Genomic DNA, 114,941 nt, shown 5'->3' with positions numbered 1-114,941 from the left:
GAATCATATTACTGCTCATGCTTTGTCCAGCAGCATCCTTTAACGTCACTTTAAACTGATACGTTCCATCTGCTAACTGCTTCTGTTTCTCAGTAGTGCTTGTCCATGTTTTACCTAAGTCTTTAGAGACTTGATAAATTACTTGGCTATATGCAAAGTCGGCTTTTACTGACAAATCAAAACTCTGATCCTGTGTAATAAAATCAGTTTTATCTCGTCCTGTATCTTCAAAGTTTGTAAGGCTTAATACAACTTTTGTAGGCATGGGATGTTGAACCGTATCTGAATTACCTCCACCACCACAGGCACTTAGTGCAGCAACCAGTAGAGATACCCCAGTCGTTTTAATTAAGTTTTTACGCATATTCCCCTCTATTTTTACTCTAGTTTTTTATCGCTCAAATGCTAAATATTTATTTTTTATTGTCAATTAAAAATTTTAAAATCATGCGTTTAAAATAAAATTTTATTTACCAAGTATTCAAAATCAATATGTGTTATAAGCGCATTTTGTTTAAGCAAAACCGACATAAAATAGACGATTCAAACACATCCATAACTTAGATTTAGATCACCATATAAATAAAACCAACACAAATGAAATTAATTCTTATTTATCTTTATAAATTCACGTTTTATCCTTATTTTCTTATTATAATTTGCACACTTTCCCAATTTAACTTGACCTTTGCTTATTATGCCAAAAATAAAACCTGCCAAAGCCATATTCATCGTACTTTGTCTTGCAGCTATTGCTGCGCTTGCTTGGTATTTTTTAAAACCAAAATCAGTCCAACCGCAATTTATTACCACTGAAGTTACACGAGGTGATATCGAAGATTCTGTACTCGCAACAGGTGACCTTGAAGCAACAAAAATGGTCAGTGTCGGTGCACAGGTATCAGGTCAGGTTAAAAAGATGTATGTGCAACTGGGTGATCAAGTGAAACAAGGTCAGCTTATTGCTCAAATCGACTCTGTACGTCAGGAAAATGATTTAAAAACTGCAGAAGCCAGTATTAAAAATCAACAAGCGCAACTGGCAACCAAACAAGCAAATTTAGCCAAAGTTGAAGCAGAGTATCAACGTCAAAAAAATATGTATGCACAAGATGCAACTTCTAAAGCAGAATATGAAAGCGCCCTTGCTGCATTTAAGACAGCACAAGCGGATATTACTGCCATGAATGCGCAAATTGAGCAATCTCGTTTAACACTGGCAACAGCAAAAGAAGACTTGGGTTATACTCGTATTGTTGCGCCAATGAACGGTACAGTCGTAGCGATCGTGACTGAAGAAGGTCAAACGGTAAATGCCAATCAAAGTGCGCCAACCATTGTCAAGTTAGCCCAACTTGACACCATGACCATCAAATCTCAAATTTCTGAAGCCGATGTAATGAAGGTCGAAGAAGGTCAAAAAGTGTATTTCACCACACTTGGTGATAGTGAGAAAAAACGTTATGCAACTTTACGCCAAGTAGAGCCTGCACCTGAGTCAATCAATACAGAAACCTCAAACAACTCATCATCTTCTTCAAGTACAGCTGTTTATTATAATGCTTTGTTTGATGTACCAAATGAAGATGGTAAGTTGCGCATTGATATGACGGCACAGGTGTATATCATTCTCGCTGAAGCAAAAAATGTCTTAACTGTACCTGCATCAGCATTACAAATCTCTAATCGCCCACCACGTGCCAATCGCAACAATGCAGACAAAAAACCAGATGCAGCCGAAAGGAATACCAAAGACCAAGCCAATGCAGATCGTCCACAACGTTTAGAGTTAACTGCGGATGAAAAAGCATTGATTGAGCAAGGCAAAGCATCGCTTGCTACGGTACGTGTCGTACAAGCCGATGGTACGGCTAAACGTCAGCAAGTTTTAGTGGGTTTAAATAACCGTGTTAGTGCAGAAATTAAACGTGGTTTAAAACAAGGCGATCAAGTGGTCATTGCAGATGGTTCAGACACCAGTAATGATGCTGCAAAAAGAAGTAATCGTGGCGGAGTGAGATTTTAAGCATGAATCAGCATCAGCAACCTCTGCTTGAGGTGAATAATCTGATCCGTGAATTTCCCGCTGGCGATTCAACTGTTCAGATTTTGAAAGGCATTGATTTAAAGATTTACGCAGGTGAATTGGTTGCGATTGTTGGGCAATCAGGTTCTGGTAAATCAACCTTGATGAACATTTTGGGTTGTTTAGATAAACCGACTTCAGGCAGTTATAAAGTTAAAGGACGAGAAACTCGTACACTTGAGCCTGATGAATTAGCACAGTTACGCCGTGAATATTTTGGTTTTATTTTCCAACGTTATCATTTGTTGGGTGATATTAATGCCGCAGGCAATGTCGAAGTTCCTGCTATCTATGCAGGAATGAATCCTACTGCTCGCCAAGAACGTTCGAAAGAATTATTAACAGAGCTAGGACTAGGTGAGAAAGTTCAAAACCGCCCTAATCAACTTTCGGGTGGACAACAACAACGTGTGTCGATTGCTCGTGCATTGATGAATGGCGGTGATGTAATCCTTGCCGATGAACCGACGGGAGCATTAGACAAAAACAGTGGTATTGAGGTGATGCGTATTTTACGTGAACTCAATGCCAAAGGTCATACCATTATCCTCGTTACGCATGATATGAATGTAGCAAAAAATGCGACTCGTATCATTGAAATCAGTGATGGTAATATCATCTCAGATACACCAAATACACCTGAGGCTGAAACCATCTCGCCTGTCGAAGGTACACTTGAGGGCATTGAAAAACAGAAAAAATCTTCTGCTTGGCGTTCTACTTTAGATCGTTTCAGTGAAGCATTTCGTATGGCGCTGTTGGCAATGAATGCACATCGTATGCGTACATTTCTAACGATGCTCGGGATTATTATCGGGATTGCGTCTGTAGTCTCTGTGGTTGCGCTCGGAAATGGTTCACAAAAGCAAATTTTGGAAAATATTAGCAGTTTAGGTACCAATACCATTACTGTATTTCAAGGTCGTGGCTTTGGTGACAACTCCAAAACCGCCCAAGTCAAAACCTTAATTCCTGCAGATGCAGAAGCTTTATCTGAACAACCCTATGTTGAGGCAGTCAGCCCAACGGTAAATAGCAATCTGACTGTTCGCTTTAAAGACACCGAAGCATCTGCAACCATCAATGGTGTCAGTAGTGACTTTTTTGATGTCAAAGGAATGACTTTTGCGTCTGGACAAGCCTTTGACAAGCATAGTGTCATTCAACGCGCACAAGATGTTGTGATTGATTCCAACACCCAAAAAACCTTCTTTGCTGATGGCAGCAATCCTGTTGGGCAAGTGATTTTACTCGGTACTGTACCAAGCCGTATTATTGGTGTCGTTGACTCACAGCAAGGCATGATGGGTTCAGACAGTTTAAATGTATATTTACCTTATTCCACTGTCATGAGCCGTATGTTAGGACAGTCCAATGTCCGTAGTATTGTGGTGCGTATCAAGGATGAGTATCCAACTGCTGCGGCTGAAAATGCCATTTTAAGCTTGCTTGAACAACGTCATGGCGCACAAGACGTCTTTACTCAAAACTCTGACAGCATCCGTGAAACTATTGAACAAACCACACAGACCATGACCTTATTGGTTTCTGCAATTGCAGTGATTTCACTGGTTGTCGGTGGTATCGGGGTAATGAATATCATGCTGGTTTCTGTCACAGAACGTACTCAGGAAATCGGGGTACGCATGGCGGTAGGTGCGCGCCAAAGTGATATTTTGCAGCAATTTCTCATCGAAGCAATTTTGGTTTGTATTTTAGGTGGAATTTTAGGTGTCTTGTTATCACTGGGTATTGGACAAGTGATCAGTCATTTTGCAAAAGGCACATTCCAAATGGCATATTCAACCACATCTATTATTGCCGCTTTTGTTTGCTCCACTTTAATCGGGATCGTGTTTGGATTTATTCCTGCTCGAAATGCAGCTCAGCTCGACCCAGTCGATGCCCTTTCACGTGAATAATTTAAGAGAATAAGGAAAATATCATGCAAATGAATTTAAGCAAACTGGCAACTGCCCTGATTCTCGGAAGTTCTTTAGTGGGCTGTGCGGCTGTGGTGAAAACGCCCTATGAAGCGCCTGCAGTTGATATTCCAAGTCAATTTGCATATAGCAAAACCAATCAACAACAGATCCAAGCTGACCTGCATGCTGATAAATGGTGGACATTGTTTGGAGATAATCAGCTTAATGCGCTGGTTGAGCAAGTGATTGAAAAAAATGCCGACTTAGCTGTTGCGGGAATTAATTTACAAACTGCTCGTTTAAGAGCGGGTTTAGCACGTGATCAACAAGGTCCACGTGTCAGTTCTGGTGTGTCTACTGGACATCGTATTGATCTAAATTCAGGAGATGATGCTTCTAATGGCTTGTCTTTAAGTGCGGGTGTCAGCTATGAAGTCGATTTATTTGGAAAATTAGCTCGTCAAACAGAAGCAACCAAATGGGAAGCTTTAGCAACTGAGCAAGATTTACAAGCGACTGGACAAACGCTGATTGGCACAACTGCAAATTTATACTGGCAACTGGGCTATCTCAATGAACGCTATAGTGTGGCGCTGCAAAGTTTAGCCACTACTCAAAAGCTATATGAATTGGTTCGTACCCAATATCGTACAGGTGCTGTGTCTGGATTAGATTTAACTCAAGCTGAACAATCTGTACAAAGTCAAAAAGCCAGTCTAAGTCAAATTGAACAACAGTTAGTAGAAACACGTACTGCTTTGGCGGTGTTATTACAAATCCCTGTTCAACAGTTAAATATTCAAGAACCTAAAAAATTACCACGAATCAGCTTACCCAATATCGCAGCAGGTTTACCTGCCGATATTTTGTCACGTCGTCCTGACTTGCGCGCAGCGGAATTACGCTTACGTGAAGCTTTAGCATCCAAAGATGCAACTAAAGCAGGGTTTTATCCTTCGATCAGCTTGACGGGGAATTTAGGTTCAAGCAGTACTTCACTTACCAATTTGCTCAAGAACCCTGCTCTGACCTTAGGGGCAAGTTTAAGTCTGCCGTTTTTGCAATATAACGACATGAAAAAAGATTTAAAAATAAGTGAATTGGATTATGAAAAAGCCATTATTCAATATCGTCAAACCTTGTATCAAGCATTTGCGGATACTGAAAATGCACTGTCTAATCGTATTGAAATCGACAAACAAGTTGCTTTGCAACAACGTAACTTAGAACTTGCTGAAAAGACGGAACGCTTAACTGAAGTCCGTTATCGTAACGGTGCTGTCGCATTGAAAAATTTATTGGATGTGCAAGAAACTACACGTAATGCACGTTTGTCGTTGGTACAAACCAAGCAAAATCAATACAATGCTTATGTGACTTTGATGCAAGCCTTGGGTGGTAGTCCGATTCAGCAATTGCCGAATACGATTATTCCTTAAGATTTATTCTAAAACAAGAAAGGCACTGAACTCAGTGCCTTTCTTTTCAATGCAAAATTAAATTATTCTGCATCCATCATTGAAGCGCTCATACCTACTGTATTAAAGCCTGCATCTACATACAGAATTTCGCCTGTGATGCCATTTGCCCACGGAGAACACAGGAATAACGCAGCATTACCTACATCTTCAATCGTGACATTACGTTTGAGTGGCGCAATTTTTTCATTGGCATCCAACATCTTACGGAAAGATTTAATCCCTGATGCTGCTAAAGTACGGATTGGACCTGCTGAAATCGCATTCACACGAATCCCCTCAGCACCCAAGCTCGATGCCAAATAACGTACACCTGCTTCCAAAGATGCTTTTGCCATACCCATCACATTATAGTTTGGCATGACAGACTCAGAACCTTGATAAGTCAATGTTAATAAACACCCTTGGCGTGCAAGCAAGAGTGGTTTTGCAGCACGTGCCATTGCGATAAAACTATATGCACTGATGTCATGCGCTACTTTAAAACCTTCACGATCCGTTACATCAGTAAAATCACCATCTAGCGTATGAGCTGGTGCAAAACCAATCGAATGCACAACACCATCTAAACCATCCCAATGTTTTGCCAGTTCAGCAAATGCATTGTCAATCTCTGCATCCACAGCCACATCACAAGGAAAAACCAAGCGAGAACCGAACTGCTCAGCAAACTCATCTACACGTTTTTTAAGTTTTTCGTTTGGATAAGTAAATGCAAGCTCTGCACCTTCACGATGTAATGCTTGTGCGATACCAAAAGCAATGGATAATTTACTTGCAATACCTGCGATGAGGAAGCGTTTACCTGCCAAAAGTCCTTGTGCCATGAAATTCTCACTTGAATGATTTTGTATGCATAATGCCAAGAGTTTAATCAGAACAAAATTGCATAATCCACCTTTTTTCAGATCTTTACTTAAATCATAAAAAAATCGCCCTCAAAAGGACGATTTTTAAATTTATATTTTACTTTAAAGCTTAGTCATCGCCTTGCAACATGCTAAACAAACGCATGAATGAATAATACATCCAAACCAATGTTGCCAATAATGCGATACCACATAACCATTCAAAAGCTTTCGGTGCACGTTGTGCTGCAGCATTTTCAATTAAATCAAAATCTAAGATTAAGTTAAGTGATGCGATCACTGCAACAAATGCAGCAAAGCCAATGCCTAACCAACTACTTTCAAAAAGACCAGGAATGCTCGCACCAAAAGCTAAACGCATAATAAACTGAACCACAAAAACCAATGCAATCGCAATCGTTGCTGACATGACGATCGATTTAAATTTTTCAGTGGCACGAATAATTTGGAAACGGTACAAACCAAACATCACAAAAGTAGTGACAAAAGTTGCCAACAATGCTTGTAAAGGTACACCTGGAAATTTCAATTGAAAAATAACCGATACACCACCTAAAAACGCACCTTCAAATAATGCATAAGGAATCGCAAGAACACGTGCTGTATTGGGTTTAAATGTTGCCACCAAAGCGATGATCAAACCACCAATTGCACCAACCATTGCAGCAGCATACGCAAGTCCAAAATTTGCTGTCGCAAAACTATATAAGAAAACGCCTAAACCAAGCACAGCCGCAATTACAGTCATCATCACTGATTTTTGAATTGCACCCTGAACGGTCATTGGCTGACTATAATCCGCATGTGTTTCCACACGGGTCAAAATAGGGTTATTACTTTGCATATTTCAACTCATTGTAATATTTAAAATATAAAGGGATTGTAAAACGAAAAATTTTCAAATTGATGTACAGCTTACTTCTTTTTGTAACAAAACTGAAAGTTGTTGCCTATTGCAGTATAACTTAATTTTCAAAAATGCAAAGTGTATAAAAAAGAGGCAATAGAGCCTCTTTAAAATTTAAAAATCATACATTAATCATTATTTGCAATAAAAAAATACTGACGATAGTATTTTAACTCTGCGATCGAATCACGAATATCATCCATTGCTAAATGTGAAGCATTTTTCTTTAAACCGCTCATAATCTCAGGGCGCCAGCGTTTTGCAAGCTCTTTTACAGAAGATACATCAAGATTACGATAATGGAAATATTGTTCCATTTCAGGCATTAAACGATGTAAAAAACGACGGTCTTGGCAAATCGAATTCCCACACATTGGTGAGGTTTTTGGATTTACCCATTTCTTTAAAAATTCTAAAGTTTGAAGCTCTGCATCACGTGCGGTTAATTTGCTACGACGTACACGCTCAATCAAACCTGATTGACCATGTTGTTTGGTATTCCATTCATCCATCGCATTTAAAATTACATCTGATTGATGAACTGCAAGTACAGGCCCTTCCGCAAGAATATTCAAGTGATCATCCGTCACAATGGTTGCGACTTCAATAATTTGATCATTGTCGGTGTCTAGACCTGTCATTTCAAGGTCGATCCAAATCAAGCGTGTATCTGGCGTGCTGCTCATAAAGTGCAATCTTATTAGGCTATAAAACATGAATAGTAGCAAATTTCTGACATCTTCGCTGTAATTCATTTCTGCATCATGCTATTTTTGCTTTCTCTTTTTTGTGGTTCTTAGGATATGAATGACTTTAATTCGTAAACGTCGTTTAACTGAACAGCAGCAACGCCGTATTCAGAAACAACATAAAACACGTCAAGAAGACATTGATACATCCAATGATCTTGAAGGTTTGGTCGTTCAGCATTATGGACGCCAACTTGAAGTACAAGCCCTTTCTACTCCACTAGAACATCCCCAAAAGCCCAACGTTGCAGAAGGTGAACCTGAGCCATTTTGGAAACCGATCGAACTGAATAGTGTTTGGCGTTGTCATACTCGTACCAACCTAGAGCTTTTGGTCACTGGCGATAAAGTCAAATGGCAAGCTGATCCAAACACAGGTTTAGGCATTATTACTGCCATTCATCCTCGCACATCATTACTGACACGTCCCGACCGTTATCACAAAGTCAAACCTGTCGCAGCAAATATCAGCTTAATTGTGATTGTATTTGCGGTTTTGCCTGAACCTGCACCAACATTGATTGATCGTTATCTGGTGGCGTGTGCTGATGCGGATATTCCTGTGTTATTGGTGTTAAATAAGTCAGACTTACTCAAAGACAATGATCCACTTTTAGACATGCTCAATGAATATCAAGCTTTGGGTTATGAAGTGATGATCACACAATCTGAAGGTGACATTACTGAACTTCGTCAACGTCTGGATAATGAAACGGTGGCCTTTGTTGGGCAGTCTGGTGTCGGCAAAAGTTCATTGATCAATGTTATCGTGCCGGATGCTGCGCAAAAAACCAATATTATTTCTGAAAATTCAGCACTTGGTCAGCACACTACTACATCTACACGTTTGATTCGTTTTGGTGAAAATGGTGCATTGATCGACTCCCCGGGTATTCGTGAATTTGGGCTTTGGCATTTAGACTTAGAAAAAATAGATGCAGGTTTTTCAGACATTGCTAATTTTTTAGGACATTGTCAATATCGCAACTGCACCCATACCCATGAAAAGCAATGTGCCTTGAAACAAGCCGTTGCTGAAGGTGAAATATTGCCAAGACGCCTAGAGAGTTATTTGCGCTTGGTCGAAGAAATTACTGAGGCGCAACAAAAAAATTAATTTTCTTTAAATCTAGCCTTGAAGCAGTGATTTTGATCACCATATATATAGGCTATACTCAACACAAATTTTGATTGTAATTAGGTGAATTGTGGAACGTTGGTTTGAGTTTATGGGGAATCACCCCTTCTTATTTGGTGTTTTAGGGGTTTTGATCATTTTGTTCTTCGTATTTGAAGGTCAACGTAGTGGTCGCAAAGTTTCTCCACAATCACTTGGTATTTTAGTCAAAGCTAAAAATGCAATGTTGATTGATTTACGTGATGCCAAAGATTTCAAAGAAGGTCATATCAGCGGTAGTCGCAATATTCCTTACAGCAAAATTACCAGTCATCTGGAAGAGTTAAAAACTGCGGATCGCCCATTGATCTTTATTTGTAATATGGGACAAGTTGCAGGCAGTGCCTTGCAACAAGTTGGTCATGCAGATAGTTATCGCTTAGACGGTGGTATTAGTAATTGGAAAGCACAAGGCTTACCTTTAGTGAAAGCAAAATAAGTTTAAGGAGTTGAAAAATGGCTGCTGATGTAACTGTATATTCTACAACGTTCTGTCCATATTGCGTTCGAGCAAAACAACTTCTAGAACGTAAAGGTGTTGAATTTAAAGAAGTTAACCTTTCAAATGAAGCACCTGAGGTTCGTACTGAGCTTATGCAACGTACAAAACACCGTACTGTGCCACAAATTTTTATTAAAGATCAATTCATCGGTGGGTTTGACCAACTTTATGCCTTAGAAAAAGAAGGCAAACTCGACGAATTATTGGCTTAATCACTTCATAATATTTAAGGAATATAAACAATGAGTGAAGAACAACAAACTCAACCACAACTTGCTTTAGAACGTTTATACGCAAAAGACTTATCTTTTGAAGTCCCTGGGGCACAAGTTTTTACCAAAGAATGGCAACCTGAACTGAACATCAATTTGTCATCTTCTGCTGAAAAAGTTGATCCTACGCACTTTGAAGTTTCTTTAAAAGTTGTTGTTCAAGCAAATAATGCAGGCGAAACCGCATTTATCGTCGATGTCACTCAAGCAGGTATCTTCCTTATTGATGGTATTGAAGAAGATCGTCTTCCATACATCTTAGGTGCATACTGCCCAAATATTTTATTCCCATTCCTTCGTGAAGCGGTGAATGATCTTGTGACTAAAGGTAGCTTCCCTCAATTACTTTTAACACCGATCAATTTTGATGCGGAGTTTGAAGCAAATATGGAACGTGCTCAAGCCGCTGCTGCTGAAGGTCAAGCTTAATCTTTACAGATTGACATGATCAAAAGACCGCTATACGCGGTCTTTTTCTTAGCCTAAATTTCACCCAATCCTCACATAGACTTCATGCGCACATTTAAATAAAAACTTATCATTTTAAAATCAATCTCATCCTGCCGTATCACCATGCCATTTACGCCATTACACTTAGGTTTGGGTGCAAGTTGCAAAGCTATTGCACATAAAAAATTCAGCTTTATGATTTTTGCAGGTACACAAGTACTGATGGATTTAGAACCTCTTTTAGGTATGATTTTAGACTGGCAAACTTTGCATTTATATACACATCATTTAATCGGTGCATTTGGGATAGGTTTAGTTGCAATATTGCTTGGAAAACCGATCAGTGAATTTTTTTTAAGAAATATTTTTAAAGAAAAAAATTGGCAAATCTCATGGAAAGTCGCCATGTTCAGTGCTTTTATAGGAAGTTTTAGCCACATTTTTCTAGATGCATTCATGCATACCGACATGTATCCATTTTTCCCATTCAGCAAAACCCAAATCTTATCGACTTTCGTACCTTACTCTTTTATTTTTTATACGTGTTTATTTGGATTGGTCATCGGTGGGATTGTCTACTTACTTCGTGAAGATTCAGATTTATAACACCTCAACAATCGTTCTGAATGTTAGATTGATACGTGCTGTATGGACTTTTTTCGTTGGTGGTAAACGATGCAACCAATAGCTTTGTGTAGTGTCCTTCATGACCAATAGACTGCCGTGTTCTAAAAACAGTTCTACTTTTTCTTTGCTTTGTTTATGCTTAAATGCAAATTTACGTTCCGCCCCAAAACTTACTGAAGCAATTGCACCATCTTTTTTCAGATCAGTTTCACCATCACTGTGCCATGCCATACCTTCATCACCAGAATGATATAAATTCAATAAACATGAATTAAAAGTTTCTCCAGTTTTGGCTTCAACAAGCTTTTTTAAAGCCAGTAACGCAGGTGTCCACGGCAAAGCATATTTTTTTATATTAGAATAAGTATATTCAAATGCATGGTCGCCATACCAAGCAACTTTGCGTTTCGTGGTAATGGTTTTGCCAAATATAATGGCTTGATCATGCTGCCAAGCGATGTTGGTTAATAGATTTTCAAAATAGCTATTTGCTTCAGCCTCAGTTAAAATTTTTCCATAATAATGAACGCTACCTTGATAAGGCAGTAAATTTTGTTTCGGGTCTGCGTCTAAATCAAAGAGTTGCATTTTTCCACTTCATATAGGCTAATTTCATACAATGCCCACATGGGCGAAACCCAGCCTCAATGGCTTGTTGTTCATCGCTAAAGAATACTCGATTTTCTTTTTTCATACGCTTTCCCGAAGCACAGTGCAAAGTCCCATAAATTTTTAATTTGGCATTGCCTGCCATATTTAACTCGCCTGCCCTAAGCATCAAACGTAATTGCTGATCCGTCAAGGTACTATGTCGAATCATATTTAACGCTCTGCATCGTGAAAAATAATGCCTAAAGTATAGCGTTCACCGGTATGTACTTCACTTACACCATGTTTCATTTGCACCCGAGAATAGCCAGTCTTGCTTTGCTTTGGTCTAAACTGTGTTGTGAAAATTAACATATCACCTTGATTGGCTTGTAACACGCGTGCTTTGGACTGTGCGCGTGGAATTTGTTCCGTAAGTACAAATTCGCCACCAGTAAAATCACGGTTGAGCTGATTTAGAAAAATCACAGCTTGCATCGGAAAATAGACCTCCCCATACAAATCCTGATGCAGCGTATTAAAACCAGAAGCTGTATATTTTAAAATCAAAGCAGTTGCTTCAGCTTGACCTGCTGCTTTGCACTGTTGTAAAAATGCTGCATGATTTGCTGGAAACTGTTGTTTGATATTTAACTGTTGAAACCATGTATTTGCGATAGGAACCAAATGCGGATAAATTTCTGTCCTTAACAGTTGAATCACATTTGGCAATGGATAATTAAAATATTTATATTCACCACAACCAAATCGATAACGCTGCATATCAACAGTTTTGCGATACAAAGGCGCATGCTCATAATGCTCACGTATCACATCACATAAGTTTTCAGGCAGAATATTTTCAAGCAGTGCAAAGCCGTGTTGATGCAAACTTTCTGCAACTTTTTCCCAGTTCTGCTGATTGAGTGTATCAATCAATGCCATTGCCTGTTGTTGATTAAACAACTGCATCACATTGCGCTCCTTCCCAACCAATCATTGCCGTTTTTCGTACTTTGCCCCAGTGATATTCACCCAATGCACCTGTTGCTTGGATAACACGATGACATGGAATCAAAAATGCCACAGGATTGCTGCCTATTGCTGTGCCAACTGCACGTGATGCTTTAGGATTTCCGAGTAATTCAGCAATTTCACCATAACTGCTTAACTGCCCTTTGGGAATTTTCAATAAACATTCCCAAACTTTGAGCTGAAAATCTGTACCTTTCAAATGCAGTTTGATTTGTGGTAATGCCTGTGCTTGATCATGTTCCGTGAGATTAAAAATCGCCAATGCGCTGTTTTGTAAATTATTTTTCTGTTCTGAAAACGTTGCATTTGGAAATTGGGCTTTTAACTGTTGTAATGCTGGTTCTCTTTGCTCCACAAAATTCATCGCACAAATCCCTTTCGCTGTCGATGCGATCAACACTTCACCAAAAGGCGTCGCTGCAAAGTGATATTCAATGTGTAAATTAGCACCACCGCTTTTATATTCTGCAGGGGTCATGCCTTCAATTTGAATAAACAAATCATGGAGACGGCTTGGACTCGACAAACCTGTTGCAAATGTCGCATCTAAAATAGATGGATCTTGTTCATGTTTTAAGATTTTTTTAGCGTGTTGCAGACTGATAAATTGCAAAAATTTTTTAGGACTGGTGCCTGCCCATTCAGTAAATAAACGCTGAAAGTGTGCGGGACTTAGATGGATGTGCTCAGCCACTTCATCTAAATTTGGCTGGTCTTTAAAATTATTTTGAATATATTCGATGGCTTGGGCAATACGTTCAAATTGCATTTGTTTCTGCATTGTCACATCCTCATTATCCTACTCTAAAAACCACCTTATCAATTCGGGCAATGAAAATAAATCCAGATCATGCGCAATTTACATGACGCTAATTTTTATTCTTTAAATAGACAATAAAAAACCGCATTGTTTTAGCACATGCGGTTTTAGGCATCAAAGATCAAACTTATTGATATAATTTATGCCCTTGATCACGAATCGCAGCAATTTTCTTTGCTTCTATTTTGGCATGATCCAAGTGTCCATCTTGTACAATGGTTTTGGTTTTGTCGATTTCAGCAATCAACTGCTCATAGATCGCTGTTGAAGATTCTGTTTTATCCCCTTTTGCCACCAATTTAATTTTTTGCGCTGCTAATGCCGCAGTACGCATATTGTCTAATGCTTTTATTGCCTCATTTTTATTGTTAGTTTTATTAAATACTTTAAAGTTTTTCGCAAGATTTTCCATGTGCCCTTCGAGAGCACCACCCGCAAAACTCACTGTACTTAAACTACATACTGAAACAAGCATTAATGCGGCTAAAGTTTTTTTGATCATTGAAATCGTCCTTAAAACTGTGGCTATGATGGGTTATTATCCATTTTCAAGATTAAACATAATTTAAAATCAAAGAAAAAACCAATAAAAAATGCAACGAATTCGTTGCATTTTGATATTTAAAACTAAGTTTTAAACAGGCTCAATCTCATGATTTAAAGCATCATGGATTGCCTCAACCAATTGTTGTGCAATTTCCTGTTTTGAGGCTTTTTCTAGATCACGTTTTTCTAATTGGTACTGATCTGCAAAAAACACCGTCATCGCATTTTGATCCGATGCAAAACCAATATCCGCACGTGATACATCATTACATGCGATCATATCCAGTTTTTTCGCAACCAATTTCCCTGCTGCATATTCTTCAACATTGCGAGTTTCTGCCGCAAAGCCCACCATAAATGGACGTTTTTCTTGCTGTGCAATGGTTGCCACAATATCAGGGTTCTTGATCAAGGCGATATTCAGCTCATCACCTGCTTTTTTGATTTTATGCTCAGCCACTTCTGCGACGCGATAATCTGCCACTGCAGCCGTTGCAATAAACACATCACAACCTTCTTCAAGCTGATGCAGACTTTCATCTAACATTTTAAGCGCAGAAGACACATTGATACGTTTGACACCATTGGGGGTATCTAGACTGACAGGTCCAGCAATTAAGGTCACTTTCGCCCCAGCGGTATAACATGCTGCAGCAATCGCAAAGCCCATTTTCCCTGTACTATGGTTAGAAATATAACGTACTGGATCAATCGCTTCACGTGTTGGACCTGCGGTAATGGTGACACGTTTACCCGCAAGTAAACCAAACTTTTCAGCAAGCGCACGTTGTGCTTGGTGGAAATAATCTTTAACTTGTTCGGCTAAATCCTCAGGTTCAGGCATACGTCCTAAACCGACATCACCACACGCTTGTGAACCTGCATCTGGCATGATCACATGCACCCCATCTTCCACCAACGTATTTAAATTACGCTGTGTTGCTTTGGCTGCCCACATTTGCTGATTCATTGCAGGTGCAATCCAAACAGGTACTTTGGTCGCCAAATATAAGGTACTGAGCAAATCATCTGCTAAACCTGCTGCAAACTTGGCAATCGTGTCACAACTCGCAGGTGCAACAAGAACTAAATCTGCCCAACGTGCCAGTTCAATATGCCCCATACCCGCTTCAGCTTCAGGATTGAGTAATTCAGTATGCACTGGATTGCCTGACAACGCTTGAAATGTAAGTGGGGTAATAAATGCTTGCGCGCCATGCGTCATCACCACACGCACATTAAAACCATAATCCTTTAAACGGCGGACTAAAATCGCACTTTTATAAGCTGCAATTCCACCTGTGACAGCAAGAATAATATTTTTATTAGAAAATACACTGAGATCGAAACTCACGATCAAGTCACCTTTTTGTTGCAGTGGCGCTCACAATAGCATTAAATAATCTATATCCCAAGTCATTCACTTGGGAAAATTGAAAAGTAAAATAAATCAAAACAGTGAATAATAATGAATAACTCCAGCAAAGCAACATCCATTAAACAATGGCCCGAACAAGAACGTCCAAGAGAACGCTTACTCAGTCAAGGCGCAGAGAGCTTGTCTGATGCTGAACTTTTGGCAATTTTCCTACGTTCTGGTTCAAAACAACATTCTGCTGTAGCGTTGGCTCGTATTCTGATTCAACATTTTGGGCATCTGAATGCTGTTTTTGATGCAGCCCCTGATGAGATCAAACAATTTCATGGCATCGCAGATACCAAATATTCTCAACTCATGGCGGTAAAAGAATTAGGTCGACGTTATCTTAAACAACAACTTTATCAAGGTATGGATTTGAGTCGTTCCGATTTGATTTGTGATTATGTGCGTTATGAGTTGATCGGTGAAAGTCAGGAAGTTTTTGCTGTATTGTGTTTAGACAGTCAACTACGCAAGCTGAGTTTTAAGAAATTATTTTATGGTTCAATAAATTATTGCAATATTTCCATGAACCAATTATTACGGCATGCGATACAAAAACAAGCATCCTTTATTGTGATTGCGCATAATCATCCCAAAGGCTGTGCAAATCCTTCTGAGGCTGATCATCAACTTACCCAAGAAATTTTACAGGCGTGTCAATTGGTTGAAATACAACTGCTTGATCATATTATCGTCGCAGCCGAACAGAATTATTCCTTCGCAGAGCATCAACAAATCAACACTAGGAATTTTATACCAAATCATATTGACAATGCGGTTTGAAGCAAGGAAGATCGTACAAAAATAACAGATTCGATTTACATGATTGTTCGGGAACAAAACGACACTTTTAAACTACTTTTTTCATGGCGTGGCACAATTTTACCTAAAGTTTTACCTCCCTTAGGCTTTGTCATGCTCATTTCTGCCATTGTGGGTGGCATTGAATATATTGGTTTATATCGTTTTACTGAAATTCCTTTGGTCGGTTTTACCCTTATTGGTGTTGTACTTTCGATCTTTTTAGGCTTTAAAAATACCGCATGCTATGATCGTTGGTGGGAAGCACGTAAGCTTTGGGGCATGTTGATTGCCAATGCTCGCCACTTTGACCGTGATTGTCGTATTTTTCCACAAGGTCGCCGTGAACGCATTATTCAACATGTTATTGTATTTGCCAATGTACTACGTGACCGTTTGCGTCATCAAACCGCCAGTCCTGATGCTTTACTAGAAACCAGTGGCATGAGTCAACAAGCCTTAAAACAGTTATATCAACAAGCCAATGCGCCTCAATATACTTTGAGTTTGATCCAATGGGAGCTCATGCAAGCGCTGAAAGAAGGTGAAATTTCCGATATTATTTATACTCAAATGAACCAACATGTCACTGAATTAAGTTTAGTTCAAACGGGATGTGATCGTATTGCGACCACGCCCTTGCCTTTTGCTTATTCTGTTTTATTGAATCGTACTGTGTATTTTTTCTGTTTTATGTTGCCTTTTAGTTTGGGTTCATTGTTGGGTTTAGCGACACCACTTTTGGTCGGAATTTTAGCTTATACTTTTTTAGGTTTGGATGCCTTAAGTAGTGAAATCGAAGAGCCTTTTGGTACACAAAGTAATGACCTCCCTTTAGATGCAATGGTGCGTACCATTGAAATCGAACTTTTAGGGACTTTGGGTAAACCCACACCACCTCCGATTCAGGCGCAAGATCATAATTTGCTTTAATCCTAATTTTTATTTTTCGTCACTCAAAGCTTCTTTTCATCGAGAGAAGCTTTATTTATTTTAGAATCTAAAAATAAAACCTCCTTACTGTGCCTACAACAAAATTAGAGAAACATTAAATTTGAATTAACGAAAACTCTCCCAAACCCCCACTTGTCCTTCTTTTACACGTGGAATATTTCCCAGCTTAATCCAAGGCATATGACCACCATGAAAATCACTCCCCACGGACACTTTTAAATCAAACTGAGCAATCATACGATCAACCATTTGTCGGGTAGATGCAGGATCAATTGCAGGTGGAAGCTCAACAGCATCACCACCGAATTGAGCAAAAATTTCAATCAAGTATCTAATATTTGTTGCAGACAAATCATAACGTGTGGGATGTGCCAAAACTGCAAATCCTTGACTCTCATGAATCACTTCAATGGTTTCTTTAAGTCCTAAACCATCAAATTTTACATAAGCTTTTTTACCTTCTTTAATATATTTATCAAAGGCTTGTTGTGGTCGCTGCACAATCCCTTTTTCCACTAAAGTTTTGGCGATATGCGTGCGTGTTACACGATCTGCTTCACCATCAACTTTAGTAATTACATCAGCATAAATATCCTGTCCAATTAAAGGAATCAGCAAATCACAAATTTGCTTGGAACGTACTGCTCGGATACGTTTTTGTTCAGCGAGTAATTTTTCTAAAGGTTCAGGATTTTGCATATTCAACGCGACGATATGCACACCGTAACTTTTTTGGGTGGATGGGCGTGACCATTGACTGGAAATTTCTACACCAGAAATCAATTGCATACCTAAATTTTCAGCACAATGTTTCGCACGTAATACACCATCCATTGTATCGTGGTCGGTTAATGCAAAGGTCTTTATTCCCAATGCATGAGCAGCTTGGATCAGCTCTTCAGGCGTGAGTGTGCCATCTGAAATATTACTATGCGTATGTAAATCGACACCAATCATTGTTTGTATTATGCTAAGTCACCAAAATTTGATGACCCTACTGTAGCATGAAAGCGCTATTTGATTATTTACCTATTATTATCTTCTTTTATTTTTATAAAACGACAGATCCCAAAGATAACCAACACCCTTTACTCGAATTGGTGGGAAGTACAGGCAATGTTGACCAAAACCATATTTTAGTTGCAACCTGTGCCTTATTGATTTCAACCTTAGTGGTTTATGGTTGCTTGTTCTTTGCTCAGAAGTTCAGACTTGAAAAGATGCAATGGTTTATCGTCATCATGTCTGTGATTTTTGGGGGAATTACCCTTGCTTTCAGCGATGTGACCTATATCAAACTCAAAGCAGTCATCTTAAATTTAGGTATTGGCATTGGCTTTTTGGTCACCCCATTATTCAATAAAGAACGTTTACCGATTATCCAAAAATTACTAGGTTCAATGCTGGAACTTAGCCGTGAAGGCTGGATGCGTTTAAACTGGGCATGGTGTGGTCAATTTTTCTTATTAGCTGCTTTACATTATTTTTTCGGTTTCTTGTATATGGATGGCAAATATTGGGGCGAATTTACCGCTTTTGGCGATATTATCGTATCCTTAAGCTACCTTGCTGTTATACTATTTTGCTTGCGAAAACATTTTAAATCTTCAGAGTAAATCAGGTCTGTTCCATGCCTTTATTTGTGATTACCTGTACCGATCAAGATGGTACAGTCGAAAAACGTCTTGCTGTTCGTCCTCAACATTTGGCACGTTTAGAAAAATTAGATGCCGAAGGTCGTGTGATTGTTGCAGGTGCAATGCCTAAAGATCGTGAAAATCCACAAGCAGGTTTTTATGGGAGTACCATGATTTTAGATTTTGAAAGTCGTGAAGCTTTGGATGAATGGTTAAAAGACGAACCTTTTGTCAAAGAAGGTGTGTATAGCCACGTTGATGTTAAGCCATTTAACAAAGCTCTACCAAAAGGATAAGCCAATGCGTGTTGTCGTCCAAAGTTTATTGGGTTTTTCTTTACTTTGCTCGTCTGTTGTATGGGCAGAACCGACAGCAACACCTGCAAATAATACTGCACAGATTGCAGCTGCTACACCACCACCAAAACCCTCAATTTTACCTGCGGTTGCAGGTGCAAATGCGATTGTTCAAAATCAAGCGCAAGCACAGGAAAATAAACCTTTAACCGCAGAACAGATCATTAAAGAAAAAGCATCCCAAGATGCTAAAGTTAAAGCCTTGGTCAAAGATCAAGCCACTCGCTTACAGCAACTTGAAAAAGCAAATCTAGAAGCTTTAGCACAGAACCAAGAGTTGCAATTAAAAAATGATAATCTTGGGGTACAAGTTCAAGTTTTACAAAGTGAACAAAGTGCGCAAATGTTTTTATATGGTGCAGCGACCATCGCTGTCGGCGTGTTATTGGGTTTCTTGATCGCGAGTTATATTTATACCAAACGTCGTCGTCAGTGGTAAAACACTGACTATTTCCTGTCAGTTTATCTCTTTTTAAAGTTTCAAAAGGTACACAACATTGTCAAATACCATTCAAACTGCTGACTTGGATTGGCAATCTGTCGATGGCATTGAAGTTCCAGTTTCCAAACAATTTGGTGATGTCTATTTTTCCAAAGACAATGGACTCCTTGAAACACGACATGTATTTTTAAATGGCAATGATCTCCCTACACGATTAGCACATTTAAATGATTTTGAATATTTTACGGTAGCAGAAACAGGCTTTGGTACAGGTCTCAATATTTTAGCCTTATGGCAGCTTTGGCAACACGTTCGCCCACATAATCATAGCCATTTACATGCCATCAGTGTGGAAAAATTTCCATTGTCGAAAGCTGATTTGATTCGTGCTTTAAATGTGTGGGATGAACTTAAACCTTTGGCAGACCAACTGATTCAACAGTATCCTTTGCCACTTGCAGGTTGTCATCGCCTGAATTTTCCTGATGAGCGCTTTTCGATTGATTTATGGCTTGGCGATGCACAGGATATTTTCCCCATTATCCCCAAAACCGCACCCGTAAAGGCATGGTTTTTAGATGGCTTTGCACCCTCTTGTAATCCTGATATGTGGGCAGAAAATGTTTTAAATCATATTGTGCGTTTATCTGATCATGGAACCAGTTTTGCATCATTTAGTGTTGCTGGTATTTTAAAACGTGGTTTAAAACAACACGGCATTTCTATTTCACGTCCAAAGGGTTTTGGGCATAAACGAGAAATGCTCAAGGCAATTTGGCTTAAACCTGAAGCACAAGAATTAAACTCGACAGCTTTACAAACCGTATCAAAGAATCATGAAGCAAATGAAGCTTTAGATTCAACGCAAAAAAAAACCGAATTCAACAGCTTTATTTTTAAACAGCGTCAAATTGCGATTATAGGCGCAGGAATCGCAGGTTTAAGCGCTGCATGGGCATTTGCCGAGCGTGGGCATCAAGTCACGATTTACGACCAATCAACGCCTTTGGCAGGTGCTTCGGGTAATCCTCTTGCCCTACTCAATCCTAAACTGAGTCCGATTGAACAAAGCGCAGATCATTTGATGACTTTGTCATGGCAATTTGCACAGCATTATTATCCTCGGTTTAAAGCCTTTCGAGATATTTGCGTCCATCAATTGATTCAAAAAAATCCAGAAGATGCTTTGGATTTAGTCAAAGATTATACTGCTGATATTCTAGAATATATCGCTGCTGAGCAATTAGATCTGCAAACCAACTATGCCAGCATACAACTTAAACAAGCAGGTGCAGTTGCTCCGCACCTACTGCGTGATCAAATCCTTGAACATGATTTAATTGATTTTCAAATTGCACAGATTACTCAGTGCCAAAAACTCGACAACCATCAAATTCAAATTTTAGATCAACATGAAAATGTCTTCGGAAAATTTGATCATGTGGTGGTCTGCTGCGCACGTGAAAGTCAGAAATTTTTCTCCCATTATCCACGTTTAAGAGCGATTCGAGGGCAAGTCAGTTGGCTAAAAAATACTGGACGACAATTAGATCCGAAACAAGCCTATAGTTTTGGCGGTTATTGTATGCAACTTGACGCTGAGCATTTGATATTAGGGGCTTCATTTCATCCTGAACGTGATGATTCAGCTGTAGAGCATGCCGATCATGTACATAACTATGCGCTTATCCACAATGCCTTTCCTAACTATGCTGAATCATTAGCTAAAATAGACACTTGGCAAGGTCGTGCATCTGTTCGAGCGCAGACACTGGATTATTTTCCTGTACTCGGAAAAGGCATAGATGATCAGGAAGTCTATACTTTTGCAGGCTTAGGCTCGAAAGGTTTTTTATTTGCACCTTTATGTAGTGAAATTTTGGCAGCATTGGTTTTAAAAGAGGCTTGCCCCGTTTCACAAAATCTTTTAAATACACTCAGTCCCGCACGAGGAAAAAAGAAAGAGCGTGTGAGAAAGCCTTATTATCAAGGAACAAAACCCAAAGCGATTTAGCGGTTATTTTTGACAGGGCATGCCTTTTGAAAATTCTCTAAATAGTTTGAGTTCTTTTAAATAAAAAGAGTATTGCTCTAAACGATCAATCCACAACTGCTCAATATCATAAGTTTCATGTTTAATTTAAACCAGAACTCGAATATTTAAAGATTTATAAGCATCTTTTTATAAGTTTTATCAGTTTGGTAAATTCAATTTTATTTTTATCATTGTTGTTTATATAAGAAAGCGCCTTACGGCGCTTTCTTTATGCTCCTTGCTCTAAAGGCAAGCCTGCATCACGTGCTGCACGTGTACCACCCATAAGTACTACATAATCTCGAGAGCTATCCAAGCTTTCTAGTTTTTCAGCCGCTCGTGGTGCTTTACTGCCACCACCGCATAGAATGTATATGGGCTGATCCGAATCCACTTGAGTTAAGCTATCTGCAGATAAATCATCAATAGGCTGATTTACAGCACCTTTGATATGACCTTCTGCGTAGGCTTTGTTGTCACGAACATCCCAGATGACTGCATTTTCTGGGAACTCAAATGTTGTAATTTCTTGTTTACGGATCATTGCGCACTCCTTTGATGTAAACAACACTTGGCAAATGAAGAAAACATCCCTAGCATCTCAGATATTCTTTCCATTTGTAAAGGTCTAAACTATGCCATCTTTCGATATTGTTTCAGAATTAGAGATTTTTGAAGTAAATCACGCAGTTCAAAACACTCAAAAAGAAATTGCGACACGCTTTGACTTCCGTGGTCAAGATGTTTCTATTGAAATTAATGAAAAAAATAAAGAAATTAAAATTTCAACTGAAAGCGATTTCCAGTGTGAACAAGTCTATAGCATGCTTGAAAATCATTTCTTTAAACGTAAAGTGGATATCCAAGCACTTGATCCACAAAAAATGACCGCTTCAGGTAAAAATGTGATTCAAATCATCAAACTCAAAGATGGTCTTGACTCTGACACTGCAAAAAAAATTAATAAAGCCATTAAAGAAAGCGGTGTCAAAGTGCAATCATCTATTCAAGGTGACAAAATTCGTGTGACTGACAAAAAACGCGATACTTTGCAACAAGTAATGGCATTTTTAAAAGAACAGCAATTTGGTGTTCCACTCCAATTCAACAACTTTAAAGACTAAGCTCTTTCGCTCAGGAATTTAATATGACTCAGACCAACCGTTTAGCCAAAATCGTCAAAGCAACGTCTAAACTACCTGCAAGTATTCGTCGTACAGTATTAAGCAAAGCGTTTGGTCGAGTCGTTCCAATGGTAGGAACAGCAAAACTACGTTATATCGACATCACACCCTCACGTGTAGAAGTTAAAATAGAAAATAACAAAAATATGCAAAACCATATCGGGCAGGCACATGCCTGTGCAATGGCGTTGGTAGCTGAAACTGCTACAGGTTTTGTCACAGGAATGAATATTCCTGACTCATGTATTGTTTTAATTAAACATATGAATATTCAATTTAAACGTCCATCTAAAGGCGGTTTAACTGCAATTGCGACACTCACTGAAGAACAACGTAAACAGATGCAAGAAACAGAAAAAGGTGAAACCATTGTCGCTGTGACCGTTACTGATGAATCTGGACAAGAACCGATTCAATGTGAAATGTTATGGGCTTGGGTGGCAAAATCACATCTTAAAGCCAATAAATGAAAAATAAAAAAATGTAAATAAAACTTACTTTTAGGTAAGTTAAAATTTTACTAAACTCCTGAAATTCAATGACGAGAACACACTGTAAATCATCACACTAAACCCTCAAGATGATCTTTTAAAAATCATCTTGAGAACTGCCATGTTAAATCCAAATCTAAAGAAATACTTACTGCCAAGCTTAATGATTGTTCCATTTTTAGTAAGTGCTTGTAGTCAAAATCCGATACAAAACTCACAAAATACAACGTCGAGCAATGTAACAACCGCTCAAAACCTTGCAGCACAAAACAAAAAAATTGTCACTGATTTTTATGAAGGCGTATTTTTAAAACATCAAGTACAAGAATATTCAGACCGTTATATTGGCGAGCAATATATCCAACATAATCCGCATGTGCCTGATGGCAAAGCCCCTTTTGTAAATTATTTTACAGGTTATTTTAAAGAAAATCCGCAAGCAAAAAATGTCATCAAACGCGCCATTGCCGAAGGTGATTTGGTTGTTTTACATGTACATTCAAGTCAAAATGCCCAAGATCGTGGTGAAGCCATTGTCGATATTTTTAGAGTGGAAAATGGCAAAATTGTAGAACATTGGGATGTGCAACAGTCTATTCCTGAACAAAGTGCCAACAGCAATACGATGTTTTAAGACATTATTTTCAAAGTCATCAATACAAAAAATCCCAATATTGATTGGGATTTTTAGTTCGAAACTTAAGCATTTTGTGATGCTAAGAATTTCTCTTTTACATCTTCAGGAATTTTACGTTTATTGCCTGCCACATCCACAGCAACAAAGGTAAATACGCCTTCAGTGACACGTTTTGGAGAACGTGAGCTATCATGACTATCCCACACTTCGATTTGCATTTGAATCGAAGTATTACCGACTTTTAAAATTTTAGTATAACAACTGATCACATCACCCACTTTTACAGGCACTAAGAAGGTCATTTGATTAATTGAAATGGTTGCACAGCGCCCCTTACTAAAACGTTCTGCATGAATTGCACCTGCCAAATCCATTTGTGAAACAATCCATCCACCAAAGACATCACCACTCCAGTTGGTATCTGCAGGCATTGCGATGGTTTGAAGGGAAAGCGTACCTTCAGGTTTTACATGAGAATCTGACACATGAACTCCAAATTGGTCAATTTACTGAAAAGATTTTAATTGCTCATCTAACCAATCTTGTAATTGGCTCGAACGTAAAGCACCGCTTATTCTAGCAATTTCTGTGGTTTTATTCATTAAAACTAATGTTGGAATGCTACGCACATTAAATGCACTGCTTAAACGAGGATTCGCTTCGGTATCAATTTTACCAAACACCACATGCGGATTATGTTGTGCAACTTCTGCAAAATGTGGTGCCATCATTTTACAAGGGCCACACCAGTCCGCCCACAGATCAATTAAAATCGGTAAATCACTATGAGATATAAAATTACTAAAATTTTGTTCATTTAACTCAATTGGTGCTAAAGGAATCAAGTTTTCATGACATTTTCCACAAGTTGGCTGTGCGTCCAATTTGTCTTCAGGAATCCGATTTTTAGCGCCACATGATGGACATACAATAATCATGAACTCACTCCAATATGTTGATGTAAAAACTCTAATTGGGTCAAAATTGCTTTTTCCAACCATTGCCCATGATAAATATCATAGTGTGACATATTCCATTCATAATACTGTACAAAGGGCGCAATATTGGTGGCTGTTTCACGACTAGACTCAATCGGAACAACAGCATCTTTTTTCGCTGCAATAAACAATACAGGTATATTAATCGTTCGAACTGTTTGAATGGGACGATAACGAATGAGATTAAAAAACACGCGAGCAGGAACTTCCCCACTCCAGTAATAATCAGGATTTACAATCGACATATAGCCGTTATAACTGTCTTTGGTCGGAATAAAACATAAACTAAAAGGATGTACTACGGGCAAAGTTTTCGGCTGCATCCCTATTTTTGCACTCATATAGTCTTGGCTAGAGAGTTTCAACGCTTTTGGCAAATAATGAATTGGGTAAAGCTTTGCAGTTGCTGCACCATCCACAAAAGGAATTTGTACCATGACCGCCTGAATATTTTTCACTTCAGAAGCCAGCGTTAATACATAGCCTCCACTTAATGATGTTCCCCACAATACGACTTTGCGCGGATTAATACATTTTTTAGTACTGATATAGGAAATAACTGTCTTCCAATCATCCAACTGATCTGTTAATGAGATTTGTTCTCGGGGATGTCCCGTACTTCCTCCCCAATAACGATAATCAAATAAAACCACAGCATAACCTGCTTGGGCAAAACGTTTGGCATACTCAATCAAGCGAAATTGTCTTAAGGCAGCAAATCCATGCGCCATCACAATTACTGCAGGTTTTTTAATATTCTTAGGTCGATAAAAATCAGCAGCAATCACCTCTTGACCGCTTGGAACATACAGTGGTTCGACTGTATAAGCGTACATAGGCACTCCATTCCGTTATATTTTGTTAGTTTTATCTTATAAATCTGCTTTTTCACTAAATAGTAATTTAAAGCTTAATGCTATGATACTAGCATAGTTCTATTTTAAATATTTTGGAGTGACAAAATGAGTGAAAATGTAGGATTTGCTGGTCAAATTGGTCCTGAACATATTTCTCAAGTGGTGGAGAAAGGCTTTAAATCTGTTATTAATAACCGTCCTGATCTGGAGGGTGGTGCTGAACAGCCAACCAGCGCACAAATTGAAGAGGCTGCTCGTACGGCAGGTTTAGATTACGTCTATCAACCTGTTGTTTCAGGACAAATCACTGAAGTTGATGTGCGTACATTTGCCAATCATTTTAATGAACTTCCAAAACCAATTTTAATGTTTTGCCGTACAGGTAATCGTTCAAATAATCTTTATCAGCTTGCAAAACAAATGGATTTATTAGACGACTAGACTAATAGGTTTTTAAATATGCTGTTTGGTCTATAGCATGCTGTCATCTATTATGTTTTTAAATAGATTTAGCGTTATAGATCAACATATTTTTAATTTCCACTATCTCGCTCTAATGAAACAACTCAAATAAATATCTACAACAGATCCTCTTATTTTATTGCTTTATTCTTTATAAGAATATTTTACATTGAATCTATCAATTAAACATGTATAGGAATAGAAGTAATGAATAAGTTGTTCTTCGTTGTTTTGTGTTGTTTGAGTTTAGCTGCATGTAGCTCCATGAATGTTAAACCAACTGTGGGGGTAAGTATGGGGACTTCAATTTAAGTTTAGCTTTTAAATAAAAAAACAGCGCCGAAGCGCTGTTTTTTAACTATGTTATTTAAATAAATAACTCCAAGGATATGAATAATTAGCACATTCTTTACCGTAAGGACTAGTATCAAACGGCTGGCTCGTTTCAGCATCAAGATCTGTCTTCAAAATACTTAAACGATAATTCATGCTTGATTGTAGCATTTTACCACTTACACCTGTTTTAGCTGTAATTTCAACGCTTTGCCAACCTGCATAACGACGTAAATAATTCACTCTAAAGTCAAATTTACCTGTACTATCTGTTGTATAAGTAAACGTAGAATTGATTTCACCTGTTGGAGAAACAAAACCAGTTGCCAATTGAGTATTTTTCAAATCATTTAACTGACAATAATTTTGATCACGACCTTCATTTTCGAACTTATCTAGCGATTCAATCAATGCTTCAATTTGTTTTTTTTCAGCATCAGTCAATTTAGGATCAGTAAGTGTTGATTTTAAAGTTAAAACTTGACTGTCTTTAACTTTATCAAGTCCACTTTTAAGATAAAATTCTCCAGTTCCAGCAGATAATACTTTTAATGAGAGTGTCACTGTTTGATTGGCTAAAGGCTTACCATTGATATCAACAACATGTGCTGAAGCTGCTTCACTATAATAGTTCGCATCTGCACTCTTTTGTAATTCACCAGAATTACCAAAGGTGATATTACCTATAGGTTGTGCAACTGCAGCAGATACGACTGAAATTTTTGTTGATTGTTTACTCGTTACACCATTGGCATCAGTTAGTTCAGCATTTAAAGTGATGCCATTTGCAATTAAATTAGCTGCATTCGTACCAGTTGCTGCTGGTAATGAAATATTAAAAACAGCATTACCAGAAGTGTCTGTTAATGCCTTTGACGAGCCATCAATAGTCACACCATTTTTTAAGGTATCTTGAATACTAAGAGTAACTGTTTGTTTTTCTACTCCACCACCATTTATATCTACCGCTTTAATAGTAACTTTTGCACTATCTCCTGTGACAAGCAATGTTGGCTTATTAGTTGACATAGCCAAGAAATACTGAGCGGTAGAATTTTCATTACTGATAGATTCAAGTGCTTTGAGAATAGTAGTTTGTGTAATTGTTTTTTTAGTGCCATCAGTAAATGACGCATTTAAACGAATCCCTTTAGCAAGTAAGGCCACTTTATCTTTAACATTTTGAGCATCTAATTTGATATTGAAGTTTGCATTTCCAGATGCATCTGTCTTAACTGTAGACGGCCCATCTATAGTAATGCCGTTAATTATAGTATCTTCAATAGCTAAAGTAACATCTTGATCAGTAACTCCACCACCATTTTCATCAACAAGTTTAATAGTAATAGTAGCAATATCGCCTGAAATTAACATTGAAGGCTTATTAGATGAAATTACAAGATGGTAATTTGTTTTAACTGCTTCTGGTGTTGTAGGTATAGTTGTTGATCCACCTGCACTCCCACCCTCAAAATACCCATCACTCCCACCACCGCCACAACTTGCCAATAAGACAGAAATCGCAATAGCAGACAACTTCAAACTAACCTTATTATTTGTCATTTGTATCCCCAAAACCCTACGGTTATTTTCTTAATAAATTTGTAATTAAAACCCTTGCTATGTAACCATAATTCACGTTTTGTGTAAATAATGATATATAGATAAGAGCGGTTTAAATATCTTTTTAATAGGTAGGAATTTAAAAATGTTAGATCTCATTATCATTGGTGCTGGCACTGCAGGCATTTCTGCTTATAAAGAGGCGATTAAATATACACAAAATCTTCTTATCATCAATGATGGCCCTTGGGATACAACATGCGCTCGTGTAGGCTGTATGCCGAGCAAAGTCCTTATTTCAAGTGCAAATCGCTTATACGACATTCAAAATGCACATGAGGTTGCGCTCAACGTTGAAGCAAAAGTTGATACTTCCCAAATCATGACACATGTACGTCAACTACGTGACCGTTTTACTCATGCAACACTTAAAGATGTAAGTGCGTGGAATCCAACACATAAAATTAATGGAAAAGCGAAATTTATCAATGCCAATACTATTGAGGTTAACCAACAACAATATCAAGCCAAAAATTTTATTATTGCAGTAGGTTCAACACCAAGCTTTGACATAGCATGGAAAAAAGAGCTAGGAGATCGGCTGATTACTTCAGACCAAATCTTTGAATTAGAAAAACTCCCTACATCCTTAGCAGTCATTGGAAGTGGTGTAATTGCGATTGAATTAGCACAAGCTATGCAGCGTTTAGGTGTGGAAACGACTATTTTTGCAAGGAGTAAAAAAGTAGGTTCACTTTCCAGTCCTCAGCTACAAGAGCTAGCACAAAATGTTATTTCCCAAGAATTAAAAATTTTATTTGAAACACTGCCAGAAAAAGTCGAAAAAACAGAACTTGGTGTAAAACTTAACTATTCATATCAAAATGAAAATAAACAATTAGAAGCTGATTATCTTTTGGTTGCTACAGGTCGACAATCTTTATTAAATACATTGTCTCTTGAAAATATTGACAATCAATATCAGGACATAAAAAACTTGCCTATTGATTCTGGCACGAAACAACTTGATCATTTACCTATTTTTATTGTTGGTGATGCATTTACCAGTACGCCCATTCAACATGAAGCCGCACATGAAGGTAGAATGGCTGTACACAATTGTTTAAACAATTCAAAAATAAATAATATTAAAACCCTTACTCCTCTAGGAATTATGTTCAGCTCACCAGAAATGGCAACCGTTGGACAAAGTTACAAAGCATTGAAGCAACAAAATATCGAATTTGTGACTGGATTTGTTTCATATGAAAAACAAGGTCGTGCGATTGTTTTAGGTAAAAATAAAGGTGCGGTAGAAATTTACATTGACAAAAAAACAAGAAAGCTACTTGGTTCTGAACTCTTTGTTGAGTCTGCAGAACATATGGCCCACCTTTTGGCATGGATGATCGCAGAAGAAGTCACATTAGATGAAATTTTAGATAAACCTTATTATCACCCTACACTTGAAGAAGGCTTAAGAACAGCGCTAAAACATGCAAGAAGGCAGTTATTAAAATAGTTTGTAGCTTATAAAGAAGAATAAACGATAAATAACGTTTATTCTTCTTGCTTTGCTTGATTTTTCTTTCTTATTTTATCTTTCTTTTTTACATAAAAAATCCCCCTGCGCTATAAGCGTCAGAGGGATTTAGAATAATGAGCTGGCGATGACTTACTCTCACATGGGTAACCCCACACTACCATCAGCGCTAAGAGGTTTCACTTCTGAGTTCGGGAAGGGATCAGGTGGTTCACTCTTGCTATTGTCGCCAGCACAACTGTTTATGGATACTTGCTTAGTCTTACTTGTTTGCTAAGGTTTTTTCCAAAAGAGTTATTAACAGAATTTAATTTAAGCGAAATTGTATGTTCAAGCGTTATCTGAATCAAGTATTTTTAGATCATTTGATCTTTAATGAATCAATTAAGCTTTATACAACAACTGTTTGGGTGTTGTATAGTCAAGCCTCACGATCAATTAGTATTGGTCAGCTTCATACGTCGCCGTACTTCCACATCCAACCTATCAACGTCCTAGTCTTGAACGGATCTTTAGAGGACATAAAGTCCTAGGGAAATCTTATCTTGAGGTAGGCTTCCCGCTTAGATGCTTTCAGCGGTTATCCCTTCCGAACATAGCTACCCGGCGATGCGACTGGCGTCACAACCGGTACACCAGAGGTTCGTCCACTCTGGTCCTCTCGTACTAGGAGCAGATCCTCTCAAATTTCCAGCGCCCACGGTAGATAGGGACCGAACTGTCTCACGACGTTCTAAACCCAGCTCGCGTACCTCTTTAAATGGCGAACAGCCATACCCTTGGGACCTGCTTCAGCCCCAGGATGAGATGAGCCGACATCGAGGTGCCAAACACCGCCGTCGATATGAACTCTTGGGCGGTATCAGCCTGTTATCCCCAGAGTACCTTTTATCCGTTGAGCGATGGCCCTTCCATACAGAACCACCGGATCACTAAGACCTACTTTCGTACCTGCTCGACTTGTGGGTCTCGCAGTTAAGCGCGCTTTTGCCTTTATACTCTACGCGTGATTTCCGACCACGCTGAGCGCACCTTCGTACTCCTCCGTTACTCTTTAGGAGGAGACCGCCCCAGTCAAACTACCCACCAGACATGGTCCTCGCTCCAGATTATGGAGCAGAGTTAGAACCTCAATATTACCAGGGTGGTATTTCAAGATTGGCTCCACCGAAACTAGCGTCTCGGTTTCAAAGCCTCCCACCTATCCTACACAAGTAAGATCAAAGTTCAATGTCAAGCTGCAGTAAAGGTTCACGGGGTCTTTCCGTCTAGCCGCGGGTACACCGCATCTTCACGGCGATTTCGATTTCACTGAGCCTCTGCTGGAGACAGCGCCCCCATCATTATGCCATTCGTGCAGGTCGGAACTTACCCGACAAGGAATTTCGCTACCTTAGGACCGTTATAGTTACGGCCGCCGTTTACTGGGGCTTCGATCAAGAGCTTCGCTTACGCTAACCCCATCAATTAACCTTCCAGCACCGGGCAGGCATCACACCCTATACGTCCACTTTCGTGTTTGCAGAGTGCTATGTTTTTAATAAACAGTTGCAGGGGCCTAGTTTCTGTGGCTGCCAACAGCTCATCCCGCGAGGGGAATCACCACCGGCAGCGTACCTTCTCCCGAAGTTACGGTACCATTTTGCCTAGTTCCTTCAGCAGAGTTCTCTCAAGCGCTTTGGTCTACTCGACCTGACCACCTGTGTCGGTTTCGGGTACGATTCCTGTGTAACTGAAGCTTAGAGACTTTTCTTGGAAGTATGGTATCAGCCACTTTACTGTACAAGTACAGCTTGATATCAGTTCTCAGCATAGAGTACCCCGGATTTGCCTAAGATACATGCCTACAACCTTTCACCTGGACAACCAACGCCAGGCTGACTTAACCTTCTCCGTCCTCTCATCGCATTACACAGAAGTATTGGAATATTAACCAATTTCCCATCGACTACGCCTCTCGGCCTCGCCTTAGGGGTCGACTCACCCAGCCCCGATTAACGTTGGACTGGAACCCTTGGTCTTTCAGCGAACGGGTTTTTCACCCGTTTTGTCGTTACTCACGTCAGCATTCGCACTTCTGATACCTCCAGCAGACTTCTCAATCCACCTTCATCGGCTTACAGAACGCTCCCCTACCACGTATACATTGTATACATCCGCAGCTTCGGCATATAGTTTTAGCCCCGTTACATCTTCCGCGCAGGCCGACTCGACTAGTGAGCTATTACGCTTTCTTTAAAGGGTGGCTGCTTCTAAGCCAACCTCCTAGCTGTCTATGCCTTCCCACATCGTTTCCCACTTAACTATAATTTTGGGGCCTTAGCTGGCGGTCTGGATTGTTTTCCTCTTGACTACGGACGTTAGCACCCGCAGTCTGTCTCCCGGATAGTACTCATTGGTATTCGGAGTTTGCATCGGTTTGGTAAGTCGGGATGACCCCCTAGCCGAAACAGTGCTCTACCCCCAATGGTATTCGTCCGAGGCGCTACCTAAATAGCTTTCGGGGAGAACCAGCTATCACCGAGTTTGATTAGCCTTTCACCCCTATCCACAAGTCATCCCCTGGCTTTTCAACGACAGTGGGTTCGGTCCTCCAGTTAGTGTTACCCAACCTTCAACCTGCTCATGGATAGATCACCCGGTTTCGGGTCTATACCCAGCAACTATGCGCCCTATTAAGACTCGATTTCTCTACGGCTCCCCTATTCGGTTAACCTTGCTACTGAATATAAGTCGCTGACCCATTATACAAAAGGTACGCAGTCACCAAACAAGTTGGCTCCCACTGCTTGTATGCATGCGGTTTCAGGATCTATTTCACTCCCCTCACAGGGGTTCTTTTCGCCTTTCCCTCACGGTACTGGTTCACTATCGGTCAGTCAGGAGTATTTAGCCTTGGAGGATGGTCCCCCCATATTCAGACAAGGTTTCACGTGCCTCGCCCTACTCGTCATCATTATATGTGCCCTTTCGTGTACGGGACTATCACCCTCTACGGTCGCACTTCCCAGAGCATTCCGCTAAAACACATATAACTTAATGGGCTGATCCCCGTTCGCTCGCCGCTACTGAGGGAATCTCAATTGATTTCTTTTCCTAAGGGTACTGAGATGTTTCACTTCCCCTCGTTCGCCTCATATGACTATGTATTCATCATATGATACCTACCTTATGGTAAGTGGGTTTCCCCATTCAGAAATCTCCGGATCACAGGATATTTGCCGCCTCCCCGAAGCTTATCGCAGGCTATTACGTCTTTCATCGCCTCTGACTGCCAAGGCATCCACCACATGCACTTAATTACTTGACTATACAACCCCAAACAGTCGTTAACCCCTACAAGTAGGATTAAGACAATTAAGTAAATAATAAATTATTTATTTAATTTACAGTTCGAAGTACTGTGTATCTAAACACTGTACAGCTTCAATTAGATTCATATACCAAAACGCTTGATTCAGTTTTATCGCTAGTTACTCATTTCATTTAACTTTCACAATTGCTTGCTAAGTTAACTAAAACGAGTATGAACAATTTATTTCAACTCAAATATATTCTGTTAATGATTAACTACCGCCTCGTCAGCAAGTAGTAAACTGTGATAAATCACAGAAATTAATCAATTCAATTTTCATCAAATTCATTAATTTCTATAATCTATTATTTAGCCCGTACTCTTTAAAGTACATGGTGGAGACTAGGAGAGTCGAACTCCTGACCTCCTGCGTGCAAAGCAGGCGCTCTACCAACTAAGCTAAGTCCCCAGTTAAGATCTTAATGTATTCTGCTTTTCTGCACTCTTATCAGTAGTGGTGGGTCTGACAAGACTTGAACTTGTGACCCCACGCTTATCAAGCGTGTGCTCTAACCAACTGAGCTACAGACCCTCAGATACATCAATGAAGAACAACTTGTTGTGGATTCTTACCAATCGTCAATCTTTCGTTAAGGAGGTGATCCAGCCGCAGGTTCCCCTACGGCTACCTTGTTACGACTTCACCCCAGTCGTCGACCACACCGTGGTAAGCGTCCTCCTTGCGGTTAGACTACCTACTTCTGGTGCAATAAACTCCCATGGTGTGACGGGCGGTGTGTACAAGGCCCGGGAACGTATTCACCGCGGCATTCTGATCCGCGATTACTAGCGATTCCGACTTCATGGAGTCGAGTTGCAGACTCCAATCCGGACTACGATCGGCTTTTTGAGATTAGCATCCTATCGCTAGGTAGCAACCCTTTGTACCGACCATTGTAGCACGTGTGTAGCCCTGGTCGTAAGGGCCATGATGACTTGACGTCGTCCCCGCCTTCCTCCAGTTTGTCACTGGCAGTATCCTTAAAGTTCCCATCCGAAATGCTGGCAAGTAAGGAAAAGGGTTGCGCTCGTTGCGGGACTTAACCCAACATCTCACGACACGAGCTGACGACAGCCATGCAGCACCTGTATGTAGATTCCCGAAGGCACCAATCCATCTCTGGAAAGTTTCTACTATGTCAAGACCAGGTAAGGTTCTTCGCGTTGCATCGAATTAAACCACATGCTCCACCGCTTGTGCGGGCCCCCGTCAATTCATTTGAGTTTTAGTCTTGCGACCGTACTCCCCAGGCGGTCTACTTATCGCGTTAGCTGCGCCACTAAAGCCTCAAAGGCCCCAACGGCTAGTAGACATCGTTTACGGCATGGACTACCAGGGTATCTAATCCTGTTTGCTCCCCATGCTTTCGTACCTCAGCGTCAGTATTAGGCCAGATGGCTGCCTTCGCCATCGGTATTCCTCCAGATCTCTACGCATTTCACCGCTACACCTGGAATTCTACCATCCTCTCCCATACTCTAGCTTCCCAGTATCGAATGCAATTCCCAAGTTAAGCTCGGGGATTTCACATCCGACTTAAAAAGCCGCCTACGTACGCTTTACGCCCAGTAAATCCGATTAACGCTCGCACCCTCTGTATTACCGCGGCTGCTGGCACAGAGTTAGCCGGTGCTTATTCTGCGAGTAACGTCCACTCATCTTGGGTATTAACCAAAAGAGCCTCCTCCTCGCTTAAAGTGCTTTACAACCATAAGGCCTTCTTCACACACGCGGCATGGCTGGATCAGGGTTCCCCCCATTGTCCAATATTCCCCACTGCTGCCTCCCGTAGGAGTCTGGGCCGTGTCTCAGTCCCAGTGTGGCGGATCATCCTCTCAGACCCGCTACAGATCGTCGCCTTGGTAGGCCTTTACCCCACCAACTAGCTAATCCGACTTAGGCTCATCTATTAGCGCAAGGTCACAAGTGATCCCCTGCTTTCCCCCGTAGGGCGTATGCGGTATTAGCATCCCTTTCGGAATGTTGTCCCCCACTAATAGGCAGATTCCTAAGTATTACTCACCCGTCCGCCGCTAGGTCAGTTACCGAAGCAACCTCCCCCGCTCGACTTGCATGTGTTAAGCCTGCCGCCAGCGTTCAATCTGAGCCATGATCAAACTCTTCAGTTAAAATCATTTGTGCCTTTATTATAGAATAAGACACCAATTCTGGCTCATCAATTACTGACAAATTCTCTCAAATAAACTTCGAGTAATTTAAACCAATCAATCAATGATAATATTTCGATTAATCAACCAGTAAAAATCCACACAAGTTGTTCTTCATATTCTCTTAATGATCTTCTCAATGCTTCGTCAGCATCAAGCTAGGTCGGCTATATTACTCTCTAAAACTAGAAAGTCAACTGATAATAAAAACTATTTTTAATCCTTCCTGCTAAACCCCACCCCAACCATTTCATGCTAAATCACTTTTTTATGAGAAGTTTTAATCTTCATCACCGCCGATGGATGTGCATTCTACAGCATTTCTAAGCCCACGCAACCCCTTTTTAGCGTTTATTTTTATTTTTTTATTCAACTGTATATTTATTCTACAAATCCAGCTTTTTTTACTATTTTTTAAGCGCACAAGGCACAACATTAACCACTTCATCTAATTTTTTTTCTTCATTATTTTTTTCTTGCCACTTTAAAGGACGACAATCAATGTATTCACAATAACCACTTTCGCCTGTTTCTTCTATTCCATCAATATTCACACAATATTTAAAGCTTCCTACATAGCCAGCAGCCAAACCAAATTTATAATCTCCACGACTTTCTGCATGTACTTCTATTTTTCTATTTTCACTCTGAAAGACCCAGCTAAACTCTCGAGGTAAATACATTTCTTGATGGTTCGGTGTTTTAACTTTTGGATAAACTCTTAAAATCTTAAAATAAACATTTTCATCAAACATTTCGGTTTGGGCAGTCTTTGCATCTCTAAGGTAAATTCTAGATTGCATAATTTGATTAAAATTATTTCGAATTTGCGCGAGAAGGAGCTGGCGTTGATTTTGTAAGTTAATAATTTGATAAGTAAAAAAACACAAGGGTAAATAGGGAATGTTAATTGCACGCGCATATTCAAACGCACCCATTGCATCAATTGCGTAGTTTTGCCCTTTGTAAATCACATTTCCTTGACAATGGCAAAGCAAAGACCAATGGTCAAACATCCCTAATTTGAATTTCGTAAAATGTGAAATAATGGGGGTGGTTTGAATTTTAAGATCTAAACCAAGTTCATCATCTACACGTGTCAGCCGAAAAAATGGAAAATCTCCTTGCAGCGTTTCTTTATTGGCAAATTGATAAAAATTTGGCTCAAAATTACAATCATTTTCAATAGAATAAGTTGCATAATGCCCTGCCATATTGGCACTACAACTACTAATTACTGTTGCTGTATCTAAGGCTGTCGTTTGAATAGCACTAGGATTACGCAGCATAGGAATATTGGGTTGCCCAATCAGACTCAAAAAACTTAGATAATGTAATGGCGCAGGAAGATCTGGAATCATCAAGCCTTGATGAATAATTTTAAATCGCCCACGTTGTGGATGATAATCAAGCTTGAGCGGAAATGAAGCTTGATTGAGCTGTTTGGATTCATCAATTAAATTCATTAACAACTGCATATCAAGCTCCTATTTTTATTAGGTCACCGTATTTTTTCTAGCCAGAAAAGTCGTTATAAATCCAGAAATTGCATAGATAATTGAAATAATCAAGATACCTACAGGAATATTATAAGTGACTGCCGCCAAAATAAATACTGCAATTGGTAACACAAAAAATGGCACTCTTTTACGATCTACGGTTTTAAACGAATAATATTTAATATTTGAAATCATCAACAAACCGACAGCTACGATGATTACAGCATTGATGATTTGAATAGCAATATCGTTTAAATCAAAGATATATGGAAAGTCTCGTCCAACCCAAACCAAAGAAATGATCATCACAGCAGCAAGCGGACTCGCCACACCGATAAAATAACGTTTATCCACCACACCGATTTGCACATTAAAACGCGCTAAACGAAATGCAGCACATGCCGTATAGACAAAGCATGCTGCCAAACCAATACGCCCTAAATCATGCAGACTCCAACTATACATCAGAATCGCTGGCGCAACACCAAAAGCCAACAAATCAGACAATGAGTCAAATTGTTCACCAAATGCACTTTGCGCACCAATTGCCCGTGCAACTCGCCCATCTAAACCATCAAATAAAGCAGCTAAGAAAATGGCATAAATCGCTTGGGTAAAGTCACCATTCATACTGGCAATAATCGAGTAAAAGCCCGACAAAAGCGCAGCAGTGGTAATTAAGTTTGGCCACAAGTAGATACCGCGACGTTTCACCTTCTCACCCTCATGGGTATGTTCTACTTCTTCAACTTCAAAAGTAATACCATCAAAAGCATGCTCATCATGTGAAGAAGTATTGTGTTCAGGTTTATTTATATTTGTCATTGTTCGATCCTACTGTGACCTTTTATCTCTTCAACTTTACTTTTATTCGCCAACCAACCAGCGTACCGCAGCATGTCCACCATTTTCACTCATACGTAAATGAGGGAATAACCATTGTAACGCTTCGTCCGCATCCTCAGAGAATTTCCAAGGTGGGTTAATGACCAAAAACCCACAGCCATTTAGTCCCACAGGAGTGTCATCTGGCCACACACATACTTCACAAACCAATTGACGACGAATACCTGTTTTGATCATTTTCTTTTCAAAACGCTCAATCATGGCACGATCTTTAATCGGATACCAAACCGCAAAAACGCCTGTAGGCCATTTTTTATAAGCTGCAACTAGAAGTTCAACCAACTGAGGAAAATCTTTACGTTCTAGCTCATAAGGTGGGTCGATCATCACCAAACCACGTTTTTCCTTAGGTGGAATCACACCGAGCAACCCTTCATACGCATCACGTTCATGCAAACCTGCACGTTTGTCACGAATATTAAAATAAAGCTGTTGAAATACATCGCGTTGCATTTCAAAAATCGTCGCTTTATCCATTTCACGTATCGCTTCAAGCGCAAACCACGGTGAACCTGGATAAGCACCTTTGCCTGAAGCTGCACGCATATCTTCTACAATTTTAAGATATTGCTTTACACCTTCAGGTGCGTTACGTTTAATGGAATCATCCAGTTTTACTAAACGATGAATGCCATCTAGATATTCACCAGATTTTTGTGCGGGCGCAGAAGATAAATCGTATTTACCTGCACCACCATGTGTATCAATATAACGATATGGTTTATCTTTGGCATTTAGACGTGTCAAAATTTGCAGCAATAACACATGTTTCATGACATCAGCAAAGTTGCCTGCATGGAAATGGTGACGGTAATTCATGTTTCGATTCATTCCTAAGTTCAACAGCTATTTTAGCACGAAAAAATATTTCTTCACTGCTCCGTTCTTGTTCTAAAATAATCCTCTTATTTTTTAATTCTTTTTTGGAAATTTATGGAAGTGATCTTTCTCCCAAAGTCTTGGAATGTTGATCAAATCTTAGATGATTTAGATCAACAGGGTTTCGCCATTATTGACGATGTTTATCCCACAGACTATATACAAGCGCTTGTAAATGAATGCTCTTCACACTTGAATGAGTTTCGTGAAGCTGGCATTCAAAATGGTGTGGTCAGTAATATTCGTAGTGATCATATTTTATGGATCAATGACAATTTAAACATTGCCCAACACCATATTGAAACATTAAAACAACTTTCCAACACGCTAAACCGTGCTTTTTATTTAGGGATTAATGATATTGAGGCACATTTTGCTTGCTATCATGCAGGTGAGTTTTATGCGCTACATCGTGATAATCCACAAGGTAAAAATGGCAGAATGATTTCCGCTGTTTATTATCTTCATGAACAGTGGCAAGAAAACTGGGGCGGACAACTTCATTTACAAGATAAAAATAACCAATGGCATTACATTCAACCTAAACCCAACCGTATCGCCATGTTCCAAAGTGATCTTTTACATGAGGTGATTGAAGCTAAACATCAACGTTTATCCATTACCGCATGGTTAAGAACGGATCAACAACTGTTATAAGTTATTTCATTTCTTTTTATTATTTTTTACATTAAATCCAGATCTTTAAATTCTGATATTCATCCTCATATATAGCAACATTGAAAATGAGGATGAAGGCACATGTTTGAAAATACAAAACAAATCGTTGCACGTATTGGTGAAACAGACCAATTGTATTTGCAAGAAAATACGCCTGAACTCGCTTTGGAACGCGCTGACTTGCGCTTGCAGTTAGTCGTACTCAGCCGTGTACGCCAAGAACAAATTCATTTTCTACAAGAAGCAATTGTGTTACTTGAAAGTGCACGTGTGGAATATGAAGAAATGCCGATGAGTTTATATCTCAAATTATCTTTGCATTTAGCAAAAGCTTATATGTTGTATTTTGAAATTACTCAAGAAAATCGTTTCGCACTGATCACACAACAAATCTTAAAGCCATTAACACCGCATGAACATAGTGAAATTTATTTCTTCCTTGCTTATGCCTCGGCTGTGAAAGATGAGTTGGCTTTGACGCGTCATTGGCTAAGTAAATATATAAAAACGTTGGAATGTGATGTGGGATTATTACAAGAACATCCTGCATTTACACAAGCACGTCAACAAACTTGGTTTAATGATTTAATTCAACACAAATTACATTAAGCTTTGAATTTTAAATATAAAAAAGATGGTACAAACACCATCTTTTTTGTTTAAGTTTTAAGAGTAAATACTGCTTAAGCGGTTTGCAACTTATAGGCATCCATATGTAATTGCTGATTAAGTTCATCAATCCACATCGCCCAATCATCATCTTGCACCAAATGGCTAATCAAAAAATCGCGTTGTGATTTATTCCAAAATGGTGCGTCATGTAAATTTTGGTTTGCTGACAATTGATGTGTTCGAACATACAGCTCAATTGCAGCTGGACTATTTGCCAAACCGAGCTGAGAAAATAATAACGCTAAAGATGGTTTATTGTTCATGAGCTTCCCGCCCTCCCTCGGTTATAGATTTATCGCTTATACACTTATCAATAAAATTGTATTTTGTTATACGACTAACTTATAAGAATTTAGTCAAAAAAAATAGCCTTTCGGCTATTTTTTGTTGTTTCAATTTGTGATGTTTTTTATCCTACAAATGAGCTTAGGAAATTTTATTTATTTTTCTGTAGGTCTTGGCTCAATAATTCATTAAGTGTATCCACCACGATTGCCCATTCATCATCTTTTTGCCAATGACTACTTAAAAACTGACGCTGTGCATCACTCCAAAAATCCGCTTGATGCATCATCACACCTTCTGGCAACTGGTGTGATTCAATAAATTGATCCATTGATGCCTGATCGGCATCTAAACCCAATTGTTCAAACAATAATTCTAATGTCGGTTGTTCATCAAACATTTTCTTCTCCTCATGTGCTTATTTTCAAGATATTGATTGATAAATTAAAACTAACTTTTTTTTAGAATATTTTCAGCTCGATATTGCGCTATTCTTGTTATTGTTTGTTAATCAGTTTTTATGCCGTCGTGAATAAAGAAGCACTCCTTTAGGGAGTGCTTCTTCTAACTTAATCTAAAAGACTAAATTATTTAACCATGTCAGCAACTGCTGCACGTTCTTCTTCAAGCTCGTTCAACGTATGGTTGATACGCTCACGGCTGAATTCGTCGATTTCTAAACCTTGAACGATTTTGTATTCACCGTTTTCAGTTGTTACAGGGAAACCAAACATTACGCCTTCAGGAATACCATAAGAACCGTCAGAAGGAATACCCATCGTTACCCATTTGCCGTTTGTACCAAGCGCCCAGTCACGCATATGGTCGATTGCAGCATTTGCAGCAGATGCAGCAGAAGACAAACCACGTGCCTCGATGATTGCAGCACCACGTTTACCTACTGTTGGAAGGAATACATCTTTATTCCATTCAGCATCGTTGATTTTGTCTTTTAAGCTTTCGCCGTTTACAGTTGCAAAACGGTAGTCAGCATACATTGTTGGAGAGTGGTTACCCCAAACAGTCATGTGCTCGATGTCAGAAACTGCAACACCTGCTTTTTGAGCAAGTTGAGTTAACGCACGGTTGTGGTCAAGACGTAACATTGCTGTGAAGTTTTTCGCTGGAAGATCTGGAGCAGATTTCATAGCGATATAAGCATTCGTGTTTGCAGGGTTACCCACAACTAATACTTTAACGTCACGGCTTGCAACTTCGTTTAATGCTTGACCTTGACCGATGAAGATTTCACCGTTTACTTTTAATAAGTCAGCACGTTCCATACCTGGACCACGTGGACGTGAACCAACTAATAATGCATAGTCAGCATCTTTAAATGCAACTTTAGGATCATCAGTACCGATCATGCCTGCCAATAATGGGAAAGCACAGTCGTCTAATTCCATCATTACGCCTTTAAGCGCAGCTTGAGCTTTCTCAAATGGAACTTCTAACAATTGCAAAATTACGGGTTGATCTTTACCAAGCATTTCACCGCTAGCGATACGGAATAATAAGCTGTAACCAATTTGACCAGCTGCGCCAGTAACGGCAACGCGAACAGGTTGCTTCATGTAATTATCTCCAAGTGAGGATCGTTAATGTGATTAATGGAGAACTTCCATTTCATCGAATTATCATAAACGGCAAACATTCTACTCCAATAAAGTTGCGGATGCATGCAAAAGAGAATGTATTTCAACAAAAGTATTATAGGAAAAATAAATAAGATGTATCAAAACCTTAATACGCGCCTTTTATCGAAAAGCTTGTCGGACAATTTGAAACTATATGATTTGAGCATTGTTTGTATTGTCCATTCACTTTGTAGCACACCTGAATTTCAGTCAAAATGCTATTCGATTTTGCAGCCTGACAACTAAAGCTAATACCATTGGCAGGTAAGCTTGGATTGAGTTTAATAAATTGTGATTTTAATTGACTATGATATACAGTTTTACTTTCTGAACTAGTTAAATCAGCCGGAATTTTTAATTTTTCAGCTAAATTAATCATGGTTCTAAAATATTGACTTGCATTCATAGGAACACAGCCGCCAACACTTTGCCAAAGTTGTGTACGTGCGTTTGGATCAGGCATAACACGCGCGACAACTTTAGACTGCAATGGACTGAGTGCAGCGGATGAAGAGGTTTCACAATCCTTTTGCATAGTTTCTGGCAATAATCCAGAGATCGTCAATGAATAGCCTTCTAAGCATTTGCGTTGTTTTTGCTTCGAATTGTCTAATGCACACACAGCAGGTGTGAGTTGTATTTGCATGACATAACCTTGTGGTCGAGCTGGCGCTGCATGGACACGAACTGAAAATAAAAGAAATCCGATGCAGATAGCAATCCACACTCCAGATGGTTTATTCAAAGAACTTAATACAGCGTTTTTCATTGTTTCGATACACACAAAAGTTTATTTCAACAGCAACTCAATCTACTATTCAAAAGAACGTGTTGGCACAACAGGCATACGGCTTTCAATAACTTGTGCGCCTTGTCCCAACAACCTGCCGTAATGTACTGCATTGGTCATCACATTTTTCACATAATCACGTGTTTCATTCAGTGGAATCGCTTCTGTATATTGGTCAGCAGACAAAGGACGATCATCTGGCTGCCAGCGCTTCGCACGATTTGGGCCCGCATTATAACCTGCTGTCGCTAAAACTGGATTATTACTGAGCTGCCGTTGAATCATAGATAAATAATAAGTGCCATAGCGAATATTGGTATTTGGATCACTCAGTGCAGCGGGATTATACGTTTCACCCATTTGTCTTGCGACTTGTTTAGCTGTCCCTGGCATAATTTGCATTAAACCACCAGCCCCAACATGTGAGCGTGCTGCCGTGACAAAACGACTTTCTTGGCGCATTAAACCATATGCCCAAGCAGGATCAATCCCTGCATTTCGACTATGACTCACGACCAAAGCTTGGTGCGGTGTTGCATAACGATAAGTATAATTGTGTTTATTCTTGGTACGGTCTGCAGCATAAATAGCACGATCATACCACCCCATATTGGTTGCTCTTTGTGCTGCAGCCAGCAATAAACCATCGTCTTGTTTTAAATAAGCTTGGCGAACTGCCCAATTCCATTCACGATTGGTATATGTTGCGTTGGCATTGATATTTTTTAAAGCAAAGGCACGACGGAAATGAATATCTTGATTTAAACGTTGCATATCGTTTGAAGAAGGTTGTTCTTGGCTGAGCCCATCATTGTATTTTTGTCCGATATGATCTTTGGCTAATAAGTTGTGATAATCATCACCTGACATTGCCAAACGCTTAAAAATCTCTTCAGCCGTTTTTTTCGACTGGCGGTCATTACGTTGCTCTGAAGCACGTGCTAACCAATATTGCCAACGGTCTTCTTGTTTTTGCGTCACACTCATGCTGTCAACTGCACGAATTACACTTTCCCACGCACCAAAACGAATCGCTTGTCGTGCATAAATTTCAGCTTCTTCAGCGCTAAATGGCACACCATAACTGGCATCTAAACTTTCTAAAACTTGACGATTAAAATTATTTTTCATCACTGTGGTTCCACCGATATAACCCACAGTACGGTATAAATATTTTTGCACATTGGCAGGTAAGCCTTGTGCAAGACGTGGTGTACTCTGCAAAGCAGAAGTCAAATCCGTGTCAGCAGCACGACCAAGCGCAAATACCAAATAAGCATAATCTTGCACATTGGCTTTCGGCGCAGTCCATAGATAATTCAGTGGATTGGCCTGAATCTGATTGAGTTGTGCCAAGGACAAGTTCACGCCAATGCTTTGTGCCGTTGCAATGGCTAAACCTGACTGTCCAGCTCTCAACTGTGCATATAAACGTTGTTGACGATCTTCTGTCGTCATCAATGGGCTAGATAACATTAAACGCCCTAAACCATTACATGATTCAGGTTGCGTATTGGTGGCTAACCAAACATCTTTAAATTCTGCAAAAACCAAAGAATCGCCAGTTCTTGCACGCACCTGTGCCATCGCACAACTTTCTGCTTGGTCTGGGTTACTCACATAGGCCAACACAGGTTGCGCATTAGCAAAATCAGCTTGTTTGACTTTTTCTTCAACATAATCTGCTGCAAGTTTTTCTGCCATTGCAGACTGCGGATAGCGCTGTGCAAAACTAACAATATTGGCAGGTGGCTGAAATGCCAAGTTTGAATTTAAAGAAAAATATTCTGGATAATACCCCAAGGCATCATTTTGCATTGAATATTTATATTGTTCTAATAGCGCTGGATTATTGGCATTACGTAAAGCATCATTAAATTGTTCTTCTACTGCTTGCGTAACTTGTAAACCCGCACATGCCATTAAACCTAAAACACACGACGTTATTTTATTTTTTTTGATTGATTTTTGATTTAACACGTTTTCTCTCACCAAGGAAATGTCATCTTGCATGGTTAGCCTTTTTTCAACATCGCACGAATATAATGCGTAGTTTAATTATTCTCATGCCTTTCTACTGTTCTGTTATGTAACCTCATGATTCAACGTTATTAATTTCCTACATTTTTTATGTGTTTTTCTCCATATTTTATCTATTGCACATACTGTATAGATTTTTATTATGGCTTTGTATGTAAATACTGTAAAATACGCTGCTTTTCTTGGGTTGAAGAAACTTCACTCAACTTAATTTTTGGTTTTATATAGGATAAACGCCTCCATGACGGTTCAAACCTTCATTCCAAATGGTGCCAAAGCTGCTTCAGAAAACACTGTTACCCAGCCACAGCACACTCCTGCCGACGGATCAGTAAAAAAACTGTATATCGAAACGCAAGGGTGTCAGATGAATGAGTATGACAGTCATCGTATGGCAGATCTTTTAGGCGACTCACACGGTTATGTGCTTACCAATGACCCTAAAGATGCAGATATTCTGCTGATGAATACCTGTTCGATTCGGGAAAAAGCACAAGAAAAAGTGTTTTCTGAACTGGGTCGCTGGCGCAAGCTGAAAGAACAAAACCCTGACTTAGTCATTGGTGTCGGTGGATGTGTAGCTTCGCAAGAAGGTGATAACATCCAAAAACGTGCGCCTTATGTTGATATGGTGTTTGGCCCACAAACTTTACACCGTTTGCCGCAAATGCTTGATCAACACCATGACCAAGTTGAAAAACCGAAAAAAGAAAAAATTAAATTGGTGGATATTTCATTCCCCGATATTGAAAAATTCGACTTTTTACCTGAACCGCGTGTTGAAGGTTATAAAGCCTTTGTTTCAATCATGGAAGGTTGTTCAAAATACTGCTCATTCTGTGTGGTGCCATATACACGTGGTGAAGAAGTTTCTCGCCCATTGGATGATGTCTTGGCTGAAATCGCAGGCTTGGCTGAAAAAGGTGTCCGTGAAATCTCATTACTTGGTCAAAACGTAAATGGCTATCGTGGTGAAACTTTTGAAGGTGAAATCTGTACTTTTGCCGATTTACTGCGCTTAGTTGCTGAAATTCCGGGGATTGGGCGTTTGCGTTATACCACGTCTCACCCTCTTGAATTTAATGATGATTTGATTCAATGCTATCGTGACTTACCGCAAATGGTGTCGCATTTACATCTACCTGTACAAAGCGGTTCAAATGATGTGTTGCAAGCAATGAAACGTAATCACACTATTGATGTCTATATCGACAAAATTGCCAAATTGCGTAAAGTCCGCCCAGACATGCATTTGTCTTCAGATTTTATTATCGGTTTCCCTGGTGAAACGGATGCGCACTTTGAAGAAACCTATCAATTTATCCAAGATTTAGACTTTGATCACTCTTATAGTTTTATCTATTCAAAACGTCCGGGAACACCAGCCTCTGAACTCGCAGATGACACCCCTGAATCGGTCAAAAAACAACGCTTAGCCAAAGTACAGCAATGGATTAAACAGTCCAGTATTGAAAAAACAGATGCTATGTTAGGTACGGTACAACGTGTGTTGGTTGAGAATGTTTCTGACAAAGACCCGAATATTTTAGTCGGCACAGCAGACAATACACGTTTAGTAACATTTGTAGGAGATGCTGCTTGGGTCGGACGCTTTGCGGAGATTGAGATTACCGAGATTAAAACCCTAAATTTAGTTTACGGTGAACTCTTGAATCTTGAGCCTGACGTGTCGTAATGTAGAGCTATCCATCAAGACAACTTAAAAGGATCTCTCTTGACTGCCGAAATTCGACGTACCGTGGCTTTTCCTGGCATTTCTATGGAGCGTTTAAAAAGTATGCTCGGTGCATACAACGGCCATATGAAACAAATTGAACAACGTTTAGATGTCAAAATTTCCCATCGTGGCGATGCATTTTTTGTCGATGGGGAAATTGATGCTGTAGAACGAGCGGAAACTTTGTTGCAACGCTTATATGAAGAAGCCGAAGTTTCCCATCAAATCAGCGCAGATACCTTACATATTATGATTCAGGGCAGTCAAACTGACCGAGAATTACAAGAAAATTTGTCAGATAATGAACATACGGGTTTAGATGAAGTTTGGTTACAAACCCGTAAAGGCCGCATCAATCCACGTGGTGCGAACCAAAAACGCTATGTTCAGCGTATATTACAAAGTGATATTTCTTTCGGTATCGGCCCCGCAGGGACAGGTAAAACCTATCTAGCAGTGGCTGCTGCGGTAGACATGTTAGAACGTAATGAAATTCAACGTATTTTATTAGTACGTCCAGCGGTGGAAGCAGGTGAAAAACTTGGCTTTTTACCGGGCGATTTAACCCAAAAAATCGACCCTTATTTACGTCCACTTTACGATGCTTTGTATGAAATGCTGGGCTTTGAAAAAGTGGCAAAACTGATTGAGCGACAAGTGATTGAGGTTGCCCCACTCGCCTATATGCGTGGTCGTACGCTGAATCATTCTTTCGTGATTTTGGATGAAGCACAGAACACGACACCAGAACAAATGAAAATGTTCCTAACACGTTTGGGTTTTGGTTCACGTGCAGTGATTACTGGGGACATTACTCAAGTTGACTTACCACGTGGGCAACAATCGGGTCTTGCACATGCTTTGCGTGTACTAGAAAATGTTAAAGAAATTCATATCACTCGCTTCCATTCTCGTGATGTGGTTCGACATCAGTTGGTTCAAAAGATTGTCGAAGCTTATGAGGGATGGGAAGGTGAACAACAACGCTTAAGTGCTGCTGCACGTGCTGAGCGCAAAGCGCTGCAACAAGCGTTGATCGCAGACAATGATGCCAAAGCCGATGCACAGGACTAAGCGATTTTCCATTGTTAAGGATCTATTTTGAAACTTAGTCTAAGCTTACAACAAGCGTTTGAAGCACCTGAATTGGTGCTCAAACGTGCTTATCTCAAAAAAGTAGTGGAAGCTTCACTACGCCATATCGACACACAGAGTGATTGTGAAATTGGCATTGCGTGTGTGGATGTTGATGAAAGTCATAAGTTAAATTTACAATATCGAGGTAAAGACAAACCAACCAATGTACTGTCTTTCCCGAGTGATTTACCTGATGAAATGGCACAAGTTTTAGATACATTTCCAATTGGTGACTTGGTGATTTGTATTCCAGTCGTTTTGCAAGAAGCGCTCGAGCAACAAAAAACACCGATTGAACATTTCACCCATATGCTTGTACATGGTACATTACATTTGATGGGCTATGACCATGAAACTTCAGATGAAGATGCTGAAGAAATGGAAGCCTTAGAAATTGAAATTTTGAAAAAACTTGGCTTTGAAAATCCTTATCTTGTTAAAGAAGATTAATTTTATTCTTCACTTGAAAATGGCGATTTAGAATGATGAGGGATGAATAAGATTGCTCATCATTTTCTAATATAGAATACGCATTTTTAATTTGATGTTTCTTTACACTTCTCTGCTGAAACGCAAAAACTCTTTACTATCAAGTTAATTGGCTTTTCTCTATACTCAAAAACCTCATTAGAATCTAAAACATAGCCTCAATCATGTTGGATCGCTTATTTGAAGAATTTATAGACACGCTTAAACGAAGTGTTTTTTTAAGCATGGGCGCACCTGAAAATCACGATCTGAATTGGGATGCACTGGCTGCCACACTGCTCAGTAAAATATTTATCGTGGTGATTTTAATTGTATTCTTTTGGCTTTTAAGTCGTGGTTTACGACTTGCTGTACATTATATTTCTAAAAAATTTAATACAAATCAAATTATTATTAACATTATCAACAATACCATTCACTTTTTTTGGCTACTTGCGTCAAGCATTACATTGCTTTCCCAATTTGGCTTATCGGAAAAATATCTACAAGCGATTTCTCGTGCTGCCATTGTTTCTCTGATTTTCTATATTATTTGGATGCTATTTACTAAGCTTACCATGCGCTTTTTGGATCGCTTTTATATTGATGATTCTTTGAAGCAATTATTACGCAATATTATTTCAGTGTTGTTGGTGATCTTTGGTATCGCTGCCATCATGGCGCAATTTGGTTTTAATATTATTTCAATTATGGCGGGTCTAGGGATTGTCGGGATCGCGGTCAGTTTTGCTGCACAATCTACCCTGTCAAATTTTATTGCCGGAATTACGATTTTAATTGAACGTCCTTTTCATATTGGTGACTGGGTTCGTATTAACAAGTTTGAAGGAAAAATTACGCAAATTTTGTTAAGAACCACGCATATCCGCAACCGTGATAATTTGTTGATTATTATTCCAAATTCAACAGTTGCCAATGCTGAAGTCACCAATTTAACAGCACATGAAAGAATGCGCTTTGAAAGTTACTGTCGGATTTCATTACAGGAAGATGTGGAAAAAGCACGTACTGCGATTCTAGCTCGCTTAGCTATTGAAGATGAATATTTAAAAATTCCTGAACCGAGTGTAGATGTACATGAGTTTGCTGAATCAGGTATTGTATTGATTGTGCGTTATTGGCTAGAACCTTACCAAATGGAGCGCTTGCCTCGTATTCAAGAAAAACTTTTAGAACACGTAAAAGAAGCGCTTCGTGATGCAAACATCAACGTACCTTATCCACATATGCAACTATTGACACACAGCGACTCTTGGCAAAATAATAAAGCTTAAATACACCATGAAATTTGTCGTGATCTTTAAAGCAAAAATTAAAAATTAGATGAGGGATATTTCCTTTGTTCTAAATACTTATCTGTCTTCTATACTTTGCGGAACATCGGTTCTCCAAAATTGTTTTTTATATTTACCAAAGTCTTCTTTTTGAACACGATAACACACCCAGACATTGTCATAAGCATCCCGATAACTATTTACGGTGCCCTCAACACACAGGTCAGGATTATTCACCGAATAACTCACTGCTGGTGGTTTTCCAGTTGATTGATTATTCCTCAGCACACCTGAAATTTCATCTTTTAAAGTAAATACAACACCTGTTTGTGTATCCAATGCCACATAGATATGGTTTAAACGATCACCTATATTTAATAAAATATATTTTTGATTAAAATTTGGCTGTCGTGTCAAAAAAGCTTTCTTATATGTTGCAATATTAACTTTTGAACAAAAATCGATATCACTATAATCATATTGACACGTATCAACTGCTTTAAATTTTGTCTGGGCAAAAGTAATCGAACTCCATAAGATTGTTATTATAAGTAGTATGTATTTCATTATTGCTATTACCATAAGGTTATTTTATGGAAAATTATCATTTTTGATTTATAAAATAAATAGTTAAATATATAATGAGCAAATAAATAAAATATCTATTCGCCCATTTAAATAAATTAAAATGATTTAAAAAAGTTTATCAATGCACTTCAAACTCTGACTCAGCAGGATCAAAACGCCAAGTTCGAATAATGCGTAGCTCGGAAATATCTTTCATATTGGCATCAAAATTTCCAAAAGGCGCACCTTTACGTACCGAGTTCTTTGCAGCTTCATCCAAAATCGGATGCCCTGAACTTTCAATCAAACGAATCGCGCGAATTCCCCCAGATGAGTTTAAAATCACCATCAAACGCACCTCACCCGATAAACGTTGAAGTTTAGCTTCATCTGGATAATAACGATTACCATATAACTCCACTTTGGCACGGAATTTCTCCAAATAGCCTGCTGAAGCATCTTTTTTGGCTTGAATGCCATCTACCGTTTTAATTTTTTGTTGCTTACTAAAGTTTTGTTGTTTTTGTAAATACTGCGCTTCTAAACTCGCAACCATTGCTGCCTTTGCTTGGAATTGACTCTGTAACTCATCCATGGCTTTTTTACGTTCATTTTGTTCGGCTTGTTTTTGCCAACTTAGAACTGTCATCAACACTTTTTCTTCAAACTTTAATTCACGCTTTTGTTGTACTTTTTCTAAGGCTTGTAATTGCTGATCACCTGCACTTAAGTCTTCAGCTTGAGCGGGCATTTCACTCGACATACGATGTTTTTGGCGAAAGACCCCTGAGCCTTGCTGATCTTCCTGAGCCAAAAAGTCTGCATCTTTCACGACATCCGCACTAGGACGAAGCGTTACCGCAATCTCTTTACTTTGACTATCTTGCTCTGTCGGTTCAGCAAACTGCAAAGAAATAAACACCAAATGTACGGCAATTGCGACAACCACAGCACCCAAAAAGATGTTGTCTTCCCACCAAGGTAAAAAAGCCTTAGATGTAGTACTCATTTTTTTAAACATGACAAATGACCGCCATTCCCCAACTTAATAAAAAATACAACCATTTAGCATTACACTTTTAATACTTTTCAATGCCACTTTTAATAGAAAATATAGCATCACAACAAAACTGTAAAATGGTGCATCTAAATTTGCTAAACTGCAAGAATAAAGCTTGGAAATTTTAAACAAATCGACAAGATACACCAGATAAAATAAGCTGATTTGGAACTTAATTTATGTCATCGCTACTTTCTAAAATTACTCGACGAATTCAACGTATATATCAAAAAGCGGGAGATTTTATAGAAGAAGAGCGTGAATTTCCTGTTTCTCAAGTTTTTTTAAATGCAACTTTACAACGTTTTGTCACTGAAAATGTTGAAATTTTAGAAGATTTACATGCTGATTTGCATGATGATTGGCTACGTTTATATGCAACCCTGAACGTCAAAGGAATGCACTTGGTCTTGGCGGTTGACCTTAAACTTATTCAGATGGAATTTAACAAAGATATGCAGTTGATCGTCTTTGAGCAAATTAGCAATACAGAGGTGATTGAAGCAACTTATCCCAATATTTTTTATAAAATGGGCGTCAATACTGCATTATTTTTCTACCAAAAAATCCTTAAAAAAGATCCTTTAGGGATGATCTTAGAAAAGTTTAATGTTTTAACGGTAAAAGATGAACTCTTACATTTAGATCTTAACCGTTGGTTAGGAGATAAACGCTCAATCATGGACACTTTAAATAAAGTGCATATTAACCATGCTGAATTACGTGAAACTGAGCTTGTTGTGATTGGCAATGTAAATTTAATGGCACTCTTTAGTAAAGTAGATACAGAGGATTGGGATGATGACTTTATCGAAACAGATGTCACCCCGATTCAGCAAAAAGACAGCTAAGTCAGTGTTTAAGCTCAATCTTTTAATTAGATTTATGCAAAATAACTACACAAACTCACATATTTTGCCGAAACTCTAATTTTTTCTACTTAATTCAGTCGCATAATAGCAATAACACAAAAATTGCATAGGACACTTACTTATGGCAACACCATTCATGAAAAAAATCGGTATCAGCACAGGTCTTGTTGCTGGATTGGTATTAACAGGTTTTTCAAGTCATGCTCTTGCCATGAGCCCATTCCAAGCAACTTATCAATTTTCTTATAATGGTAAAAATATGGGTTCAGCAACCCGTACTTTAACTCAAAATGGCAATAACTGGACTTATGTTTTTGCAGCAAAAGCCGCAGCAATTGCTTCTGCCACTGAAACCAGTCATTTTGGTTTTAGTAATGGGCAAATCCAGTCAAATGATTTTAGCCGTAACAGTAAAATCTTGGTACATAATGACACCATGAGCATTAAATTCAATCCAAATGCAAAAACCATTAACACCAATAAACGTGACAAAGCACGTTCTTTTGCATGGAAAGCAGGTGCATTGGATGAGTTAAATGCTGAGTTACAAGTCCGTGAGGATTTAAAAGGTTCAGGTCTAAAATCAAGTTATCTGATCGCAGATGCCAAAGGTTTAGATACACGTCGTTTTGTTAAACAAGGCAAGGAATCAGTAAAAACCAGTTACGGTACCTTTGACACCATCAAAGTCGTACTGACCCATGACAACAAAACCAAACAATCTGTTTTCTGGTTAGCGCCAAAACTCGATTATTTACCTGTAAAAATGTCACATCAAGATGGTAAAACGTCCTACAACCTTTCTCTGACTGGCTATAAAAAATAAGCGATTTCCTACTTTTTATGAAATTGAGCTTGCATTTTTTTGGGTGCTTTTTACAATACGCTTTTGCTTGAAAAAGCACCTTGCCCTTAGAGGATTCTTCCCGTGCACGCACTAGAACAGAAAATCTTGGCTGAAGGTATCGTTCTATCCGATCAAGTCCTGAAAGTCGATTCTTTCCTAAACCATCAAATTGATCCTGTCATGATGCAACAAATTGGTCAGGAATTTGCGCGTCTTTTCAAAGATGCAGGCATCACAAAAATCATTACCATTGAAGCTTCAGGTATTGCTCCAGCGGTAATGGCAGGACTTGAACTTGGTGTTCCTGTCATTTTTGCACGTAAATACCAGTCTTTAACCTTAAAAGACGATTTATATCGTTCAAAAGTATTTTCATTTACAAAGCAAATTGAAAGTACTATTGCGATCTCTAAAAAACACATCAGTGCAGGTGATAAAGCGCTTGTGATTGATGACTTTTTAGCAAATGGTCAAGCAGCATTAGGTCTTGCAGATTTAATCCATCAAGCGGATGCTGAAGTTGTCGGTATTGGCATTGTAATTGAAAAATCATTCCAGCCTGGTCGTCAGTTGTTACTTGACAAAGGTTATCGTGTTGAATCTTTAGCACGTGTTGAATCTTTAGCAAACGGCACAGTGACTTTTGTCCAAGAGTAAGTGGAAATATTAAAATTGAGCGCTTTAAGCGCTCTTTTTTATACTTTATGAAAATAGATTAAGCATTTTTCTCATTTCTTTTCTATCTAGCGACATTATATGATCTTTAAATACAAAATATTAGGTCAACGCTAGCATGGTTTCCCTCACACAAGAACTAACCCATTTACTGCATGTTCAACAAATTGATCAATATCTTTTTCAAGGTCAAACCTCACAGCTTTTTGGTTCGCATTTATTTGGCGGACAAATTTTAGCTCAAGCTTTAATCGCAGCCTCAAGAACTACAGACCGCCCTGCCCATTCTTTACATGCTTATTTCATTCGCAGTGGACGCACAGATCAACCCATTTTATTCAAAGTTGAAAATTTAAGAGATGGTTCAAGTTTTTCCACACGTCAAGTCCACGCGCTCCAAGATGGTGAAATCATTTTTTCGGCAATGCTGTCTTTTGCTAAAGCTGAGCAAGGTTTAGAGTTTCAAAGCTCAGCCCCACACTATCCAGCTCCAGACTCCCTCAAATCTGAACAAGAATATAAAATTTCCATCATTGAGGACATTCCTGAAAATCGTCGTGCCATAGTCATGCAGCAGTTCAATGTGCTGATTCATCCAGTTGAATTTTACAATCCTTTTAAACCTGTTAAAGCAGATACCCGATATGCTGAATATTTTAGAACTTTTGAAAAAATAACAGGTGAAATGGACTATATCGCCATGCACCAAGCGATTGCCGCTTATTATTCAGATTATAATTTGCTAACGACCTCTTTACGTCCACATGGCATCAGCTATGCCAATGGTGGGGTTTATAGTGCCAGTTTAGATCACACCTTACATTTTCATCATGATTTTCGGGTAGATGAATGGATACTGTATGATATGTATGCGACTCGCTCAAGCCAGTCACGCGGTCTCAACTTTGGTAAGATGTGGCAAAATGACAAATTGGTTTGTAGCGTCAGCCAAGAAAGTTTGATGCGACAACGCAATATTTCAGCGCATAGATAAGTATTGAAAGATGATATTTCACTAAACATGATCTTAATTTTAAGATCACTTCAAGCTATTAAAATCATTCATCATCTATCCTTAATGTTTACATGAATTAGCAAAAAAATCGCTTTGATTCAGCTACAATCAAAATGTCATCGAATTGAAATATGCATTTCAATTTGATGCAAAAAAGAATTATTGCTCAAGCATAATATGATGAAGGCAATTGGACATTGTCCGATACGAGTACCATTCAATGACTGATGAAATTGTTATAACTTGCCCAAAATGTGGTTCAAATGAAATTGAAAAACGCAACCATGAACAACTCTTACAAAAAGCAGGTGGCGTGCTGTTAAGCTCGGCTGGCGCTGCTGCGGGCACTGTTGGTGGAGCTGCATCTGGTGCATCTATTGGTGCTGCGATTGGCACCGTGGCTGGTCCTCTAGGCGTGATTATGGGGGGTACCATTGGCACCTTTGTTGGAGCGATCAGTGTAGGCATTACAGGTGGTTTTTTAGGACATCGTTTTGGTAAAAAAGCAGGAATCGTGGTTGATCAAAATATCTATTTAGATTACCAATGTAAAAAATGTAAACACCGCTTTAATATCAAACTCAATGCAGATACACAGAAATAATCTATTTTTAAATGTTATCTTACACGATACAATTTAAGTTTTAGAAAGTGAAGGACTAACTACACTTTCTAAATCACTCAAACACCAAATAAGTAAAAGCAATTACTGGGGCTGATTGGTCTTATTCTCATGTGGAACAGCTGGCTTTTGCATCGCTAAATATTTCTTTTCTTGTTTTTTTACTTCTGGAAAAGACAATACATATATGACTTCTGTTGCTGCAAAAGTTGTATTGATTGTAAACAGCCCCATGACACACAGCATCACTTTAGCACATGCAATTTTCATGATTATTTCTCACTCTTTGTTCAATTTTGACATTAAAGTTATTGTTCAAAAACAAAGCTATTTAAAACAATTTGAGTAAGTATTTATATAGCTAAAATTAGGTATTTTAATGATTATTAATAAGTTTTAATTAAATCATGATAAAATATCAATCAATAATTTTTAAAAAGTATCCTATAAAATTCTGTTCAATTTTTATATTTTCATGATGCAATCATTTGCATTAAATCTCTATTTCTCTTGTAACACCTCAACGATGAATTACAAGAGAAAAGTAAAATTTCAAACTGTATTAGCCATTCAGTTTTTTTACAATTTCACCCAAACGTTTGCCTTGTACTTCACACAAGACTTTTTCGTCTTGGCTCAAGCCTAAATCATGACGTGGGCCACTGACATGACTCGCACCATACGGCGTTCCACCTGACTTGGTATTGGATAATGCAGGCTCAGCATTGGTTAAGCCCATGATCATCATGCCATGATGAAACAATGGCGGGAGCATGGTTAAAAGTGTACTTTCTTGTCCACCATGCATTGAACCTGAAGAAGTAAACACGCATGCAGGTTTATTATGTAATGCACCATTTAGCCAAAGACTGGTGGTTTGGTCCCAAAAATATTTCATTTCTGATGCCATGTTCCCAAAACGTGTCGGGGAACCTAGCGCCAAACCAGCGCAGTGCTGTAAATCATCTAAAGTACAGTAAATATCCCCTTCTTCAGGAATACTGGCTTGTGCTTCTGTCACGACAGTAGATAAATTCGGCACAGTACGGATTTTTACAGCAACGCCTGTGGCTTCAATACCATTTGCAATCAAATGCGCCATTTCTTTGGTTGAACCATATTTGCTGTAATACAGAACTAAAACATATGCTTGCATAATCTTTTTTTAAACAAGTGAAAAAGAAAACTATACGGTATTTTGCTGTGTTTTTGGTTAAGCTGTAACAGTAAAGTTGAATAAACATGATGAAAATAAATTGAGACAGATTAAATATGATGGATTTACTGAAAAAACTTCCCTTTTATGACAAAACTTGGTTTCAGTTTATTTTGTTTGTCATTAAACGATTTGAAGCAGATCGTTGTCGTGATCAAGCAGGTTCTTTGACCTATACAACACTCTTTGCAGTTGTACCGATGCTGACGGTTTTTTTGGTGATCATTTCATCCATTAAAGCACTTGAGCCTGCCCGACAACAATTACAACAAATGATCTATAGCAATTTTTTGCCTAAAACCAGTATTGCCTTTGATAAAGCCTTTAATGTCTTTACTCAAAACTCAAGCAATTTAACCGTGATCGGGGTGCTTTTTCTATTTATTACTACAGTGATGATGTTGACCAGTATCGAAACTGTATTTAATCGAATTTGGCGAGTACAAGAAACCCGTAATGGTATTGTCGGTTTTATGCGTTATTGGACGATTATTTCTTTAGGGCCGATTTTACTGGGGAGTGCTTTTGTTATTTCTTCAACACTCGCATCTATGAATGTGTTAAGCAATAACTTTGCAGGTTATCAAGTTGATGGTACAGCCTTATTGTGGGTGATTTCTTTTGCCTTAACGGTTATTGGCTTTTTCATTTTGTATTGGACGATTCCAAACCGTAGTGTACCGATTAAAGCAGCAGCAATTTCTGGCTTATTTAGTGCGATTGTTTTTGAGTTATTGAAAAATCTATTTGGTTTTATCATGACCAACTTTACCAGTTATACCATTGTATATGGGGCTTTTGCAGCAGTACCTATTTTCCTGTTATGGATTTTTATGTCATGGAACATTGTCTTACTTGGCGTTGAGATTAGTTATGCCCTAACCGCATTTCATACTGGCAAAACCCAAACTCGTCATCCGATTTTGATGTTATTGGATGTTTTAGAGTTATTTTATCAAAAGCAAAAAACAGGTAAAGCAGTTACTGATGCTGAAGTATTAAAGATTTTGGGTCGTGGGGAAATTGGTCGTTGGCCTGCTTATGTGGTGATGTTAGAAAAGTTAAATTTGGTCACTCGTACTGACAATAATGAATATGTACTTGCTCGAAATTTAGATACGATTGATTTTTGGACATTCTATACAGCCTTACCTTATCCACTACCACGTCGTAAGGATGTGGGCAACATTCATCCTGATGATGTTTGGATGCAACGCATCGGCCCTGCTTTAATTGAGTCTGATGAATATTTGGCAGCAAAACTGTCTATTCCACTTTCGACAATTTTAGAGAGTAAATGATAACTTCTGCATCTGTTATTTATAAAAATGCAAAATTATTTTTAATTGATTATGCCTAAATTCTACTATCGTGAGGCGACATGGATGTCGCTATTGGGTGGAGGTTTCAGGGATGAACCTCTCACCCAACAAAGGATTTTTGTCACTTTTCATCCTTGAAAAGTGAGGCATCGCCTACACAAACTACATTAACCTTGTTCATAAAGTATGAGGCAATCCTAACTCGAAAAAGATTTTTCACTTCTTTTTATTGAATATCAAATCACTCATTATAGCTTTTTAGTTTTTCAAAGCTTTTATTTTAGGGGTTATCCAACCTTGTAAACTAACCACTAAAATCCCCAACATCACCAAAGTTGTTCCTAAAATAAAATTAAACTCAATCTTTTCATCTAAAAAAATAACACCAAAAGCGATTCCGAATAACGGTGTTAAAAATGAAAATACCCCTAAATGATTGGCTAAATAATTTTTCAACAACCAAAACCAAATCATCAAACTAGCAAAAGACATAATCAAAGTATGAAATGCCAAACTCGACAGCGTCAGTAGCGTCCAACGAATCTCCGTTTGCCCTAAAGCAAAAGCCAAAGGCATTAATAAAATAAAACCACCCATGAGCTGATAAAATAAAGTTTGAGTTGGATGCACCTCTGAAAGTTTACTCAAACGCAAACAAATCGTGGTCAGTGCCCACATCACACCTGCGAGTAATGCCATTGCATCACCCAATAATACTTTAGAAAATTGCCCAGTTTGTGTGTCTTTGCCGATAAAGGTCACCACAATCCCAACAAATGCAATAAAAATACCACTCCATTGCAAAGCAGAAAGACGCTCTGAAGCAAATTTCCAATTTAGCCCCAAAGCCACAAAAATCGGAGCGGTATATAGCAAAACCACTGTATGTGAAGCCGAAGTAAAACGTAATGCTTCTGCCACAAGAAAAAATTCTGCTGAAAATAAAAAGGCTAAGCCCATCCCTGCCAATAAATATTTTTTAGAAAATAAACCAACACCTTGTGGAAGCTTGATCAATGGATACACCATCAATGCAGAAAGTCCACATCGAATAGCAATTTGCATAATCGGGGCAATGTCTACGGCAGCAATCTTCAATACCACTTGTTGCAAGCCCCAAATCATACATAACACCAGCATGAGTCCTGATGCTTTAGCATCAACTGCTTTACGCATTTCCACAAGATTGATCCTGACGAGAAGAATGACATGACTATAATCTTGTCTTTTTTATAGGATATACTTTAAAACAGACAATTTATCCTGTATTTCAGGCAATTTTAAAATGCTCAATAAAAAAGCCCAACGTCTTGAAGATTACACCCGATTACTGACCAATGATGACATCCAAGCACCGCTTTGGATTGATTTTCGGGATGATCCTGCTTTGTCGGTTTATCCTATGCATCGGCATGCTTGGGGAGAGTTTGTCTATGCTTTTAACGGTGTGATGGAGGTGAATATTGACCAGATTAATTATCTTACCCCGCCACCTTATGGTCTGTGGTTACCACCAAATTTACAACATAGTGGGCTGAATCGAACCTCAGTTTCTCATGCAACTTTGTATATTCATGAGTCCTTGTGTCAGCAACTGCCCCAACAAGCAGGGATTTTACTGACATCACCTTTGGTGAGTGCGATTTTATTACATTTAAAACAACATCCTATAAACAATGCAGCCGAACATTTGCGCCTATTACAAGTATTGCTTGATCAATTACAGTATGCCCAATACGTTGCCAGTTATTTACCACATACCGATCATCCACACTTGAAACAGATTTTAAATTATTTACATGAAAATCCTGCCGATCAAAGTGCTTTGTCTGAACTAGCCAAACAGATCAATACCACTGAGCGGACTTTGGCTCGTTTAGCTCAAAAACAGCTGGGGATGTCGTTAAATGAATGGCGACAACGCTTAAAAGTGATGAAAGCGATGAGTATGTTGAACGAAGGCAAAACGGTGGAAAATATTGCCCTTGATTTGGGCTATGCCAATGCGTCTGCTTTTATTGCCATGTTTAAACGCTGGATGGAGATCACGCCCGACCAGTTTCGCAAGTCATTGAACTTTTAAATTATTTTTAATGTAAAAAGAGCTGTTATTTGACAGCTCTTTCTTAAAATATTGATCAATATTTTATTTAACGACTTATCATTATAAATCGCACTTTTACATGATTGACTAAAAACTTACATCGCTTGCTGCTCTCGATTTTCACTTTCAAGATATGCCTCTAAAGAGTCATCTAAAGCATATAACCACGGCGTATGATGTGGTTTCGACATTTTACCCGTCATGACAGAACGATAGGTTTTATCCCTAAAGCTCATGATGCTTTCTTTTTTATGCTTTTTCCACTGCATAAAAATATCATTTACCGCATCAATATCAAAACTTGGATAATCAGTAGCTGCAATCAATTGCTTGATATATTCACCTTGGAATTTCACCATTTGCTCAGGCGTTTTTAACTTACTTTCACGTGTGATCCACATTTGAGAATGTGCTTGCATGTCCGCCAATGCAGGTAATTCAATTTTCCCCATGATAATGTCACGCACATACCAAGCTTGTGCATCGAACATATTGAAGGTGTACCACTGGTCTTGCATACCCAAATAGAACAGTTTTGGATTATTTTCCCAAACCACGCCTTGATATAAAGATTGCGGATACAAGCAATTATGCGTTTTGAGTCGTAAATCTTCCGCCATATAAGGGAAATGGTGCAAATAACCCGTACATAGGATAATCGCATCAATTTTGGCAGAACTTCCATCACCAAAATAAGCGGTATTTTCATCTACTTTTAGCAAATGCTGCTTTTCAGACCAATTTTTTGGCCATTTATAGCCCATCGGTTGACTACGATAACAACTATAAATTTGCTTGGCGCCATATTTATAACATTGTGAACCGACGTCTTCGGCAGAATAACTACTTCCGACAAGCAGCACTGTTTTACCTTTAAATTCAACAGCATCACGAAAATCATGTGCATGTAGAATGCGACCATTGAACTGATCAAAACCTTCATATTCAGGGACTTTCGGTGTAGAGAAATGTCCTGAAGCAACCACCACATAGTCAAACTGTTCTGAATACACTCGATCTTGGGTATGGTCACATACTTGAACGATAAATTTTTCATTCACTTGATCATATTCAACATGACGTACCGCAGTATTAAAACGAACTAGATCTTTCACACCTGCCTTTTCAACACGTCCTTTGATGTAATCCCAAAGCACTGCACGTGGTGGATATGATGCTATCGGCTTTTTAAAATGTTCATCAAAAGTATAATCGGCGAACTCTAGTGCTTCTTTTGGTCCATTCGACCATAAATAACGATACATACTCCCATGTACCGCTTCACCATGCTGATCTACACCTGTACGCCAAGTGTAGTTCCATAGTCCGCCCCAATCGTTTTGTTTTTCGAAACATACAATTTCTGGAACTTGTAGACCTTTGGCCTTTGCCGATTGAAATGCTCTCAGTTGAGCCATACCACTTGGTCCAGCTCCAATAATTGCAATTCTCGTCATTGCTATCTCCATTAGTTTTGAGTTCTTTGAAAAAGCACCTAATACAAATGAATCATCTAGAAATAAAATCCCATAAAAATGATCTTTAGATTTAAAAAAAGAAAATAGAACCTTAATTCTAGATGTAACCATCGCTCAAATTAGAATGCTTATGCGTAGAAGTGTGAGCACTTAGAGGTCAAAATAAATACGCTTTTATCGTATCGGCAACCCCTAAAAATACTGTAAAACTCACACAAAGTTTCAACACAATATCATAAAAAGTGATTAATTTCTAAGTAGATCATCAAAATTAAGAATAATAAAATGTTACAATTATTGTTATTTATTGAAATTATTCATGAATTTAATTTTAACAAAAAATAAAAAATGGACACTCTGCCGCTACAGAGTGTCCATTTTTAGACGAATTTACTTCGTTTAACTTGGATTTTATTTTACAAAAGTTTGCCAAACAAAATCTTGTTTTTGACCATTTAAAGTCATGGTCAATTGATCACCTGAAACCAATGCAGCTACTCCCGCAGGCGTACCTGTCATGACCACATCTCCCGCCTCCAAAGTAAAGACTTGGCTCATATCACACAGTAAATCTGCAATGCTAAATAACAATAAGGACGTATCACCTTTTTGGCGCAGCTCACCATTTACTTTAAAGTCAAATGTCACGGCATTCCATGCTTTGACTTCGCTGGTATCCACCCAATCTGCCAAAACACATGCGCCATCAAACGCTTTAGCACGTTCCCAAGGTTGACCTTTTTTCTTTAAATCATCTTGTAAATCACGTAGTGTTAAGTCTAAACCCAACGTCACTGCCCCAATCGCAGCAACCGCTTTTTCAGGATCATTTTCATTTTTTAAAGTATGATCTATACGCAAAGTCAGCTCACATTCATGATGTAAACTGCCTAGAGCTGTATTCCATGAAATTCCATCGTGTAATGAAATTAAACTACTGGGTGGTTTGATAAATAATACTGGACGATCTGGAATCGCATTGCCTAATTCTTTGGCGTGATCTGCATAACTACGACCGACACAGATAATTTTTGATGGACGAATACTCATAAATTTCCCTTTCTCGTTTTTGCTGCAAACAGTTTATTTTTTAAAGGTATTTTTAAATATTGTTTGATCCGCTGGATCAGCAAATGCACGTTTTGGCACGATGATCACAGTACGATTTTTTAACTCGATCATATAGGTGAGTTTGCCTTCTTGAAAATACTGCACATCACTATATGGAAATGATTTCTTTGGGCGACCACTAGAAAAAATTTCGGCATGATCTTGAAATAATTCAATTCCTTGCTCACTTTTACCAAATTGATATTTAATAAACTGTCGCTTAAACATCATGGGTAAAAACCAATAACGTGTCAGACCTTGCAAAAGCAAAAAGAATAAACCCAAAAAGACATAATAACGTCCAACTGTTTCCATGCCCAAATAAAAGCCATATGCCATGATCGCAACACTTACGATCGGCGTTAAAAAGCGTGAAATTTGTTTTTTACCTAAAGCTGCAAGCTTAAAACCATCTTGTGATTCTTCTAAATTAAGATAATAACGTGCAGATAATGCAGGCTGAATGTCTGACATAGTGCTTCAATATAAAATTAAACGATACCAAGATATTACACTAGAAAGCGCATTCAGCCGAGTTTTGATGATAATTTGCTTGCTTAATTTTAAAATTTAGGTCAATTCAAAACTGAGCATTTTCATGTAAAACATAGCTGTAAAATGGAATACAAAAATAAGGACACAAGGATGAGAGCGATTCATCAAACCCTCTGCACATTCGTTTGCTTAGCTGCGAGTTCATTCAGTTTTGCCCAAATTGTGACATGGGCGGACAATATTCCAAGCAGTCTCAAACCCTTTCAAAACAACGCACAACAACTCGCCAGTTATGTGCAGGATGATATTTTCATCTATCCACAGGTAGCCACAAAAACCAGTTTACCTACTCTAAAAGCCAATCCAAATCCAACCGCTCGCTTTACTTCAGCTGCGATTATTGTGCCTGTCAGCAGCCAAGAAGTTGCAAAGACTTTAGGTAATTACAATCAATATGTTGGACTATTTCCTACTTTAAAATCAGCCAAACTGATAGAACAAAAAGGCAATGTCAGTCAAATGAAATATCGTGTGTCGATTCCTACACCAATTCCTGTACTGAATTTTAATGAAGATGTAGTGATGCAGCACCAAATCGCTAACAATAGTATCTCGACTATGGTGATTGATGCGCCACTGCCTTATGCAGTAGGTAAACTAGAATGGTTTGCTCTGGGTGATAAAAAAACCTTAGTCACCTTAACCCAATGGGGCGATACCAGTCAGCCGAAGGGATTTTTATTTAAACAGATTTTAAATGCGATTCCTGAAGCCAAACTCGGTATTCCCACAGGTACAGGTGCTTTTGTTTTAGAATCACTTAGACAACGTTTTGGCCTTAAAAATACCATTGCACTTGCTGCTGGTCAGTTACCAGAGCCAAAACTTTCTACGGCGCAAATTCAAAAAATTGACAATTTGAGTGAAAGCACAGGACAACCTGTCAGTATTTTAAACATGCCAACCACTGTACCTTATACACATGGACGGGAAATGCTACGTTTTACCACAACTTATCAAGCATTTAAGGAATCACCACAACAATTACAAAAATGGTTGCAGCCGATGTCATACCAAAGTGTTTTCCCACGTCAAATTAAGAAAATTACAACTTCTGCACTCACCGCACAAGGTCAAGATGCAGACATTAAAGTCAGTATTGGCCTTGGTGTTGTCAGCATCCCTTTTGACTTTAAAATGCATTTTAATTTCCCAAAAAATAATGAAAACAACTTCTTTGCTAATGGTGGAGATTTACGCTATTTAAAAGGACAAGTTCAATTGAATCCGCAAGACTCAGGCACTTTAATGCGTGTCACTTCTGCGGTAAAAGTTGATGAAAAAGCTCCTTTTTTACTGCGGGCGGCACGTAGCTTGCCTTATCATGATATGTTGCCTTCGACAGGAGGAAATGCGGTATTTACCCAAAAAATAAAAGCGCAAAGCAAATCATAGGCCAAAATAAACATGTTACAGGGACGCAGTCGATATTTAGTCAGCATATCCGCATTATTATTCATTGGATGTGAAAAAATGCCTGAATATCAAGTCCCTATTACTCTTGAACCGCAATACACTTTTGTTCCACCACAACATGTGCCTGAATTAGATCAGCATGGTTATTTATTATTTAATACCACCGCATTCAGTCAAAAACCATTACATAAAATTTATGATGAATATCGTTTTCATTATGCCCACTTCAAGTGCCCAATCAACGACAAATTTGAAGTGACTGGCTCTATTGCTGCGAATGAACTTGAAGATAATCCGATTATTTATGAAAATCATCATTTTAAATATGATGTTTTATTTACCATCTGCCCTGAAAATGACGCATCCAAACTGGAATGTATCTATGACTTTAAACAATTAAAAGCATTGCCTAAAGAACTTTCTTGTCGTGTCATTTTTGGACGAATGTTTGGGCGTAGTACTGTAATTGCGGAAAATATTAAAATGGATATTTCACAGCTTGAACATGCAAAAGTGCATGAACCACCTCAGCTCGAAGAAGTTGAATAATACGATTTATTTCAGGCACAAAAAAACCGCAATTAAGCGGTTTATTGTCAATTTAACATCTGCCGATGATCAAGTTGGTGCGCTCAGAGAGATTCGAACTCCCGACCCCTTAGTTCGTAGCCAAGTGCTCTATCCAGCTGAGCTATGAGCGCGACGTCTTGATGGGACGCATTATACGCTTTTTCCCTTTATTGAAAAGGCTTTTAAAATTATTTTTTAACTAAGTGTTTATGAATTAGACATACCTAACATAGATTGTTGATAATTCAAACAAAGTTAACTGTGATTGTTCTCATGCTCACTCAACCAACAGATCTTTTGGATTAATGGTATCTCCATACACAGGTTTTAAGGTCTTTTCATAGGCTTGTTGAATGACACCTTCTTTCGATAATTTCTCCAAATCTTGGTTTAACCAATCCAATAATTCTTTATCACCTTTTTTTACTGCGGGAGCAATCAAGTCATGTTGTCCTAAACTAGCAATACCAACGGTATAGTTTGGATTTTCTTTCGCCCAAGCGAGAACTAACAGGTTATCATGTGCCAAAGCCACACCACGTCCATCTTTCAATGCATCAAAGGTTTCTGTATTTTGCTCATATTTTTGCAGCTTAATTTCTGGATGAGATTTAGTGAAGAAAGAATCTGCTGTGGTGCCTTTATTCACCAATAATGTTTGATCTTTCAATTGATTAATATCTGTAATAGGCTTATTTTTAGGTGACACAACCCCCAAAGCAACTTTTAAATACGGCTTAGAAAAATCCACCACTTCTGCTCGTTCAGGTGTAACTGTAAAATTAGCAAAAATAATATCTACTTTATTGGCTTTTAAATATTCGACACGATTTGCGGCTTCAGTCAGAACAAACTCGACTTTATTTTCATCACCCAATAAGTCTTTGGCTACATGTTTTGCGATTTCAACATCAAAACCCTGATTCTTACCTTGTGCGTCTAAATAACCAAAAGGTGGCTTATCACTAAATACCCCTATACGAACTACACCATTTTTCTTAATCTGCTCAATACTTGATTCCGTTTTTTCAGCTTGTGCTGTATTTTCGGTTGTCGATGTATTTTTATTACAAGCGACCAAACCCAAACTTAAAACAGATGCTACTAATAATTGAGTGGCACTTTTAATGGATATATTCATTTTATTTTCCTCATCTTTTAATCATTAATTTGATGTGACATCTAAAAAAACTTTTGAATCTACACTGTTGCCATAAATAGGCTTTAAGGTTCGATTGTAAATATTTTGAATTTCACCTGATTTCTGCAAACTACGAATTTCTGTATTTAACCAATTCAAAAGTTCGGTATTGCCCTTTTTTACCGCAGGTGCAATAAAATCTTCATTACCAATCTTGGCAATCCCAACGCCAAAATCAGAATTTTGTGCTGTCCAAGCAAAGGCATAGGTGCTGTCTTGTGAAATAGCATCTCCACGACCATCTTTGAGCGCATTAAAAGCATCTGTATTTTGCTCAAACTTTAATAATTTGATTTTTGGATAATTCTTACTGAAGTAACTGTCTGAACTTGAGCCCTTATTCACCACCAAAGTTTTACCTTCAAGTTGCTGAATATGAGTAATTAATTTATCTTTAGGCGATACAATCCCAAGCGCTGCTTTTAAATATGGCTGTGCAAAATCAACAACCTCCTTACGCTCAGGGGCCACCGAAAAGCTGGCAAAAACCACATCAACTTTATTTGATTTTAAAAACTCGACTCGATTCGCAGCTTCTGTAGGAATAAACTCAATCTTATTCTCATCGCCAAGTAAATCTTTACTAACACGTTTAGCCAATGCGATATCAAAGCCTTGATTATTACCTTGACTATCGATATAACCAAATGGTGGATTATCAGCAAACACAGCCACACGTAGAACACCATTTTTCTTGATTTGCTCAAGTGAACTCTCATGAGCTTTATCCTGCTGATTTGCAGTTTCACTCGTTAATGAGCTATTGCCTTGACTACATGCTGACAGTAACAATACTGTAAAAATACTTGCTGTTAGAATTGGAATTGATTGTCGATATACACCCATATTTATCATTACTCGCTATTTTTATTACATTAAGAATCAATAATTCAGCATATTTAAAAATGCTTTGGCACGTTCTGTTTGAGGAGATTTAAAAAACTGTTCTGGAGTACCTTGTTCAATGATCTTGCCTTTATCCATAAAAATAATGCGATCTGCGACTTTTTGTGCAAATGACATTTCATGTGTAACGATTAACATCGTCATGCCTTCATGTGCAAGTTTGAGCACCACATCTAGTACTTCACGCACCATTTCTGGATCTAAAGCCGCAGTAATTTCATCTAAAAGAATGACTTTAGGTTGCATCACCAATGAACGAACAATCGCAATTCGCTGCTTTTGCCCACCTGACAATTGACGTGGATAATCAAGTTTGCGCTCATACAAGCCCACTCTTTTGAGCAGTTCATCTGCAATCTTTTCAGCTTCAGCACGATGACGTTTTTGAACTTTTAAAGGACCTAATAAAATATTATCAATCACATTCATATGCCCAAAAAGTTCATAGTTTTGAAACACCATTCCAATTTTCTGGCGAGCCTCCACCCATGATAAATCTTGTCCCAATACCCCAGCGCCATTCAACCGAATAACTCCTGCCTGAATTTTCTCCAAGCCATTAATACAGCGCAATAAAGTACTTTTCCCACATCCAGAAGGGCCTAGAATCACAACGACCTCACCCTGTTCTACGTCTAAATCAATGCCCTGTAAAATATGACTTTCTGCAAATGATTTCTGTAAATGTTGTATAGATAACAAAGCCATAGTGAATCCTTACTCCCAAATCTTTTCTAAATGGATTGCCAAACGAGACAAGGGATAACAAATAATGAAATATAAAATAAAGATCAGTCCGTAAATCCATAAAGACGCATTAGGAACAATAAGTAATGAATTTTCAATAATTTGTTGTCCAACTTTAATAACCTCTACTACCCCAATCAGCACTGCCAAAGAACTGGTTTTGACCATACGTGTAAATAAATTAATCGCACCAGGCGTCACACGTTTGAGGCTTTGCGGAAAAATCACATAAATCAAAGTCTGTACAGGATTTAAACCCAATGCATAAGCTGAATCTCGTTGATGCTGATCGATTGAAGTAATCGCTGCTCGCACCAGATCACCCATTTCGGCTGTTCCCCACAAAACAAAAACCACGATACAAACTAAAACTGCTGAAAGTTGCCAATTAAACCACGTTGCAAATCCAAAATAGAAAATGAACAACAGAACCAAAATAGGAATGATTCGGATTGTTTCTAGATACAATCGACAGATGCTTTTGATCAATAGGTTTTTTGAAGTCATAACAACCCCAAAAATCGTGCCGAAAATTGCGGAGAAAAATACTGAAATAAAAGCAATTTTTGCAGTAATCCATAGCCCCTGTAATAAACGATAAAGGTGATCGGGTTGAAATAAATAATTAAATTCCATGGCTCACCTTTCGGCTACGATATTCTAAGTAACTGGTAAGCATCGAAACTGGAAGTAAAATGATCAGATAGGAAATGACCAATAAAAACAATGCTTCTGTAGTTTTATAATCCATTCCGATTAAATCTTTTGTCACAAATAGCAACTCGACCACAGCGATCGCACTGACCACAGAACTTTCTTTAATGAGAAATAAACAATTCGCACCTATTGCAGGTACTGAAACAGCCAATGCTTGTGGAAAAATGACATATTGAAAAACTTGTATTGGACTCAATCCTATACTTTCACCTGAATCAATTTGTCCTTTCGCAACCGCTTGCAAACCTGCACGAAAGGCTTCTGCCATATAACTTCCACCCAAGAAAGTTAAGCCAATAACGCCACAAGTAAAGCCATCAATTTTGATGCCGAGTTTAGGTAAGCCGTAATAAAGAAAAAATAGCTGAATAAGTAATGGTGTATTACGTGATAGTTCAATATAAATTTTGGCGATTTTGTCAAAAACTTTGACATGGTAAGTAATCAAAATACTGCAAATCAGCCCGACTAATATTGCAAGAATAATGCTGATGATTGAAATTTTGAGTGTCGTCAAAGTCGCAGAAACAAACTGTGGCATCACACTATAGATATATTGCCAGTTCAAAGAAATCGTCCAAATATTTTTGTTATGCTTTGTTGTAAAGCAGAAAAAGTGATTTTGAACAATCTTACAGTGGTTATTTTTTCTAAAGAAATATTGTTATTAGATAAACTTTTCTAAAAAATGAATAGCCATTTTTATAGTTCATATCTCCTTTAAATAGGAAATGATCTATTTCGATAAAACTTTTCAACATACAAGCACAAAAAAATCGCAACATGTGCGATTAATTTACCATCCAAAGATGCTTAAGTTGGTGCGCTCAGAGAGATTCGAACTCCCGACCCCTTAGTTCGTAGCCAAGTGCTCTATCCAGCTGAGCTATGAGCGCATTACTTAGTAGATGTCGTATCACGACGTCGTTAACTTCCAGTGGTTCTTTAAATGTGGTGCGCTCAGAGAGATTCGAACTCCCGACCCCTTAGTTCGTAGCCAAGTGCTCTATCCAGCTGAGCTATGAGCGCATCATTAAAAAACGTGGCGGTGAGAGAGGGATTCGAACCCTCGATACAGTTGCCCGTATGCATCCTTAGCAGGGATGTGGTTTCAGCCACTCACCCATCTCACCGTAACGAGCCGCCATAATACAAACTAAAAGCTAATTCAGCAAGGGATGATTTAAAAAAAATACTATTTTTTTGCTTGATTACATATTTTTTAAACAATTTTTATGAATTTGTGCTTTTTTCATACTACAAACTACTCTAATTCAATGAAAATTGAAGAAAATCCACAAAAATTTAAATTTTAAATAGATTCTTGCAATCATTTACGTGCAGTCTTTGCCTGTATGACTTATGCTAATCTTATCTTCTGACAAGAAACCAAATACATGATGAAAAATTGGGTCGATCCTGAAGCTAAAGCTGAAGCCGAACGTTACGACAATCCTATCCCAAGTCGTACCCTTATTCTTGAAACAATTGAGCAAAAGCAAGAACCACAATCACATGCTGACTTAGTAGATTTCTTTGCAATTGCTGATCAGAAAAGTATTGATGCCCTGAGCCATCGGCTAAGTGCTATGGTGCGCGATGGTCAATTGATGAAAGATGGCTTTAAATATCAGTTCATGGCAGATCAACCAATATTAGATGCAACTGTTTATATCAACTCAAAAGGTCTAGGCGTTGCCAATATTGATGGCAAAAAAGAAGAATTTTTATTGCCTGAACGTGAGTTACGCCAAGTCTTTCATGGCGACCGTGTCAAAGTGCAGCAAACTTCTGTTGACCGTAAAGGTAAAGCTTGGGGCTATATCACTGAAGTTACTCAGCGCCGAGTGAAACAGTTGATTGGTAAAGTCGCTGAGTTTGAAGATGAATATTTCATTCAACCAGCCAATCCGAATGCACATCAACCGATTACTTTAGAAAAAGAATTGATTGAGCATGCCAAAGCCAAAGTCGGTGACTCTATCCGTGTCGAAATTGATGATTATCCAACCCGTGATGAATTTGCCACTGGGCATGTGATTCAATCGATGGCAGACAAAGCAGACACTGAGATTATTATTCCACAAACCATTTTGGAATATGGTCTGCCTTATGAATTCCCAGAGGAAGTCGTTCAAGAAGCAGAAAGTTTTAAAGAACCTTCCGAAAAAGATCGTGAAGGTCGAATTGATTTGCGTGATTTACCGCTCGTTACCATTGATGGTGAAGATGCCCGTGACTTTGATGATGCAGTTTATGCTGAGAAACGTCCGGGTGGCGGTTATCGTGTCGTAGTAGCGATTGCCGATGTGAGTCATTATGTGCGTATCGGAAAACCATTGGACGATGAAGCACAAGAGCGTGGAACATCGGTGTATTTCCCACATTTTGTTTTGCCAATGTTGCCTGAAGCATTGTCAAATGGCTTATGTTCTCTCAATCCTGATGTTGACCGTTTGTGTATGGTCTGTGATTTGAATCTTAGCCGTGCAGGACGAGTGACTAAGTTTGAGTTCTATCCTTCAGTGATGCACTCACAAGCCCGTTTAACCTATACGCAAGTTGCTGAATACTTTGAAGGCAATAGCGCAGCCGTTCCTGAAAATCGTGATGTTCGTAAATCCTTAAATACCCTATTCCAACTTTATCAAGTCCTCAAAGGCTTACGTGCCGAGCGCCATGCGATGGAGTTTGAAACTGTCGAAACCTATATGACTTTTGATGAGTTAGGCGGCATTAATGAAATTTTACCTCGTACACGTAATGATGCGCATAAACTGATTGAAGAATGTATGTTGCTTGCAAACGTAGCAGCCGCAGAATATTGTTTAAAAAATGATATTCCTATGCTGTACCGTGTGCACGAAGCACCAGAGTTTTCACGCATTCAAAAAGTCAAAGATTTTGTAAAATTACTCGGTTTACCTTTCCCTGATCAGCCGACACAAGCCGATTATCAAAAGGTGATTGAAGCAACCAAAGACCGTATTGATGCACCAAGTATTCACGCTGTGTTATTACGCTCAATGATGCAGGCATATTATGGCGCAAAAAATGTCGGTCACTACGGTTTGGCATATGAAGCCTATACACACTTTACTTCACCGATTCGCCGTTATCCTGATTTGTTGTTACATCGTGCGATTAAAGCCAGTTTAAGCACCAAGAAATATCCGCTTTCAGGTGCGGCATTAGATGATGCGGGCGAACATTTCTCAGGTACAGAACGCCGTGCAGATGAAGCTTCTCGTTCTGTCACTTCATGGCTGAAATGTCACTATATGCAGCAACATTTAGGTGAAGAATTTGTCGGCGTGATCAGTGCAACGGCTGAGTTTGGCTTATTCGTGACACTGAAAGATTTGTATGTCGATGGCATGGTGCATGTCAGCCAACTCGGTGATGATTTCTTTATCTTCGATCAAGCAAGTCAAACGCTGGTTGGGCAAAATCGCGGGCAAGTTTTTGGTTTAGGTGATGAGGTTAAAATTAAAGTTGCTGGGGTAAACCTTGAAGAACGTAAAATCGACTTTGAATTATTACAGCAACTTTCTCATGCAGGGCGTGTGATTCGTAGTCGTGCGCCACGTGTTGCCAAGCCTGTGGCAAAGGAAGAAGTTTTTTCTGACCGTTCTGCAAAAACAAAATCTGACTCAAATGGTTCAAATTTGAGTGATGATGGAGAACGTCCCATTCGAAAGAAAAAGCCCAAAGGCAAGCCTAGCTCTTACAGCAAAAAGCCTGCTAAAAACACTGCAACGAAGTCTGAAACGAAGACTAAGGATAAAGTGAAGAAAAAAGCGAAAAAGAAAAAGTCGAATGCTAAGACTAAAAGTGAATAATTAGATATAAAATAAGGGCGCTTCGGCGCTCTTATGGATTTAAGCTCATAAGAATACAAGAAGAGAAAATATGACCAAAACCAGCATAATTATATTTTCATTATATATTCCTTTCAGCCATGCTGAAACTATCATTTATCAAACTCATTCTATACCAACAAAATACAATTTATTTTCAGGTAATATCCCCTATATTCAAGGCAAAGACTTTGATCAAGTCAATCAACAAATTAAACAACAGTTATTGGCTGATGAGGATACTCCAATTAATTTTAGCTCTGAAAAAATTTATCAAAATCAAAATTATTTGAGTATTCATACTCATTTAGAAATTGAAGGAGGTCGAAGTTATTATCGTGAAAAATACTTTGTGGTCGATCTGAAAACTAAAAAATTATCAACCCTTAAACAAATACTGAAAAAATACCAACTCTCAGAAAAAATGATCACAGCACGAATTGCTGAGCAAATCCGCCCTTGTATAAATGATTTAATCATTCATAAACCTGAACTATGTGAAAGCATAGATATGCAATACTTATTTAAATATTATGCGGAAGATCAAAATTTCATTCACTTAAAAAATGCAGACAGCTTTTATCTCAAAAAAAATATTTTAGGGATCAGCTTTGACGCAGGGGCTTATTCTGTTGCATTTGAATACAACCTTAAAACAGGAAAAATCCAATAAGAAAGTTTAAATTTATTGCCAACGCTTGATTTCCCACCTTAAAAGCCCTACATCTAATCATAACGAAACATATTTGGCATAAAGACATGACATTAGAAAAGGCGACTTTGCCTGTACCTCAATTTGACAAAATCACTTTAGCGCAACTCAATCAAGATATTGAAGCTTCTATTCAGGATGGGCAGCGTTTTTTAAATGAACTTTCTAGTGTTCCAGAAACATTACAACAGCAACTTAATATTTTAGAAAAAATTGACACCCTTGAAAACAACATGAATGAATCATGGGGCGTGTTATCCCATCTAAATGCAGTGATGAATAACACAGAAACACGTGAAGTCTATCAAGCACTTCTACCGAGTCTAAGTGAATATTACACTCAATTGGGTCAACATGTTCCACTCTATCAAAGTTATCAGCATGTTTATGACAATGCGATTTTCAATAATCTCCCAGCAGCACAACAAAGTGCAATTAAACTTGCTTTACGAGATTTTAAACTGTCAGGCGTAGCTTTAGAGGGCGAAGCCAAAAAACGCTATGCAGAAATTTCTGCACGTTTGTCACAACTCTCCTCAGATTTTTCTAATCATGTTTTAGATTCAACTCAAGCATTTTTCTTGCCTTTAAATGATGAACAACTTAAAGGTTTGCCACAAAGCAGTATCGAACTGTTAAAGCAATATGGTCAACAACGTGAACTCGATCAAGCGGTTGCAACTCTAGATATTCCGTCTTATTTGGCGATCATGACCTATGCAGAAGATCGTGATTTACGTGAACAGCTTTATAAAGCCTATACCACACGTGCATCAGATTTAGCTGCTGATCCACAATATGACAATGCACCTATCATGGTTGAAATTTTAAGTCTGCGTCAAGAAATGGCGAAACTTTTAGGTTTTGATAACTATGCAGAATATTCTCTTGCTTCAAAAATGGCGCCTGATGTTGAAACTGTCAATCAGTTCTTAGTTGATCTTGCCGAGCATGCACGTGTGCCTGCTGAAAAAGAAATTGTCGAACTTAAAGCCATTGCAACACAAGATGGCATTACCGAATTACAAGCTTGGGACACGACTTTTTATTCTGAAAAATTAAAAGTTCAACAGTTCAACTTATCTCAAGAAGATTTAAAGCCCTACTTCCCTGCAGCTAAAGTGATTCAAGGTTTATTTAATGTTGTCAATCGTTTGTATGGCATCAATGTCGTAGAACGTGAAGCACCCGTTTGGCATCCCGATGCCCATTATTATGAGCTAGAAGATCAAGGTTCAGTCATCGGTGGTTTTTATTTCGACCTGTATGCACGTAGTGGCAAACGTGGTGGCGCATGGATGAGTGGTTTCCGCTCTCGTATGCAAACGGAAAATGGTTTACAAAAGCCGATTTGCTATATGGTTGGAAATTTCACCCCACCTGTTGGTGATCAACCTGCACTACTCACCCATGACGAAGTGAACACATTGTTCCATGAGTTTGGACATGGGCTACACCATATGTTAACCGAAGTGGATAATATTGCCGTGGCAGGTACACATGGCGTGGCGTGGGACGCTGTAGAGTTACCAAGTCAGTTTATGGAGTTTTGGACTTGGGACAAAGACAGCCTCGACTTACTGTCTGAACATATCGAAAGCAAAGCGACTTTACCAGAAGACTTATTAAAAGCCTTATTGGATGCTCGTTTCTTCCAATCTGGCATGCAAACTTTACGTCAAATCGAGTTCGCCCTATTTGATCTAACCATTCACAAACTCACACCTACTTTAAATGCAGAACAAATCCAAGCGACTTTGGATGATATTCGCGAAAAATTTGCAGTTGCCCCAACCACAGCAACCAACCGTTTTCAAAATAGCTTTAGTCATATTTTTGCAGGGGGCTATGCCGCAGGGTATTATTCTTATAAATGGGCAGAAGTTCTTGCTAGCGATGCTTTTGATCGCTTTGAAAATGAAGGTGTTTTTAATACGCAAACAGGTCAAGAGTTCCGCAAAGCCATCTTAGCAGTCGGTGGTAAAGATACGGCTTTAGATGCTTTTATCAATTTCCGAGGACGTGAGCCTAAAATTGATGCTTTGTTGCGTCATCAAGGTTGGACGAATGCCTCTAAAAACGCTTAAACTACGCATGTAAAATTAATTATGTGGTGAGTGTATGAATATCAAACGTCGTTTCATTGCGGGGGCAAAATGCCCAAGATGTGAGGCGATGGATCGAATCGTCATGCTCACCACTGGCGATGCTGAATGGATTGAATGTATCGAGTGTGATTATTCTGAAAACCGCCCTACCCATGTAGATGCACCTGAAGAAACCGCACCCGATGAGATTGGGGTTATTCAATTCAAACCTCGTTCATCAAAATAAATTTGGACATAACATGCAATTAGATACAAGAAATAATTCAAAATTAATATGGCTTATTGCTGGGGGATTGGTCGTTATTATCGCTTTAGCCAGCGCCTTATTTTGGCTTAAAGCGGATCAAGGTCAAACAAAAACAGAAGCCACTTCTACACAAAAAGCACCTCCGAAAGCAACTGCACCACCACTCGCTCAGCCTTTGGAACAAACTGCTGCCTCTGAAGCCACAACACATACACTTGTTGATAAAACGATTTTAACAGAACCAGTTTCTGAGAATGAAAGCTTAGCAAAAGAAGAAATTGCGAAACTCGAAGATATTCAAAAACAATTACAAGATCAACAACAGTCTTTAGAGTCTCAACATGCTGATGCAGATCAGTTGATAAAGCTCAAAGAAGAACAATTAAAACTGCTCGAACAACAGCTAGCTGCCGAACAAAAACACTCTTAATATTTCGACCTAAACATCATTTAATGTAAATTGAATGATGTTTTTTATTAAAAATAAATAAAGCATTACCTATAAAGTAAAGTTAAATCTTCAAGAAAATATAGACTTACTTATTAAAGAAACATAGATAAATGAGAAGCTAAAAACACTATTTAAACAGTATACTTATGACTATTTCTTATTCTTAGTCGGAACTTTAATATTATAAGACATTAAAAATACAGTGAATTTATTTCTTTTATTTTCATTTATAATTAATTTTTCAATAGACACATTTAACCAGTAGAGTGTTTCCAATACTATAATTTTCTTTGCTAAGAAGATGTCATTTCAACTTTCTATCAAAACAAAAAAGCACCCGAAGGTGCTTTTCTTAATGGTCTAGATTATTTATTTGCATACCAGTCAAACATATTAAGTAAGTACGGTACGAAAGTTACGATCACTAAGGATGAGAACAAGACAATGATTGGTAATATCCAACGCTCATAACGATAGTAGAAACTTGTATATTTCTCTTTCGCTTCTGCATCGGCGGCGGCGACTTCTTCATCCCCGACCGAGAGCCTCGTCAGCAAGTGGTTCAATGCAACAGGTGGTGCAACATAACCAAATTCAAAGGCAACCAATACGATCATCCAGAAGTGAATTGGATGAATGCCATTCTCATATGCGACAGGTGCTATCGTTGCAGCAACCAAAATCACCGCACCAAATGGATCTGTCGTCATACCGATAATTGCAAGCAACATTGCCAAGAATGCCAATGACAACATAATGCTACCCATATGTGTAGGTACCATGGTCACGATTTCACTACGCTCAATCAGACCACCCATACTCGCAGAAAGCGCCATAAGAATGATCAATGCACCGATATGCCCAACACTTTCAGATGAAGCAAACCAGATTGATTTACCAAATCCACGCTTGCTTTCAGCATCAGTATTATGTGTGCGTAAATACTCTGACTTTTTCTCATGTTCATGCGCCAATGCACTATTGTACTGTGGTACTGGAACACGATCACCCAAGTATTTATCAAACAAAATATAAGCCAAGAGCATGATAGGAAGAATCACAGGCGCAGTAAACTCATCCATTTGTGTATCCAAGCCATAGCTATAGAAACCTACAACTAATGCTGTGATGATCACATAAGGAATAACTGGCACCAACGCTCTTAACATACCTGGAACAGCAATTTTTGGTGAGTTAATACGGAATTTATCTTCAGCAAGATACAACGATACCCCAAGGAAAATAAATGCAGTTAACCAGAATACATAAATACCATGATCAAATAATTCATCAGATGTTACATGACGACTGTCTAACATCGAGATCAAAATGACCAATAGACATGGACGTAACACAACCCCTAATGAACCTGACATTGCAGAAACTGCCAGTGCGTATTGACGACGTGCGCCAGAGTTCCACACTTCACGATAAATAATCGCACCTGCTGCCACAACGAAAATCCCTGAAGCACCTGTATATGCTGTTGGAATCGCAGCAGCAATCAAGATAATCCAAGTCAAGGTTTCAGGCGCAAGATTCCATGGACGTAAAATCGCAAGGAAAACATCCATGATTCGAGTTTGTGTTAACAACATACCCGCCCAGATAAACAAGGCTAAGTTCAGGAAGATTCCAGAGAACTCCACCAATTGACCAAGGTAAATCCCTTGCCCCATTGGGTAGTCCATAAAGAAGGTAAATGCAATCCCGGTTAAAATTGCCATGAATGCATACAAAGGAATACTGATCAGCGAGAGTCCAATGTTGCCGCCTTCTTTGGCAGTTTTAGGAATGAAAAACAGCTGATATAAACTAATGAGCGTCAAACTTACGAAGAGTATCATCCATAAGTAATATCCCCAAATCGTTTCATAAGTTGATTCCACCCCAGAATTAATCACAGACTGATATTGACTCCAGACTGAGTATGACAACAAGCCGTTACCCAAAATCATGGCAAGTGAATACACTCTAAAATCAAGCTTGGTTGTTGGTGGACGCAAACTAATATGATGCATTTTCAATGATGCAGAGATCGCTGAAATCACAACCATCAACAATAAAATCAAGACACGGTTTTCTGTACCAAACTTAAATAGCCAGAAAAAGCCTGTTTCCATTGTACGATAGTTACGAATAGAAGGATGCTGCTCCAAGTGCTTCATTGACTTATCATAAAATGCAAATTTTTCTTCACATTCAGTTTTTGCAGCCATGAAAGATTGACGCACATCTGCTTCTGGTGTCACACCAAAGAAACTCGCGTCAGGGTCACTTGCTTCAGCTTTCATGCGTTCTTGAACGAGCGCATCAATATTGGGATTACGATCACAACTTGGTTTCGTGGGTTCAGCTCTTAAAAAGGAATATTGCATTCCGATTTTTTCGTCACCATATAAGCGTTCGCCAATACGCAACATTTGTCCATGAATCATTTCCCCTGTGCCAATTAATAAGGTCAGTAAGAGAAGCATTAGGACGATAAAAGTTGAAATCCATTCTGTCCATATATGACCAATCAGTCCTAAGCCTGATTTTTTTTCTGTACTATCATTCATGATAATTCCATTTTTATCTATAATCTTATAAATCTTTTATAAGACTGATATTTTTATAAGTTATGAGTTACCTAAACGTCCTCATTTCCTATTTTTATTTCCACTTCTAAATCTGCATGCTTTCTCAATTAAAAAGTATGGCAGCGTTACGTTTTTTTTCGTGCATTTTTGTCAAGTATAAAGCGATAAAAGCACATTAATTTACTTAATCTATACATATTAATAAATAATTTTAAATCAAAAACAACATCTTAATTTCATTTTCAACGATGAAAAGCTTTTATTTCTTGATCTTAAATATTTTCTCAATTTTTATAAATATTGTTTAAAAACAATAAAGCCAATTGAATTTTAACAATTATTTTTCTTTCAAAAGTTGTTGATAGGCTAAATATGCGATTGCGCACACAGCTCCCCAAAATGCACCAACCAAATGAGCTTCTACCAATACAGGACTCCCAATCAGTTGGGACGTTCCAATCTGTCCAAAAGTATTTTCCCAAATTAATTTTGCCACTACCAAAACAAGCACTAATACAGCAAAGTTACGTTCTTTACGAAATTTTAAGTAGAAAAATGCTGCTGCGACATACAAACCATGCAATATGCCTGATAATCCTGCATAAGCTTCGATATTTGGATATAAATAATAAAAACTTAAACTGCACAAAGGCGCTAAAATAAGCAGCAGTAAAATAATAAAACGATTTTGAATATGCGGAAATATAAAAGGCAAACAGGCAAATGCAATCATATTTAATGCAAAGTGTACCCACCCTACATGTACCCAATGCGCTGTCCACCAACGCCAAACTTCTGTAAAAAAAGTATAACGCCAATAAATAAAATGAGATTGAAAGATTTGCAGACATGCTGAGATACACGCACAACTTGCTATGAATAGCATACGCTTATTGAACTGAATATCTCTCATATCAAGCCTCTCTAAAATAACAAGAAAAGCCGAAGCTTTTCTTGATTATAAATATTTCACTTGAAAGGAAATGTTGCTTTTTCGCTGTTAAGGCGTTGCTTCTTACTGGGTAGACTCAGTTGGTGCTGAGCTTTCTTCTGGGCTTGGAGATGCAGGGGTATCTTCAGTTGCAGGCGCAGAACTTTCAGTTGCTGAATCACCTAAACCATCAAATAACTCATCGTCACCTGTTGCACCTTGATCATCCCAGAATACAGTCATGCCATCATCTCCAGCACGTACACCTGTATTTTCAGTCCAATAACGGTCTGCAATAGATTGAACCATTTGTCCTGCCATTGCATCAATCAATCTAAACTCAGGATTAACAGGCTTATCTTCTTCTCGAGATGCTGCATAGGTACGTAATGCTTCACGAATACGTGCATCATCACCACTTGCTTGGGCTGAAACAGCGTATAAAGCATGCGCTAAACGTACACCTTTTTGTTCACCGATTTGCATTGACTGTTTTAGTGTTTGATATGGATCTGGTTTACCTTCATCCGCACCTGGCAGTAACGTCCAAATCACGGCACGTGTCGCCATTGGCGCACCCCAGAATTTATTATTATCCAAACATGCCATACCACGCTCAACGATTGCAGCAATATCTTTCGGGACATTGGCAGCACCGCCTGAGTTGATATCATTGGTCATGGCTTGTAAGCCACTGATCATGCCCAATAAATAAATGGTCTGATCTAAATCCTTTTTCATGGTTGGACAAGAGTCACCCAAAGTATATTTGTATTTGGCTTGCCAACGCTCTGCAAATAATTGATAGCCTGTATATTGGCGTGTTGCAGCCAATGCAGCCCAACGCTTTTGTTCTACACGAGCATCTTGCGCTTCTGAAACTTTTCCATCTTTAGACGCACGTAAATAACGCAGCTCAGCATCCAAAGCACGATTTTCCGCACACATTCCAGCAGCAGCATAAAGCAATACGGCCATACGTGTTGGGTCAGCGCCCATATCTTTGGTTGCCATAATCGCAGGTGTTAATGCATTACCTGTTTGGCATGCCATATCAGCATCACCACCTGCCAAAATTGGAGGAACAATATGATTCTCACTAAAGCCTAATGCAACATTTGCGCCCGACTTAATAACATATGAACAGCCTGATAATACAGATGTGGCAATCACTGCGGTCACCATAAGTTGACCAATTCTATGGACTCTAGACATACTTCCTGTCCTCTATGTAATTGTGTTTATGTCCTTTTTGCTTAAAATATCAGATGCCTTACTTGAATAAAAGAGTAATTGCTCTAATTTTATTGATTTAATCTGCCATATTTAACTATAAATTGAATTGACCGTAGGATACCCAAAGTTAAATTTTAGGCAAAAAAAAGTAGCATTGCGACGGTTCAGCACATGCTACTTATTAAACGGTAAACCCTCAGGAGAGTTTATTTGTTTTGAGTTTTCTTTTCTCAATCTGTTCCCTCAGCACAGTTCCTAGTCTTCCCACCACAATCGCAAAAACAATTGCGACCACTAGAAACAACCATTGTTGAACTTCAGTCATTTTGAAATCCTTCATTTGCTGTTGGTAGCTTTAATGTAACGGTAAAGTTGCAAAATGATCGACATAATTGTCTGACAATTTTACTTTTAGCTGGTTTTCTGTGATTTTCGTCAAACAATATTTTTTATTTTTCATAAAAATAAAATAAGTTATTGTTTATTAGTGTATTTATTAATTATTTACAGATTGTTTTTGTCTAACAATCAACTTAACTTTGCTTGTGTTTTTAACATTTTCCAGCTTTTTTGTGCCAATTGATCTTGCCAAACGATAAAGTTTGAAGCTTTGTTTGAGCCAGAAACATCTTCAAAATAAATCACAATATAAAAAATATGATCAACGATTTGCTTTATTTTTACTTGTTGTATCTGTTGATTTTGAGCAAATTTAAGTGACCAAATCTGCCCATCTAATTGTTCAAATTGTGCAACTTTGGGCTTTAGACTAAACATATACCCTGAAACGACTAGAAATAAGACACAAAGCAACCATACCCAGAGTGTTAAGACTGGATAGAGAAGAATTGTAATCACCACGCCCAAAAAAAGCTGAAACCATCGCCAATATTGACTCGGTTTCAGCTTAAAACAGCGATAAGGTTCAAGATTAGCCATGGACATATTTTTTGAGTTTAATAATAAGTTGTCTTAATTCTGGTTTTGGTGGTTCAGACACTTCCATAAACCAATCAAGTAAATCTGGGTCTTCTTGGTCAACCAATTCTTTAAATAATGCTTTTTCGGTCGCATCTGCTTGTAAATAATGTTGTTTTACATAAGGATCAAAATAAACATCAATTTCCTTTAAACCACGACGTGCACGATAAATAACTTTACGCTCTTCCAAAGTTAATTCTTCAAACATTGATTTCCCCGAAGATAATTGATGTGACTAGTTTACCTTATTCCATGATAAATACCTGTGTATTTATCTAGATTGACCAAACTTATCATTTTTAGCCATGAAATGAGCATTCACCTCATTGAGAACAAGTTCATGTTCAATTAATTTGTAAAGATTAAACAATGATTTGGAATAAAAAACATGCAATCAGGATCAATTCGCCCATTGGCAAATATGCTACCTCGCAACTTATTTAATGCTGAACATGAAGCATTTCGTGAAACAGTGCGTAAGTTTTATGAAAAAGAAGTCGTTCCAAACATTGCAAAATATGAAGAACAACAACATGTTGATCGTGATCTATGGAACAAAGCAGGTGAAATGGGCTTATTGTGTGCAACCATGCCTGAAGAGTATGGTGGCTATGGCGTAGATCGTCTTTACAGTATGATTTTAATTGAAGAGCAAGCGTATGCGATGGACTCTTCAACAGGTTTTTCTTTACATTCAGATATCGTAGCCAACTATATTAATAACTTCGGTAATGAAGAACAGAAAAAACATTGGTTACCAAAAATGGCGACGGGCGAAGCAGTAACTGCGATTGCCATGACTGAACCAGGTACAGGCTCAGATTTACAAGGTGTTCGCACAACTGCGGTTTTAGATGGTGATGAATACGTCATTAACGGTTCTAAGATCTTTATTACCAATGGTTATTTGTGTGACATGGCCGTTGTCGTGTGTAAAACAGGCAATACGGATAAAGGCTCTGCAAACTTATCTTTGATCATTGTTGAAGCTGATCGTGCTGGATTTAGCAAAGGTAAGCCACTGAATAAAATCGGTATGAAAGGTCAAGATACCTGTGAATTATTCTTTGAAGATGTACGTGTACCTAAAGAAAATTTATTAGGTATGGAAGGCATGGGCTTTATCATGCTAATGAAAGAATTGGCTTGGGAACGTATGCTTGTTGCGATCATCTGCCAAGCAGGTGCTGAAGCAGCATTTGCGCACACAGTTCAGTACACCAAAGACCGTAAAGCATTTGGTAAACCAATTGGTGCTTTCCAAAATACACGTTTCAAACTTGCTGAAATGCGTACAGAAATTGACTTCTGCCGTGCTTATTTAGACCGTTGTATGGAACTTCAACTGGAAGGTACACTCGGTGTAGATGCAGCTGCTGCAGCGAAATATAAAATTTCTGAGTTATTCTCAAATGTTGTAGATGAATGCTTACAGTTACATGGTGGTTATGGTTATATGCTTGAATACCCAATCGCACGTGCCTACATCGATAACCGTGCAAACCGTATCTATGCAGGAACCAATGAGATCATGAAAGAGCTTATTTCACGTTCTTTGTAATCTAAAACAGTTTGAAAAATGGAGATTTTAAGCTCCATTTTTATTCAATATCTTTTAAAAATAGCTGAATACTTTGTAAGACTATTTCCGTTTTTTCAAAATGTGGAAAATGCCCACAGTCAGGAATAATTACCAATTGCTTTTCCCCACGGGTCAGCTCAGCGAAACGTTGCGGTTGTGCCAAAGTCGCATATTGATCCTGCTCTCCATGCAAAATCAGCATAGGACAATACACTTTCGGCAGAATTTGATCTAAGTTCCAATTTTTAAATTCAGCCGATAACCATGTTTCTGTCCAAGCATCCAAAACCCATTGGGTCTTTTCTGTATGATATTTCGCTAGACGTTGAAATAGCTTTTCGTTTTTAAAATTAATCTTTGCCTCACGAATCCCTGCTAAGGTTACCTCCTCTACACAAGATTATGCAGATTCCACAATCACAGCTTTACATTGTGTAGGAAAAATAGTTGCACAACTGCTTGCCATGCCACCACCAACACTGTGCCCCATAACAATGAATTTATCTAACTTAAAATATTGAATAAGCTGAGTAAAACTTTGCTCAGCCTCTAACTGCACAAAATTAGGCTTTAGTGAATCAGTTAAAGTAGAAGACTGACCAAAGCCTAAACGATCATAGGCAAACACACGTCTTTGTGTAATTTCAGCCAACTGTTTCGGGAAATCTTTCCATAAAGCAACACTGCCTAAAGATTCATGGATCAAAATAATACATGCTTGATTAGCACCGTGTATGGGATCTGGTTGCCATTCTTTGACATAGATTTGATGTTTATGAAAAGGGAGAGAATGCGCTATTTCTTTAATATTCATCATGGCCTAAATTGTATCCTTACATTTATTTCATAACTTCATATTAACCATTAAAACTTGATTGTTACATCAAAATAAACCCATAAGGTCAAAATAAAAAATGGAGCAATTTGCTCCATTTTTTATTCAAATCAATAAACGATTAAGATACTAACTTAGGTTTTTTGGCTGGTTGGCTTTCACGTTTATGAAACTTTAATACGCCATCTTCAAACTTCGCATTTTTAAGTTCTTTACGATCAGCAAGGTAATTATTAGTAACTTTCCAAGGCGCATGTTTACCTTGTTTCGGCATAACATCAGCAGCACGTGCAATATAACCTGACGTTAAACTACCCATCACGGTATCTTCCATCAACTCAGTTGCATCACCTTGTGGAATAACCTCATCAAAACCTTTCTTGTCCATGTAGTTCACTAAACGGCAAATATACTCCGCAGCGATATCTACTTTGAGCGTCCATGATGCATTAATATAGCCAATAATCATCGCCATATTTGGTACATCACTCACCATCACACCTTGATATAACATATGTTTAGAAGTATTTAAAGGCTTGCCATCAATCGTGGCTTTAATCCCACCAAGAATCTGAATTTCTAAACCTGTTGCAGATACAATAATATCAGCATCTAAATGTTTGCCAGACTTAAGCTGAATACCTGTTTCAGTAATTTTTTCAATTTGATCCGTTTCAACACTGGCTTTACCAGAACGTAAGATTTTAAATAAATCACCATCTGGAACAACACATAAACGCTGATCCCATGGATTATAAGCTGGGGTAAAGTGTTTCATATCCACTTTACCTTTCAACTGCATTTCAATTGATTTAAGTAAGAATTTGCGCAGTAATTTTGGTTGTTTTTGCGCAATCGCGTAAATACCACGCTGCATACCAATATTACGCGCACGTGTTAATTTATAAGAAACATCTTCTGGCAATACTTTGCGCATTTTCTCATAAACAAAGTCAATCGATGGAATCGATGCAATATAAGTCGGAGAGCGTTGTAACATCGTTACATGTTCAGCGCCACCTTTTGACATTGCAGGTACAAGCGTAATCGCAGTTGCACCGCTCCCGATAATGACTACTTTTTTGCCTGTATAGTCTAAGTTTTCAGGCCAAAATTGAGGATTTACAAACTCCCCTTTAAAAGCATCTTTGTTTGGAAAATCTGGTTGATAACCTTGGTCATAATTATAATAACCTGTACAACCTACAATAAAATTTGCAATCCACGTTTGCATTTTTTGGTTTTCATCTTCAATTTCAACAACCCATTTTTTTATTGAAGAATCATAATTTGCAGTACGCACACGATGTTTAAAATGAATTTTATCTTTAAGTTTAAATTCTTCGATGACTTCGCCCACATAACCTTTGATTGCAGGACCATCTGCCAAAACATTAGCTTTTTGCCATGGTTTAAAGTTAAAACCAAAAGTGGACATGTCCGAATCTGAACGAATACCAGGATACTTAAATAAATCCCATGTTCCACCAAAGCTTTCACGGCGTTCAATAATTTCAAAAGAACGTTGCGGTGAGTTCTTTGAAAGATGTGCAGCTATACCAATTCCTGAGATGCCTGCACCTATGATAAGAATATCAACTTGCTTTTCCATTTTCTTTTTATAACCTTTAGTAGAGTACATTTTTATTAAAGCACAAATCTGACAATACGCAATGTCAAGTTTGCATTTTTCTGACAGAAAACATGTCAGTTGAGGACATTTTTAGTATTTTGTCTAACAATCATGAATTTCGAGCATAAAAAAGGTCGGTATAAAAACCGACCTTTTTCAGAACAACCGAAGTTCTTAGAGAAGTATTAGTTTACTTCGCGATCCACAAGTTCTACATAAGCCATCGGTGCAGCATCACCTGCACGGAAACCAGCTTTAAGAACACGAAGATAACCGCCGTTACGTTCTTTATAACGAGGGCCAAGAACGGTAAATAATTTACCAACAGTTGCTGCTGAACGAGTACGAGCAAACGCTAAACGACGGTTTGCAACTGTATCGTTTTTAGCTAAAGTGATTAAAGGCTCAGCAACACGGCGTAACTCTTTCGCTTTAGGAACAGTAGTTTTGATTAACTCATGTTCAAACAAAGAATTAGCCATGTTTTGGAACATCGCTTTACGATGACTGCTTGTACGGCCTAATTTCACACCACTATTACGATGACGCATGGTGATAGTCCTACTTAATTAACGGCTACGATAGGCAAAACGATCGTCCATACGTAAACTAGCTGGTGGCCAGTTTTCTAAACGCATGCCGAGTTGCAAGCCTTTTGAAGCCAGAACATCTTTGATTTCAGTCAACGATTTTTTACCTAAGTTAGGAGTTTTTAACAACTCAACTTCAGTACGTTGTACTAAATCACCGATGTAGTAAATATTTTCTGCTTTCAAACAGTTAGCAGAACGAACAGTAAGCTCTAGATCATCTACTGGACGAAGCAAGATTGGGTCAACTTCTTCACGAGGTTCTTGAGCAACAGGTGCTTGATCTTTCTGAAGATCAACAAAAATTGCAATTTGTTGTTGCAAGATTGTTGCCGCTTTGCGGATTGCTTCTTCTGGATCTACAGTACCATTAGTTTCAAGATCAATGACCAATTTATCAAGGTCAGTACGTTGTTCTACACGCGCATTTTCAACGGTATAAGACACACGTTTAATTGGGCTATAAGAAGCATCTAACTGTAAACGACCCACTGGGCGAGTTTCGCCTTCTGGGAAGCGTGAGTCAGAAGTTTCATAACCACGACCTTGAGAAACTTTTAGGCGCATTTTTAATGAGCCTGTAGCACTTAAAGTGCCGATCAAATGTTCAGGGTTAACCACTTCAACATTATGTGGTAAACGAAGGTCAGCAGCAGTAACATCGCCAGGACCTTGTTTTTCCAATGTTAAATATGCTTCATTTTGATCGAACAGCTTAATAGACAATCCTTTTAGGTTCAGCAAGAGCTCGACGATGTCCTGCTGCAAGCCTTCTAAAGTACTGTACTCGTGCTCGACACCTTCTATTTCCACTTCAACCACAGCTGCGCCAGGTAAAGAAGATAATAGAATGCGACGTAAAGCATTACCTAGAGTATGACCAAAGCCACGCTCTAAAGGTTCTAGAATCACTTTCGCCGAGGTCCCGCTTGCCGCTTCGACCTTGATCGCTTGCGGAGTAAGAAACTCGTTTGCAGTACGCGTCATTATTGCTACCTCAAGGATTATTTAGAATACAATTCTACAATCAAGCTTTCGTTGATTTCAGCAGGTAAATCAGAACGATCTGGTGCAGCTTTAAAAGTACCTTCAAGTTTTGAATGATCTACTTCAATCCAAGAAGCTGTACCACGTTGAGCAGCCAATTCAATTGCGTTTTTGATACGTAATTGTTGTTTAGCGCCTTCGTGAACTGCTATCACGTCACCCGCTTTAACTTGGATAGACGCGATGTTAACACGACGACCATTTAAAGTGATTGAACGGTGAGATACAAGCTGACGAGCTTCTGCACGTGTAGAACCAAAGCCCATACGATAAACAACGTTATCTAAACGGCTTTCAAGCAATTTCAACAAGTTTTCACCAGTTGCGCCTTTTACACGAGCTGCTTCTTTATAGTAATTACTAAATTGACGCTCTAACACACCGTACATACGACGTACTTTTTGTTTTTCACGTAATTGTAGTGAGTACTCAGATTGTTTTCCGCCACGCGCCTGACCATGTTGACCAGGAGCCTTAGCATGTTTTTTAGTTTTGACGTCAAATGGTTTAACGCCAGATTTTAATTGCAGGTCTGTCCCTTCGCGGCGAGAGAGTTTGCATTTTGGACCAATATAACGAGCCATGAATGTTTCTCCTTACACGCGACGTTTTTTAGGTGGACGGCAACCGTTGTGCGGAATTGGAGTCACATCGGTAATGCTGTTAATTTTATAACCCACTGCACCTAATGCACGAACCGCAGATTCACGACCTGGACCAGGACCTTTTACAAGGACATCCAAGTTTTTCAAACCGTAATCTAAAGCAGCTTTACCAGCAACTTCAGCAGCTACCTGAGCAGCAAACGGAGTTGATTTACGTGATCCACGGAAGCCTTGTCCACCTGAGGTAGCCCAAGCCAATGCATTACCTTGACGATCGGTAATCGTAACAATGGTGTTATTAAAAGAAGCGTGAATGTGTGCAACACCTTCAGAGACGGTACGAGTGACCTTCTTGCGTGTGCGTGTATCTTTAGCCATCTTTTAGCTTCCAGAAATCTTATTTCTTAATAGGTTTGCGCGGACCTTTACGGGTACGTGCGTTAGTTTTGGTGCGTTGTCCGCGAACAGGCAAGCTGCGACGATGACGAAGACCGCGGTAGCAGCCTAAATCCATTAAACGTTTAATGTTCATGGAAATTTCGCGACGTAAGTCACCTTCGGTCGGAACCTTAGCAACTTCAGCACGAATCGCATCAAGCTGAGCATCATCTAATTCACGAATCTTAGTTGTTGGTGCAATGCCTGCAGCAGCTAAAATAACTTTAGCAGTATGACGACCAATACCAAAGATATACGTGAGAGAGATAACAGCATGCTTGTTATCCGGAATGTTTACACCGGCAATACGAGCCATTCAAATTTCTCCAAAAAGGCAGTAGAGATAATCAACCGCCCCACAAAATCTTGAGGGGCGGATAATAACCCAATTAGCCTACTGAAATCAACAGGTCTTAATTAAATTAACCTTGACGCTGCTTATGACGAGGTTCAGCGCTACAAATTACGCGAATAACCCCATTACGACGGATAACTTTACAGCTACCACAAATTTTCTTTACAGAAGCTTGTACTTTCATGATGAAACCTCTAAGTGCGCTTATCCCTTAGGATGAGCAGTCGTTTTTCTCATTAACGTTTGATTGTCATACTGGCGTGAAGTGAGATGTGCTTGCAGCTGAGCCATAAAGTCCATCACAACAACGACTACGATTAGCAATGATGTACCACCAAGATGGAACGGAATACCAAATGAACTTTGTAGAATCATCGGCATTAAACAAATCACTGTAATGTAAATCGCACCAATAAACGTCAAACGATTAAGAATATGATCTAAGTAACGAGCAGTTTGCTCACCTGGGCGAATACCAGGTACATAAGCTCCGCTGCGTTTCAAGTTTTCTGATACTTCTTTAGGGCTAAATACAAGTGCCGTATAAAAATAACAGAAAAAGATAATTAACGCACCAAAGAGCACCAAATACAAAGGTTGTCCAGGCGACAATACGAGTGCCAAATCTTGTAGGCTACGTTTTACGATTCCTGCATTTGGATCAGCACTACCTAACCATTGTCCTAAACTTGCAGGGAACAACAATAACGAACTTGCGAAAATTGCTGGGATTACCCCTGCCATATTAATTTTCAATGGCAAATGTGTTTGCTGTGCAGTGAATACACGTCGACCTTGCTGTTTTTGAGCATAGTTAACAGGTATACGGCGCTGTGCTTTCTCAATAAACACAATAGCGGCAAGTACAGCGACAGAAAGCAATCCAAAGATAGCCAAACCGATTAAGCTCGATTGACCATTATCTACTGAAGTAAATGCTTGGATGACTAAGTTGGGTAAACCTGCAACAATACCTGCGAAGATAATCATCGAGATACCATTACCAACCCCACGTTCTGTAATCTGCTCACCTAACCACATTAAGAACATCGTACCTGCGACTAACGATGTTAGCGCGGGAATGTAAAATGCTAATCCAGAAGTCAAAGTAATGCCTTGACTAATGAGACCTGCACACATCCCAATACCTTGCACAAATGCGAGTAATAGTGTGCCGTAGCGGGTGTATTGATTAATCTTACGCTTACCCTGCTCGCCTTCTTTCTTTAATGCTTCCAGCGAAGGAACAACCGTAGACATAAGCTGCACGATAATCGATGCAGAAATGTATGGCATGATCCCTAACGCAAGAATTGACATTCGTTCTAATGCCCCGCCTGAGAACATATTGAACAAGCCTAAGAATGTGCCTTCATTAGCCTTGAAAAAACGTTCTAAAGCGACATTATCGATACCTGGTAGCGGAATATGCGCTCCTAGTCGAAAGACCACCAATGCACCAATTAAGAACATTAATCGGCGTATAATTTCACGGTATTTCACATGAAATGGTTGACCTTTCATCATATTCACATGACCTGAAGAACTAGGAGACATACTCACTCGCGATTACTCCTCGACTTTACCGCCAGCAGCTTCTACAGCAGCTTTAGCGCCTTTAGTCAAAGCAACACCTTGTACAGTGAACGCACGAGTAATTTCACCAGAAAGAACGATACGAGCACGTAACATATCTTTACGTACAACATTCGCAGCTTTTAAAGTTTCAAGTGAAACGATATCACCCTCAACTTTAGCAAGTTCTGACAAACGTACTTCAGCAGTTTTCAAAGCCATTTGGCTAGTGAAACCGAATTTAGGTAAACGACGATATAACGCAGTTTGACCACCTTCAAAGCCTGGACGAACGCCACCACTTTTACGTGATTTTTGACCTTTGACACCACGGCCACCGGTTTTACCAACGCCAGAACCGATACCACGGCCTAAACGACGGCTTTCACGTTTTGCACCTTCAGCAGGTGCAAGCTCATTTAAACGCAGAGTCATGGCTTATTCCTCTACACTAACCATATAGTAGACTTTGTTGATCATACCACGGTTAGAAGGAGTATCTACCACTTCTACAGTATGACCAATACGACGCAGACCTAAACCTTGTAGGCAAAGTTTGTGATTTTTCAAACGATGCGAAGAAGATTTAGTCTGGGTAACTTTAATCGTTTTCATGATTGATTACCCTAAAATTTGTTCTACTGAAAGACCACGTTTCGCAGCTACTTTCTCTGGAGAAGTCATATCACGCAAACCATTAAAAGTCGCGTTTACAACGTTTGCAGCGTTTGTAGAACCATAACATTTAGTCAATACGTTACGTACGCCAGCAGCTTCAAGCACCGCACGCATAGAACCACCAGCAATTACGCCAGTACCTTCAGATGCAGGTTGCATGAATACACGGCTAGCGCCATGACGTGCATTGATTGGGTGTTGTAAAGTACCGTCAACAAGATCAACAGTGATCATGTTACGACGTGCAGCTTCAAGTGCTTTAGAAATAGCAGCTGGAACTTCACGTGCTTTACCGCGACCAAAACCCACACGACCATTACCATCACCTACCACAGTTAATGCTGTGAAAGAGAAGATACGACCGCCCTTAACAACTTTGGCTACACGATCAACGGCAACCAGCTTTTCAACAAGACCTTCGTTTTGTTCAACTTTAGCCATGATTAGAACTCCAAGCCGTTTTCACGAGCAGCATCAGCCAAGGCTTTGATACGACCATGATATTTAAAACCAGAACGGTCAAATGCTACTTTAGTAACACCAGCAGCTTTAGCACGTTCTGCGATTAAAGCACCTACTTTAGTAGCTGAGTCTACATTACCTGTAGTGCCACTACGTAAAGATGCATCCAAAGTAGAAGCTTGCGCTAATACTTTGCCACCATCTGCTGAAATAACTTGCGCATAGATGTGACGCGGCGTGCGGTTTACACACAAACGAGTCGCACCCAATGCACGAATGTGCAAGCGTGTGCTTTTTGCACGACGCAAACGGGATTGTTTCTTTTCGTTCATAAGAACCTCGCGCCTTATTTCTTCTTAGCTTCTTTACGAAGTACAACTTCGTCAGAATAACGAACACCTTTACCTTTATATGGCTCTGGCGGACGGTAACCACGGATATCTGCAGCTACTTGACCTAATTTTGCTTTATCAGCAGATTTAAGTAAGATTTCAGTTGCAGTTGGAGTTTCAGCAGTTACACCTTCTGGAAGGTTGTAGTCGATTGGATGTGAAAAACCAAGGTTAAGGTTAACAATGTTACCTTTAACCGCAGCTTTATAACCAACACCAATCAGTTGTAACTTGCGTTCGAAACCTTCGCTAACACCTTTTACAAGGTTGTTAAGAACAGCGCGAGCAGTACCGGCTTGCATCCAAGCGTCTTTCGACTCAGCTTTAGGAGCAATTTGAAGTTGACCTTCTTCCTGTTTTAGCTCGACCAGCGCATGCAGGTTGAAAGACAACGTACCTTTGCTGCCTTTCACTTCGACCTGCCGGCCGTTCTGAGTAACTGTTACACCATTTGGTACAGTTACTGGGGCTTTAGCCACACGAGACATGAGGAATCACCTATTAAGAAACAAAAGCAATAACTTCACCACCAACGCCCGCAGCACGTGCAGCGCGATCAGTCATGATGCCTTTGCTTGTAGAAACAATTGCAATACCTAAACCTTGCTTAACGCTAGGAAGTGCATCTTTACCGCGATATTGGCGTAGACCTGGACGGCTTACACGTTTCACAGTATCGATAACTGGTTTGCCTTCGAAATATTTTAAAGTAATAGTCAAAGTAGCTTTGCCTTCATTATCAGCAACTTCTACATTTGAAATATAACCTTCTTGTTGAAGTACGTTCGCAATCGCAACTTTCAACTTAGAGTTTGGCATAGAAACAGTTTGTTTCTTTGCCATTTGTGCGTTACGAACACGTGTTAACATGTCGGCAACGGTATCTTGCATACTCATTTATAGTCGCTCCTTACCAGCTTGCCTTAACAACGCCCGGTACATCACCTTGCATTACTGTGTCACGTAATTTGTTACGGCTTAAACCGAACTTACGGAAGTAACCATGAGGACGACCAGTTAAACCACAACGGTTACGAAGACGTACTGGAGATGCATTACGTGGTAATGCTTGTAACTTCATCATCGCATCGAAACGTTCTTCATCAGAAGCATTTACGTTTGCAATCGTTGCTTTTAATTCAGCACGTTTTGCAGCGTATTTAGCAACTGTTTTTTCGCGTTTCAATTCGCGATTAATCATACCTTTCTTAGCCATATCGACCTCTTATTTGAATGGGAAGCCGAAACCACGCATAAGCGCACGGCCTTCGTCATCAGTGCGAGCAGTCGTAGTGATGGTGATGTCCATACCACGAATACGATCGATCTTATCAAAATCGATTTCAGGGAACATGATTTGTTCCTTGAGACCCATTGAGTAGTTACCACGACCATCGAATGATTTCGCAGAGAAACCACGGAAGTCACGGATACGAGGGATCGCAATTGAGATCAAACGGTCTAAGAATTCGTACATTTGTTCGCCGCGTAAAGTAACTTTACAACCAATCGGCCAACCATCACGGATTTTGAAACCTGCGATAGATTTGCGAGCTAATGTAAGTACTGGTTTTTGACCAGCAATAGCTTGCATATCAGCTAAAGCGCCATCTAACAATTTCTTGTCAGCTGCAGCCGCACCAACACCCATATTAATGGTAATTTTTGTGATGCGAGGAATCTCCATCACGTTTGCCAAGCCAAGTTCTTCTTTCAACTTAGCTCGGATTTCGTCGTTATAACGCGTTTTAAGTCTGGCCATAGCCTTATTTCAACCTATTACTTCGCCACCGCCACTGATTCACCATTTGACTTGTAAACGCGAGTTTTCACGCCTTCAGTCACTTGGTAACCAACACGGTCAGCCTTTTGGGTTGTAGCATTAAAAATTGCCACGTTTGAAATATGAAGCGAAGCTTCTTGTGTAACGATAGCGCCTTCAGCACCAGTTGCACGGTTCGGCTTTTGATGCTTCTTAACCAAGTTAAGGCCTTCTACCATAACACGGTCGTTAGAAACAGACAGAACAGTACCCTGTTTGCCTTTTTCTTTACCTGCAATCACAATTACTTGATCGCCCTTTCTAATCTTAGCCATGATTGCCTCTATTATAGAACTTCAGGAGCCAATGAAATGATTTTCATGAACTGTTCAGTACGAAGTTCACGAGTCACTGGTCCGAAAATACGAGTGGCAATCGGAGCCTTGTTGTTGTTCAAAATAACTGCAGCATTATCATCAAAACGGATCACTGAACCGTCTGGACGACGAATACCGAATTTAGTACGAACTACAACTGCATTCATCACGTCACCTTTTTTAACACGGCCACGTGGAATTGCTTCTTTTACAGTAACTTTAATAATGTCGCCAACAGAAGCATAACGACGATGTGAACCACCTAGTACTTTGATACATTGTACACGGCGAGCACCACTGTTGTCTGCTACGTCGAGCATACTTTCGGTTTGAATCATTGCCCTACTCCAAAACCGAGCATCACCGGTCGCAATTTCGAAAGGCTCAAAGAGTACTCGAAATTGACCGATGATGCAACAAGAACGTTAATTACTCAGCAGCAGCTTCAACTACTTCAACTAGAGTCCAAGACTTAGTTTTAGAAATTGGGCGGCTTTCTTTGATGCTTACGAGGTCGCCAATTTTAGCAACGTTGTTTTCATCATGAGCGTGTAATTTAGTTGAACGGCGGATTGATTTGCCATACAACGGGTGTTGAACGCGGCGTTCGATAAGAACAACAATAGACTTGTCCATTTTGTCACTTACCACTTTGCCTGTTAACGTGCGAACTGTTTGCTCACTCATTGTGCGTTCCCCTGTTTTTCGGTAAGGAGGGTCTTGATGCGAGCAATTGTCTTACGAGTAAGCGCAACTTCATGCGATTTACCCAACTGACCAGTTGCTTTCGCCATGCGAAGACGGAATTGATTCAACTGTTGCTCATCAAGCAAAGCTACCAACTCTTCTACCGATTTTTCACGTAGATCTTTAGTTTTCATTACATCACCGTCTTAGTAACGATAGTGGTTTTAAACGGAAGCTTAGCTGCTGCAAGCGTAAACGCTTCACGAGCCAATTCTTCGCTAACACCATCCATTTCGTACAAGATCTTACCTGGTTTGATTTGGCAAACCCAGTATTCCACAGAACCTTTACCTTTACCCATACGAACTTCTAATGGTTTTTCAGTAATTGGTTTGTCTGGGAAAACACGGATAAAGATCTTACCACCACGTTTAACACGACGACTGATTGTACGACGACAAGCTTCAATCTGACGCGCAGTCATTTGACCACGTTCGATAGATTTAAGCGCAACAGTACCAAAAGATACAGTGCTACCGCGATGTGCTAGACCTGTGTTACGGCCTTTTTGTACTTTACGGAATTTAGTACGTTTAGGTTGCAACATGGATTATTCTCCTTTTTCAGCAGAACGATCATTGCGACGACCACGACGCTCTTGACCTTCACCACGACCACGACCACGTTTAGCTGGACGCTCTTCAGCAGGAGCAGGGTTCATGACTTGTTTCATGCCACCTAAAATCTCACCACGGAAAATCCATACTTTAACGCCGATCGTACCGTAAGTAGTCTCAGCACGCATAGTAGCGTAATCAATATCAGCACGAAGCGTATGTAAAGGTACACGACCTTCACGATACCATTCAGTACGTGCAATCTCTGCACCACCTAAACGGCCTGAAACTTCAACTTTGATACCTTTAGCGCCAGCACGCATTGTGTTTTGTACCGCACGCTTCATAGCACGACGGAACATTACACGTTTTTCTAATTGAGAAGCGATTGCTTCAGCAACTAGACGCGCGTCTAAGTCTGGACGATCAATTTCATTGATACTTACTTGCGCAGGAACACCCATAATATTGGTAAGTTCACGCTGTAATTTCTCAATGTCTTCGCCTTTTTTACCGATCACGATACCTGGACGAGCAGTGCTAATTGTTACTTTAGCAGCGCCTGTAGGACGTTCGATAAGAATATTGCTGATCATTGCATTCTTAAGTTTTTTAGTTAAAAACTCACGAACTTGCAAATCTTTAAGCAAGTATTCAGCGTATTGTTTCGGATTCGCATACCAGTTAGCGTTATGACGTTTCACAACACCTAGGCGGATACCGATTGGATGAACCTTCTGACCCATATCAAACCCCTACCTTAACGGTGATGTGACAAGTACGCTTAGTAATACGATCTGCACGGCCTTTCGCACGTGGCATAATACGTTTAAGGCTCATGCCTTCATCAACGTAAATCGTAGTTACTTTAAGATCATCTACATCTAAACTGTTATTATGTTCAGCGTTTGCAATTGCAGATTCCAATGCTTTTTTAACCAAAACTGCAGCTTTTTTGTTGCTGAAATTAAGGATATTAAGCGCGTGAGCAACAGATTTGCCACGGATTAGGTCTGCAACCAAACGAGTTTTTTGTGCCGAGATAGCGGCACCGCGTAATTTAGCAGTTACTTCCATCATAGCACCTATTAACGTTTAGACTTCTTGTCAACACCGTGACCACGATAGGTACGAGTTGGCGCGAATTCACCTAATTTATGACCAACCATATGTTCAGATACGATCACTGGAACATGGTTACGGCCATTATGTACAGAAATTGTTAAACCAACAAAATCCGGGAGGATCATCGAACGACGCGACCAAGTTTTGATCGGCTTACGAGAGTTACTCGCTACTGCCGCTTCAACCTTAGCGAACAAGTGCGCATCGACGAATGGGCCTTTTTTCAGAGAACGAGGCATTGTCAGATTCCTTTACTTGTTACTTAACGCGACGGTCGCGAATGATCATCTTAGTCGTACGCTTATTGGTACGTGTCTTGTACCCTTTCGCTTTTTGACCCCATGGGCTTACAGGTTGAATACCTTTATTACGCCCTTCACCACCACCGTGTGGATGGTCTACTGGGTTCATCGCCATACCACGAACGGTAGGACGAACGCCACGCCAGCGTGATGCACCTGCTTTACCAAGTGAACGAAGGTTGCTTTCCGCATTAGATACTTCACCTAATACAGCGCGACATTCAACGTGTACTTTACGCATTTCGCCTGAACGAAGACGAATGATTGCGTAAGAACCGTCACGACCCAACAATTGAGCAGAAGTACCAGCTGAACGCACTAATTGAGCGCCTTTACCGATTTTAAGTTCAATGTTATGTAGTGTAGAACCGATTGGCATGTTGCGAAGTGGCAAGCAGTTACCTGTACGAATTGGAGCATCGTTACCAGATTGTACTTTATCACCAGCGCGAAGGCCTTTAGGTGCAATGATATAACGACGCTCACCGTCAGCATAAAGCACTAATGCAATATGAGAAGTACGGTTAGGATCGTATTCAATACGTTCTACAGTTGCAGGAATACCATCTTTGTTACGTTTGAAGTCAACAATACGGTAATGCTGCTTATGTCCGCCACCAACGTGACGAGTCGTAATGTGACCGTTATTATTACGACCACCAGTACGTTTTTTAGCTTCTACCAACGGAGCATAAGGTGCGCCTTTGTGAAGATGGCTATGAACCACTTTCTCTACAAAGCGACGCCCTGGAGACGTTGGCTTACATTTTTGAATCGGCATAATTTTCGTCCTTATTCCGCTGCGCTTTCAGCGGTATCGCCCAAGTCAGCCATTTCGACATCTTGGCCAGCTTTCAGGGTGACGTATGCTTTTTTAACATCAGAACGACGTCCTAATGTACGACCAAAGCGCTTAGTCTTACCTTTAGTGATAGTTGTGTTAACTTTAACAACTTCTACACCAAATAATTGTTCAACCGCTTTCTTGATTTCAAGCTTGTTTGCATCGAGTGCAACTTTAAAAACTTGAACACCAGCAGTTTCACCTAAAACTTGTGCTTTTTCTGAGAATACAGGTCCTTTTAGGACTTGATAGATACGTTCGTTGTTCATCCGAGTTCTACCTCAATTTTCTTAGCAGCAGCAACAGACATTACAACTTTATCAAACGCGATCAAGCCAACAGGATCGATCCCAGCAGCATCTACCACATCAACATGTGGAAGGTTACGTGCAGCTAAATATAGATTTTCATCTACAGCTTCAGTAACGATTAATGCGCGAGTAGCGTTCAAGTCGTTAAGTTTTGCAAGCAATTCTTTAGTTTTAGGTGCTTCAACAGCAAACTCTTCAACCAATACCAGACGATCTTGGCGAACAAGTTCAGCTAAGATACATTGCATTGCACCGCGGTACATTTTACGGTTAACTTTTTGAGACCAATCTTGTGGGCGTGCAGCAAAAGTTTTACCACCACCAACCCAGATTGGGCTACGAATAGAACCAGCACGAGCGCGGCCAGTACCTTTTTGACGGAATGGCTTTTTACCACCGCCAGAAACGTCTGCACGTGATTTTTGTGCTTTTGAGCCTTGACGACCACCAGCTAAATAAGCTGTAACAACTTGGTGTACAAGTGCTTCATTAAAGTCACGACCAAACGCAACTTCAGACAATTCAACAGCAGAGCCGGAAACAGTTTTTAAATTCACGTTATTTCCCCTCAGGCCTTGATCGTAGGACGAACGATAACGTCGCCACCAGTAGCACCAGGAATCGCACCTTTAACAACTAGAACTGAACGTTCAGCGTCAATAGATACAACTTCAAGACCTTGTACTGTTACACGTACATCACCTAAGTGACCAGGCATTTTCTTACCTTTGAATACGCGACCAGGAGTTTGGTTTTGACCTGTAGAACCTAAAACACGGTGAGATACAGAGTTACCATGTGTAGCATCTTGCGTACGGAAGTTCCAACGCTTAACACCACCTTGGAAGCCTTTACCTTTAGACTGGCCAGTTACGTCAACAATTTGACCCACTGTAAACAAATCTACACCGATAGTTCCACCAACTTCACGACCTTCAAGATCAGCTTCTGTAGCGCGGAATTCTTGAACTAAACGACCAGCAGCAACACCCGCTTTCGCAAAGTGACCTTTTTGAGCGTTAGTTACGCGAGATTCGCGACGTTCACCAGTAGTGATTTGAATCGCTTGATAACCATCAGTTTCAAGCGTTTTGATTTGAGTGATACGGTTAGGATCAACCTCAATCACTGTTACAGGTACAGAAACACCAGCATCTGTAAAGATACGTGTCATACCGCACTTGCGACCGACTAAACCAATAGCCATGTGCATAAACCTCTAAAAAAGCGGCTTAATTAACTTAGAGCGTTAATTAACCGAAAGCCTTAACCCAATGCGATCTGAACATCAACACCAGCTGCAAGATCCAACTTCATCAATGCATCTACAGTTTTATCTGTAGGTTGAACGATGTCGATCAAACGTTTATAAGTGCGGATCTCGTATTGGTCACGCGCATCTTTGTTTACGTGTGGTGATGTTAAAACGTTAAAACGCTCGATGCGAGTAGGCATCGGAATTGGACCACACACTTGTGCGCCAGTACGTTTTGCTGTTTCTACGATCTCTTGAGAAGATTGATCAATTAAACGATGATCAAAAGACTTAAGACGGATACGAATTCTCTGGTTAGACATACCAGTTAACTCCAAGCCAAATATATAAAGAATCACTCCTGACGCATCTCACCCCACTAAAAAGGCAAGTGTCAAGAGCAGTGAGTTATCACTAAGGTCGTGATCGATGCCACGACTGTAACGATCTGAATGACTTTCTTCGCCATTCAGCCCTTCCTATCAAAGGGTCGCCCATTATAGCGACTGTTTAACACTTAAGCAAACTTATTTGACCGTTTTTATTTATTTAACTCATTTTAATTGTAAACTTACATTGTTTATTACTTAATCATTTCGCTATATCCTTAAAACAAAATCGATTGCATGATTAAGTAACAAATTTCCCATTTGATAATATTGCTGTTGAGAGTGTCTTAAGGTATTCAAACTCTGCAATGGTGCATTATTAAACACCCTATTTTCCTCTTCATGATCTATAAAAATATTTAAACTATGTGGAGTAATTTCAGGATGAAACTGAAACCCCAAGACATTTTTACCGATTTGATAGAGTTGATTTGTACATGCCTGATTTTCCGCCAATCTGATCGCACCCTTAGGAATATCAAAGGTTTCACTGTGCCATTGCATCACTTTCATTTGCTCTGGGATCTGAAATACATTTTCCAAGACAGGCTGACTCTTATTGATTAAAGTCCAACCAATTTCTTGTGTCGGATTGCGACTTACATTTGCCCCTAATGCATTTGCAATAAGCTGCCCACCTAAACACAAACCTATGGCGGGCTTTTGCGCCGCCAAATAACGTCGAATCCATCTTTTTTCAATTTTTAACCATGGATAATTTGCTTCATCATTTACACTCATTTCACCGCCCATAATCATCAGTAAGTCCACATCATTCACATGTGGTAATGCATCTATGTCTAATTGCGAATCTGGTGGTAAAGCAAAAAACTCTGTTGCTGTAATTTCAGCACCCATTGCTTTTAAATACTCATAACAACTGCCAAAGCCTTCACCTGCAATATGCTGAAAATAATGCACTTTAAGTTTCTTCATGTTATCACCTATTCTTGTTGTATCTGTTACGTACAAAGTCAATAAAACACAACTGTATAAATGCAAAAATGAAGCCAATATCAGTTTTATTTATTCTTTTTCACAATTAATTGCTTTTCGTTACTATCTGAATATGTTTTGCTTAGATTCATCATTTTATTGGTTAGATTTGAGTATTCGTGTGAAACTAAAACCACAAACTGCTTTGATTCATTCACCACGCAAAGCCCCACAATATATAAACACTGTTCAACCTCCCCTATTTCGTGCGTCTACGATCATCTTCGAAAATACCGATGCACTATTTAATCGCCATTGGACAGATGACTATGACTATAGTTATGGCACACATGGCACACCGACAACTTTTACTTTAGGTGACAACATAGCTCAAATAGAAGGTGGTGAATATTGCCTACTTGCGCCAAGTGGTTTGTCGGCTATCAACCTTGTCAATTCTTGTTTTTTAAGTCACGGCGATGAGGTTTGGGTTGCAGACAATATCTATGGTCCAAACATGGAGCATTTGCGCAACCTTGAGAAACGTTACGGAATCACCGTTAAGGTCTATAACTCGATTGATGTTGATTCATTTCAACCTAGTGATAAAGCAAAATTGATTTGGTTGGAAGCAGCAGGTTCAGTCACATTAGAATTCCCTGACCTCATCAATCTCGTCAAAAAAGCCAAAGCAAAAAATATACTCACTGCTTTGGATAATACTTGGGGAGCTGGCTTAGCATTTAATGCTTTTGATTTTAGTGATGAACATTTAAGTGTCGACATTAACGCACATGCGTTGACCAAATATCCAAGTGGTGGCGGTGATATTCTTATGGGTTCGGTCGTGACCCGTGATAAAGCTTTGCATCACAAGCTATTCCGTGCACATGCCATTCAAGGCATTGCTATTTCAGCGGATGATGCAGCACAAGTACAACGTAGCTTGGCTTCAATGAAAATTCGATACGAACATCAAGCACAAACTGCTTTAAAACTTTTGGAATGGTTAAAGACGCAAGATATTTTCGCTCAAGTACTCCATCCTGCCGATCCTGACAATGTCAGCCATCAATATTGGAAAGAAACTTGTCAAACTGGACAAAGTGCAGGTTTGGTCAGTGTCATTTTCAAACCTGAATATGACATGACTGCGATTCGTAAATTCTGTGACCATTTAAAATTATTTAAACTCGGCTTTAGTTGGGGTGGTCCAGTCAGTTTGGTGATGTTATATAATTTAGATGATATGCGCCATTTGGAACATTCACATTTACAAAAAGGCTTGTTGGTACGTTTTTGTATCGGTTTGGAAGATACAGATGATTTGATACAAGATATTGAAAATGGATTAAAGGCGATTCAAGGTTGAAATAGGAAATATTCTCTATGAGTTGATACCCGCTCAGCTCATAGGAAAAATGATAGTTTTTTAGATGTGCAAATTTATCTACAAAAAAGCCTTCACCTTCCATATGTATAAAGCCATTTTTGATACTTACTTTTGTCATCGTATTCATTACATACTTTAAATCAGATTCCTTCCAAATAGCGAAAACATCAAAAAATGGACGATAAATTAAATCAGGAAAATCAAATAATAGTTGGCAAAAAAAGTTTGGATACTCAAAAGCTAAATTCCGCGCAGAAGGATAATTCAACTGGTAAAGATAGTCGATGTCTGGTTCAGATTGATTTTTATCATCGATAATACACTCTTCAATAAATTCATCTATTGCATGCTGAGTCACTTTTAAAAATACACCTAAATGTTGCACCCAAAGATAAGACTTTGCACGATGACCTAAATCATTTTAACCATATCCCATCTCCCTATAACTGACATGCTTAAGCACGTCATAAGATACATTTTCTACTCTAAACATTTTTACTCTATTTTTATTTTCAATGATGCAAAATTAATTTGGCTCAAAATTTCAACTCATCTCTATATAAACTGAATTCTATCAGACTCAATCACAACGATCACTCCTCGCAAAACCCATCAATAAAAACAGTTTTACTACACCTTTAATTCATGGCATTTTGTATAACAACAAAGAGATAAATCTTGAGTTAATAAAATATTCAAACTCAAATTAAAGCTATAGGAATAATAATGGGCACACCAATCGTCATTGCAAAAAAAACATCAGATACCACCCAAGAAATCGTTTTACATTCACAGTTCGCCAACCGTCATGGTCTCATCGCAGGTGCAACAGGAACAGGAAAAACCATTACACTCAAAGTATTAGCTGAAAATTTCTCACGAATTGGCGTGCCTGTATTTTTAGCTGACGCAAAAGGTGATGTATCCAGTATAGCCAAAGCAGGTTCAAGCAATCCTAAATTTGATGAGCGTATTAAAAGCTTAGGGGTCGATCAGGTTCCATTTGCAGCCTCACCCACTATTTTTTGGGATCTTTTTAGTGAGCAAGGACATCCAATCCGCACCACCGTTTCAGAAATTGGCCCTTTACTGCTTGCGCAAATGCTTAACTTAAATGAAACCCAAGAAGGCGTACTTTCTGCTGTTTTTCGGGTTGCTGATGATCAAGGTTTATTGCTGATTGACTTTAAAGACCTCAAAGCAATGCTGACTTATGTCAGTGAAAATGCAGCAGCACTCAAAGCAGAATATGGCAATCTTTCACCCGCAAGTTTAGGTGCAATCCAGCGCAATCTTTTAGCTTTGGGCGATCAAGGTGGTGATAAATTCTTTGGTGAACCCAGCTTGGATATCATGGATTTTATTCAAACTGACTCCAATGGTCATGGCTACATCAATTTATTGGCGGCTGATAAATTGATGAATACACCTAAACTCTATGCAACATTTTTACTTTGGATGCTTTCAGAGCTGTTTGAAAAATTACCTGAAGTAGGTGATATGGACAAACCGAAACTGGTATTTTTCTTTGATGAAGCCCATTTATTATTTGATAACGCTAGCCCTGCGCTACAAGAAAAAATTCAACAAGTGGTGCGTCTAATTCGCTCCAAAGGTGTTGGGATTTATTTTATTACACAAAGTCCGCTCGACATTCCAGAAAACGTACTCGGACAACTCGGTAATCGAATACAACATGCTTTACGTGCCTTTACTCCAAAAGATCAAAAAGCCGTAAAAACTGCCGCAGATACCTTTCGTGCTAATCCAGAATTTAAAGTTGATCAAGCCATTACTGAACTGGCTGTTGGTGAAGCTTTAATTAGCTGTTTGGATGAACAAGGTACACCACAAATCGTAGAGCGAGGCATGGTTATGCCGCCTTATTCTGCATTTAACCCACTCAGTGTAGAAGAGCGCAAGACGTTGATAGAGCAAAGTATTGTGGCTGGTGTGTATGAAAATGCAGTTGATCGTGATAGTGCCTATGAAATGTTACAGCGCAAAGTAACAGAGAGTGCACAACAAAAAATCGCCTTTGAATTGGCAGCGCAGCAAGCAAAGCAGCTTGAAGAAATCACTAAGCAACAATTAAAACAACAAGAGGTTGCAGCAAAACAGCAAGCCAAAGAGCAAGAACGTATTGCCAAAGAACAGCAAAAAGAAGCTGAACGTGCAGCAAAACAACGTGAAAAACTTACACAAGATATTGTAGGCACTTTTGCAAAAAGTGCAGCACGTAGTCTCGGTGGTAGTACAGGACAAAAAATCGTCCGAGGCTTATTAGGCTCTCTCTTTGGTAGAAAATAATTTCACTGTAAGCAATGATTAAATAAGGAATAATTAATTATTCCTTATTTTTTTTAGGAGTTTGTTCTAAAAGTGATTGCAATTTACATATTAAAGATATATTTTAAATACATCTTCTAATAAAGCCAGATAAAAAGGTCTAGCCATGACTCCAGAACATATCGAACTCGTAAAATCTACAGTACCTGTCCTTCGTGAAAATGGTGTTGCATTAACCAAATATTTTTATAACAGAATGTTAACTAACAACCCTGATCTTAAAAATATTTTTAACATGGATCACCAAAGTTCAGGTCGTCAACCTCGTGCGCTTGCTGGTGCTGTTTTGGCTTATGCTGAACACATTGAAGACCCAAGCTCTCTTGCTCGAGTTTTAGATCATATTGGAAATAAACACGTAAGCTTGGATATTCAAGCAGACCAATATTCAATTGTTGGTGAAAACCTTTTACATTCGATCAGCGAAGTACTCAATGTTCCTTTTGAGTCAGATCTAATCGCAGCATGGAAAGAAGCTTATTTACAATTAGCAGCTATCCTGATCGATATTGAGAAGAAAAAATACGACAACCTTGTTGCTTTAGATGGCGGTTGGGCGGGTTGGCGTGCTTTTGAAATTTCTGCAATTGAAGAAGTTGAAGAAGGCAAGAAATTTACGCTTAAACCTCAAGATGGTAATGCGATTCCTGCATCAGAGCCGAAATATTATATTTCAGTAAAAGTTCAGGTGCCAAATCACGAAATTCAACAACCTCAACAATTTGCATTTACTGAAGCGCAGCAAGGCAGTGACTATCAAATTGTAGTAAAACCTGAAAAAGAACCCACTGAGTTTTCAGTAGCAAATATTCTACTTGACCATTACAAAGTGGGTGACACAGTTCAAGTGACTGCACCGCTTATTGGTTAATACTTATTTGTTAATAATTTTTTAGTTATATAGTAGGTCAGTCTTGTATTGACCTACTTTTTTTATTATCTGTTATAACTCAATCTTTTCTACGCACTATCCCCTTTATCGCAGTATTGTTGATAAAATCAGTTGGATTTATCGTCAAATTCTTTTCTTTTCAAGAAGTTTCACGTTAACATGGCTTTAAGCTAATTAATTGAAAGTGCTATGCAGTTAAATAAATTTACTGATTATGCTCTGCGCCTAGTCTTATATACCGCAAGACCTAAGGATACGCCTTATACCATTGCTGAGATCGCAAAAGATTTAAAAGTGTCAGAAAACCATTTGGTAAAAATTGTGCATTTTATGGCAAAACAAGAATGGCTCATTACCACACGAGGTAAAGGTGGCGGAATCCGCTTAAACCCTGAAGTCAGTACTTTACGACTCGGTGCAATGGTTCGTATTTTGCAAGGTGAAGCATCTATCGTTGAGTGCAATACGCCACCTTGTGTTTTGCGTGGGCGATGTGGACTAAAAGGCATCTTGGATGATGCTGTTGAACAGTTTTATCAAGTTTTAGATCAATATACCGTTGCCGATGTATTACATCGCTCAACCAATGCTCCAACTTCAAAGCAATCAGCGATCGAACTTATTCAACTTTGATTTGAATTTTAGTTTAGACATTTTTTGAATTTACTCTCAGAAGTTCGTAACACAGAGCGTGATCATTTATACTAGGGCTAATTTTTAGTTTGAAGTTGAATTATGCATCGCAGCAGTGGAAAGTCGAAAAACAGTAAAACAGCAAATGCGCCTCGGCAGAAAATTAGCTACGAAAAAAAGGTAGATTCCGTTATTTCTGAATATTCAGGAACCGCCTTAAATTGGTTGCGCAAAGCTGAGTTTTTGATGAGCGCACCCAAACTCGACTTGTGTGTAGAAGATACAGGTTATGAAGTTGCATTTGCAGGACGCTCAAACGCTGGTAAATCTAGTGCAATTAATGCGATTACCAACCAAAAACAACTGGCTCGTGCCTCTAAAAAGCCTGGTCGTACTCAAATGATCAACTTTTTTAGTCTAGGTAATCCAAATCAACGTTTGGTCGATTTGCCAGGTTATGGTTATGCAGCCGTGCCTGAAGCAATGAAGATTGTTTGGCAAAAAGAACTGGAAAATTATCTGATCCATCGTAAAAGCTTACAAGGCTTAATTTTGCTCATGGATATTCGCCATCCCTTGCAACATTTTGATGTGATGATGTTGGAATGGGCACACTCTCGTCAGTTATTTGTGCATGTGCTCTTAACCAAATCAGACAAACTTAATCGTGGTCCAGCCAATAAAGCCTTGCTAGAAGTCAAGCAAACATTGAAAAAAATGAAACTCAACTTCTCTATTCAACTGTTTTCTTCTTTAAATAAACAAGGTTTAGAAGAGTTAGCAAGTGTGATGGGTGGACGTTTGAATTTTACTTTAGATAACCCAACAGATTTTGATCTAGACAGTATTCCTGAAGCTTCAGAAGCAGATTTTGATGAAGCTGAAGTGGATATTGATACAGACGAATCAGAGGAAAACTTGGAAAATAATGTCGATCAAATCAAATAAATCCTACATTGTCTGACCAAATACATCACTTATTGATATTGGAATGTCCTAAATTGCTAAGAATAATTTAGGGCATTTTTTTATACTAGAAAAATGTGGGATCAAATTAAAAAAATTAGGACAGTATGATGAAGTTATTCTCTCGTTTAAAAAACAGCAGAATTGGATCGTCTATTCAATATCATATCAAACCACGCAAAGTGAAATTTGAATGGCAAGAAACACCCGTAGATTGGATTCCAAATCAGCCTTTTGCCAGTTATTTTATTAACGAAATTAATAATATCTTACCTGCGGGCGAGTTTTGGTTCTGTCGCTTATATAACCGCGTATTGCCAAGAGTTACAGACGAAAAACTAGCCGAAGATGTGCGTGCTTTTATTCGCCAAGAAGCCATGCATGCTCAAGCCCACACCTCTGCCAATAAAGAATATTTAACTGCTCGTCACATTGATATTCAACGTAATTTAAATCTCATGGATTTTCTATTTGGCAAATTATTGGCAGATCAACCTTTGGGGTTAAGTGTACCCAAAGCATTAGAACATGAATGGGATTTATTTCGTGTCGGCATTGTAGCAACCGTTGAACACATGACTTGTGTATTGGGTAAATACGCACTTTATAACAAAGAATGGGAACGTCTAGGCGCAGATGCCAATATGCTCGATTTAATCAAATGGCATGGTGCAGAAGAAATTGAGCATCGCACAGTGGCATTTGATCTATATCGTCATTTAGGTGGTGGTTATATTTCTCGTTATTATCAAAGTGTGATTGCGATTGTAGCAATCTTAGGTTTATGGGTAGATGGTGCGGCACATATTATGGGGCAAGACCCACGTTTTGCGGACAAAAAGCCTGCTTTCTATAAACCTTGGATTTGGCGTGAATGGGCAAATATTGCACAAGCTGATAATCGTATCTTACCGCATCCATTGTGGTTGGTATCGCAGCAGCTCGGTTATTTAATGCCGTGGTATGATCCTGTGCATGAAGCAAAAACAGAAGATGCGATTGCCTATTTAGATCAGTCACCTGCTGCAAAACGCGCACTGCCTCAAGCCGCTTAAGACATTAAAAATAAAATCACTTTAAAGCCATATAAATTCATTTTTATATGGCTTTATTTTTTTGTTAAACACATCACATTTATGTATAATTTTGGTAAATATTTACATAAGACAACTTGCTTAGAATGAAAAAATTATTCGCCATTTTTTATCAATTTTTGCAAAAACTCATTCATCGTTCCTCTACCCCAACAACTACTGATCATGCTGTATCTACAGAACATGAAAATAAAATTTCGTATTCTAAAGATTTAATTCCTGCTTTAAAAAATGATCATCAGCGATTAATTGCCCTCTATATTCAAATAGATCAACTCATCCAAATACAAAAGTTTGAAGATATTCAAGCACTATTAATGCACTTCAAAACCGAGTTTAATCGTCATATCATGCAAGAAAATGTCAGTTTTTATTGTTATCTAGAACAAAATTTTGCAAAAGATACCAATCACTTAGAAACAGTAAAACAATACCGCAAAGAGATGAATAATATTTCACATAGTGTGGTGATGTTTATTAAAAAGTGGCAAAGTGAAGCGATCACCAGTGAAAATTTAGCCAGTTTCCAGCATGAGTTTGAGAGCATTGGGCAAGTTTTAACACAACGTATTCACAGTGAAGAAGATCAACTTTATCCGCTTTATCAACCTGCTTTTTGATCGACTGGATACTCAAGCGCTTTGGTATGATGATCGACCACCACACTGATCATCATATCTCCTTGCACATTAACCACTGTCCGCACCGTATCTAGCAACCGATCAATTGGCAGTAAAATCGCAATCGCTTCGGCAGGTAAGCCCACCGATTGTAATACCATAATCATGGTGACCATTCCTGCACTTGGAATCCCTGGTGCACCAAGTGAAGCTATCATTGCCGTTAAACAGACAATAATTTGCTGACCAATGCTTAAATCTAGCCCCATCAAATTTGCAATAAATAAAGCAGCAGCAGCTTCATATAAAGCTGTCCCGTCCATATTGAGCTGCGTACCGAGTGGAATAACGAAACCCGCTGTTTGCGGACGCACACCTAAATTTTCCTGCGCACATTTCATTGAAAGTGGCATGGTTGCTGAACTAGAACTGGTTGCAAATGCGGTGATTAAAGCTGCACGCGCTCCTTTGAAAAAGATGATGGGATTCATTTTCCCAAAGATCCATAACAATAACGGCAACACCACTGCGCCATGAAAAATAGTTGTGCCTGTAACCACTGCAGCAAATTCAGCCAAACGGCTTAAAATTGAAATATCTTCTGTAGAGATCAACTTTGCCAATAATGCAAAAATGCCAATGGGTGCAAGTTTCATCACCCAATTTACCAACAACATCATCACTTCAAAAAATTGCACACTTAAGTTGCGAATAGTTTTAAATTTTTCTCCACCTTTTACCAAAGCTGCACCCAAAAATAGTGCAAAGACAACCACCGCCAAGACATTGCCTTCTGCAAAAGCTTTAAATGGGTTGATCAAGGTATTTTGGATAAAGTTGGTAAAAAAGGAGGTTGGTGTCAAGGTATCTGGCGTTTGATGGTTATTCATTGCCTCTTGAAATAACGCAATGTCTACACCTTTGCCGACATCAAATAAATGCGCACAGCTTAAGCCTAAAATTAATGCCAATGTGGTCGTAGTAACACAACACGCCAGCGTAATTTTCCACGTACGACTCAGTTGCCCACCCGCTTGTAAATTAGAAACACCGACTACAATTGAGCTAAAAATCAGTGGAACAAGCAGCATTTTTAATAAGCCAATGAAAATACTACTGGCGATCCCTAAGAGATAAATACTACTGTCAAAAAATTGTGTATCGGGAAACAGATTAAGTAAAAATCCAAATGCAATACCTAAAATTGCGGCAATTAAAATTTGCGTATTTAAGCTCATCTTCACTGACTATTTTTCTTTGCTTGCCTGCACTATGCCATTGAAAGCATGAACAATCGAGCGTTTTTTTGTGACAAATCTAGCATTAAAAATGCAAAAGCCATCAATCATGATGGCTTGCATAGTATTGTTATATTTTGACTTTATTGATTTTCTATTTCACGTAAACGCATCAAGCCTTCTTGCACAGTACTACATACCAACTCACCATTTTGCCACATACGTCCAAAATTTAATCCACGAGAATTGGCACTGATGGTGGCATCCATATCGTAAAGCATCCAATCATCCGCTTTTACAGCTTTATGGAAATAAATCGTATGATCAATACTGGCACATTGTAAGCTTGGAGATAGATAGTTCAAACCATGCGGACGTAGTGCCGTCATCATCAACGTATAATCTGAGTAAAAAGCCACAATCGCTTGGTGTAATGAAATATCATCTGCCAACGCTGGCGCAAGTTTGTCATGGGTACGCAAGTAATGTGCGTATGAAGGCGCTTCTGGCTGAGGTTGAAAAGGATTGCTGATCGTTGTTGGACGAATTTCAACTTGGCGTGGACGCATAAATGCCGTACGAATATTTTCTGGAATAAAACTGACCAGATTTTCTTTTAACTCTTGTTCAGACTTTAATTCTTCAGGTTTTGGATAGTGTGGCTCAGCAATTTGATAATCTAAGCCGTCCTCTGGCGTTGCAAAAGACACCATCGCTGAAAAAATTGTACGTCCATGTTGAATCGCTCGAACCTGACGGCTTAAAAAACTTTTTCCATCCCGCAGCTTATCCACTTCATAAATAATCGGTGCATTAACATCACCGCCATAAAGAAAATAAGCATGCAAAGAGTTCACAGGACGATCAGCCGTATAGGATGCTGCACGCAATGCTTGACCTAAAACTTGTCCACCAAAAACTCGCTTGCCTACGAGATTTCGGCTTTGCCCACGAAAAATATGCTCTTCAAGCTTTTCTAATGTGAGTAAATCAACCAGTTCTTGAGTTAAAGCATTCATATAAAACCTATTCTTATTTAAGCTGTAGTGAAGTAAAATTCACGACATACCTGAAACCTGTGAGAATGCTCAGTATTTTGCCATAATTTCAGAGTATTTTACTAAAGTTTCATAAACAATATCGTCACTTATTTTTTTGTTATAATTCTTCACTATACGATTTTTAACGATAAAACCGCATAGTGTGATGATACTTCATCATAAAATAACACACGGTTTTTACAGCATTTTTAAGTTTAGTTGTATCGCTTAAACAGTATTTCTTAGGAACTAGGAGTCAATATGTCCAAGAATGGTTTTGGTCAAATGTATCGTCGGCTTTCCAGTAAGCTACTTGACCTCGTGGTCACACCACATGTTCTTGGAGAAGTTCCTAGCACAGAAACTGCGCTCTTAGACGATAACAATAAACCTGATGTCAGCACAGCAACGCCAATAAAAAAAGTGGTGTGTTATGTGTTACAAAATTATTCACGGAGTAATGCGCTGGTTGTTGATGCGGAAACTCGCCGCTTAAACTTACAACCTGCACTTGATCCAATCGTACTAGACAATCATAAAGAAAAAGCTGCGGTTTTATTTTTACAAAATAATGATGATGCACAATTCTTAGGGCAACAATCACACGCTTACCCACCTCGTTTAGTCCGCTTGATTGAATTTATTGAAAAGCATCCTGATGTCGATATTGAACTGATTCCCGTGACTGTTTTGTGGGGACGCTCACCAGACAAAGAAGACTCTTGGTTAAAACTTTTGTTTACAGATACTTGGGCAACGCCAAGTAAAGTCAAGCAATTGATGAATATCGGCTTACATGGTCGTCAGTCTTTTCTTGAGTTTCATGAAGCCAAATCATTACGTGAATTGATCAATTTTGCCAAAACACAACATCCCAATATTTCACCAACGACGTATATTATTAACCAGTTGAATGATTATTTAGATCGTCAACGTGAAGTAATTCTTGGGCCTGACCTTTCTGATCGCCGTAATGTCATGTTGACTTTAATCAAGTCACCTGATGTACAAGATGCCATTCGTAAGGAAAGTATTCGCTCTAAAATCAGCATGATTGAAGCTGAGCGTAAAGCGATTGGCTTTGTAAATGAAATCGCCTCTGATTATTCTTATTCAGCGATACGTTTTGCCGAAGTTGCGCTAACACGTTTATGGACACAGCTTTATGATGGTGTTGAAGTCCATAACTTCAGTACTGTGCGTGAATTGGCCAAAGACTATGAAATCATTTATACCCCATGTCATCGCAGTCATATCGACTATCTATTATTGTCGTATGTGATCTTTAAACGTGGTTTGATGGTGCCGTATATCGCTGCTGGTGATAATTTAAATATGCCATTTGTAGGTCAATTATTACGTGGTGGCGGTGCGTTCTTTATTCGCCGTTCATTCCGTGGAAATGCGCTTTACACATCTGTATTTAAAGAATATTTATATAGTATTTTATCTCGGAATACGCCTTTAGAGTATTTTATTGAAGGTGGTCGCTCTCGTACTGGTCGTTTATTACCGCCTAAAACAGGCATGTTAGCAATGACGGTGCATGGTCATTTACGTGGTAAAACCAAACCGATCGCCTTTGTTCCAACCTATATTGGTTATGAGCGCTTGATGGAAGGCGCAACGTATGTTGGGGAAATGAATGGTAAACCGAAAGAGTCAGAGTCTATTTTCGGTATCATTCAAACTTTGAAAAAGATTGAACGTATTTTCGGTAAAGTACATGTCAATTTTGGTGAGCCTGTTTTCCTAGATGATGTACTAAAAGCACATGGGGCTGATCAAGTTCAGATTGAACATAATGATGACCCGATTCCAGATCAAGTTGCTGATGCAGTGAATAGTTCAGCGCATATGATTTTGGAAAATATTAACCGTGCTGTGGTGATTAACCCTGTTTCGCTCTTGTCATTGATTTTATTGGCAACGCCTAAGCACACTTTAGATGAAGAGATTTGTGAGAAACAACTCGACACGTATCGTAAGCTTTTAACCGCTTTGCCATATGATGAACGCACGCAAGTCACCCCTTTGTCGGGTAAAGAAATCATTGCCTATGGTCTAAAACTTAAGTTAATTCGTCGTGTACAGCATGTCTTGGGCGATATTATTGCGATTGAAGATCATCAAGCCGTTTTACTTACTTATTTCCGTAATAATATTTTGCATGCCTTTGTTTTACCATCTCTAATTGCTGCGTTGGTTGAGCATAATGGTAAAATTAATCACACCGATTTGATCAATGTTATTCGTACTCTTTATCCATTTTTAAAAGCTGAATTGTTCTTAAAATGGAAAGATGATGAGATTAAAGATCAAGTTTGTGAATATGTAAAAGCTTTGGCTCAGGCAGATTTAATTTTTGTAGATGATGAAGGTTTTATTTTCAGTCCTGCACCAAATTCAGAAGATCATAATCAGCTTGCGGTATTGGCTGCGCCTGTGCGTCAGAGTCTTGAGCGTTATTACATGACTTTGGCACTGATCACGCAACGTGGTTCGGGTAATATTTCAACCAATCAAGTGGAAACCTTGAGTCATTTACTAGGTCAACGCTTGTCGGTGTTGTATGAGTTCAACTCGCCTGAGTTTTTTGATAAAGCGCTTTTCCAAAGTTTTATTAAGGTGTTGACTGAGCAAGGTTATATTGCCAAAAATGAGGAAGGTGCGATTGTTTTTGATGAGCAATTCCGTAATGTTGCACAGTATGCCAATCTTGTTTTGGATGATGTGACTTTGCAAATGTTGCAACACATTACTTCATTTACTGATGAAGAGTTAAAAGAAGCGTTGGATGCTGTAGCTGCTCAGCAAGCGAAGAAACGTTTGAAACGGAAGAAGAAGTAAATATTTAAAATAAATAGGTATCTAAAAATATAGATACCTATTTCAATCAAATAACTGTATAAAAAAATCGATTCTCATTTCTTTTTAGCTAGAAATGTATTAAATTAAATCAATAACTTAAATTAATAATCAAAATTATGGATATTAGAGCCAATATTTTTTATAAAATAATTGTATATATAATTGCTATCATCAGTCCAAAATTTTCAACATATATACAAGTCAAATATATATCAAAACTAGCTCATCAAGGAAATTCTGATGCGCAGCATGACTTTGGATTAATGCATCTAAATGGCGAAGGTGTACCACAAAACTATCTAAAGGCTTTCAAATGGTTCAAGAAAGCAGCTATTCAAAATAACTTTCTTGCTCAAACTCATCTTGGAGTTATGTATCAAAATGGTCAAGGTATAACACAAAATTTTGAAAAGGCTCTTGAGTTATTTAATAAAGCAGCCATACAAGGAGATTCAAATGCACAAAATAATCTTGGCTGGATGTATCAAAATGGTCAAGGTGTAATACAAGATTACGAAAAAGCTTTTGAATGGTATAGCCGAGCAGCAACTCAAAATAATGCTATAGCACAAGCCAATCTTGGATCAATGTATCAAAATGGCGAAGGTGTAATACAAGACTATGTAAAAGCACTAGAATTTTATAACAAATCGGTAGAACAAGGGAATGCTTGTGCACAAAACAACCTTGGGGTAATGTATCAACATGGTCAAGGTATAGCGCAAGATTATGAAAAGGCATATAAATTGTTCAGTAAGGCTGCTGCCCAAGACTTTCTAGCAGCACAACATAGTATGGGATTGATGTATCACTATGGTCATGGCGTAAATCAAAGTTATAAAAAAGCATTTAATTGTTATAACCGAGCTGCTCTTCAAGGTGATGCAAATTCACAAAATAATCTTGGTGTACTGTATGTCACTGGTCAAGGCGTAGCTCAAAATGATAGTCAAGCATTTGAATGGTTTAGTAAAGCTGTTGCTCAAGAACATGCGGGTGCTCAAGATAACCTTGGATTAATGTATTATAAGGGTCTCTATGTAACTCAAAGTTATGAAAAAGCATTTGAACTTTTCAATAGAGCTGCTGCTCAAGGTGAAGCTGATGCACAAAACAACCTTGGAGTATTGTATGAAAATGGGCAAGGTGTTACCCAAAATCATCAAAAAGCGTTCGAATGGTTTAGTAAATCTGCTGCTCAAGGTCATGCAGAAGCAAAAAATAACCTTGCTGAAATGGCTGAAAAAGGTTTGATCTAAAGTGATTTCAAAATTTTATTTATTAATTAAAAAGTTTTGTTTTATGAATGTCCATGTTAATAAAATAGAACTTTTTTAACAATTAAAGATATTCAAAACTCCATATCAACGAATTTAGTTAGATTTACATAGAGTTTTGAACATCTTCTAACACCACCTGCCTCGCAAAAATCCTTTTCCCACTTTCCCTCTCACTCTCCAAAACCAATTCAGGCAAACCCAACTCACGCTGAATCTTTAAAATCATTTCATGTAAAGGCTGAGGCTTGTTATTAGTACAAATATAAGACTTTTCAGGATGTTCCACGTGAAGCAAACTCACTAAGAAACTTGCTAAGTCATCGATATGAATCCGATTTGACCAATGAATATTGGGATAGATTTTC

At 38.9% G+C, this 114,941-nt stretch carries 125 protein-coding genes, 6 tRNA genes, 3 rRNA genes and 2 pseudogenes (2 of these 136 cut by a window edge); 49 read left to right on the top strand and 87 right to left on the bottom strand.

The annotated features are described in order from the left end of the window. On the bottom strand, positions 1-364 hold the beginning of the coding sequence (locus tag HUS24_RS13260) for an Ig-like domain-containing protein (RefSeq protein ID WP_173912404.1). 1,247 nt of this gene lie to the left of the window's left edge; only the first 364 of its 1,611 coding nucleotides appear in the window; its start codon is at positions 362-364; the stop codon falls past the left edge of the window. 333 nt (positions 365-697) lie between these two features. On the opposite strand from HUS24_RS13260, the gene HUS24_RS13255 reads away from it, so the two are divergent. From HUS24_RS13255 to HUS24_RS13245, 3 genes are read left to right on the top strand one after another with little or no spacing between them, the layout of a single operon-like run. Then, positions 698-2,026: a MacA family efflux pump subunit gene (locus HUS24_RS13255; protein WP_173912403.1), complete on the top strand. Its 1,329-nt coding sequence runs from the start codon at positions 698-700 to the stop codon at positions 2,024-2,026. A 2-nt stretch (positions 2,027-2,028) separates the two neighbouring features. Continuing rightward, a complete protein-coding gene (locus HUS24_RS13250) occupies positions 2,029-4,008 on the top strand; it encodes a MacB family efflux pump subunit (protein ID WP_173912402.1) in 1,980 nt (659 codons plus the stop codon). A gap of 23 nt (positions 4,009-4,031) precedes the next feature. Then, complete coding sequence (locus HUS24_RS13245) at positions 4,032-5,450, top strand: efflux transporter outer membrane subunit (protein ID WP_173912401.1); 1,419 nt, start codon at positions 4,032-4,034, stop codon at positions 5,448-5,450. A 62-nt stretch (positions 5,451-5,512) separates the two neighbouring features. On the opposite strand, the gene HUS24_RS13240 is transcribed toward HUS24_RS13245, so the two are convergent. From HUS24_RS13240 to orn, 3 genes are all read right to left on the bottom strand, one after another. Then, positions 5,513-6,316: an enoyl-ACP reductase gene (locus HUS24_RS13240; protein ID WP_173912400.1), complete on the bottom strand. Its 804-nt coding sequence runs from the start codon at positions 6,314-6,316 to the stop codon at positions 5,513-5,515. 151 nt (positions 6,317-6,467) lie between these two features. Continuing rightward, positions 6,468-7,202, bottom strand: coding sequence for a Bax inhibitor-1/YccA family protein (locus tag HUS24_RS13235; protein ID WP_173912399.1), 735 nt, complete (start codon positions 7,200-7,202; stop codon positions 6,468-6,470). Between the two features lie 191 nt (positions 7,203-7,393). Continuing rightward, the gene (gene orn, locus HUS24_RS13230; protein WP_173912398.1) at positions 7,394-7,951 is read right to left on the bottom strand and encodes an oligoribonuclease; all 558 of its coding nucleotides are present in this window, start codon (positions 7,949-7,951) and stop codon (positions 7,394-7,396) included. A 121-nt stretch (positions 7,952-8,072) separates the two neighbouring features. On the opposite strand from orn, the gene rsgA reads away from it, so the two are divergent. The 5 genes from rsgA to HUS24_RS13205 all read left to right on the top strand — a co-directional run bounded on the left by rsgA (position 8,073) and on the right by HUS24_RS13205 (position 11,021). Next, positions 8,073-9,131, top strand: coding sequence for a small ribosomal subunit biogenesis GTPase RsgA (gene rsgA, locus HUS24_RS13225; RefSeq protein ID WP_173912397.1), 1,059 nt, complete (start codon positions 8,073-8,075; stop codon positions 9,129-9,131). A 91-nt stretch (positions 9,132-9,222) separates the two neighbouring features. Next, the gene (locus tag HUS24_RS13220; protein WP_173912396.1) at positions 9,223-9,630 is read left to right on the top strand and encodes a rhodanese-like domain-containing protein; all 408 of its coding nucleotides are present in this window, start codon (positions 9,223-9,225) and stop codon (positions 9,628-9,630) included. A gap of 17 nt (positions 9,631-9,647) precedes the next feature. Then, entirely contained in the window at positions 9,648-9,905 is a 258-nt protein-coding gene (gene grxC / locus HUS24_RS13215; RefSeq protein WP_173912395.1) for a glutaredoxin 3, read from the top strand. Between the two features lie 30 nt (positions 9,906-9,935). Next, on the top strand, positions 9,936-10,394 hold the full coding sequence (gene secB, locus HUS24_RS13210; RefSeq protein WP_173912394.1) for a protein-export chaperone SecB: 459 nt from the start codon (positions 9,936-9,938) through the stop codon (positions 10,392-10,394). A 144-nt stretch (positions 10,395-10,538) separates the two neighbouring features. Then, a complete protein-coding gene (locus HUS24_RS13205) occupies positions 10,539-11,021 on the top strand; it encodes a DUF4184 family protein (RefSeq protein WP_173912393.1) in 483 nt (160 codons plus the stop codon). Here HUS24_RS13205 and HUS24_RS13200 read toward each other — a convergent pair. From HUS24_RS13200 to coaBC, 6 genes are all read right to left on the bottom strand, one after another. Further along, complete coding sequence (locus tag HUS24_RS13200) at positions 11,016-11,630, bottom strand: alpha-ketoglutarate-dependent dioxygenase AlkB (protein WP_173912392.1); 615 nt, start codon at positions 11,628-11,630, stop codon at positions 11,016-11,018. The two genes, HUS24_RS13205 and HUS24_RS13200, sit on opposite strands and share 6 nt — an antisense overlap. Continuing rightward, complete coding sequence (locus tag HUS24_RS13195; RefSeq protein WP_173912391.1) at positions 11,617-11,862, bottom strand: Ada metal-binding domain-containing protein; 246 nt, start codon at positions 11,860-11,862, stop codon at positions 11,617-11,619. Before HUS24_RS13195 ends, HUS24_RS13200 begins: the two co-directional genes overlap by 14 nt. Before the next feature lie 2 nt (positions 11,863-11,864). After that, positions 11,865-12,602 (bottom strand): 2OG-Fe(II) oxygenase, encoded by a 738-nt coding sequence (locus tag HUS24_RS13190; RefSeq protein WP_173912390.1) that lies wholly within the window; start codon positions 12,600-12,602, stop codon positions 11,865-11,867. Then, a complete protein-coding gene (locus HUS24_RS13185) occupies positions 12,589-13,446 on the bottom strand; it encodes a methylated-DNA--[protein]-cysteine S-methyltransferase (RefSeq protein WP_173912389.1) in 858 nt (285 codons plus the stop codon). Before HUS24_RS13185 ends, HUS24_RS13190 begins: the two co-directional genes overlap by 14 nt. Positions 13,447-13,612: 166 nt before the next feature. Further along, positions 13,613-13,987, bottom strand: a complete 375-nt coding sequence (locus HUS24_RS13180) for a cytochrome b562 (RefSeq protein ID WP_173912388.1) — start codon at positions 13,985-13,987, stop codon at positions 13,613-13,615. Between the two features lie 132 nt (positions 13,988-14,119). Then, positions 14,120-15,385 (bottom strand): bifunctional phosphopantothenoylcysteine decarboxylase/phosphopantothenate--cysteine ligase CoaBC, encoded by a 1,266-nt coding sequence (gene coaBC / locus HUS24_RS13175; RefSeq protein WP_173912387.1) that lies wholly within the window; start codon positions 15,383-15,385, stop codon positions 14,120-14,122. Between the two features lie 114 nt (positions 15,386-15,499). On the opposite strand from coaBC, the gene radC reads away from it, so the two are divergent. Both radC and HUS24_RS13165 read left to right on the top strand, forming a co-directional pair. Beyond that, on the top strand, positions 15,500-16,237 hold the full coding sequence (radC, locus tag HUS24_RS13170) for a DNA repair protein RadC (protein WP_173912386.1): 738 nt from the start codon (positions 15,500-15,502) through the stop codon (positions 16,235-16,237). 39 nt (positions 16,238-16,276) lie between these two features. Then, positions 16,277-17,188: a bestrophin family protein gene (locus tag HUS24_RS13165; RefSeq protein ID WP_173912385.1), complete on the top strand. Its 912-nt coding sequence runs from the start codon at positions 16,277-16,279 to the stop codon at positions 17,186-17,188. 126 nt (positions 17,189-17,314) lie between these two features. Here the strand turns inward: HUS24_RS13165 and HUS24_RS13160 are convergent, their stop codons facing one another. Continuing rightward, positions 17,315-18,166 carry a PHP domain-containing protein gene (locus tag HUS24_RS13160; protein ID WP_173912384.1) on the bottom strand — a complete coding sequence of 284 codons (852 nt, stop codon included), beginning with the start codon at positions 18,164-18,166 and terminating at the stop codon, positions 17,315-17,317. Between the two features lie 47 nt (positions 18,167-18,213). Here HUS24_RS13160 and HUS24_RS13155 point away from each other — a divergent pair, with 47 nt between their 5' ends. From HUS24_RS13155 to mnmC, 4 genes are read left to right on the top strand one after another with little or no spacing between them, the layout of a single operon-like run. Further along, positions 18,214-18,825: an inner membrane-spanning protein YciB gene (locus HUS24_RS13155; RefSeq protein WP_171531428.1), complete on the top strand. Its 612-nt coding sequence runs from the start codon at positions 18,214-18,216 to the stop codon at positions 18,823-18,825. A gap of 14 nt (positions 18,826-18,839) precedes the next feature. Then, positions 18,840-19,142: a YciI family protein gene (locus tag HUS24_RS13150; RefSeq protein WP_065993513.1), complete on the top strand. Its 303-nt coding sequence runs from the start codon at positions 18,840-18,842 to the stop codon at positions 19,140-19,142. Between the two features lie 4 nt (positions 19,143-19,146). Continuing rightward, positions 19,147-19,641 (top strand): hypothetical protein, encoded by a 495-nt coding sequence (locus HUS24_RS13145; RefSeq protein ID WP_173912383.1) that lies wholly within the window; start codon positions 19,147-19,149, stop codon positions 19,639-19,641. A 58-nt stretch (positions 19,642-19,699) separates the two neighbouring features. After that, a complete protein-coding gene (gene mnmC / locus HUS24_RS13140; protein ID WP_173912382.1) occupies positions 19,700-21,658 on the top strand; it encodes an FAD-dependent 5-carboxymethylaminomethyl-2-thiouridine(34) oxidoreductase MnmC in 1,959 nt (652 codons plus the stop codon). A gap of 250 nt (positions 21,659-21,908) precedes the next feature. Here mnmC and HUS24_RS13135 read toward each other — a convergent pair whose 3' ends face one another. Beyond that, entirely contained in the window at positions 21,909-22,223 is a 315-nt protein-coding gene (locus tag HUS24_RS13135) for a rhodanese-like domain-containing protein (protein ID WP_173912381.1), read from the bottom strand. Between the two features lie 91 nt (positions 22,224-22,314). On the opposite strand from HUS24_RS13135, the gene HUS24_RS13130 reads away from it, so the two are divergent. The 3 genes from HUS24_RS13130 to HUS24_RS13120 all read left to right on the top strand — a co-directional run bounded on the left by HUS24_RS13130 (position 22,315) and on the right by HUS24_RS13120 (position 23,988). Then, positions 22,315-22,803 (top strand): YajQ family cyclic di-GMP-binding protein, encoded by a 489-nt coding sequence (locus HUS24_RS13130; RefSeq protein WP_065993509.1) that lies wholly within the window; start codon positions 22,315-22,317, stop codon positions 22,801-22,803. Positions 22,804-22,826: 23 nt separating this feature from the next. Then, a complete protein-coding gene (locus HUS24_RS13125; protein ID WP_173912380.1) occupies positions 22,827-23,333 on the top strand; it encodes a DUF4442 domain-containing protein in 507 nt (168 codons plus the stop codon). 142 nt (positions 23,334-23,475) lie between these two features. Beyond that, positions 23,476-23,988 carry an ester cyclase gene (locus HUS24_RS13120; protein WP_173912379.1) on the top strand — a complete coding sequence of 171 codons (513 nt, stop codon included), beginning with the start codon at positions 23,476-23,478 and terminating at the stop codon, positions 23,986-23,988. A gap of 65 nt (positions 23,989-24,053) precedes the next feature. On the opposite strand, the gene HUS24_RS13115 is transcribed toward HUS24_RS13120, so the two are convergent. From HUS24_RS13115 to HUS24_RS13105, 3 genes are read right to left on the bottom strand one after another with little or no spacing between them, the layout of a single operon-like run. After that, a complete protein-coding gene (locus HUS24_RS13115) occupies positions 24,054-24,476 on the bottom strand; it encodes an acyl-CoA thioesterase (RefSeq protein WP_173912378.1) in 423 nt (140 codons plus the stop codon). A 21-nt stretch (positions 24,477-24,497) separates the two neighbouring features. After that, a complete protein-coding gene (gene trxC / locus HUS24_RS13110) occupies positions 24,498-24,929 on the bottom strand; it encodes a thioredoxin TrxC (protein ID WP_173912377.1) in 432 nt (143 codons plus the stop codon). Further along, on the bottom strand, positions 24,926-25,825 hold the full coding sequence (locus tag HUS24_RS13105) for an alpha/beta hydrolase (protein WP_173912376.1): 900 nt from the start codon (positions 25,823-25,825) through the stop codon (positions 24,926-24,928). Before HUS24_RS13105 ends, trxC begins: the two co-directional genes overlap by 4 nt. A gap of 126 nt (positions 25,826-25,951) precedes the next feature. Here HUS24_RS13105 and HUS24_RS13100 point away from each other — a divergent pair, with 126 nt between their 5' ends. After that, a complete protein-coding gene (locus HUS24_RS13100; RefSeq protein ID WP_173912375.1) occupies positions 25,952-26,287 on the top strand; it encodes a TIGR01244 family sulfur transferase in 336 nt (111 codons plus the stop codon). 384 nt (positions 26,288-26,671) lie between these two features. Here HUS24_RS13100 and HUS24_RS13095 read toward each other — a convergent pair whose 3' ends face one another. Further along, positions 26,672-28,204, bottom strand: coding sequence for a hypothetical protein (locus HUS24_RS13095; protein WP_173912374.1), 1,533 nt, complete (start codon positions 28,202-28,204; stop codon positions 26,672-26,674). Between the two features lie 145 nt (positions 28,205-28,349). On the opposite strand from HUS24_RS13095, the gene HUS24_RS13090 reads away from it, so the two are divergent. Beyond that, entirely contained in the window at positions 28,350-29,726 is a 1,377-nt protein-coding gene (locus HUS24_RS13090; protein WP_173912373.1) for a dihydrolipoyl dehydrogenase, read from the top strand. Between the two features lie 140 nt (positions 29,727-29,866). Here the strand turns inward: HUS24_RS13090 and rrf are convergent. The 8 genes from rrf to HUS24_RS13050 form a co-directional block, all read right to left on the bottom strand. Beyond that, positions 29,867-29,981, bottom strand: a 5S ribosomal RNA gene (gene rrf / locus HUS24_RS13085). A gap of 183 nt (positions 29,982-30,164) precedes the next feature. Next, positions 30,165-33,057: ribosomal RNA gene (locus tag HUS24_RS13080) — 23S ribosomal RNA — on the bottom strand. 378 nt (positions 33,058-33,435) lie between these two features. Beyond that, positions 33,436-33,511 (bottom strand) — tRNA-Ala (locus tag HUS24_RS13075). A gap of 46 nt (positions 33,512-33,557) precedes the next feature. Then, positions 33,558-33,634 (bottom strand) — tRNA-Ile (locus HUS24_RS13070). Positions 33,635-33,693: 59 nt separating this feature from the next. Then, a 16S ribosomal RNA gene (locus HUS24_RS13065) occupies positions 33,694-35,232 on the bottom strand. Together the 16S, 23S and 5S rRNA genes with 2 tRNA genes alongside form the textbook arrangement of a ribosomal RNA operon. A 446-nt stretch (positions 35,233-35,678) precedes the next feature. Continuing rightward, complete coding sequence (locus HUS24_RS13060; RefSeq protein ID WP_173912372.1) at positions 35,679-36,749, bottom strand: DUF6670 family protein; 1,071 nt, start codon at positions 36,747-36,749, stop codon at positions 35,679-35,681. Between the two features lie 18 nt (positions 36,750-36,767). After that, positions 36,768-37,595 (bottom strand): CDP-diacylglycerol--serine O-phosphatidyltransferase, encoded by an 828-nt coding sequence (gene pssA / locus HUS24_RS13055; RefSeq protein WP_173912371.1) that lies wholly within the window; start codon positions 37,593-37,595, stop codon positions 36,768-36,770. Between the two features lie 42 nt (positions 37,596-37,637). Beyond that, positions 37,638-38,495 carry a 23S rRNA (adenine(2030)-N(6))-methyltransferase RlmJ gene (locus tag HUS24_RS13050; protein WP_173912370.1) on the bottom strand — a complete coding sequence of 286 codons (858 nt, stop codon included), beginning with the start codon at positions 38,493-38,495 and terminating at the stop codon, positions 37,638-37,640. A gap of 114 nt (positions 38,496-38,609) precedes the next feature. On the opposite strand from HUS24_RS13050, the gene HUS24_RS13045 reads away from it, so the two are divergent. Next, positions 38,610-39,212, top strand: coding sequence for a 2OG-Fe(II) oxygenase (locus HUS24_RS13045; protein ID WP_173912369.1), 603 nt, complete (start codon positions 38,610-38,612; stop codon positions 39,210-39,212). A 102-nt stretch (positions 39,213-39,314) separates the two neighbouring features. Then, on the top strand, positions 39,315-39,842 hold the full coding sequence (locus HUS24_RS13040; protein ID WP_173912368.1) for a hypothetical protein: 528 nt from the start codon (positions 39,315-39,317) through the stop codon (positions 39,840-39,842). A 74-nt stretch (positions 39,843-39,916) separates the two neighbouring features. Here HUS24_RS13040 and HUS24_RS13035 read toward each other — a convergent pair whose 3' ends face one another. From HUS24_RS13035 to HUS24_RS13015, 5 genes are all read right to left on the bottom strand, one after another. Beyond that, positions 39,917-40,168, bottom strand: coding sequence for a DUF2789 family protein (locus HUS24_RS13035; RefSeq protein WP_065995467.1), 252 nt, complete (start codon positions 40,166-40,168; stop codon positions 39,917-39,919). 173 nt (positions 40,169-40,341) lie between these two features. Further along, on the bottom strand, positions 40,342-40,590 hold the full coding sequence (locus HUS24_RS13030) for a DUF2789 family protein (RefSeq protein ID WP_173912367.1): 249 nt from the start codon (positions 40,588-40,590) through the stop codon (positions 40,342-40,344). 187 nt (positions 40,591-40,777) lie between these two features. Beyond that, positions 40,778-41,764 carry a malate dehydrogenase gene (locus HUS24_RS13025; protein ID WP_173912366.1) on the bottom strand — a complete coding sequence of 329 codons (987 nt, stop codon included), beginning with the start codon at positions 41,762-41,764 and terminating at the stop codon, positions 40,778-40,780. A gap of 169 nt (positions 41,765-41,933) precedes the next feature. Beyond that, on the bottom strand, positions 41,934-42,554 hold the full coding sequence (locus tag HUS24_RS13020; protein WP_368033938.1) for a ribonuclease I: 621 nt from the start codon (positions 42,552-42,554) through the stop codon (positions 41,934-41,936). 87 nt (positions 42,555-42,641) lie between these two features. Further along, positions 42,642-44,540 (bottom strand): lytic transglycosylase domain-containing protein, encoded by a 1,899-nt coding sequence (locus HUS24_RS13015; protein ID WP_173912581.1) that lies wholly within the window; start codon positions 44,538-44,540, stop codon positions 42,642-42,644. Positions 44,541-44,898: 358 nt separating this feature from the next. Between HUS24_RS13015 and miaB the strand changes: the two genes are divergently transcribed. The 4 genes from miaB to HUS24_RS12995 all read left to right on the top strand — a co-directional run bounded on the left by miaB (position 44,899) and on the right by HUS24_RS12995 (position 49,295). Then, complete coding sequence (gene miaB, locus HUS24_RS13010; RefSeq protein WP_173912364.1) at positions 44,899-46,353, top strand: tRNA (N6-isopentenyl adenosine(37)-C2)-methylthiotransferase MiaB; 1,455 nt, start codon at positions 44,899-44,901, stop codon at positions 46,351-46,353. Positions 46,354-46,392: 39 nt separating this feature from the next. Further along, the gene (locus tag HUS24_RS13005; protein WP_173912363.1) at positions 46,393-47,469 is read left to right on the top strand and encodes a PhoH family protein; all 1,077 of its coding nucleotides are present in this window, start codon (positions 46,393-46,395) and stop codon (positions 47,467-47,469) included. A gap of 27 nt (positions 47,470-47,496) precedes the next feature. Beyond that, the gene (ybeY, locus tag HUS24_RS13000) at positions 47,497-47,982 is read left to right on the top strand and encodes an rRNA maturation RNase YbeY (protein ID WP_173912362.1); all 486 of its coding nucleotides are present in this window, start codon (positions 47,497-47,499) and stop codon (positions 47,980-47,982) included. 203 nt (positions 47,983-48,185) lie between these two features. After that, the gene (locus HUS24_RS12995) at positions 48,186-49,295 is read left to right on the top strand and encodes a mechanosensitive ion channel family protein (RefSeq protein ID WP_173912361.1); all 1,110 of its coding nucleotides are present in this window, start codon (positions 48,186-48,188) and stop codon (positions 49,293-49,295) included. A gap of 78 nt (positions 49,296-49,373) precedes the next feature. Here HUS24_RS12995 and HUS24_RS12990 read toward each other — a convergent pair whose 3' ends face one another. Beyond that, positions 49,374-49,712, bottom strand: coding sequence for a hypothetical protein (locus tag HUS24_RS12990; protein WP_173912360.1), 339 nt, complete (start codon positions 49,710-49,712; stop codon positions 49,374-49,376). Positions 49,713-50,001: 289 nt separating this feature from the next. Then, complete coding sequence (locus HUS24_RS12985) at positions 50,002-50,883, bottom strand: energy transducer TonB (RefSeq protein WP_173912359.1); 882 nt, start codon at positions 50,881-50,883, stop codon at positions 50,002-50,004. A 218-nt stretch (positions 50,884-51,101) separates the two neighbouring features. On the opposite strand from HUS24_RS12985, the gene HUS24_RS12980 reads away from it, so the two are divergent. From HUS24_RS12980 to HUS24_RS12960, 5 genes are all read left to right on the top strand, one after another. Next, positions 51,102-51,773, top strand: coding sequence for a hypothetical protein (locus HUS24_RS12980; RefSeq protein WP_173912358.1), 672 nt, complete (start codon positions 51,102-51,104; stop codon positions 51,771-51,773). Between the two features lie 142 nt (positions 51,774-51,915). Beyond that, on the top strand, positions 51,916-52,620 hold the full coding sequence (locus HUS24_RS12975) for a DUF3108 domain-containing protein (protein WP_173912357.1): 705 nt from the start codon (positions 51,916-51,918) through the stop codon (positions 52,618-52,620). 102 nt (positions 52,621-52,722) lie between these two features. Further along, positions 52,723-53,298, top strand: a complete 576-nt coding sequence (locus tag HUS24_RS12970) for a xanthine phosphoribosyltransferase (RefSeq protein ID WP_173912356.1) — start codon at positions 52,723-52,725, stop codon at positions 53,296-53,298. Positions 53,299-53,434: 136 nt separating this feature from the next. Beyond that, on the top strand, positions 53,435-54,310 hold the full coding sequence (locus HUS24_RS12965; protein WP_173912355.1) for an acyl-CoA thioesterase II: 876 nt from the start codon (positions 53,435-53,437) through the stop codon (positions 54,308-54,310). Positions 54,311-54,551: 241 nt separating this feature from the next. Next, positions 54,552-54,935 carry a hypothetical protein gene (locus tag HUS24_RS12960; protein ID WP_173912354.1) on the top strand — a complete coding sequence of 128 codons (384 nt, stop codon included), beginning with the start codon at positions 54,552-54,554 and terminating at the stop codon, positions 54,933-54,935. A gap of 102 nt (positions 54,936-55,037) precedes the next feature. Here HUS24_RS12960 and HUS24_RS12955 read toward each other — a convergent pair whose 3' ends face one another. Both HUS24_RS12955 and wrbA read right to left on the bottom strand, forming a co-directional pair. Further along, positions 55,038-55,223 carry a hypothetical protein gene (locus HUS24_RS12955; RefSeq protein ID WP_173912353.1) on the bottom strand — a complete coding sequence of 62 codons (186 nt, stop codon included), beginning with the start codon at positions 55,221-55,223 and terminating at the stop codon, positions 55,038-55,040. Positions 55,224-55,515: 292 nt separating this feature from the next. Then, positions 55,516-56,109 (bottom strand): NAD(P)H:quinone oxidoreductase, encoded by a 594-nt coding sequence (wrbA, locus tag HUS24_RS12950; protein WP_173912352.1) that lies wholly within the window; start codon positions 56,107-56,109, stop codon positions 55,516-55,518. A 116-nt stretch (positions 56,110-56,225) separates the two neighbouring features. On the opposite strand from wrbA, the gene HUS24_RS12945 reads away from it, so the two are divergent. Beyond that, positions 56,226-57,470 (top strand): YihY family inner membrane protein, encoded by a 1,245-nt coding sequence (locus tag HUS24_RS12945; RefSeq protein ID WP_173912351.1) that lies wholly within the window; start codon positions 56,226-56,228, stop codon positions 57,468-57,470. Between the two features lie 279 nt (positions 57,471-57,749). On the opposite strand, the gene HUS24_RS12940 is transcribed toward HUS24_RS12945, so the two are convergent. Continuing rightward, complete coding sequence (locus HUS24_RS12940; protein WP_173912350.1) at positions 57,750-58,673, bottom strand: DMT family transporter; 924 nt, start codon at positions 58,671-58,673, stop codon at positions 57,750-57,752. 103 nt (positions 58,674-58,776) lie between these two features. Between HUS24_RS12940 and HUS24_RS12935 the strand changes: the two genes are divergently transcribed. Further along, positions 58,777-59,574, top strand: coding sequence for a helix-turn-helix domain-containing protein (locus tag HUS24_RS12935; protein WP_173912349.1), 798 nt, complete (start codon positions 58,777-58,779; stop codon positions 59,572-59,574). 116 nt (positions 59,575-59,690) lie between these two features. On the opposite strand, the gene HUS24_RS12930 is transcribed toward HUS24_RS12935, so the two are convergent. The 3 genes and pseudogenes from HUS24_RS12930 to HUS24_RS12920 all read right to left on the bottom strand — a co-directional run bounded on the left by HUS24_RS12930 (position 59,691) and on the right by HUS24_RS12920 (position 62,657). Beyond that, the gene (locus HUS24_RS12930; protein WP_173912348.1) at positions 59,691-61,052 is read right to left on the bottom strand and encodes an NAD(P)-binding domain-containing protein; all 1,362 of its coding nucleotides are present in this window, start codon (positions 61,050-61,052) and stop codon (positions 59,691-59,693) included. 432 nt (positions 61,053-61,484) lie between these two features. Continuing rightward, positions 61,485-62,129 (bottom strand): annotated as a pseudogene (locus HUS24_RS12925) (fumarylacetoacetate hydrolase family protein); the annotation flags it as partial. A gap of 27 nt (positions 62,130-62,156) precedes the next feature. After that, positions 62,157-62,657: a YcxB family protein gene (locus HUS24_RS12920; protein WP_173912346.1), complete on the bottom strand. Its 501-nt coding sequence runs from the start codon at positions 62,655-62,657 to the stop codon at positions 62,157-62,159. A gap of 171 nt (positions 62,658-62,828) precedes the next feature. Here HUS24_RS12920 and HUS24_RS12915 point away from each other — a divergent pair, with 171 nt between their 5' ends. Together HUS24_RS12915 and HUS24_RS12910 are read left to right on the top strand one after the other, a co-directional pair. Further along, a complete protein-coding gene (locus HUS24_RS12915) occupies positions 62,829-64,133 on the top strand; it encodes an SRPBCC family protein (protein ID WP_173912345.1) in 1,305 nt (434 codons plus the stop codon). A 78-nt stretch (positions 64,134-64,211) separates the two neighbouring features. Then, entirely contained in the window at positions 64,212-64,703 is a 492-nt protein-coding gene (locus HUS24_RS12910; protein WP_173912344.1) for a hypothetical protein, read from the top strand. Positions 64,704-64,778: 75 nt separating this feature from the next. On the opposite strand, the gene HUS24_RS12905 is transcribed toward HUS24_RS12910, so the two are convergent. The 9 genes from HUS24_RS12905 to HUS24_RS12865 form a co-directional block, all read right to left on the bottom strand. Continuing rightward, positions 64,779-64,855: transfer RNA gene (locus tag HUS24_RS12905), tRNA-Arg, on the bottom strand. Positions 64,856-65,001: 146 nt separating this feature from the next. Continuing rightward, complete coding sequence (locus tag HUS24_RS12900; RefSeq protein ID WP_173912343.1) at positions 65,002-65,865, bottom strand: cysteine ABC transporter substrate-binding protein; 864 nt, start codon at positions 65,863-65,865, stop codon at positions 65,002-65,004. 24 nt (positions 65,866-65,889) lie between these two features. Beyond that, complete coding sequence (locus HUS24_RS12895) at positions 65,890-66,771, bottom strand: transporter substrate-binding domain-containing protein (protein WP_254433860.1); 882 nt, start codon at positions 66,769-66,771, stop codon at positions 65,890-65,892. Between the two features lie 36 nt (positions 66,772-66,807). Beyond that, on the bottom strand, positions 66,808-67,539 hold the full coding sequence (locus HUS24_RS12890; RefSeq protein ID WP_173912341.1) for an amino acid ABC transporter ATP-binding protein: 732 nt from the start codon (positions 67,537-67,539) through the stop codon (positions 66,808-66,810). Between the two features lie 9 nt (positions 67,540-67,548). Further along, positions 67,549-68,214 carry an amino acid ABC transporter permease gene (locus HUS24_RS12885; RefSeq protein WP_173912340.1) on the bottom strand — a complete coding sequence of 222 codons (666 nt, stop codon included), beginning with the start codon at positions 68,212-68,214 and terminating at the stop codon, positions 67,549-67,551. Continuing rightward, on the bottom strand, positions 68,204-68,863 hold the full coding sequence (locus HUS24_RS12880; protein ID WP_217424356.1) for an amino acid ABC transporter permease: 660 nt from the start codon (positions 68,861-68,863) through the stop codon (positions 68,204-68,206). Before HUS24_RS12880 ends, HUS24_RS12885 begins: the two co-directional genes overlap by 11 nt. A 251-nt stretch (positions 68,864-69,114) precedes the next feature. Next, positions 69,115-69,191, bottom strand: a tRNA-Arg gene (locus HUS24_RS12875). Between the two features lie 56 nt (positions 69,192-69,247). Further along, a tRNA-Arg gene (locus HUS24_RS12870) sits at positions 69,248-69,324 on the bottom strand. A gap of 14 nt (positions 69,325-69,338) precedes the next feature. Beyond that, positions 69,339-69,428 (bottom strand) — tRNA-Ser (locus tag HUS24_RS12865). A gap of 264 nt (positions 69,429-69,692) precedes the next feature. On the opposite strand from HUS24_RS12865, the gene rnr reads away from it, so the two are divergent. The 5 genes from rnr (at position 69,693) to HUS24_RS12840 (ending at position 75,652) form a co-directional block, all read left to right on the top strand. Further along, entirely contained in the window at positions 69,693-72,137 is a 2,445-nt protein-coding gene (gene rnr / locus HUS24_RS12860; protein WP_254433859.1) for a ribonuclease R, read from the top strand. Between the two features lie 70 nt (positions 72,138-72,207). Then, positions 72,208-72,828, top strand: a complete 621-nt coding sequence (locus tag HUS24_RS12855) for a hypothetical protein (RefSeq protein ID WP_173912339.1) — start codon at positions 72,208-72,210, stop codon at positions 72,826-72,828. Between the two features lie 71 nt (positions 72,829-72,899). After that, the gene (locus HUS24_RS12850) at positions 72,900-74,954 is read left to right on the top strand and encodes a M3 family metallopeptidase (protein WP_173912578.1); all 2,055 of its coding nucleotides are present in this window, start codon (positions 72,900-72,902) and stop codon (positions 74,952-74,954) included. A 40-nt stretch (positions 74,955-74,994) separates the two neighbouring features. Further along, positions 74,995-75,201 carry a YheV family putative zinc ribbon protein gene (locus tag HUS24_RS12845; RefSeq protein WP_173912577.1) on the top strand — a complete coding sequence of 69 codons (207 nt, stop codon included), beginning with the start codon at positions 74,995-74,997 and terminating at the stop codon, positions 75,199-75,201. A gap of 13 nt (positions 75,202-75,214) precedes the next feature. Further along, positions 75,215-75,652 carry a hypothetical protein gene (locus HUS24_RS12840; protein ID WP_173912338.1) on the top strand — a complete coding sequence of 146 codons (438 nt, stop codon included), beginning with the start codon at positions 75,215-75,217 and terminating at the stop codon, positions 75,650-75,652. Between the two features lie 386 nt (positions 75,653-76,038). Here HUS24_RS12840 and HUS24_RS12835 read toward each other — a convergent pair whose 3' ends face one another. The 6 genes from HUS24_RS12835 to HUS24_RS12815 form a co-directional block, all read right to left on the bottom strand. Next, complete coding sequence (locus HUS24_RS12835) at positions 76,039-78,234, bottom strand: TRAP transporter large permease subunit (protein WP_173912337.1); 2,196 nt, start codon at positions 78,232-78,234, stop codon at positions 76,039-76,041. 358 nt (positions 78,235-78,592) lie between these two features. Further along, complete coding sequence (gene rrtA, locus HUS24_RS12830) at positions 78,593-79,168, bottom strand: rhombosortase (protein ID WP_173912336.1); 576 nt, start codon at positions 79,166-79,168, stop codon at positions 78,593-78,595. A 102-nt stretch (positions 79,169-79,270) separates the two neighbouring features. Then, positions 79,271-80,401: a hypothetical protein gene (locus HUS24_RS12825; RefSeq protein ID WP_173912335.1), complete on the bottom strand. Its 1,131-nt coding sequence runs from the start codon at positions 80,399-80,401 to the stop codon at positions 79,271-79,273. A gap of 217 nt (positions 80,402-80,618) precedes the next feature. Then, positions 80,619-80,747: a hypothetical protein gene (locus HUS24_RS17140; RefSeq protein ID WP_302476104.1), complete on the bottom strand. Its 129-nt coding sequence runs from the start codon at positions 80,745-80,747 to the stop codon at positions 80,619-80,621. Positions 80,748-80,950: 203 nt separating this feature from the next. Further along, entirely contained in the window at positions 80,951-81,361 is a 411-nt protein-coding gene (locus HUS24_RS12820; RefSeq protein ID WP_173912334.1) for a protein YgfX, read from the bottom strand. Continuing rightward, entirely contained in the window at positions 81,354-81,611 is a 258-nt protein-coding gene (locus HUS24_RS12815; protein ID WP_173912333.1) for a succinate dehydrogenase assembly factor 2, read from the bottom strand. The genes HUS24_RS12820 and HUS24_RS12815 overlap by 8 nt, the downstream gene beginning before the upstream one ends. A gap of 180 nt (positions 81,612-81,791) precedes the next feature. On the opposite strand from HUS24_RS12815, the gene HUS24_RS12810 reads away from it, so the two are divergent. After that, positions 81,792-82,964: an acyl-CoA dehydrogenase family protein gene (locus tag HUS24_RS12810; RefSeq protein ID WP_173912332.1), complete on the top strand. Its 1,173-nt coding sequence runs from the start codon at positions 81,792-81,794 to the stop codon at positions 82,962-82,964. A gap of 40 nt (positions 82,965-83,004) precedes the next feature. On the opposite strand, the gene HUS24_RS17060 is transcribed toward HUS24_RS12810, so the two are convergent. From HUS24_RS17060 to HUS24_RS12655, 32 genes and pseudogenes are all read right to left on the bottom strand, one after another. After that, positions 83,005-83,271, bottom strand: a complete 267-nt coding sequence (locus HUS24_RS17060; RefSeq protein WP_254433858.1) for an alpha/beta fold hydrolase — start codon at positions 83,269-83,271, stop codon at positions 83,005-83,007. 114 nt (positions 83,272-83,385) lie between these two features. Further along, positions 83,386-83,802: an alpha/beta fold hydrolase gene (locus HUS24_RS17055; protein WP_254433857.1), complete on the bottom strand. Its 417-nt coding sequence runs from the start codon at positions 83,800-83,802 to the stop codon at positions 83,386-83,388. Between the two features lie 139 nt (positions 83,803-83,941). Continuing rightward, positions 83,942-85,432: an NAD(P)/FAD-dependent oxidoreductase gene (locus tag HUS24_RS12800; protein WP_173912331.1), complete on the bottom strand. Its 1,491-nt coding sequence runs from the start codon at positions 85,430-85,432 to the stop codon at positions 83,942-83,944. A gap of 206 nt (positions 85,433-85,638) precedes the next feature. Continuing rightward, complete coding sequence (gene rplQ, locus HUS24_RS12795; RefSeq protein WP_004281488.1) at positions 85,639-86,004, bottom strand: 50S ribosomal protein L17; 366 nt, start codon at positions 86,002-86,004, stop codon at positions 85,639-85,641. An 18-nt stretch (positions 86,005-86,022) separates the two neighbouring features. After that, on the bottom strand, positions 86,023-87,030 hold the full coding sequence (gene rpoA, locus HUS24_RS12790) for a DNA-directed RNA polymerase subunit alpha (RefSeq protein ID WP_171530626.1): 1,008 nt from the start codon (positions 87,028-87,030) through the stop codon (positions 86,023-86,025). 17 nt (positions 87,031-87,047) lie between these two features. After that, positions 87,048-87,674: a 30S ribosomal protein S4 gene (rpsD, locus tag HUS24_RS12785; protein ID WP_065994110.1), complete on the bottom strand. Its 627-nt coding sequence runs from the start codon at positions 87,672-87,674 to the stop codon at positions 87,048-87,050. A 12-nt stretch (positions 87,675-87,686) separates the two neighbouring features. Then, the gene (gene rpsK / locus HUS24_RS12780) at positions 87,687-88,073 is read right to left on the bottom strand and encodes a 30S ribosomal protein S11 (RefSeq protein WP_001040166.1); all 387 of its coding nucleotides are present in this window, start codon (positions 88,071-88,073) and stop codon (positions 87,687-87,689) included. A gap of 19 nt (positions 88,074-88,092) precedes the next feature. Beyond that, positions 88,093-88,449, bottom strand: coding sequence for a 30S ribosomal protein S13 (gene rpsM, locus HUS24_RS12775; protein WP_065994109.1), 357 nt, complete (start codon positions 88,447-88,449; stop codon positions 88,093-88,095). Positions 88,450-88,555: 106 nt separating this feature from the next. Then, complete coding sequence (rpmJ, locus tag HUS24_RS12770) at positions 88,556-88,672, bottom strand: 50S ribosomal protein L36 (RefSeq protein ID WP_000867907.1); 117 nt, start codon at positions 88,670-88,672, stop codon at positions 88,556-88,558. 20 nt (positions 88,673-88,692) lie between these two features. Further along, positions 88,693-90,012: a preprotein translocase subunit SecY gene (gene secY / locus HUS24_RS12765; protein WP_171488593.1), complete on the bottom strand. Its 1,320-nt coding sequence runs from the start codon at positions 90,010-90,012 to the stop codon at positions 88,693-88,695. 45 nt (positions 90,013-90,057) lie between these two features. Then, entirely contained in the window at positions 90,058-90,498 is a 441-nt protein-coding gene (rplO, locus tag HUS24_RS12760; RefSeq protein WP_173912330.1) for a 50S ribosomal protein L15, read from the bottom strand. Between the two features lie 3 nt (positions 90,499-90,501). After that, on the bottom strand, positions 90,502-90,678 hold the full coding sequence (rpmD, locus tag HUS24_RS12755) for a 50S ribosomal protein L30 (protein WP_004825182.1): 177 nt from the start codon (positions 90,676-90,678) through the stop codon (positions 90,502-90,504). Positions 90,679-90,684: 6 nt separating this feature from the next. Then, positions 90,685-91,182 (bottom strand): 30S ribosomal protein S5, encoded by a 498-nt coding sequence (rpsE, locus tag HUS24_RS12750; protein WP_065994106.1) that lies wholly within the window; start codon positions 91,180-91,182, stop codon positions 90,685-90,687. 2 nt (positions 91,183-91,184) lie between these two features. Continuing rightward, positions 91,185-91,535: a 50S ribosomal protein L18 gene (gene rplR, locus HUS24_RS12745; RefSeq protein WP_004725713.1), complete on the bottom strand. Its 351-nt coding sequence runs from the start codon at positions 91,533-91,535 to the stop codon at positions 91,185-91,187. Positions 91,536-91,549: 14 nt separating this feature from the next. Further along, entirely contained in the window at positions 91,550-92,083 is a 534-nt protein-coding gene (gene rplF, locus HUS24_RS12740; RefSeq protein ID WP_171530625.1) for a 50S ribosomal protein L6, read from the bottom strand. Positions 92,084-92,096: 13 nt separating this feature from the next. Then, positions 92,097-92,492, bottom strand: coding sequence for a 30S ribosomal protein S8 (gene rpsH, locus HUS24_RS12735; RefSeq protein WP_107007583.1), 396 nt, complete (start codon positions 92,490-92,492; stop codon positions 92,097-92,099). A gap of 13 nt (positions 92,493-92,505) precedes the next feature. Then, complete coding sequence (gene rpsN / locus HUS24_RS12730; protein WP_065994103.1) at positions 92,506-92,811, bottom strand: 30S ribosomal protein S14; 306 nt, start codon at positions 92,809-92,811, stop codon at positions 92,506-92,508. A gap of 9 nt (positions 92,812-92,820) precedes the next feature. Next, positions 92,821-93,357, bottom strand: a complete 537-nt coding sequence (rplE, locus tag HUS24_RS12725; RefSeq protein WP_065994102.1) for a 50S ribosomal protein L5 — start codon at positions 93,355-93,357, stop codon at positions 92,821-92,823. A 17-nt stretch (positions 93,358-93,374) separates the two neighbouring features. Then, a complete protein-coding gene (gene rplX, locus HUS24_RS12720; protein ID WP_065994101.1) occupies positions 93,375-93,692 on the bottom strand; it encodes a 50S ribosomal protein L24 in 318 nt (105 codons plus the stop codon). An 11-nt stretch (positions 93,693-93,703) separates the two neighbouring features. Next, complete coding sequence (gene rplN / locus HUS24_RS12715) at positions 93,704-94,072, bottom strand: 50S ribosomal protein L14 (RefSeq protein ID WP_004725701.1); 369 nt, start codon at positions 94,070-94,072, stop codon at positions 93,704-93,706. A gap of 91 nt (positions 94,073-94,163) precedes the next feature. After that, positions 94,164-94,421: a 30S ribosomal protein S17 gene (gene rpsQ, locus HUS24_RS12710; protein WP_173912329.1), complete on the bottom strand. Its 258-nt coding sequence runs from the start codon at positions 94,419-94,421 to the stop codon at positions 94,164-94,166. Further along, complete coding sequence (rpmC, locus tag HUS24_RS12705) at positions 94,418-94,615, bottom strand: 50S ribosomal protein L29 (protein WP_065994099.1); 198 nt, start codon at positions 94,613-94,615, stop codon at positions 94,418-94,420. Before rpmC ends, rpsQ begins: the two co-directional genes overlap by 4 nt. Continuing rightward, positions 94,615-95,028: a 50S ribosomal protein L16 gene (gene rplP, locus HUS24_RS12700; protein ID WP_065994098.1), complete on the bottom strand. Its 414-nt coding sequence runs from the start codon at positions 95,026-95,028 to the stop codon at positions 94,615-94,617. The genes rpmC and rplP overlap by 1 nt, the downstream gene beginning before the upstream one ends. Next, positions 94,968-95,784: pseudogene (rpsC, locus tag HUS24_RS12695) on the bottom strand (30S ribosomal protein S3). The gene rplP and the pseudogene rpsC overlap by 61 nt, the downstream one beginning before the upstream one ends. Before the next feature lies 1 nt (position 95,785). After that, positions 95,786-96,115 (bottom strand): 50S ribosomal protein L22, encoded by a 330-nt coding sequence (gene rplV / locus HUS24_RS12690; RefSeq protein WP_065994096.1) that lies wholly within the window; start codon positions 96,113-96,115, stop codon positions 95,786-95,788. An 11-nt stretch (positions 96,116-96,126) separates the two neighbouring features. Then, positions 96,127-96,402, bottom strand: coding sequence for a 30S ribosomal protein S19 (rpsS, locus tag HUS24_RS12685; RefSeq protein WP_004869548.1), 276 nt, complete (start codon positions 96,400-96,402; stop codon positions 96,127-96,129). Between the two features lie 19 nt (positions 96,403-96,421). Next, positions 96,422-97,246, bottom strand: coding sequence for a 50S ribosomal protein L2 (rplB, locus tag HUS24_RS12680; protein WP_173912328.1), 825 nt, complete (start codon positions 97,244-97,246; stop codon positions 96,422-96,424). Positions 97,247-97,257: 11 nt separating this feature from the next. Next, entirely contained in the window at positions 97,258-97,578 is a 321-nt protein-coding gene (gene rplW / locus HUS24_RS12675) for a 50S ribosomal protein L23 (protein WP_004825192.1), read from the bottom strand. Continuing rightward, complete coding sequence (gene rplD, locus HUS24_RS12670) at positions 97,575-98,177, bottom strand: 50S ribosomal protein L4 (protein ID WP_068973570.1); 603 nt, start codon at positions 98,175-98,177, stop codon at positions 97,575-97,577. Before rplD ends, rplW begins: the two co-directional genes overlap by 4 nt. An 11-nt stretch (positions 98,178-98,188) precedes the next feature. Next, positions 98,189-98,827 (bottom strand): 50S ribosomal protein L3, encoded by a 639-nt coding sequence (gene rplC, locus HUS24_RS12665; RefSeq protein WP_173912327.1) that lies wholly within the window; start codon positions 98,825-98,827, stop codon positions 98,189-98,191. A gap of 59 nt (positions 98,828-98,886) precedes the next feature. Beyond that, positions 98,887-99,198 carry a 30S ribosomal protein S10 gene (rpsJ, locus tag HUS24_RS12660; RefSeq protein WP_004725677.1) on the bottom strand — a complete coding sequence of 104 codons (312 nt, stop codon included), beginning with the start codon at positions 99,196-99,198 and terminating at the stop codon, positions 98,887-98,889. A 276-nt stretch (positions 99,199-99,474) separates the two neighbouring features. Continuing rightward, positions 99,475-100,200, bottom strand: coding sequence for a type 1 glutamine amidotransferase (locus HUS24_RS12655; protein WP_173912326.1), 726 nt, complete (start codon positions 100,198-100,200; stop codon positions 99,475-99,477). Between the two features lie 181 nt (positions 100,201-100,381). On the opposite strand from HUS24_RS12655, the gene HUS24_RS12650 reads away from it, so the two are divergent. From HUS24_RS12650 to HUS24_RS12620, 7 genes are all read left to right on the top strand, one after another. Beyond that, positions 100,382-101,572: a PLP-dependent transferase gene (locus tag HUS24_RS12650; protein ID WP_254433868.1), complete on the top strand. Its 1,191-nt coding sequence runs from the start codon at positions 100,382-100,384 to the stop codon at positions 101,570-101,572. Positions 101,573-102,319: 747 nt separating this feature from the next. Further along, positions 102,320-103,903: a helicase HerA-like domain-containing protein gene (locus tag HUS24_RS12645; protein ID WP_173912325.1), complete on the top strand. Its 1,584-nt coding sequence runs from the start codon at positions 102,320-102,322 to the stop codon at positions 103,901-103,903. Positions 103,904-104,048: 145 nt separating this feature from the next. After that, a complete protein-coding gene (locus tag HUS24_RS12640) occupies positions 104,049-104,813 on the top strand; it encodes a globin domain-containing protein (RefSeq protein ID WP_173912324.1) in 765 nt (254 codons plus the stop codon). Between the two features lie 210 nt (positions 104,814-105,023). Next, positions 105,024-105,467: an Rrf2 family transcriptional regulator gene (locus HUS24_RS12635; RefSeq protein ID WP_173912323.1), complete on the top strand. Its 444-nt coding sequence runs from the start codon at positions 105,024-105,026 to the stop codon at positions 105,465-105,467. Positions 105,468-105,569: 102 nt separating this feature from the next. Continuing rightward, on the top strand, positions 105,570-106,415 hold the full coding sequence (yihA, locus tag HUS24_RS12630; protein WP_173912322.1) for a ribosome biogenesis GTP-binding protein YihA/YsxC: 846 nt from the start codon (positions 105,570-105,572) through the stop codon (positions 106,413-106,415). Positions 106,416-106,543: 128 nt separating this feature from the next. Beyond that, positions 106,544-107,488 carry a metal-dependent hydrolase gene (locus HUS24_RS12625; RefSeq protein ID WP_173912575.1) on the top strand — a complete coding sequence of 315 codons (945 nt, stop codon included), beginning with the start codon at positions 106,544-106,546 and terminating at the stop codon, positions 107,486-107,488. Between the two features lie 125 nt (positions 107,489-107,613). Next, entirely contained in the window at positions 107,614-108,147 is a 534-nt protein-coding gene (locus tag HUS24_RS12620; RefSeq protein ID WP_173912321.1) for a hemerythrin domain-containing protein, read from the top strand. Here HUS24_RS12620 and HUS24_RS12615 read toward each other — a convergent pair. Together HUS24_RS12615 and HUS24_RS12610 are read right to left on the bottom strand one after the other, a co-directional pair. Continuing rightward, positions 108,132-109,385: a dicarboxylate/amino acid:cation symporter gene (locus tag HUS24_RS12615; RefSeq protein WP_173912320.1), complete on the bottom strand. Its 1,254-nt coding sequence runs from the start codon at positions 109,383-109,385 to the stop codon at positions 108,132-108,134. The two genes, HUS24_RS12620 and HUS24_RS12615, sit on opposite strands and share 16 nt — an antisense overlap. 143 nt (positions 109,386-109,528) lie before the next feature. Next, complete coding sequence (locus HUS24_RS12610) at positions 109,529-110,404, bottom strand: acyl-CoA thioesterase II (RefSeq protein ID WP_173912319.1); 876 nt, start codon at positions 110,402-110,404, stop codon at positions 109,529-109,531. A 282-nt stretch (positions 110,405-110,686) separates the two neighbouring features. On the opposite strand from HUS24_RS12610, the gene plsB reads away from it, so the two are divergent. Both plsB and HUS24_RS12600 read left to right on the top strand, forming a co-directional pair. Next, positions 110,687-113,275, top strand: coding sequence for a glycerol-3-phosphate 1-O-acyltransferase PlsB (gene plsB, locus HUS24_RS12605; RefSeq protein ID WP_173912318.1), 2,589 nt, complete (start codon positions 110,687-110,689; stop codon positions 113,273-113,275). A gap of 137 nt (positions 113,276-113,412) precedes the next feature. After that, positions 113,413-114,555 (top strand): tetratricopeptide repeat protein, encoded by a 1,143-nt coding sequence (locus HUS24_RS12600; protein ID WP_173912317.1) that lies wholly within the window; start codon positions 113,413-113,415, stop codon positions 114,553-114,555. A 124-nt stretch (positions 114,556-114,679) separates the two neighbouring features. Here the strand turns inward: HUS24_RS12600 and HUS24_RS12595 are convergent, their stop codons facing one another. Next, positions 114,680-114,941, bottom strand: partial view of an NAD(P)H-binding protein gene (locus HUS24_RS12595; protein WP_173912316.1) — the final stretch only. The gene runs 515 nt beyond the window's last position; 262 of the gene's 777 nt are visible here — the last part of the coding sequence; its start codon lies beyond the right edge, outside the window; it ends in the stop codon at positions 114,680-114,682.

It is taken from the genome of Acinetobacter sp. Marseille-Q1618, assembly GCF_902809855.1.
Lineage (GTDB): Bacteria > Pseudomonadota > Gammaproteobacteria > Pseudomonadales > Moraxellaceae > Acinetobacter.
This window is presented reverse-complemented; position numbering and strand designations above follow the sequence as displayed.

What these genes read in the sequence shown, in the direction of transcription:
- HUS24_RS13255 (WP_173912403.1), top strand. Translation starts at nt 698, where the DNA reads ATGCCAAAAATAAAACCTGCCAAAGCCATATTCATCGTACTTTGTCTT.
- HUS24_RS13250 (WP_173912402.1), top strand. Translation starts at nt 2,029, where the DNA reads ATGAATCAGCATCAGCAACCTCTGCTTGAGGTGAATAATCTGATCCGT.
- HUS24_RS13245 (WP_173912401.1), top strand. Translation starts at nt 4,032, where the DNA reads ATGCAAATGAATTTAAGCAAACTGGCAACTGCCCTGATTCTCGGAAGT.
- HUS24_RS13240 (WP_173912400.1), bottom strand. Translation starts at nt 6,316, where the DNA reads ATGGCACAAGGACTTTTGGCAGGTAAACGCTTCCTCATCGCAGGTATT.
- HUS24_RS13235 (WP_173912399.1), bottom strand. Translation starts at nt 7,202, where the DNA reads ATGCAAAGTAATAACCCTATTTTGACCCGTGTGGAAACACATGCGGAT.
- orn (WP_173912398.1), bottom strand. Translation starts at nt 7,951, where the DNA reads ATGAGCAGCACGCCAGATACACGCTTGATTTGGATCGACCTTGAAATG.
- rsgA (WP_173912397.1), top strand. Translation starts at nt 8,073, where the DNA reads ATGACTTTAATTCGTAAACGTCGTTTAACTGAACAGCAGCAACGCCGT.
- grxC (WP_173912395.1), top strand. Translation starts at nt 9,648, where the DNA reads ATGGCTGCTGATGTAACTGTATATTCTACAACGTTCTGTCCATATTGC.
- secB (WP_173912394.1), top strand. Translation starts at nt 9,936, where the DNA reads ATGAGTGAAGAACAACAAACTCAACCACAACTTGCTTTAGAACGTTTA.
- HUS24_RS13205 (WP_173912393.1), top strand. Translation starts at nt 10,539, where the DNA reads ATGCCATTTACGCCATTACACTTAGGTTTGGGTGCAAGTTGCAAAGCT.
- HUS24_RS13200 (WP_173912392.1), bottom strand. Translation starts at nt 11,630, where the DNA reads ATGCAACTCTTTGATTTAGACGCAGACCCGAAACAAAATTTACTGCCT.
- HUS24_RS13195 (WP_173912391.1), bottom strand. Translation starts at nt 11,862, where the DNA reads ATGATTCGACATAGTACCTTGACGGATCAGCAATTACGTTTGATGCTT.
- HUS24_RS13190 (WP_173912390.1), bottom strand. Translation starts at nt 12,602, where the DNA reads ATGCAGTTGTTTAATCAACAACAGGCAATGGCATTGATTGATACACTC.
- HUS24_RS13185 (WP_173912389.1), bottom strand. Translation starts at nt 13,446, where the DNA reads ATGCAGAAACAAATGCAATTTGAACGTATTGCCCAAGCCATCGAATAT.
- HUS24_RS13180 (WP_173912388.1), bottom strand. Translation starts at nt 13,987, where the DNA reads ATGATCAAAAAAACTTTAGCCGCATTAATGCTTGTTTCAGTATGTAGT.
- radC (WP_173912386.1), top strand. Translation starts at nt 15,500, where the DNA reads ATGAATAACTCCAGCAAAGCAACATCCATTAAACAATGGCCCGAACAA.
- HUS24_RS13165 (WP_173912385.1), top strand. Translation starts at nt 16,277, where the DNA reads ATGATTGTTCGGGAACAAAACGACACTTTTAAACTACTTTTTTCATGG.
- HUS24_RS13160 (WP_173912384.1), bottom strand. Translation starts at nt 18,166, where the DNA reads ATGATTGGTGTCGATTTACATACGCATAGTAATATTTCAGATGGCACA.
- HUS24_RS13155 (WP_171531428.1), top strand. Translation starts at nt 18,214, where the DNA reads ATGAAAGCGCTATTTGATTATTTACCTATTATTATCTTCTTTTATTTT.
- HUS24_RS13150 (WP_065993513.1), top strand. Translation starts at nt 18,840, where the DNA reads ATGCCTTTATTTGTGATTACCTGTACCGATCAAGATGGTACAGTCGAA.
- HUS24_RS13145 (WP_173912383.1), top strand. Translation starts at nt 19,147, where the DNA reads ATGCGTGTTGTCGTCCAAAGTTTATTGGGTTTTTCTTTACTTTGCTCG.
- HUS24_RS13135 (WP_173912381.1), bottom strand. Translation starts at nt 22,223, where the DNA reads ATGATCCGTAAACAAGAAATTACAACATTTGAGTTCCCAGAAAATGCA.
- HUS24_RS13130 (WP_065993509.1), top strand. Translation starts at nt 22,315, where the DNA reads ATGCCATCTTTCGATATTGTTTCAGAATTAGAGATTTTTGAAGTAAAT.
- HUS24_RS13125 (WP_173912380.1), top strand. Translation starts at nt 22,827, where the DNA reads ATGACTCAGACCAACCGTTTAGCCAAAATCGTCAAAGCAACGTCTAAA.
- HUS24_RS13120 (WP_173912379.1), top strand. Translation starts at nt 23,476, where the DNA reads ATGTTAAATCCAAATCTAAAGAAATACTTACTGCCAAGCTTAATGATT.
- trxC (WP_173912377.1), bottom strand. Translation starts at nt 24,929, where the DNA reads ATGATTATTGTATGTCCATCATGTGGCGCTAAAAATCGGATTCCTGAA.
- HUS24_RS13105 (WP_173912376.1), bottom strand. Translation starts at nt 25,825, where the DNA reads ATGTACGCTTATACAGTCGAACCACTGTATGTTCCAAGCGGTCAAGAG.
- HUS24_RS13100 (WP_173912375.1), top strand. Translation starts at nt 25,952, where the DNA reads ATGAGTGAAAATGTAGGATTTGCTGGTCAAATTGGTCCTGAACATATT.
- HUS24_RS13095 (WP_173912374.1), bottom strand. Translation starts at nt 28,204, where the DNA reads ATGACAAATAATAAGGTTAGTTTGAAGTTGTCTGCTATTGCGATTTCT.
- HUS24_RS13090 (WP_173912373.1), top strand. Translation starts at nt 28,350, where the DNA reads ATGTTAGATCTCATTATCATTGGTGCTGGCACTGCAGGCATTTCTGCT.
- HUS24_RS13060 (WP_173912372.1), bottom strand. Translation starts at nt 36,749, where the DNA reads ATGCAGTTGTTAATGAATTTAATTGATGAATCCAAACAGCTCAATCAA.
- pssA (WP_173912371.1), bottom strand. Translation starts at nt 37,595, where the DNA reads ATGACAAATATAAATAAACCTGAACACAATACTTCTTCACATGATGAG.
- HUS24_RS13050 (WP_173912370.1), bottom strand. Translation starts at nt 38,495, where the DNA reads ATGAATTACCGTCACCATTTCCATGCAGGCAACTTTGCTGATGTCATG.
- HUS24_RS13045 (WP_173912369.1), top strand. Translation starts at nt 38,610, where the DNA reads ATGGAAGTGATCTTTCTCCCAAAGTCTTGGAATGTTGATCAAATCTTA.
- HUS24_RS13040 (WP_173912368.1), top strand. Translation starts at nt 39,315, where the DNA reads ATGTTTGAAAATACAAAACAAATCGTTGCACGTATTGGTGAAACAGAC.
- HUS24_RS13035 (WP_065995467.1), bottom strand. Translation starts at nt 40,168, where the DNA reads ATGAACAATAAACCATCTTTAGCGTTATTATTTTCTCAGCTCGGTTTG.
- HUS24_RS13030 (WP_173912367.1), bottom strand. Translation starts at nt 40,590, where the DNA reads ATGTTTGATGAACAACCGACATTAGAATTATTGTTTGAACAATTGGGT.
- HUS24_RS13025 (WP_173912366.1), bottom strand. Translation starts at nt 41,764, where the DNA reads ATGAAGCAACCTGTTCGCGTTGCCGTTACTGGCGCAGCTGGTCAAATT.
- HUS24_RS13015 (WP_173912581.1), bottom strand. Translation starts at nt 44,540, where the DNA reads ATGGCATGTGCGGGTTTACAAGTTACGCAAGCAGTAGAAGAACAATTT.
- miaB (WP_173912364.1), top strand. Translation starts at nt 44,899, where the DNA reads ATGACGGTTCAAACCTTCATTCCAAATGGTGCCAAAGCTGCTTCAGAA.
- HUS24_RS12995 (WP_173912361.1), top strand. Translation starts at nt 48,186, where the DNA reads ATGTTGGATCGCTTATTTGAAGAATTTATAGACACGCTTAAACGAAGT.
- HUS24_RS12985 (WP_173912359.1), bottom strand. Translation starts at nt 50,883, where the DNA reads ATGTTTAAAAAAATGAGTACTACATCTAAGGCTTTTTTACCTTGGTGG.
- HUS24_RS12980 (WP_173912358.1), top strand. Translation starts at nt 51,102, where the DNA reads ATGTCATCGCTACTTTCTAAAATTACTCGACGAATTCAACGTATATAT.
- HUS24_RS12975 (WP_173912357.1), top strand. Translation starts at nt 51,916, where the DNA reads ATGGCAACACCATTCATGAAAAAAATCGGTATCAGCACAGGTCTTGTT.
- HUS24_RS12965 (WP_173912355.1), top strand. Translation starts at nt 53,435, where the DNA reads ATGGTTTCCCTCACACAAGAACTAACCCATTTACTGCATGTTCAACAA.
- HUS24_RS12960 (WP_173912354.1), top strand. Translation starts at nt 54,552, where the DNA reads ATGACTGATGAAATTGTTATAACTTGCCCAAAATGTGGTTCAAATGAA.
- HUS24_RS12955 (WP_173912353.1), bottom strand. Translation starts at nt 55,223, where the DNA reads ATGAAAATTGCATGTGCTAAAGTGATGCTGTGTGTCATGGGGCTGTTT.
- wrbA (WP_173912352.1), bottom strand. Translation starts at nt 56,109, where the DNA reads ATGCAAGCATATGTTTTAGTTCTGTATTACAGCAAATATGGTTCAACC.
- HUS24_RS12945 (WP_173912351.1), top strand. Translation starts at nt 56,226, where the DNA reads ATGATGGATTTACTGAAAAAACTTCCCTTTTATGACAAAACTTGGTTT.
- HUS24_RS12935 (WP_173912349.1), top strand. Translation starts at nt 58,777, where the DNA reads ATGCTCAATAAAAAAGCCCAACGTCTTGAAGATTACACCCGATTACTG.
- HUS24_RS12930 (WP_173912348.1), bottom strand. Translation starts at nt 61,052, where the DNA reads ATGACGAGAATTGCAATTATTGGAGCTGGACCAAGTGGTATGGCTCAA.
- HUS24_RS12920 (WP_173912346.1), bottom strand. Translation starts at nt 62,657, where the DNA reads ATGTCAGACATTCAGCCTGCATTATCTGCACGTTATTATCTTAATTTA.
- HUS24_RS12915 (WP_173912345.1), top strand. Translation starts at nt 62,829, where the DNA reads ATGAGAGCGATTCATCAAACCCTCTGCACATTCGTTTGCTTAGCTGCG.
- HUS24_RS12910 (WP_173912344.1), top strand. Translation starts at nt 64,212, where the DNA reads ATGCCTGAATATCAAGTCCCTATTACTCTTGAACCGCAATACACTTTT.
- HUS24_RS12900 (WP_173912343.1), bottom strand. Translation starts at nt 65,865, where the DNA reads ATGAATATATCCATTAAAAGTGCCACTCAATTATTAGTAGCATCTGTT.
- HUS24_RS12895 (WP_254433860.1), bottom strand. Translation starts at nt 66,771, where the DNA reads ATGGGTGTATATCGACAATCAATTCCAATTCTAACAGCAAGTATTTTT.
- HUS24_RS12890 (WP_173912341.1), bottom strand. Translation starts at nt 67,539, where the DNA reads ATGGCTTTGTTATCTATACAACATTTACAGAAATCATTTGCAGAAAGT.
- HUS24_RS12885 (WP_173912340.1), bottom strand. Translation starts at nt 68,214, where the DNA reads ATGGAATTTAATTATTTATTTCAACCCGATCACCTTTATCGTTTATTA.
- rnr (WP_254433859.1), top strand. Translation starts at nt 69,693, where the DNA reads ATGATGAAAAATTGGGTCGATCCTGAAGCTAAAGCTGAAGCCGAACGT.
- HUS24_RS12855 (WP_173912339.1), top strand. Translation starts at nt 72,208, where the DNA reads ATGACCAAAACCAGCATAATTATATTTTCATTATATATTCCTTTCAGC.
- HUS24_RS12840 (WP_173912338.1), top strand. Translation starts at nt 75,215, where the DNA reads ATGCAATTAGATACAAGAAATAATTCAAAATTAATATGGCTTATTGCT.
- HUS24_RS12835 (WP_173912337.1), bottom strand. Translation starts at nt 78,234, where the DNA reads ATGAATGATAGTACAGAAAAAAAATCAGGCTTAGGACTGATTGGTCAT.
- rrtA (WP_173912336.1), bottom strand. Translation starts at nt 79,168, where the DNA reads ATGAGAGATATTCAGTTCAATAAGCGTATGCTATTCATAGCAAGTTGT.
- HUS24_RS12825 (WP_173912335.1), bottom strand. Translation starts at nt 80,401, where the DNA reads ATGTCTAGAGTCCATAGAATTGGTCAACTTATGGTGACCGCAGTGATT.
- HUS24_RS17140 (WP_302476104.1), bottom strand. Translation starts at nt 80,747, where the DNA reads ATGACTGAAGTTCAACAATGGTTGTTTCTAGTGGTCGCAATTGTTTTT.
- HUS24_RS12820 (WP_173912334.1), bottom strand. Translation starts at nt 81,361, where the DNA reads ATGGCTAATCTTGAACCTTATCGCTGTTTTAAGCTGAAACCGAGTCAA.
- HUS24_RS12815 (WP_173912333.1), bottom strand. Translation starts at nt 81,611, where the DNA reads ATGTTTGAAGAATTAACTTTGGAAGAGCGTAAAGTTATTTATCGTGCA.
- HUS24_RS12810 (WP_173912332.1), top strand. Translation starts at nt 81,792, where the DNA reads ATGCAATCAGGATCAATTCGCCCATTGGCAAATATGCTACCTCGCAAC.
- HUS24_RS17055 (WP_254433857.1), bottom strand. Translation starts at nt 83,802, where the DNA reads ATGATGAATATTAAAGAAATAGCGCATTCTCTCCCTTTTCATAAACAT.
- HUS24_RS12800 (WP_173912331.1), bottom strand. Translation starts at nt 85,432, where the DNA reads ATGGAAAAGCAAGTTGATATTCTTATCATAGGTGCAGGCATCTCAGGA.
- rplQ (WP_004281488.1), bottom strand. Translation starts at nt 86,004, where the DNA reads ATGCGTCATCGTAATAGTGGTGTGAAATTAGGCCGTACAAGCAGTCAT.
- rpoA (WP_171530626.1), bottom strand. Translation starts at nt 87,030, where the DNA reads ATGACGCGTACTGCAAACGAGTTTCTTACTCCGCAAGCGATCAAGGTC.
- rpsD (WP_065994110.1), bottom strand. Translation starts at nt 87,674, where the DNA reads ATGGCTCGTTATATTGGTCCAAAATGCAAACTCTCTCGCCGCGAAGGG.
- rpsK (WP_001040166.1), bottom strand. Translation starts at nt 88,073, where the DNA reads ATGGCTAAAGATACACGCACACGCAAGAAGGTCACTCGTACCGTCTCT.
- rpsM (WP_065994109.1), bottom strand. Translation starts at nt 88,449, where the DNA reads ATGGCTCGTATTGCCGGTGTAAACATTCCGGATAACAAGCATGCTGTT.
- rpmJ (WP_000867907.1), bottom strand. Translation starts at nt 88,672, where the DNA reads ATGAAAGTACAAGCTTCTGTAAAGAAAATTTGTGGTAGCTGTAAAGTT.
- secY (WP_171488593.1), bottom strand. Translation starts at nt 90,012, where the DNA reads ATGAAAGGTCAACCATTTCATGTGAAATACCGTGAAATTATACGCCGA.
- rplO (WP_173912330.1), bottom strand. Translation starts at nt 90,498, where the DNA reads ATGACTCTGCGTTTAAATGAGCTTGCACCTGCTGAAGGTGCAAAACGT.
- rpmD (WP_004825182.1), bottom strand. Translation starts at nt 90,678, where the DNA reads ATGAAAACGATTAAAGTTACCCAGACTAAATCTTCTTCGCATCGTTTG.
- rpsE (WP_065994106.1), bottom strand. Translation starts at nt 91,182, where the DNA reads ATGGCTAAAGTTGAACAAAACGAAGGTCTTGTTGAAAAGCTGGTTGCC.
- rplR (WP_004725713.1), bottom strand. Translation starts at nt 91,535, where the DNA reads ATGAACGAAAAGAAACAATCCCGTTTGCGTCGTGCAAAAAGCACACGC.
- rplF (WP_171530625.1), bottom strand. Translation starts at nt 92,083, where the DNA reads ATGTCTCGTGTGGCTAAAGCCCCAGTAACTGTACCAAATGGTGTAACA.
- rpsH (WP_107007583.1), bottom strand. Translation starts at nt 92,492, where the DNA reads ATGAGTATGCAAGATACCGTTGCCGACATGTTAACACGTGTTCGTAAC.
- rpsN (WP_065994103.1), bottom strand. Translation starts at nt 92,811, where the DNA reads ATGGCTAAGAAAGGTATGATTAATCGCGAATTGAAACGCGAAAAAACA.
- rplE (WP_065994102.1), bottom strand. Translation starts at nt 93,357, where the DNA reads ATGGCCAGACTTAAAACGCGTTATAACGACGAAATCCGAGCTAAGTTG.
- rplX (WP_065994101.1), bottom strand. Translation starts at nt 93,692, where the DNA reads ATGGCTAAGATTAGAAAGGGCGATCAAGTAATTGTGATTGCAGGTAAA.
- rplN (WP_004725701.1), bottom strand. Translation starts at nt 94,072, where the DNA reads ATGATTCAAACCGAAAGTATGCTCGACGTAGCAGACAACAGTGGTGCT.
- rpsQ (WP_173912329.1), bottom strand. Translation starts at nt 94,421, where the DNA reads ATGAGTGAGCAAACAGTTCGCACGTTAACAGGCAAAGTGGTAAGTGAC.
- rpmC (WP_065994099.1), bottom strand. Translation starts at nt 94,615, where the DNA reads ATGAAAACTAAAGATCTACGTGAAAAATCGGTAGAAGAGTTGGTAGCT.
- rplP (WP_065994098.1), bottom strand. Translation starts at nt 95,028, where the DNA reads ATGTTGCAACCTAAACGTACTAAATTCCGTAAAGTACAAAAAGGCCGT.
- rplV (WP_065994096.1), bottom strand. Translation starts at nt 96,115, where the DNA reads ATGGAAGTAACTGCTAAATTACGCGGTGCCGCTATCTCGGCACAAAAA.
- rpsS (WP_004869548.1), bottom strand. Translation starts at nt 96,402, where the DNA reads ATGCCTCGTTCTCTGAAAAAAGGCCCATTCGTCGATGCGCACTTGTTC.
- rplB (WP_173912328.1), bottom strand. Translation starts at nt 97,246, where the DNA reads ATGCCGATTCAAAAATGTAAGCCAACGTCTCCAGGGCGTCGCTTTGTA.
- rplW (WP_004825192.1), bottom strand. Translation starts at nt 97,578, where the DNA reads ATGAACAACGAACGTATCTATCAAGTCCTAAAAGGACCTGTATTCTCA.
- rplC (WP_173912327.1), bottom strand. Translation starts at nt 98,827, where the DNA reads ATGGCTATTGGTTTAGTCGGTCGCAAGTGCGGTATGACACGTATCTTT.
- rpsJ (WP_004725677.1), bottom strand. Translation starts at nt 99,198, where the DNA reads ATGTCTAACCAGAGAATTCGTATCCGTCTTAAGTCTTTTGATCATCGT.
- HUS24_RS12655 (WP_173912326.1), bottom strand. Translation starts at nt 100,200, where the DNA reads ATGAAGAAACTTAAAGTGCATTATTTTCAGCATATTGCAGGTGAAGGC.
- HUS24_RS12645 (WP_173912325.1), top strand. Translation starts at nt 102,320, where the DNA reads ATGGGCACACCAATCGTCATTGCAAAAAAAACATCAGATACCACCCAA.
- HUS24_RS12640 (WP_173912324.1), top strand. Translation starts at nt 104,049, where the DNA reads ATGACTCCAGAACATATCGAACTCGTAAAATCTACAGTACCTGTCCTT.
- HUS24_RS12635 (WP_173912323.1), top strand. Translation starts at nt 105,024, where the DNA reads ATGCAGTTAAATAAATTTACTGATTATGCTCTGCGCCTAGTCTTATAT.
- yihA (WP_173912322.1), top strand. Translation starts at nt 105,570, where the DNA reads ATGCATCGCAGCAGTGGAAAGTCGAAAAACAGTAAAACAGCAAATGCG.
- HUS24_RS12625 (WP_173912575.1), top strand. Translation starts at nt 106,544, where the DNA reads ATGAAGTTATTCTCTCGTTTAAAAAACAGCAGAATTGGATCGTCTATT.
- HUS24_RS12620 (WP_173912321.1), top strand. Translation starts at nt 107,614, where the DNA reads ATGAAAAAATTATTCGCCATTTTTTATCAATTTTTGCAAAAACTCATT.
- HUS24_RS12615 (WP_173912320.1), bottom strand. Translation starts at nt 109,385, where the DNA reads ATGAGCTTAAATACGCAAATTTTAATTGCCGCAATTTTAGGTATTGCA.
- HUS24_RS12610 (WP_173912319.1), bottom strand. Translation starts at nt 110,404, where the DNA reads ATGAATGCTTTAACTCAAGAACTGGTTGATTTACTCACATTAGAAAAG.
- plsB (WP_173912318.1), top strand. Translation starts at nt 110,687, where the DNA reads ATGTCCAAGAATGGTTTTGGTCAAATGTATCGTCGGCTTTCCAGTAAG.
- HUS24_RS12600 (WP_173912317.1), top strand. Translation starts at nt 113,413, where the DNA reads ATGGATATTAGAGCCAATATTTTTTATAAAATAATTGTATATATAATT.